The organism is Rhodanobacter glycinis (assembly GCF_900114325.1).
Taxonomy (GTDB): domain Bacteria; phylum Pseudomonadota; class Gammaproteobacteria; order Xanthomonadales; family Rhodanobacteraceae; genus Rhodanobacter_A; species Rhodanobacter_A glycinis.
Genome location: NZ_FOSR01000009.1, coordinates 1 through 110781, shown reverse-complemented (window position 1 = coordinate 110781; position 110781 = coordinate 1). Strand labels below are relative to the sequence as shown.

At 65.6% G+C, this 110781-nt stretch carries 117 protein-coding genes, 1 pseudogene and 1 riboswitch (1 of these 119 only partly in view); of the genes and pseudogenes, 40 read left to right on the top strand and 78 right to left on the bottom strand.

The annotated features are described in order from the left end of the window. The 16 genes from dnaE to rpsB all read right to left on the bottom strand — a co-directional run. Positions 1 to 3063 carry the 5' portion of a DNA polymerase III subunit alpha gene (gene dnaE, locus BMY90_RS11200; RefSeq protein ID WP_092704003.1) on the bottom strand. Its footprint begins 513 nt before the window's first position, so 3063 of the gene's 3576 nt are visible here — the first part of the coding sequence; its start codon is at positions 3061 to 3063; its stop codon lies beyond the left edge, outside the window. A gap of 266 nt (positions 3064 to 3329) precedes the next feature. Next, positions 3330 to 3524: a hypothetical protein gene (locus BMY90_RS11195; protein WP_008211664.1), complete on the bottom strand. Its 195-nt coding sequence runs from the start codon at positions 3522 to 3524 to the stop codon at positions 3330 to 3332. A 231-nt stretch (positions 3525 to 3755) separates the two neighbouring features. Beyond that, on the bottom strand, positions 3756 to 4346 hold the full coding sequence (gene rnhB / locus BMY90_RS11190) for a ribonuclease HII (RefSeq protein ID WP_037099899.1): 591 nt from the start codon (positions 4344 to 4346) through the stop codon (positions 3756 to 3758). Between the two features lie 210 nt (positions 4347 to 4556). Beyond that, the gene (lpxB, locus tag BMY90_RS11185) at positions 4557 to 5765 is read right to left on the bottom strand and encodes a lipid-A-disaccharide synthase (protein WP_092704001.1); all 1209 of its coding nucleotides are present in this window, start codon (positions 5763 to 5765) and stop codon (positions 4557 to 4559) included. A 56-nt stretch (positions 5766 to 5821) separates the two neighbouring features. Then, on the bottom strand, positions 5822 to 6610 hold the full coding sequence (gene lpxA, locus BMY90_RS11180) for an acyl-ACP--UDP-N-acetylglucosamine O-acyltransferase (RefSeq protein ID WP_008211661.1): 789 nt from the start codon (positions 6608 to 6610) through the stop codon (positions 5822 to 5824). After that, complete coding sequence (fabZ, locus tag BMY90_RS11175) at positions 6607 to 7080, bottom strand: 3-hydroxyacyl-ACP dehydratase FabZ (protein WP_092703999.1); 474 nt, start codon at positions 7078 to 7080, stop codon at positions 6607 to 6609. Before fabZ ends, lpxA begins: the two co-directional genes overlap by 4 nt. Beyond that, complete coding sequence (gene lpxD, locus BMY90_RS11170) at positions 7073 to 8104, bottom strand: UDP-3-O-(3-hydroxymyristoyl)glucosamine N-acyltransferase (RefSeq protein ID WP_092703997.1); 1032 nt, start codon at positions 8102 to 8104, stop codon at positions 7073 to 7075. Before lpxD ends, fabZ begins: the two co-directional genes overlap by 8 nt. A gap of 130 nt (positions 8105 to 8234) precedes the next feature. Further along, positions 8235 to 10643, bottom strand: a complete 2409-nt coding sequence (gene bamA, locus BMY90_RS11165) for an outer membrane protein assembly factor BamA (RefSeq protein WP_092703995.1) — start codon at positions 10641 to 10643, stop codon at positions 8235 to 8237. A 198-nt stretch (positions 10644 to 10841) separates the two neighbouring features. Next, positions 10842 to 12191, bottom strand: a complete 1350-nt coding sequence (gene rseP / locus BMY90_RS11160; protein WP_008211654.1) for an RIP metalloprotease RseP — start codon at positions 12189 to 12191, stop codon at positions 10842 to 10844. 34 nt (positions 12192 to 12225) lie between these two features. Then, the gene (locus BMY90_RS11155) at positions 12226 to 13401 is read right to left on the bottom strand and encodes a 1-deoxy-D-xylulose-5-phosphate reductoisomerase (protein WP_092703993.1); all 1176 of its coding nucleotides are present in this window, start codon (positions 13399 to 13401) and stop codon (positions 12226 to 12228) included. Positions 13402 to 13419: 18 nt separating this feature from the next. Continuing rightward, complete coding sequence (locus tag BMY90_RS11150; protein ID WP_092703991.1) at positions 13420 to 14241, bottom strand: phosphatidate cytidylyltransferase; 822 nt, start codon at positions 14239 to 14241, stop codon at positions 13420 to 13422. Further along, a complete protein-coding gene (gene uppS / locus BMY90_RS11145; RefSeq protein WP_092703989.1) occupies positions 14235 to 14981 on the bottom strand; it encodes a polyprenyl diphosphate synthase in 747 nt (248 codons plus the stop codon). Before uppS ends, BMY90_RS11150 begins: the two co-directional genes overlap by 7 nt. A 229-nt stretch (positions 14982 to 15210) precedes the next feature. Beyond that, the gene (gene frr, locus BMY90_RS11140; RefSeq protein WP_008211649.1) at positions 15211 to 15768 is read right to left on the bottom strand and encodes a ribosome recycling factor; all 558 of its coding nucleotides are present in this window, start codon (positions 15766 to 15768) and stop codon (positions 15211 to 15213) included. 65 nt (positions 15769 to 15833) lie between these two features. Next, complete coding sequence (pyrH, locus tag BMY90_RS11135) at positions 15834 to 16556, bottom strand: UMP kinase (RefSeq protein ID WP_008211648.1); 723 nt, start codon at positions 16554 to 16556, stop codon at positions 15834 to 15836. Between the two features lie 223 nt (positions 16557 to 16779). Continuing rightward, positions 16780 to 17661: a translation elongation factor Ts gene (tsf, locus tag BMY90_RS11130; RefSeq protein WP_008211647.1), complete on the bottom strand. Its 882-nt coding sequence runs from the start codon at positions 17659 to 17661 to the stop codon at positions 16780 to 16782. Positions 17662 to 17730: 69 nt separating this feature from the next. After that, positions 17731 to 18597 carry a 30S ribosomal protein S2 gene (rpsB, locus tag BMY90_RS11125; RefSeq protein WP_092703987.1) on the bottom strand — a complete coding sequence of 289 codons (867 nt, stop codon included), beginning with the start codon at positions 18595 to 18597 and terminating at the stop codon, positions 17731 to 17733. Positions 18598 to 18907: 310 nt separating this feature from the next. On the opposite strand from rpsB, the gene map reads away from it, so the two are divergent. The 10 genes from map to dapE all read left to right on the top strand — a co-directional run bounded on the left by map (position 18908) and on the right by dapE (position 28955). Further along, on the top strand, positions 18908 to 19672 hold the full coding sequence (gene map / locus BMY90_RS11120; RefSeq protein ID WP_008211762.1) for a type I methionyl aminopeptidase: 765 nt from the start codon (positions 18908 to 18910) through the stop codon (positions 19670 to 19672). A gap of 30 nt (positions 19673 to 19702) precedes the next feature. Continuing rightward, on the top strand, positions 19703 to 19984 hold the full coding sequence (locus BMY90_RS11115; RefSeq protein WP_092703985.1) for a hypothetical protein: 282 nt from the start codon (positions 19703 to 19705) through the stop codon (positions 19982 to 19984). A gap of 54 nt (positions 19985 to 20038) precedes the next feature. Continuing rightward, positions 20039 to 22699, top strand: a complete 2661-nt coding sequence (glnD, locus tag BMY90_RS11110; protein WP_092703983.1) for a [protein-PII] uridylyltransferase — start codon at positions 20039 to 20041, stop codon at positions 22697 to 22699. A gap of 70 nt (positions 22700 to 22769) precedes the next feature. Continuing rightward, positions 22770 to 24050, top strand: a complete 1281-nt coding sequence (locus BMY90_RS11105; RefSeq protein WP_175481558.1) for a Dol-P-Glc:Glc(2)Man(9)GlcNAc(2)-PP-Dol alpha-1,2-glucosyltransferase — start codon at positions 22770 to 22772, stop codon at positions 24048 to 24050. A gap of 188 nt (positions 24051 to 24238) precedes the next feature. Then, complete coding sequence (locus BMY90_RS17235; protein ID WP_175481557.1) at positions 24239 to 24793, top strand: YfaZ family outer membrane protein; 555 nt, start codon at positions 24239 to 24241, stop codon at positions 24791 to 24793. 78 nt (positions 24794 to 24871) lie between these two features. Further along, positions 24872 to 25699, top strand: coding sequence for a 2,3,4,5-tetrahydropyridine-2,6-dicarboxylate N-succinyltransferase (gene dapD / locus BMY90_RS11095; RefSeq protein ID WP_008216871.1), 828 nt, complete (start codon positions 24872 to 24874; stop codon positions 25697 to 25699). Positions 25700 to 25805: 106 nt separating this feature from the next. Next, entirely contained in the window at positions 25806 to 26159 is a 354-nt protein-coding gene (locus BMY90_RS11090) for a Spx/MgsR family RNA polymerase-binding regulatory protein (protein WP_008216874.1), read from the top strand. A gap of 13 nt (positions 26160 to 26172) precedes the next feature. Continuing rightward, on the top strand, positions 26173 to 26670 hold the full coding sequence (locus BMY90_RS11085; protein ID WP_008216876.1) for a DUF2165 family protein: 498 nt from the start codon (positions 26173 to 26175) through the stop codon (positions 26668 to 26670). Positions 26671 to 26681: 11 nt separating this feature from the next. Continuing rightward, positions 26682 to 27746 carry a VIT1/CCC1 transporter family protein gene (locus BMY90_RS11080; protein WP_008216878.1) on the top strand — a complete coding sequence of 355 codons (1065 nt, stop codon included), beginning with the start codon at positions 26682 to 26684 and terminating at the stop codon, positions 27744 to 27746. Between the two features lie 75 nt (positions 27747 to 27821). Then, positions 27822 to 28955 (top strand): succinyl-diaminopimelate desuccinylase, encoded by a 1134-nt coding sequence (gene dapE / locus BMY90_RS11075; RefSeq protein WP_092703979.1) that lies wholly within the window; start codon positions 27822 to 27824, stop codon positions 28953 to 28955. Between the two features lie 67 nt (positions 28956 to 29022). Here dapE and BMY90_RS11070 read toward each other — a convergent pair whose 3' ends face one another. From BMY90_RS11070 to BMY90_RS11020, 11 genes are all read right to left on the bottom strand, one after another. Continuing rightward, the gene (locus tag BMY90_RS11070) at positions 29023 to 29517 is read right to left on the bottom strand and encodes a group I truncated hemoglobin (RefSeq protein ID WP_092703977.1); all 495 of its coding nucleotides are present in this window, start codon (positions 29515 to 29517) and stop codon (positions 29023 to 29025) included. A gap of 31 nt (positions 29518 to 29548) precedes the next feature. After that, a complete protein-coding gene (locus BMY90_RS11065) occupies positions 29549 to 30460 on the bottom strand; it encodes a DUF3034 family protein (RefSeq protein ID WP_092703975.1) in 912 nt (303 codons plus the stop codon). An 80-nt stretch (positions 30461 to 30540) separates the two neighbouring features. Continuing rightward, entirely contained in the window at positions 30541 to 30924 is a 384-nt protein-coding gene (locus tag BMY90_RS11060) for a COG4315 family predicted lipoprotein (protein WP_008216887.1), read from the bottom strand. Positions 30925 to 31015: 91 nt separating this feature from the next. Next, the gene (locus BMY90_RS11055) at positions 31016 to 31576 is read right to left on the bottom strand and encodes a lipocalin family protein (protein WP_092703973.1); all 561 of its coding nucleotides are present in this window, start codon (positions 31574 to 31576) and stop codon (positions 31016 to 31018) included. A gap of 40 nt (positions 31577 to 31616) precedes the next feature. After that, entirely contained in the window at positions 31617 to 32711 is a 1095-nt protein-coding gene (locus BMY90_RS11050) for an SAM-dependent methyltransferase (RefSeq protein WP_245735022.1), read from the bottom strand. A gap of 4 nt (positions 32712 to 32715) precedes the next feature. Next, positions 32716 to 33507: a DUF1295 domain-containing protein gene (locus tag BMY90_RS11045; protein WP_092703972.1), complete on the bottom strand. Its 792-nt coding sequence runs from the start codon at positions 33505 to 33507 to the stop codon at positions 32716 to 32718. After that, on the bottom strand, positions 33504 to 34046 hold the full coding sequence (locus BMY90_RS11040) for a DUF2878 domain-containing protein (protein WP_092703970.1): 543 nt from the start codon (positions 34044 to 34046) through the stop codon (positions 33504 to 33506). The genes BMY90_RS11045 and BMY90_RS11040 overlap by 4 nt, the downstream gene beginning before the upstream one ends. Beyond that, entirely contained in the window at positions 34043 to 35314 is a 1272-nt protein-coding gene (locus tag BMY90_RS11035; RefSeq protein WP_092703968.1) for an SAM-dependent methyltransferase, read from the bottom strand. The genes BMY90_RS11040 and BMY90_RS11035 overlap by 4 nt, the downstream gene beginning before the upstream one ends. Positions 35315 to 35323: 9 nt before the next feature. After that, entirely contained in the window at positions 35324 to 36118 is a 795-nt protein-coding gene (locus tag BMY90_RS11030) for a DUF1365 domain-containing protein (RefSeq protein ID WP_092703967.1), read from the bottom strand. Further along, the gene (locus BMY90_RS11025) at positions 36115 to 37407 is read right to left on the bottom strand and encodes an NAD(P)/FAD-dependent oxidoreductase (protein WP_092703965.1); all 1293 of its coding nucleotides are present in this window, start codon (positions 37405 to 37407) and stop codon (positions 36115 to 36117) included. The genes BMY90_RS11030 and BMY90_RS11025 overlap by 4 nt, the downstream gene beginning before the upstream one ends. Before the next feature lie 3 nt (positions 37408 to 37410). After that, positions 37411 to 38418: an acyl-CoA desaturase gene (locus BMY90_RS11020; RefSeq protein WP_425438658.1), complete on the bottom strand. Its 1008-nt coding sequence runs from the start codon at positions 38416 to 38418 to the stop codon at positions 37411 to 37413. A gap of 271 nt (positions 38419 to 38689) precedes the next feature. On the opposite strand from BMY90_RS11020, the gene BMY90_RS11015 reads away from it, so the two are divergent. The 6 genes from BMY90_RS11015 (at position 38690) to BMY90_RS10990 (ending at position 42067) form a co-directional block, all read left to right on the top strand. Continuing rightward, positions 38690 to 39085 carry an MAPEG family protein gene (locus tag BMY90_RS11015; protein WP_008216906.1) on the top strand — a complete coding sequence of 132 codons (396 nt, stop codon included), beginning with the start codon at positions 38690 to 38692 and terminating at the stop codon, positions 39083 to 39085. Positions 39086 to 39222: 137 nt separating this feature from the next. Further along, positions 39223 to 39795, top strand: coding sequence for a sigma-70 family RNA polymerase sigma factor (locus BMY90_RS11010; RefSeq protein ID WP_245735021.1), 573 nt, complete (start codon positions 39223 to 39225; stop codon positions 39793 to 39795). Next, positions 39792 to 40460: a ChrR family anti-sigma-E factor gene (locus BMY90_RS11005; protein WP_092703961.1), complete on the top strand. Its 669-nt coding sequence runs from the start codon at positions 39792 to 39794 to the stop codon at positions 40458 to 40460. The genes BMY90_RS11010 and BMY90_RS11005 overlap by 4 nt, the downstream gene beginning before the upstream one ends. 54 nt (positions 40461 to 40514) lie before the next feature. Next, positions 40515 to 41240 carry an SDR family NAD(P)-dependent oxidoreductase gene (locus tag BMY90_RS11000; RefSeq protein ID WP_092703959.1) on the top strand — a complete coding sequence of 242 codons (726 nt, stop codon included), beginning with the start codon at positions 40515 to 40517 and terminating at the stop codon, positions 41238 to 41240. 9 nt (positions 41241 to 41249) lie between these two features. Continuing rightward, positions 41250 to 41408, top strand: a complete 159-nt coding sequence (locus BMY90_RS10995; protein ID WP_425438657.1) for a DUF2256 domain-containing protein — start codon at positions 41250 to 41252, stop codon at positions 41406 to 41408. Beyond that, positions 41405 to 42067, top strand: a complete 663-nt coding sequence (locus BMY90_RS10990) for a Rossmann-fold NAD(P)-binding domain-containing protein (RefSeq protein ID WP_139201739.1) — start codon at positions 41405 to 41407, stop codon at positions 42065 to 42067. The genes BMY90_RS10995 and BMY90_RS10990 overlap by 4 nt, the downstream gene beginning before the upstream one ends. Before the next feature lie 286 nt (positions 42068 to 42353). Here BMY90_RS10990 and BMY90_RS10985 read toward each other — a convergent pair whose 3' ends face one another. Then, positions 42354 to 43274, bottom strand: a complete 921-nt coding sequence (locus BMY90_RS10985; RefSeq protein WP_175481556.1) for a LysR family transcriptional regulator — start codon at positions 43272 to 43274, stop codon at positions 42354 to 42356. Positions 43275 to 43360: 86 nt separating this feature from the next. Here BMY90_RS10985 and BMY90_RS10980 point away from each other — a divergent pair, with 86 nt between their 5' ends. Both BMY90_RS10980 and BMY90_RS10975 read left to right on the top strand, forming a co-directional pair. Then, positions 43361 to 43933, top strand: a complete 573-nt coding sequence (locus BMY90_RS10980) for an O-methyltransferase (protein WP_008209700.1) — start codon at positions 43361 to 43363, stop codon at positions 43931 to 43933. After that, positions 43926 to 45032 carry an alpha/beta hydrolase gene (locus BMY90_RS10975; RefSeq protein ID WP_092703951.1) on the top strand — a complete coding sequence of 369 codons (1107 nt, stop codon included), beginning with the start codon at positions 43926 to 43928 and terminating at the stop codon, positions 45030 to 45032. The genes BMY90_RS10980 and BMY90_RS10975 overlap by 8 nt, the downstream gene beginning before the upstream one ends. A gap of 51 nt (positions 45033 to 45083) precedes the next feature. Here BMY90_RS10975 and BMY90_RS10970 read toward each other — a convergent pair whose 3' ends face one another. The 9 genes from BMY90_RS10970 to BMY90_RS10930 all read right to left on the bottom strand — a co-directional run bounded on the left by BMY90_RS10970 (position 45084) and on the right by BMY90_RS10930 (position 52342). After that, positions 45084 to 45692: a BLUF domain-containing protein gene (locus BMY90_RS10970; protein ID WP_008209692.1), complete on the bottom strand. Its 609-nt coding sequence runs from the start codon at positions 45690 to 45692 to the stop codon at positions 45084 to 45086. Between the two features lie 251 nt (positions 45693 to 45943). After that, entirely contained in the window at positions 45944 to 46291 is a 348-nt protein-coding gene (locus tag BMY90_RS17060) for a nuclear transport factor 2 family protein (protein ID WP_139201738.1), read from the bottom strand. 40 nt (positions 46292 to 46331) lie between these two features. Further along, a complete protein-coding gene (folE, locus tag BMY90_RS10960; protein ID WP_050984294.1) occupies positions 46332 to 47057 on the bottom strand; it encodes a GTP cyclohydrolase I in 726 nt (241 codons plus the stop codon). 98 nt (positions 47058 to 47155) lie between these two features. Then, the gene (locus BMY90_RS10955; protein WP_092703949.1) at positions 47156 to 48685 is read right to left on the bottom strand and encodes a cryptochrome/photolyase family protein; all 1530 of its coding nucleotides are present in this window, start codon (positions 48683 to 48685) and stop codon (positions 47156 to 47158) included. Next, positions 48686 to 49102, bottom strand: coding sequence for a hydroxyisourate hydrolase (gene uraH, locus BMY90_RS10950; RefSeq protein WP_092703947.1), 417 nt, complete (start codon positions 49100 to 49102; stop codon positions 48686 to 48688). Positions 49103 to 49427: 325 nt separating this feature from the next. After that, positions 49428 to 49916 (bottom strand): TspO/MBR family protein, encoded by a 489-nt coding sequence (locus BMY90_RS10945; RefSeq protein ID WP_008209825.1) that lies wholly within the window; start codon positions 49914 to 49916, stop codon positions 49428 to 49430. Between the two features lie 279 nt (positions 49917 to 50195). Beyond that, a complete protein-coding gene (locus tag BMY90_RS10940) occupies positions 50196 to 50516 on the bottom strand; it encodes an ArsR/SmtB family transcription factor (protein WP_037099048.1) in 321 nt (106 codons plus the stop codon). 234 nt (positions 50517 to 50750) lie between these two features. Further along, positions 50751 to 51839, bottom strand: a complete 1089-nt coding sequence (arsB, locus tag BMY90_RS10935) for an ACR3 family arsenite efflux transporter (protein ID WP_092703945.1) — start codon at positions 51837 to 51839, stop codon at positions 50751 to 50753. After that, a complete protein-coding gene (locus BMY90_RS10930; protein WP_008217185.1) occupies positions 51836 to 52342 on the bottom strand; it encodes an arsenate reductase ArsC in 507 nt (168 codons plus the stop codon). Before BMY90_RS10930 ends, arsB begins: the two co-directional genes overlap by 4 nt. Before the next feature lie 74 nt (positions 52343 to 52416). Between BMY90_RS10930 and arsH the strand changes: the two genes are divergently transcribed. Further along, positions 52417 to 53154, top strand: coding sequence for an arsenical resistance protein ArsH (gene arsH / locus BMY90_RS10925; RefSeq protein ID WP_092703943.1), 738 nt, complete (start codon positions 52417 to 52419; stop codon positions 53152 to 53154). Between the two features lie 251 nt (positions 53155 to 53405). On the opposite strand, the gene BMY90_RS10920 is transcribed toward arsH, so the two are convergent. From BMY90_RS10920 to BMY90_RS10890, 7 genes are all read right to left on the bottom strand, one after another. Further along, on the bottom strand, positions 53406 to 54821 hold the full coding sequence (locus BMY90_RS10920) for a cryptochrome/photolyase family protein (RefSeq protein ID WP_092703941.1): 1416 nt from the start codon (positions 54819 to 54821) through the stop codon (positions 53406 to 53408). Between the two features lie 67 nt (positions 54822 to 54888). Beyond that, on the bottom strand, positions 54889 to 55692 hold the full coding sequence (locus BMY90_RS10915; RefSeq protein ID WP_092703939.1) for an anti-sigma factor: 804 nt from the start codon (positions 55690 to 55692) through the stop codon (positions 54889 to 54891). Continuing rightward, entirely contained in the window at positions 55689 to 56249 is a 561-nt protein-coding gene (locus BMY90_RS10910; protein WP_092703937.1) for a sigma-70 family RNA polymerase sigma factor, read from the bottom strand. Before BMY90_RS10910 ends, BMY90_RS10915 begins: the two co-directional genes overlap by 4 nt. 149 nt (positions 56250 to 56398) lie before the next feature. Continuing rightward, a complete protein-coding gene (locus BMY90_RS10905; protein ID WP_092704083.1) occupies positions 56399 to 57667 on the bottom strand; it encodes an RNA polymerase sigma factor in 1269 nt (422 codons plus the stop codon). 43 nt (positions 57668 to 57710) lie between these two features. After that, positions 57711 to 58139, bottom strand: a complete 429-nt coding sequence (locus BMY90_RS10900; protein ID WP_092703935.1) for a YciI family protein — start codon at positions 58137 to 58139, stop codon at positions 57711 to 57713. A 539-nt stretch (positions 58140 to 58678) separates the two neighbouring features. Further along, entirely contained in the window at positions 58679 to 61093 is a 2415-nt protein-coding gene (locus BMY90_RS10895; protein WP_092703933.1) for a penicillin acylase family protein, read from the bottom strand. Beyond that, positions 61090 to 61878 (bottom strand): phosphodiester glycosidase family protein, encoded by a 789-nt coding sequence (locus tag BMY90_RS10890; protein WP_008210880.1) that lies wholly within the window; start codon positions 61876 to 61878, stop codon positions 61090 to 61092. Before BMY90_RS10890 ends, BMY90_RS10895 begins: the two co-directional genes overlap by 4 nt. 112 nt (positions 61879 to 61990) lie before the next feature. Between BMY90_RS10890 and BMY90_RS10885 the strand changes: the two genes are divergently transcribed. Then, entirely contained in the window at positions 61991 to 62479 is a 489-nt protein-coding gene (locus tag BMY90_RS10885) for an NUDIX hydrolase (protein ID WP_008210878.1), read from the top strand. A gap of 5 nt (positions 62480 to 62484) precedes the next feature. Next, positions 62485 to 62898 (top strand): NUDIX hydrolase, encoded by a 414-nt coding sequence (locus BMY90_RS10880; RefSeq protein ID WP_092704081.1) that lies wholly within the window; start codon positions 62485 to 62487, stop codon positions 62896 to 62898. 89 nt (positions 62899 to 62987) lie between these two features. Here the strand turns inward: BMY90_RS10880 and BMY90_RS10875 are convergent, their stop codons facing one another. The 8 genes from BMY90_RS10875 to crcB form a co-directional block, all read right to left on the bottom strand. Next, positions 62988 to 63761, bottom strand: coding sequence for a lipoate--protein ligase family protein (locus BMY90_RS10875; protein WP_245735020.1), 774 nt, complete (start codon positions 63759 to 63761; stop codon positions 62988 to 62990). Beyond that, complete coding sequence (gene lplB / locus BMY90_RS10870) at positions 63761 to 64048, bottom strand: lipoate-protein ligase small subunit (protein ID WP_008210872.1); 288 nt, start codon at positions 64046 to 64048, stop codon at positions 63761 to 63763. The genes BMY90_RS10875 and lplB overlap by 1 nt, the downstream gene beginning before the upstream one ends. Positions 64049 to 64158: 110 nt before the next feature. Beyond that, positions 64159 to 64623 (bottom strand): hypothetical protein, encoded by a 465-nt coding sequence (locus BMY90_RS10865; RefSeq protein ID WP_008210871.1) that lies wholly within the window; start codon positions 64621 to 64623, stop codon positions 64159 to 64161. Positions 64624 to 64936: 313 nt separating this feature from the next. Then, positions 64937 to 67177: a DNA topoisomerase IV subunit A gene (gene parC, locus BMY90_RS10860; protein WP_092703929.1), complete on the bottom strand. Its 2241-nt coding sequence runs from the start codon at positions 67175 to 67177 to the stop codon at positions 64937 to 64939. 165 nt (positions 67178 to 67342) lie between these two features. Further along, positions 67343 to 68188, bottom strand: coding sequence for a TraB/GumN family protein (locus BMY90_RS10855; RefSeq protein ID WP_245735019.1), 846 nt, complete (start codon positions 68186 to 68188; stop codon positions 67343 to 67345). Positions 68189 to 68211: 23 nt separating this feature from the next. Then, positions 68212 to 69330: a cyclopropane fatty acyl phospholipid synthase gene (gene cfa / locus BMY90_RS10850; RefSeq protein ID WP_092704080.1), complete on the bottom strand. Its 1119-nt coding sequence runs from the start codon at positions 69328 to 69330 to the stop codon at positions 68212 to 68214. A 5-nt stretch (positions 69331 to 69335) separates the two neighbouring features. Continuing rightward, positions 69336 to 69677 (bottom strand): DUF190 domain-containing protein, encoded by a 342-nt coding sequence (locus BMY90_RS10845; protein WP_008210864.1) that lies wholly within the window; start codon positions 69675 to 69677, stop codon positions 69336 to 69338. An 18-nt stretch (positions 69678 to 69695) separates the two neighbouring features. After that, the gene (gene crcB / locus BMY90_RS10840; protein WP_008210862.1) at positions 69696 to 70082 is read right to left on the bottom strand and encodes a fluoride efflux transporter CrcB; all 387 of its coding nucleotides are present in this window, start codon (positions 70080 to 70082) and stop codon (positions 69696 to 69698) included. Positions 70083 to 70150: 68 nt separating this feature from the next. Then, positions 70151 to 70240, bottom strand: a riboswitch (Fluoride riboswitch). A gap of 111 nt (positions 70241 to 70351) precedes the next feature. On the opposite strand from crcB, the gene BMY90_RS10835 reads away from it, so the two are divergent. Next, entirely contained in the window at positions 70352 to 71185 is an 834-nt protein-coding gene (locus BMY90_RS10835; RefSeq protein WP_092703925.1) for an isocitrate lyase/PEP mutase family protein, read from the top strand. Between the two features lie 116 nt (positions 71186 to 71301). Here the strand turns inward: BMY90_RS10835 and BMY90_RS10830 are convergent, their stop codons facing one another. The 6 genes from BMY90_RS10830 to BMY90_RS10805 form a co-directional block, all read right to left on the bottom strand. Continuing rightward, a complete protein-coding gene (locus tag BMY90_RS10830; RefSeq protein WP_092703923.1) occupies positions 71302 to 72396 on the bottom strand; it encodes a glycosyltransferase family 9 protein in 1095 nt (364 codons plus the stop codon). A 194-nt stretch (positions 72397 to 72590) separates the two neighbouring features. Further along, complete coding sequence (locus tag BMY90_RS10825; RefSeq protein WP_092703921.1) at positions 72591 to 73064, bottom strand: hypothetical protein; 474 nt, start codon at positions 73062 to 73064, stop codon at positions 72591 to 72593. Between the two features lie 214 nt (positions 73065 to 73278). Beyond that, positions 73279 to 73554, bottom strand: coding sequence for a cell division topological specificity factor MinE (gene minE / locus BMY90_RS10820; RefSeq protein ID WP_092704078.1), 276 nt, complete (start codon positions 73552 to 73554; stop codon positions 73279 to 73281). A 5-nt stretch (positions 73555 to 73559) separates the two neighbouring features. Then, entirely contained in the window at positions 73560 to 74375 is an 816-nt protein-coding gene (gene minD / locus BMY90_RS10815) for a septum site-determining protein MinD (protein WP_008210853.1), read from the bottom strand. Between the two features lie 58 nt (positions 74376 to 74433). Then, positions 74434 to 75216 carry a septum site-determining protein MinC gene (gene minC, locus BMY90_RS10810; RefSeq protein WP_092703919.1) on the bottom strand — a complete coding sequence of 261 codons (783 nt, stop codon included), beginning with the start codon at positions 75214 to 75216 and terminating at the stop codon, positions 74434 to 74436. A gap of 8 nt (positions 75217 to 75224) precedes the next feature. Next, positions 75225 to 75845, bottom strand: a complete 621-nt coding sequence (locus tag BMY90_RS10805) for a GNAT family N-acetyltransferase (protein WP_092703917.1) — start codon at positions 75843 to 75845, stop codon at positions 75225 to 75227. 522 nt (positions 75846 to 76367) lie between these two features. Between BMY90_RS10805 and BMY90_RS10800 the strand changes: the two genes are divergently transcribed. The 7 genes from BMY90_RS10800 to BMY90_RS10770 all read left to right on the top strand — a co-directional run bounded on the left by BMY90_RS10800 (position 76368) and on the right by BMY90_RS10770 (position 84738). Beyond that, positions 76368 to 77591, top strand: a complete 1224-nt coding sequence (locus tag BMY90_RS10800; RefSeq protein WP_092704076.1) for a sensor histidine kinase — start codon at positions 76368 to 76370, stop codon at positions 77589 to 77591. Positions 77592 to 77676: 85 nt separating this feature from the next. Beyond that, on the top strand, positions 77677 to 78318 hold the full coding sequence (locus BMY90_RS10795) for a response regulator (RefSeq protein WP_008213048.1): 642 nt from the start codon (positions 77677 to 77679) through the stop codon (positions 78316 to 78318). 282 nt (positions 78319 to 78600) lie between these two features. Beyond that, entirely contained in the window at positions 78601 to 80019 is a 1419-nt protein-coding gene (locus tag BMY90_RS10790; protein ID WP_092703915.1) for an SRPBCC family protein, read from the top strand. 171 nt (positions 80020 to 80190) lie between these two features. Then, positions 80191 to 81123, top strand: a complete 933-nt coding sequence (locus tag BMY90_RS10785) for an ABC transporter ATP-binding protein (RefSeq protein WP_008213261.1) — start codon at positions 80191 to 80193, stop codon at positions 81121 to 81123. Continuing rightward, positions 81120 to 81854, top strand: coding sequence for an ABC transporter permease subunit (locus BMY90_RS10780; protein WP_092703913.1), 735 nt, complete (start codon positions 81120 to 81122; stop codon positions 81852 to 81854). Before BMY90_RS10785 ends, BMY90_RS10780 begins: the two co-directional genes overlap by 4 nt. Before the next feature lies 1 nt (position 81855). Continuing rightward, positions 81856 to 83757, top strand: a complete 1902-nt coding sequence (locus tag BMY90_RS10775) for a GldG family protein (RefSeq protein WP_092703911.1) — start codon at positions 81856 to 81858, stop codon at positions 83755 to 83757. Between the two features lie 108 nt (positions 83758 to 83865). Beyond that, on the top strand, positions 83866 to 84738 hold the full coding sequence (locus BMY90_RS10770; RefSeq protein WP_092703909.1) for a cytochrome c oxidase assembly protein: 873 nt from the start codon (positions 83866 to 83868) through the stop codon (positions 84736 to 84738). Between the two features lie 132 nt (positions 84739 to 84870). On the opposite strand, the gene BMY90_RS10765 is transcribed toward BMY90_RS10770, so the two are convergent. Both BMY90_RS10765 and BMY90_RS10760 read right to left on the bottom strand, forming a co-directional pair. Beyond that, a complete protein-coding gene (locus BMY90_RS10765) occupies positions 84871 to 85320 on the bottom strand; it encodes a copper chaperone PCu(A)C (RefSeq protein WP_092703907.1) in 450 nt (149 codons plus the stop codon). A 2-nt stretch (positions 85321 to 85322) separates the two neighbouring features. Then, positions 85323 to 85931, bottom strand: coding sequence for an SCO family protein (locus BMY90_RS10760; protein ID WP_008213256.1), 609 nt, complete (start codon positions 85929 to 85931; stop codon positions 85323 to 85325). Positions 85932 to 86014: 83 nt separating this feature from the next. Between BMY90_RS10760 and BMY90_RS10755 the strand changes: the two genes are divergently transcribed. The 4 genes from BMY90_RS10755 to BMY90_RS10740 all read left to right on the top strand — a co-directional run bounded on the left by BMY90_RS10755 (position 86015) and on the right by BMY90_RS10740 (position 89766). Next, positions 86015 to 86395, top strand: a complete 381-nt coding sequence (locus tag BMY90_RS10755; RefSeq protein ID WP_008213255.1) for a DUF423 domain-containing protein — start codon at positions 86015 to 86017, stop codon at positions 86393 to 86395. A 51-nt stretch (positions 86396 to 86446) separates the two neighbouring features. Continuing rightward, on the top strand, positions 86447 to 86878 hold the full coding sequence (locus tag BMY90_RS10750) for a hypothetical protein (protein WP_092703905.1): 432 nt from the start codon (positions 86447 to 86449) through the stop codon (positions 86876 to 86878). Positions 86879 to 86999: 121 nt separating this feature from the next. Beyond that, positions 87000 to 88181, top strand: a complete 1182-nt coding sequence (gene purT / locus BMY90_RS10745; RefSeq protein ID WP_092703904.1) for a formate-dependent phosphoribosylglycinamide formyltransferase — start codon at positions 87000 to 87002, stop codon at positions 88179 to 88181. A gap of 76 nt (positions 88182 to 88257) precedes the next feature. After that, positions 88258 to 89766 (top strand): FMN-binding glutamate synthase family protein, encoded by a 1509-nt coding sequence (locus BMY90_RS10740; protein WP_092703902.1) that lies wholly within the window; start codon positions 88258 to 88260, stop codon positions 89764 to 89766. 81 nt (positions 89767 to 89847) lie between these two features. On the opposite strand, the gene BMY90_RS10735 is transcribed toward BMY90_RS10740, so the two are convergent. From BMY90_RS10735 to BMY90_RS10720, 4 genes are all read right to left on the bottom strand, one after another. Next, positions 89848 to 90564, bottom strand: a complete 717-nt coding sequence (locus tag BMY90_RS10735) for an arginyltransferase (RefSeq protein ID WP_092703900.1) — start codon at positions 90562 to 90564, stop codon at positions 89848 to 89850. 249 nt (positions 90565 to 90813) lie between these two features. Then, on the bottom strand, positions 90814 to 91218 hold the full coding sequence (locus BMY90_RS10730; RefSeq protein ID WP_008208613.1) for a hypothetical protein: 405 nt from the start codon (positions 91216 to 91218) through the stop codon (positions 90814 to 90816). Positions 91219 to 91234: 16 nt separating this feature from the next. Next, complete coding sequence (tesB, locus tag BMY90_RS10725) at positions 91235 to 92101, bottom strand: acyl-CoA thioesterase II (protein WP_008208615.1); 867 nt, start codon at positions 92099 to 92101, stop codon at positions 91235 to 91237. 113 nt (positions 92102 to 92214) lie between these two features. Further along, positions 92215 to 92775, bottom strand: coding sequence for an N-acetylmuramoyl-L-alanine amidase (locus BMY90_RS10720; RefSeq protein ID WP_092703897.1), 561 nt, complete (start codon positions 92773 to 92775; stop codon positions 92215 to 92217). Positions 92776 to 92861: 86 nt separating this feature from the next. Between BMY90_RS10720 and BMY90_RS10715 the strand changes: the two genes are divergently transcribed. The 3 genes from BMY90_RS10715 to BMY90_RS10705 all read left to right on the top strand — a co-directional run bounded on the left by BMY90_RS10715 (position 92862) and on the right by BMY90_RS10705 (position 96072). Further along, positions 92862 to 93389 carry an alpha/beta hydrolase gene (locus tag BMY90_RS10715; RefSeq protein ID WP_092704074.1) on the top strand — a complete coding sequence of 176 codons (528 nt, stop codon included), beginning with the start codon at positions 92862 to 92864 and terminating at the stop codon, positions 93387 to 93389. Beyond that, a complete protein-coding gene (gene rlmKL / locus BMY90_RS10710; RefSeq protein WP_092703894.1) occupies positions 93386 to 95572 on the top strand; it encodes a bifunctional 23S rRNA (guanine(2069)-N(7))-methyltransferase RlmK/23S rRNA (guanine(2445)-N(2))-methyltransferase RlmL in 2187 nt (728 codons plus the stop codon). The genes BMY90_RS10715 and rlmKL overlap by 4 nt, the downstream gene beginning before the upstream one ends. A gap of 65 nt (positions 95573 to 95637) precedes the next feature. Continuing rightward, positions 95638 to 96072 (top strand): hypothetical protein, encoded by a 435-nt coding sequence (locus BMY90_RS10705; protein ID WP_092703891.1) that lies wholly within the window; start codon positions 95638 to 95640, stop codon positions 96070 to 96072. Between the two features lie 224 nt (positions 96073 to 96296). On the opposite strand, the gene BMY90_RS10700 is transcribed toward BMY90_RS10705, so the two are convergent. The 9 genes from BMY90_RS10700 to BMY90_RS10660 all read right to left on the bottom strand — a co-directional run bounded on the left by BMY90_RS10700 (position 96297) and on the right by BMY90_RS10660 (position 104876). Next, a complete protein-coding gene (locus tag BMY90_RS10700) occupies positions 96297 to 96746 on the bottom strand; it encodes a DUF6491 family protein (protein WP_092703889.1) in 450 nt (149 codons plus the stop codon). Between the two features lie 309 nt (positions 96747 to 97055). Next, on the bottom strand, positions 97056 to 97298 hold the full coding sequence (locus tag BMY90_RS10695; RefSeq protein ID WP_092703887.1) for a DUF6429 family protein: 243 nt from the start codon (positions 97296 to 97298) through the stop codon (positions 97056 to 97058). Between the two features lie 47 nt (positions 97299 to 97345). Next, entirely contained in the window at positions 97346 to 97654 is a 309-nt protein-coding gene (locus tag BMY90_RS17055) for a hypothetical protein (RefSeq protein ID WP_139201737.1), read from the bottom strand. A 57-nt stretch (positions 97655 to 97711) separates the two neighbouring features. Next, positions 97712 to 98179, bottom strand: a complete 468-nt coding sequence (locus tag BMY90_RS10690) for an RDD family protein (RefSeq protein WP_092704072.1) — start codon at positions 98177 to 98179, stop codon at positions 97712 to 97714. A gap of 171 nt (positions 98180 to 98350) precedes the next feature. Then, on the bottom strand, positions 98351 to 98668 hold the full coding sequence (locus BMY90_RS10685; RefSeq protein WP_037100874.1) for a hypothetical protein: 318 nt from the start codon (positions 98666 to 98668) through the stop codon (positions 98351 to 98353). Between the two features lie 221 nt (positions 98669 to 98889). Next, positions 98890 to 99228, bottom strand: coding sequence for a hypothetical protein (locus BMY90_RS10680; protein ID WP_092703885.1), 339 nt, complete (start codon positions 99226 to 99228; stop codon positions 98890 to 98892). Between the two features lie 436 nt (positions 99229 to 99664). Beyond that, positions 99665 to 100381, bottom strand: a complete 717-nt coding sequence (locus BMY90_RS10670; protein WP_092703882.1) for a class I SAM-dependent methyltransferase — start codon at positions 100379 to 100381, stop codon at positions 99665 to 99667. 167 nt (positions 100382 to 100548) lie between these two features. Next, positions 100549 to 104013, bottom strand: coding sequence for a transcription-repair coupling factor (gene mfd, locus BMY90_RS10665; protein ID WP_092704070.1), 3465 nt, complete (start codon positions 104011 to 104013; stop codon positions 100549 to 100551). Between the two features lie 254 nt (positions 104014 to 104267). Further along, positions 104268 to 104876: a GNAT family N-acetyltransferase gene (locus BMY90_RS10660; RefSeq protein WP_008214142.1), complete on the bottom strand. Its 609-nt coding sequence runs from the start codon at positions 104874 to 104876 to the stop codon at positions 104268 to 104270. A 211-nt stretch (positions 104877 to 105087) separates the two neighbouring features. On the opposite strand from BMY90_RS10660, the gene BMY90_RS10655 reads away from it, so the two are divergent. Next, positions 105088 to 105486 carry an MmcQ/YjbR family DNA-binding protein gene (locus BMY90_RS10655; RefSeq protein WP_092704068.1) on the top strand — a complete coding sequence of 133 codons (399 nt, stop codon included), beginning with the start codon at positions 105088 to 105090 and terminating at the stop codon, positions 105484 to 105486. Then, positions 105483 to 105875, top strand: a complete 393-nt coding sequence (locus BMY90_RS10650; RefSeq protein ID WP_008214146.1) for a VOC family protein — start codon at positions 105483 to 105485, stop codon at positions 105873 to 105875. Before BMY90_RS10655 ends, BMY90_RS10650 begins: the two co-directional genes overlap by 4 nt. Before the next feature lie 46 nt (positions 105876 to 105921). Here BMY90_RS10650 and BMY90_RS10645 read toward each other — a convergent pair whose 3' ends face one another. The 3 genes from BMY90_RS10645 to BMY90_RS10635 form a co-directional block, all read right to left on the bottom strand. Next, positions 105922 to 106599: a type 1 glutamine amidotransferase domain-containing protein gene (locus BMY90_RS10645; protein ID WP_092703880.1), complete on the bottom strand. Its 678-nt coding sequence runs from the start codon at positions 106597 to 106599 to the stop codon at positions 105922 to 105924. A gap of 159 nt (positions 106600 to 106758) precedes the next feature. Further along, a complete protein-coding gene (locus tag BMY90_RS10640; protein ID WP_092703878.1) occupies positions 106759 to 107304 on the bottom strand; it encodes a DUF2058 domain-containing protein in 546 nt (181 codons plus the stop codon). 142 nt (positions 107305 to 107446) lie between these two features. Further along, the gene (locus BMY90_RS10635) at positions 107447 to 108355 is read right to left on the bottom strand and encodes a cation diffusion facilitator family transporter (RefSeq protein ID WP_092703876.1); all 909 of its coding nucleotides are present in this window, start codon (positions 108353 to 108355) and stop codon (positions 107447 to 107449) included. Between the two features lie 83 nt (positions 108356 to 108438). On the opposite strand from BMY90_RS10635, the gene BMY90_RS10630 reads away from it, so the two are divergent. Next, positions 108439 to 109176, top strand: a complete 738-nt coding sequence (locus tag BMY90_RS10630; protein ID WP_092703874.1) for a helix-turn-helix domain-containing protein — start codon at positions 108439 to 108441, stop codon at positions 109174 to 109176. A 77-nt stretch (positions 109177 to 109253) separates the two neighbouring features. After that, positions 109254 to 109649, top strand: a complete 396-nt coding sequence (locus BMY90_RS10625) for a VOC family protein (RefSeq protein WP_008214154.1) — start codon at positions 109254 to 109256, stop codon at positions 109647 to 109649. A 12-nt stretch (positions 109650 to 109661) separates the two neighbouring features. Here BMY90_RS10625 and BMY90_RS10620 read toward each other — a convergent pair whose 3' ends face one another. Next, positions 109662 to 110168: a Slp family lipoprotein gene (locus BMY90_RS10620; protein ID WP_092703872.1), complete on the bottom strand. Its 507-nt coding sequence runs from the start codon at positions 110166 to 110168 to the stop codon at positions 109662 to 109664. Between the two features lie 505 nt (positions 110169 to 110673). Continuing rightward, positions 110674 to 110781: pseudogene (locus tag BMY90_RS17430) on the bottom strand (transposase); the annotation flags it as partial.

The window sequence follows — 110781 nt, the reverse complement described above, 5'->3', positions numbered from 1 at the left end:
CGGGCCACGCCGGAAACGGTTGCCGTCGTCGTTGTCGTTCTTGCGCGGGCGCGGTGGCTGGTAGCGCTCGCCGATCTCGCCCAGCGGGCAGGTGGACAGCTGCGCCAGCTCTTCGCGCCACGGGTCGGTGGGATGGCCGGACAGGTAGTGGCCCAGCGTGTCGCGTTCGCCCTGCAGCTTCTGTTCCAGCGGCCAGTCCGGTGCGGTCGGCAGGTCGATCTGTACCACCGACTGGGCGGCCCCCATGGCCGCACCGAACATGTCGTTCTGGCCGGCCTGCTGGTCCCGCGAGTATTGCTCGGCGGCCTTGATCGCGTTGGGCAACTGCAGCATCAGGCTGGCGCGGTTGGGCGCCAGCGCATCGAGCGCACCGGACAGCACCAGCGCTTCGAGCACGCGACGGTTGAGCTTGGTCGAGTCGACGCGGCGGCAGAAGTCGGCCAGGTCCTTGTAGGCGCCGGTGCGCTGGCGCTCCTGGACGATGGACTCGCACGCGCCTTGTCCCACGCCCTTGATCGCGCCAAGGCCGTAGCGGATGGTTTGTGCACCCTTGCCGGCTACCGGGGCGACGCCGGCGGGGTCCATCGCCACGAACATGTAGTCGGAGGTGTTCACGTCCGGCGGCAGCACCTCGATACCGATGGCGCAGGCCTCGTCGATGAAGGTCACGGCCTTGTCGGTGTTGTCCATGTCCGACGAAATCGTCGCGGCCATGAACTCGGCCGGGTAGTGCGCCTTCAGCCACGCGGTTTGATAGGACACAAGCGCATAGGCGGCCGCGTGCGACTTGTTGAAACCGTAGCCGGCGAACTTCTCCATCAGGTCGAAGATGGAATCGGCCTTGTCGCCGGAGAGACCGTCCTTCGCTGCGCCCTCGCGGAAGATGGCGCGGTGCTTCACCATCTCCTCGACTTTCTTCTTGCCCATCGCACGGCGCAACAGGTCGGCGCCGCCGAGCGTGTAGCCGCCGACGATCTGCGCCATCTGCATCACCTGTTCCTGGTAGACCATGATGCCGTAGGTCTCTTTCAGGATCGGCTCGACGCGAGGGTCGGGATACTCGACTTCTTCCTTGCCGTGCTTGCGCGCGATGAAGCTGGGAATCAGGTCCATCGGACCGGGGCGGTACAGTGCCACCAGCGCGATGATGTCGCCAAAGCGGTCGGGCTTCGCATCCTTCAGCATGCGCTGCATGCCGGAGGATTCGAGCTGGAATACGGCGACGGTCTGCGCCTTTTTCAGCAGGTCGTAGCTGGCGCTGTCATCCAGCGGCAGCGCGGCGATGTCCAGCATCTCTTCGCCGGTTTGCGCGCGGCGCGCATTGATCGCCTTCACCGCCCAGTCGATGATGGTCAGCGTGCGCAGGCCGAGGAAGTCGAACTTCACCAGGCCCACGTCCTCGACGTCGTTCTTGTCGTACTGGGTGACCACGCCGCCGCCGCCGGGTTCGCAGTACAGCGGGGCGAACTCGGTGAGCGGCTTGGGCCCGATCACCACGCCGCCGGCGTGCTTGCCCACGTTGCGGGTCAGGTTTTCCAGCTTCAGCGCCAGGTCGATCAGGGTTCTGGCGTCTTCGTCCTGCTCGTAGACCTCGCAGAATTCCTTGACGACGCGATCGGTTTCCTTCTTCGATTTCTCCGAGCGCCCCAGCGCATCGGTCAGGGTCAGGTCCAGCGGCCGCGCAGGAATCAGCTTGGCCAGCTTGTCGACCTGGCCGTAACCCATGCCCAGCACGCGGCCGGAATCACGCAGCACGGCCTTGGCCGCCATCGAGCCGTAGGTGATGATCTGGCTGACGTGGTCGCGGCCGTACTTGCGCGCCACGTAGTCGATTACCTCGTCGCGGCGGTCCATGCAGAAGTCGATGTCGAAGTCGGGCATCGACACGCGTTCGGGGTTCAGGAATCGCTCGAACAGCAGGTCGAACTGCAGCGGATCGAGGTCGGTGATCTTCAGCACCCAGGCCACCAGCGAGCCGGCGCCCGAGCCGCGACCCGGTCCCACCGGGATGCCGTGCTGTTTGCTCCAGTTGATGAAGTCGGCCACGATCAGGAAGTAGCCGGGAAAGCCCATCTTGATGATGACGTCCAGCTCGCGCTCAAGTCGCGCGTGGTAGTCGGCCAGCGTGTGATTGGCAGCCAGTGGCGCGTTGGCCAAACGTTCCTTCAGGCCTGCACGCGCCAGCTCGCGGATATGGCTGTCCAGGTCATGCCCTTCGGGTACCGGGAAGTCGGGCAGGTAGTAGGTACCGAAGCTCAGTTCGAGATTGCAGCGCTTGGCCAGTTCCAGCGTGTTTTCCAGCGCCTCGGGCAGGTCGGCAAACAGCTCGGCCATTTCCGCGGGCGTCTTCAGGTATTGCTGGTTGCTGTAGCTGCGCGGGCGCTTGGGATCGGCCAGCACGCGTCCCTGGTTGATGCATACGCGCGCCTCGTGCGCCTCGAAGTCATCGCGGGTGAGGAAGCGCGCGTCATTGCTGGCAATCACCGGCAGGTCGAGCTCGGTGGCCAACGCCAGCGCAGCCGTGTTCCAGCTTTCCTCGCCCTCGCGGCCGCAACGGGTCAGCTCCAGATACAGCCGGTCGGGGAACAGCCTTGCCAGCGGGCGCAGCTTCGCCAGTGCGGCTTCGGTGCCCTGGTTCACCGCGATGCGGGCCACTTCGCTCTCGCGGCCAAGCAGGGCGATCAGGCCGTCGCTGGCTTGCGGCGTCAGCCAGCCGGCATCGACCAGCGCCCGGCCACCTTGCTGGCCGTCGCGCCAGGCGCGTGAGACCAGCCGCGAAAGATTGAGATAACCCTCGCGGTGCTGGCACAACACGGTGAGTCGCCATGGACGCGGGTCATCCGGTGCGGAAATCCACAGGTCGCTGCCGCACAACGGCTTGATGCCGGCGGCGTTGCAGGCCTTGTAGAACTTCACCAGCGCGAACATGTTGCTGTCGTCGGTGAGCGCTACCGCCGGCATGCCGGCGCGCACGCAGGCGCCGACCAGCGCCTTGATGCGGATGGTCGAATCGACCAGCGAAAATTCGCTGTGCAGATGCGTGTGGACGAAGCGTGCGGACATGCAGACTCACCGGGTGAGTCCATGAAGGCTAACCGTGGCGCAGGTTCCCGACAAGCTTGACAGGCGGTCGATCGGCACGATGTGGCGCAGGCGCTGCGATCCGCCACGACACGGGCGGTGCCGGCGGCGCGCCGGAGCCAGTCGGTTCGGCCTCCGGTTCGTGATCAGAGTGGCTGACGGCGATCGTTTTGCCCGCTGGTGCCGCGCGTTGCGAACGGTGGCGGAGCTTCGCGGGGAGCGCGCGGCACGTCAGACCCTGTAGAAAGTCACGACACGCGGAACCGCTCGTCGGCAAGGCGGCATTCGATGTAGTGCTCCAGGCTTTCGATGGGCAATGACCGATGCAAGTCGTAGTCCGTGTGCGGCGCGAGGGGCGCGGCGAGTGCTTGCGGCGGTGTCGTAGTCGTGTCGTACGGGACGGTATCGGACGGCAGGTCCCGGCGGGCAAGTGGAAGCATCATGGCGTACTCCTGAGTCTGGTGGCGAAACCGGCAAGCCGGCTCACACCGCCGATGGCAAAACCAGACAAACAACCCGGGCGTCCATGCGCTGTATCGCGGGCGCGGGAGATGAGCGAAGGTACCTGCGCCCGATTCCTTCCTATACCGATTCGGATGCGCCTACAAGCGAAAAGGTTGCAGGCGGGCCATCGCGCGGTTTTCGTACGGCTGCGGTTCAACTGCGGCGCGTGTTCAGTCGGAAGCGGAGCCTTCCAGCAGGCGTCGCACCGGCGCGAAGCTGCGGCGGTGCTGCGGGCAGGGGCCGAGGCGTTCCAGTGCGGCCAGGTGGGCTGGCGTGGGATACCCCTTGTGCACGGCGAAACCGTAGCCGGGGAAGGTGTCGTCCATGGCCACCATCAGGCGGTCGCGACTGACCTTGGCCAGGATCGAGGCGGCGCTGATGGCCGGTTCCAGCGCATCGCCGCCGACAATGGCGCGACCCGCGCAGGGCAAATCCTTTGGCAGCTTGTTGCCGTCGATCAGCGCCTCGCCTGGCACACGCGACAAGCCGGCCACGGCACGACTCATGCCGGCCATGGTGGCCTGGAAAATATTGAGCCGATCGATCTCGTCGGCTTCGACCAGCACGATGCAACAGGCCAGCGCACGCTCGAGGATCAACGGATAGAGCGCCTCGCGTTTTTTCTCGCTGAGCTTCTTGGAGTCGTTCAGGCCGGCAATCGGACGATCCGGATCGAGGATGACTGCTGCCACCGCGACCGGTCCGGCCAACGGCCCCCGGCCGGCCTCGTCGACGCCCGCTGTCAAAAAACCGGATTGCATCGTGGTTGGTCAGGTGGGGTTGGCAGAGAGTGGCTTCGTGCGAACCCGCTCGGCACGTTCGCCTCCTCTCCCCTGCGGGGAGAGGATTGAGGTGAGGGGTGGGTGCTTGCGGAAGTGTTGATCGAAGCGCGCTCCGAGATGGGTTTTTCGCAAGATTGACCCCTCACCCCAGCCCTCTCCCCGCAGGGGAGAGGGAGAGAATCTGGCGCGCTACGTCGCGTCACGCTCGCCGTCCAGCAGTTCGGCGATGGCACTGGCGGCCTGGTCGCCGGCGCGTCCGCCAAGCTCGCCGCGCAGGGCGCGATGCAATTGCTCGAAGGCGGCGACGATGTGGCCGCGGCGCTCGCTGTCGTTGAACAGGGCCAGGGTGGCGTCGGCCAGTTTCGCGGCGGTGAAATCGGCCTGCATCAGTTCCGGCACCAGCACGGTGTTCTCGCCCATGCCGCCGGCGCGGGCGAGGATGTTCGGCAGGGTGTAGACGTCGGTCTTGAGCATGTTCAACGCGCGCGCCACGCGGTAACTCAACGGTGATACGCGATAGCCGGCGACCATCGGGCGCTTCGCCAGCATGGCTTCCAGCGCGGCGGTGCCGGAAGCCAGCAGTACCACGTCGGAAGCCAGCATGGCTTCGTGCGCGTGTCCGTCGAACAGCAGCACGTGGTCGTCGTGCGGCCCCTTGGCCAGCAGCTCGCGCAGGCGTGCCAGCACTTGCGGATTGGCGGCAGGAATCACCACGCGCAAACCGGGCAGGGCGGCGGCCACGCGACGCGCGGCGTCGATGAAGATGGATCCCATCCGGGCCAGTTCGGACGGGCGGCTGCCAGGCAGCAAGGCCAGCACCGGCACGTCGTGCGGCAGTTGCAGGATCTCGCGCGCACCGGCGCGATCGGAGACCAGCGCGAAACGATCGGCCAGCGGATGGCCGACGAAGCGCGCGTCGATACCGTGCCTGGCGTAGATCGCCGGCTCCATCGGGAACAGGCACAGCACGCGATCGGCACTGCGGCCGATCTTTTCCGCGCGTTTCTCGCGCCAGGCCCAGACCGAGGGGCTGACGTAGTGCACGGTGCGCAGACCGGCCTGTTTCAGGCGCTGCTCCACGCCGAGGTTGAAATCGGGCGCGTCGATGCCGATCACCACGTCCGGGCGCGTTTCGAGCAGGCGCGCGACCAGCGTCTTGCGCAACTTCAGCAGCCGCGGCAGGTGGCGGACCACTTCGGCGAAACCGAACAGCGACAATTCGTGGATGTCGTGCCAGGACTCGAAGTCTTGCGCCTGCATGCGCTTGCCGCCGATGCCGACGAAGCGCGCGGCGGGATAACGCTGGCGCAGCGCGACGATCAGGTCGGCACCAAGCTGGTCGCCGGAATCTTCGCCGGCAAGGATCGCAATGGTGGGGCTGGGAATGGTCTCTGGCATGGTGCCGTCGGATCAGGACGCCGTGTCGGATGTGGTGGATGGATGGGGCATGTCGATCACCGCGCCAGCGAGCGTTCGCTGTGGTCGAGGAAGTCGAGCATGGCACGCACGTCGTCGCTGTCCTGTGCCTGCGCGGCCAGTTGCTCGCGCGCTTCGGGCAGCGACAGTCCGGCCATGTACAGCGTGCGGTAGGCGCGCTTGATGGCGGAAATGCGCGCCGGCTCGAAGCCGCGTCGTTTCAGTCCTTCGCTGTTGATGCCGCGTGGACGGCCATGCTGTTCGTTGGCCATCAGCACGAAGGGCGGCACGTCGGAACCGACCAGGCAGCCCATGCCGATGAAGGCATGGGCCCCCACCTTGCAGAACTGGTGCACGCCGGCATAGCCGGAGATGATGACCCAGTCGCCGATGTGCACGTGGCCGGCCAGCGCCGAGTAGTTGGAAAACACCACGTGGTTGCCGACCTGGCAGTCATGCGCGATGTGCACGTAGGCCAGCAGCCAGTTGTCGTCGCCGACGCGGGTGATGCCGCCACCGTCGCCGGTGCCGCGATTGATGGTGACGAACTCGCGGATCAGGTTGCGATCGCCGATGACCAGTTCGGTACGCTCACCTTCCCATTTCTTGTCTTGCGGGGTGTTGCCGATCGAGGCGAATTGGGAGATGCGGTTGTCGCGGCCGATGCGCGTCGGTCCGTCGATCACCACGTGCGGGCCGATGATCGTGCCCTCGCCGATCTCCACCTCGGCACCGATCACGCTGTAGGCGCCTATGCCGACGTTGGCGCCGATGCTGGCGCCGGGATCAATCTGTGCGGTGGGGTGGATCAGGGCGGCCTGGGTCATTTGTCGTTCCTTGCCGCGCACATCAGTTCACAGCTGGAGACTTCCTTGCCATCGACCAGGGTGCGTGCCTCGAAGATGCCCATGCTGCGCATCAGGCGCTTCAGGCGGACTTCCATGCGCAACTGGTCGCCCGGGACCACCGGCGCGCTGAAGCGGGCGTTGTCCACCTTGGCCAGGTAGAACAGCGAATTGTTGGTGCTGCCCTTGAGCCGGTTGCTGATCAGGGTGAGCAGGCCGGCGCTCTGCGCCATCGCCTCGACGATCAGCACGCCCGGCATCACCGGATGGCCGGGAAAGTGGCCGTTGAAGAACGGCTCGTTGATGGTGACGTTTTTCAGTGTCACCACGCGCTGGTCGGGCTCCAGCTCGATCACCCGATCGACCAGCAGGAACGGATAGCGGTGCGGCAGCAGTTCCTGGATCTGTTCCACGTTCACCGGCAGGCTCAAGGTCGCGGTGTTGTCATTCATCGTTACTATCCTTCTCCAGCGCCGACAATCGGCGCGCGTACTCGTCCAGATGCTTGAACCGGGCGGCGCTCTTGCGCCATGCCCGGTTGTCCTGCAGCGGGGTGCCCGAGGAATATTCGCCTGCCTCACGTATCGAATGCGTGACCAGGCTCTTGGCGGTAATGGTAACCCGGTCGGCCACTTCGAGATGGCCGAGCACGCCGGCGTTGCCGCCGATCATGCAATAGCGGCCGATCTTCGCGCTGCCGGCCACGGCGGCACAGCCGGCCATCGCGGTATGCGCGCCGACATGCACGTTGTGGGCGATCTGGATCTGGTTGTCCAGGCGCACGTCCTCTTCCAGCACGGTGTCGTCCAGCGCGCCACGATCGATGGTGGTGTTGGCGCCGATCTCGCAGTCGTCGCCGATGCGCACGCCGCCAAGTTGGGGCAGCTTGATCCAGTGGTCCGTATCGAAGGCGAGGCCGAAGCCATCCGAGCCGATCACCACGCCAGGATGCACCAGCACGCGCTTGCCCAGGGTGACCCGGATGACCAGGGTCACCCGCGCCACCAGGCGCGACTGCGCGCCCACCACGCAACCCTCGCCGATGATGCAGTGCGGGCCCAGCACGGCACCGTCCTCGATGACGGCATCACTTTCGATCACGCAGCAGGGGCCGATGCTGGCGCTCGCGCTGACGCGTGCGCTCGGCGCCACTACCGCGCTGGGATGAATGCCTGCTGGTGCGGTTGGAATGTGTTCGAACAGCGCGGCGATCTTCGCGTAGGCCACGTAGGGATCGCGGGCCACCAGGGCAGGAACGCTGCAGGCCGCCAGGTTTTCCTCACGCACGATCACGGCGCCGGCATGCGTGTCGGCCAATTGCGCGGCGTACTTGCTGTTCGACAGGAAGCTCAACTGGTGGGCGCCGGCCCCGGCCAGCGTACCGACGCCGGTGATGCGGGTATCGGCATCGCCGTGGCAACGCAGGTCGAAGCGCTCGGCGAGCTCGGCAAGCGAATGGTTGGCTTGGACGTTCAATGCGTTCTCCGTGACACGGCGGCCATTGTATCGGCAGCCGGTGCAATCGCGTCATTTTCAGGGGCATGGAAAGCGAAAAGCGCGGCATGGCCGCGCTTTTCGTGGTGCGATCCGGCTTTTCCGGCAGAGATCAGAACTGGCTGCCGAAGGTGAACTGGATGCGTTCCTCGTAGTGCTGGTCGCCCGGCTGCGTGCGGAACGGATGGGCCAGGCTGATGATCAACGGGCCGATCGGCGCCTTCCAGTGCAGCGAGATGCCGTACGAGGCATCGAGCTGGCTGGCCTGGAAGCTCTGGTAGTTCTTGAAGGCGTTGCCGACGTCCATGAACACCGATACGCGTGCGGTGTTGATGTCCTTGAGGAACGGCAGCGGCAGGTAGACCTCGGCCGTGCCCAGTACCTTGAACGCGCCGCCGATCGGCTGGGCGTAGTAATAGGAACTGCCATTGCAGTTGCCATTGACGGGCTGGGCGGCTTTGCCGGTGGTGGGGTCGAGGCCAGCGCAGACGCGGGGGCCCAGGGTGTTGTCCTGGAAGCCGCGAACGTCCTTGACGCCGCCGGCGTAGTAGTTCTGCCAGAACGGGTAATCGTATTTCTGGCCGGCAACATACTGGCCGAAGGTGCGGTCGTAGGTCTGGTTGCCGTAGGTGGAGCCGTAGCCGACCTGGCCGTCCAGGTACAGCACGAAGCCGCCACCGATCGGCCAGTAATGGTTGGCCTCGCCGGTGAAGCGCCAGTACTGCACGGTGGAGCCGGGCAGGGCGCCGTCCACGGAGGCGGACAGCAGGCCGCCGCGGGTGGCCGCCCAGTAGCTGTTGCGGGTGTCGTAGGTCCAGCCGATCGAGCCGGTCCAGGTATGGATGGTCCGGTGGCCGATGGCGTTCTGGTAGTCGATCAGCACCTGCGGCGTGTAGCCCTCGTAGGTGTTGATCTTGGTGCTGCTCAAACCCATGCTGAGGTTGAGGCCCTGGAAGTCGGTGATCGGAATGCCCAGGGTGGTCGAGAACGCGCGGGTGCTGTTGGAGTAGCTGGCGTACTCGCTGCCCAGGTTGCTGTAATCGGCCTTGGACAAGGTGGCGTTGTAGCCGATGCCGATGCCGTTGTCGGTCAGGTACGGGTTGTAGTAGCTGGCATTGATCTGGGTGTAGTAGTCGCTCTTTTCCGCGCCCAGCGAGAAGCGGTCACCGGTGCCGAGGAAGTTGTTCTGCGACACCGAGCCGGACAGGATGATGCCGGAATACTGCGAGTAACCCACGCCGAACATCAGGCTGCCGGCAGACTGTTCCTCCACCTTCACGTTGAGGTCGACCTGGTCCGGCGTGCCGGGCACGCGGGATTTGTCGATGTCCACCTTCTTGAAGAAGCCCAGGCGTTGCAGGCGGATCTTGGAACGGTCGATCGCGGCCTGCGAGTACCAGGAGCCTTCGAGCTGGCGCATTTCGCGACGCAGCACTTCGTCTTCGGTGCGGGTGTTGCCCTGGAAGATCACGCGGCGCACGTAGATGCGATGGCCCGGCTGCACGTAGAAGGACAGGTCGACCGTGCGGTTTTCCTTGTCCAGCTTTGGAATCGTGTCGACCTTGGCGTAGGCGTAGCCCATGTCGGCCAGCACGGCCTTCATCGCCTTGGAGCTGGCCTCGATGGCCGCGCGGTTGAAGGTTTCGCCGTCCTTGATGAAGACCAGCCGGCGCATGGTCTTCTCGGGCAGGATCAGGTCACCCAGCAGGTGCACCTTGGAGACCTTGTAGATGGCGCCTTCCTTGATGTCGGCGGCGATGTACATGTCGCGCTTGTCGGGCGAGATGGTCACCTGCGAGGAATCCAGGCCGAAGTCGGCGTAGCCGCGATCCATGTAGTAGGACTGCAGCTTGTTGAGGTCGCCGGACAGCTTGTCGCTGGAGTACTGGTCGTTCTTCGAGTACCACGACATCCAGTTGGTGGTGCCCGATTCGAAGTCGTCGCGGATCGCCTTGTCGGTGAACGCATGGTTGCCGACGATGTTGATTTCCTTGATCTTGGCAGCCTTGCCCTCGCGGATCTCGATGTCGACGGCGACGCGGTTGCGGTCCAGCCGGGTCACGTGCGGAAGCACCGACACGTTGTACTTGCCGCGGTTGTAGTACTGGTGGATCAGCTCCTGCTGCACGCGATCCAGCGCCAGCCGGTCGAAGGTCTCGCCCTCGGACAGGCCGATCGACTTCAGGCCCTTCTTCAGGTCATCGGTCTTGATGTCGTGGTTGCCGCGGATGGTGAGCTTGGCGATGGAAGGCCGCTCGGTCACCTTGATCACCAGGATGTCGCCCTGGCGCTCCATTTCCACGTCGCTGAAGAATTTGGTCTGGTACAAGGCCCGGATCGCCCGCTGCACCTCGTCGTTGGTCAACCGGTCACCCTTGCTGATCGGCAGGTAGTTGTATACCGTGCCGGCCGCGATGCGATTGAGGCCATCGATGCGGATATCGGAAACGACAAACGGCTCGAAACCGAGCGCATTGGCGGAGAGAGAGGCAAGCAGGATCAGGGCGGCGATACGCTTCATCGTCGATTCCGTTGGGTTATTTCGATGAGGCGGCCGAAACGGCCGCCCCGATGTGTGCATGGAACCGGGGCAACCCCGGTTCCGGAAAACGATTCGCGGTCGCCGACGCCACGACGGGCGAACGATCGCTTGGCCGCGTAGTCGTGCGGATCGTGAGCCACGTGGTCGTGCGGCCGTTGCTGATGGTGCACATCCGTGTCACGTGGGCAGAACGATGCGGTGGATGTCGTTGTAGAACGCCAGTCCCATCAGCGTGAACAACAGCAGCAAGCCCACGTATTGGCCGGCGATCATGGCGCGCTCGCTGACCGGGCTGCCCTTGACCAGCTCGATAAGGTAATACAGCAGGTGGCCGCCGTCCAAGATCGGGATCGGCAACAGGTTCAGGATGCCCAGGCTCAGCGAGACCAGCGCCAGGAATTCCAGATAGGCGGACAGACCCATGTGAGCCGAGGCATTGGCCACCTGGGCGATGCCGATCACGCCGGACAGGTTGCTGGTCGAGGCGCGGCCGTTGAGCATCTGGCCGATCATGTTGAACACGGCGGTGGTATGGCGCCAGGTCAGGCTCAGCGCCGCGCCAAGGGCATGCACCGGGCCGTAATGCTGGATCGCCGTCTCCGGCGGTTGCGCGCCCACGCCGATGATCCAGCGCGCCGGCTGGCCCTGGACCGACTCCTTGCGCGCGGTCACCTTGAACTGCATCGGCTTGCCGTGGCGTTCCACGCCGATGGCGAGCAGGGGGGATTTGGCCGCATCGGCGGCAATCAGCTTGCCGAGGTCCACGAAATCGGCCACGGGCTTGCCGTTCACGCTGACCAGGTGGTCGCCACCCTGCAGGCCGGCCAGTGCCGCCGGTTGCCCGGCTTCCACCATGGCGGCGATCGGCGGCGGCGGCGCGGGGCGCAGGCCCAGCTGATCCAGGTACTGGCCGATGTCCTTGCCGGCGGGCAGCTTGTTCAGTGGCAGCGTGACATGGCGCTGGGTGCCGTCCGGATCGCGCACGGTCATCGACAGCGGTTCGCGGCTGAGCAGGGCGTTGCCGATGACATCCAGCGAACCGCTCCAGGTGGTCACCGGCGTGCCGCCGACGCTGACCAGGCGGTCGTCCGGGTGAATGCCCGCCTGGGCCGCCATGCTCTGTGGCGTGGCGGTGACGATGGGGGCGTAGTCGGTGCGACCCAGCATGAACATCAGCCAGAACGCGGCGATGGTGAAAATCACGTTGAAGCCCGGCCCGGCCAGCACGATGGCGATGCGCTTCCAGATCGACTGGCTGGTGAACTCCTGCGAGAGCAGCTCCGGCGGAACCTCGCCTTCGCGCGCGTCGAGCATCTTCACGTAGCCGCCCAGCGGAATCGCCGCGACCTGGTATTCGCAACCGTCGCGGCCGACGCGCTTCCACAGCGCCTTGCCAAAGCCTACCGAGAAGCGCAGCACCTTCACCCCACAGCGGCGCGCGACCCAGTAATGGCCGAATTCGTGAAAGGTCACCAGCACGCCAAGCGTGACCAGCAACCAGAACACCGAGCCGAAGAAGGGATTCATCAATCAATATGCGTCAGGTGGGGGCTCAAGCTTATCAGCAAGCGTTGCGGAGAACCCGCCGTGCCGCGGTGCGAGCGGCACGGTCGCGTTCGCCGAGGGTCTGGATATCGACCACGGCTTGCGCCGGCAGTTCCGTCAAAACCGATTCGACCACGTCGGCGATCGAGAGGAACGGCAACGCACCGGCCAGAAAGGCTTCCACCGCGACCTCGTTCGCGGCGTTGAGGATGGCCGGGGCATCGCCGCCTTCGCGCAACGCCTGGAAGGCAAGGGCAAGGCAGCGGAAGGTGGCCAGGTCCGGCGGCTCGAAATGCAGCGGCTCGGCAGCTGCCAGATCCAGCGGAGCCACGCCGGAGCTCACCCGTTCGGGCCATGCCAGCGCGTGGGCCAGCGCGGTGCGCATGTCCGGGTTGCCGAGCTGGGCCAGTACCGAACCGTCCACGTACTCCACCAGCGAGTGCACCATGCTCTGGGGATGCACCAGCACTTCGATGGCTTCGACGGGGGCACTGAACAGGTGATGCGCCTCGATCACCTCCAGGCCCTTGTTCATCAGGGTGGCCGAGTCCACCGAGATCTTGCGGCCCATCGACCATTTCGGATGCTTGCAGGCCTGATCCGGGGTCACGTCGGACAGCTGCGCCCGGGTGCGGCCACGGAACGGTCCGCCGGAGGCGGTCAGCAGCAACCGTCGCACGCCGCTTTTTGCCAGGTCGGGGCGGCCGCCGGGCAGGCATTGGAAGATCGCGTTGTGCTCCGAATCGACCGGAATCAGCTCGCCGCCACCGACACGCAATGCCTCCAGGAGCAGCGGGCCGGCCATCACGATGGATTCCTTGTTCGCCAGCAACAGGCGCTTGCCGGCGCGTGCCGCCGCCAGCGAGGAATCCAGTCCGGCGGCGCCGACGATGGCGGCCACCACGGTGTCGCACAACGAGCCGGCCGCGGCCGCCGCGATGGCGTCCATGCCGCTGGCTACGTCGCAACGCACGCCGGCGGCGGCCAGTCGACGAGCCAGCTCGGCCTCCAGCGCGGGGTCGGCAATGATCGCCAGTTGCGGCTGGTGCCGGGCGCACAGCTCGGCCAGTGCGGCGACGTTGCGGTGGGCCGTGAGCACGCTGGCCCGGAAGCGATCCGGGTGCTGCGCAATCACGTCCAGCGTGCTGCCACCGATGGATCCGGTGGCCCCGAGGATGGCGATCTGGCGCATGGCAGTCATGATGTTTTTCTACAACCCCAGCAACAGCAGGCCCAGTGCGAATACCGGCAGCGCGGCAAACACGCTGTCGAGGCGATCCATCAGGCCGCCGTGGCCGGGAATCAGCGAACCGGAATCCTTCATCTGGGCGTGGCGCTTCATCAGGCTTTCCAGCAGGTCGCCGACGATCGAGGCGGCCACCGTCACCACGGCCAATACAGCCAGGCCGAGCATGGGGGCGCCGCGCACACCCAGCAGCCAGCCGCCGATCAGCAGCACCAGCACGCCGGCCACCAGTGCGCCCCAGGCGCCGGCCCAGGTCTTGCCGGGGCTGATCTGCGGGGCCAGCTTGCGCCGACCGAACTGGCGCCCGCTGAAATACGCGCCGATATCGGCCGCCCACACGATCAGCAGCGCCAGCAAGGCCCAGATGTGGCCATGCACGTGATTCTCGTCGTGGATCTGGACCAGTGCCACCCACGCCGGCACGATCACGAAGGCGCCGGCCAGCAACTTGATGTTGCGGTTTTCGCCGGTCGGGGCGGCGCCGAATGCAAAGTGCCGCAGCCAGCCGCAGGCCAGCAGCCACCAGGCCACGCCGGCGACCAGCAGCAGTGACCACAGGGCCGGGCTGCGCAGGCGCCAGATCAGGGCGAACACGATGGCCAGCACCACCAGCATGGTCCCGCGCGTGGCGACCGACTTGAGGCCGGCCAGGCGGGTCCATTCCCAACCCGCGCCGAGGAAGGCCAGGGCCGCGATCAGCGCGAACACCCCGTTGGATGCCAGCAGCACGATGAGAACCACCAACGGGGCAAGGATGGCTGCGGCAATGATGCGTTGAATCAGCATGCGGGGTCCTGGGTGCGGGCGACCTGGTCGCCGGTGCGACCGAAGCGGCGTTCGCGACCAGCATAATCGTCGATGGCGCGCTGCAGGCAAGCCTGGTCGAAATCCGGCCAGAGCGTGTCGGTGAAATGCAGTTCGGCGTAGGCGACCTGCCACAGCAGGAAGTTGCTGATCCGGCAGTCGCCGCCGGTGCGGATGAACAGGTCCAGCGGAGGCAGCTCGGCCAGGCTCATCCAGCGGCCCAGCGTGGCCTCGTCGATATCCTCGGCACGCAGTTCGCCACGTGCCACGGCGGCCGCGGCGCGTCGGGCCGCCTGCACGATGTCCCAGCGACCGCCGTAGTTCACGGCCACGTTCATGTGCAGCTTGTCATTGCCGGCGGTGCGCGTCATCGCGGCGCGCATGCGCCGCTGCAAAGCATCGCTGAAGGCGGTCAGGTCGCCGATGAAGCGCAGGCGCACGCCTTGCTCGTGCAGCTCGTCCACCTCCTTGTCGAGTGCGCGCAGGAACAGCTCCATCAGCGCGCCGACCTCGTCCTGCGGACGCTGCCAGTTCTCGCTGGAGAAGGCGAACAATGTCAGCACCTGCACGCCCTGGCGCAGGCAGCCTTCCACCACGTCGCGCACGGCCTTGCGGCCGGCGTTGTGGCCGAAACTGCGTGGGCGATGGCGCGCCTTGGCCCAGCGGCCGTTGCCGTCCATGACGATGGCGATATGGTGGGGAACGGTTGGCGTGGAATTCATGGGAAAGCTCGGGCTGATCCTGCGCCCCTGCGGGGAAACGAGGGCCTGGGACGGCTGGCAGCCGGGTGCGAAGTGCCACACGGTTGCCCGGTGCATGCTTCGTTGCAGGTCTGTCGCACGATGGCCCCTCTCCCGGTGTCCCCTTTCTGGCGGAAAGAGGGAAAGCGCGCGTTACCCGGTGCCATGTGTCCGCATGCATGGCGCGTGCGGACATTGCCGGGCGCCATGGTCACATGGCCAGCAGTTCGTCTTCCTTGGCCTTCACCACCACGTCCACTTCCTTCACGAAGCGGTCTGTGAGCTTCTGCACGTCGTCGTCGGTACGGCGCTCGTCGTCCTCGGTGATCAGCTTGTCCTTGAGCAGATCCTTGACCTGCTGCAGGGCATCGCGACGCACGTTGCGGATGGCGATCTTGGCGTTCTCGCCTTCGTGGGCCACGTGCTTGGCCAGCTCCTTGCGGCGCTCTTCGGTCAGCGGCGGCATGTTCAGGCGGATCACGACGCCCGCGGTGGTCGGCGTGATGCCGATGTCCGAGGCCATCAGCGCCTTTTCGATCGGCGCCACCAGGCTCTTCTCGAACGGCGTGATGATGATCGAACGCGAGTCGCCCAGCGAGACCGAGGCCACCTGGTTCAAGGGCATGTCGGAGCCGTAATAAGGCACCTTGATGCCATCGACCAGCGCGGTGCTGGCGCGGCCGGTGCGAATGCGGGTCAGGTCGTGCTTGAGCGAGTCGATGCTCTTGCCCATGCGGGTCTGGGCATCGGTCTTGATGTCATTGAGCATGGTACGTTTTCCGGTGGACCAGGCGAGCCGCCGAGTATAGCAGGCGAGGGCAGGGCAAGGCCCGGTCAGCCGGCATCCACCAGGGTGCCGACCGGTTCGCCATGCATGATGCGCATCAGGTTGCCCGGCACGGTCATGTCGTAGATGCGCATCGGCATGCGGTCGTCGCGGCACAGCGCGATGGCGGCGGTATCCATCACGGCCAGCTTGCGTTCGATCACTTCGTCGTAGGTGAGGTGCTCGTAGCGCTTGGCGTCGGCGTGCTTGGCCGGATCGGCGGTGTACACGCCGTCGACCTTGGTGGCCTTCAGCAGCAGGTCGGCGCCGATCTCCACGGCGCGCAGCGCGGCGGCCGAGTCGGTGGTGAAGAACGGGTTGCCGATGCCGGCCGCGAACAGCACGATGCGGCCCTTCTCGATGTGGCGGATGGCGCGGCGGCGGATGAAATCCTCGGCCACGTCGTGGATCTGGATCGCGCTCATCACGCGGGCGAAGCCGCCGCGCTTCTCGATGGCGTCCTGCATGGCCAGTGCGTTCATCACGGTGGCCAGCATGCCCATGTGGTCGCCGGTGACGCGGTCCATGCCGGCGGCGGCCAGGCCGGCGCCGCGGAAGATGTTGCCGCCGCCGATCACCACGCCCACCTGGATGTTGGCGCGCTGCACCTCGATGATCTCGTCGGCCAGGCGGCCGATCACCTTCGGGTCGATCCCGTAATCGGCCTCGCCCATCAGTGCCTCACCGGAGAGCTTGAGCAAGATGCGGTGGAACTTGGGCTGGTCGCTCATGGGGTCTCCGGATTGTGTGAGGTAAACCGCCACATTATAGCGTTGCCAGCATGTAATGAGACATGTTCATGACGCGTGATTCATGCGTGGTGCGGCCTGGCAGTGGCATTCGTTCGAGGCGCACCAAAAACAAGGGCCGCGATTGCTCGCGGCCCTTGTTCGAAGCGTGGTTTTCGCGAAGAGGCTGGCCTTGGATGGCCGGCCCTTCAGTCAGCGATGACGGTCAGGCCAGGCCGGCCTGCTTCATCACTTCGGCGGCGAAATCCTCTTCCACCTTCTCGATGCCTTCGCCGACGGCGAGGCGCACCACGGAGACGACTTCGGCGCCGTCCTTCTTCAGCGCATCACCCACGCTGACATTGGTGTCCAGCACGTAGGGCTGGCCGAGCAGGGTGACTTCGGAAACGATCTTGTTGATCTTGCCGGAGACGATCTTCTCGAGGATCTCGGCCGGCTTGGCCTTGTCCTTCTCGGTCATCTGGCCCAGCGCGATCTCCTTTTCCTTGGCTACGAACTCGGCCGGCACGTCTTCGGCGCGCACGTACTGCGGATTCATCGCGGCCACGTGCATGGCGATGCCCTTGGCCAGTTCCTCGGAGCCACCCTTGAGCGCCACCAGCACGCCGATGCGGCCGCCGTGGATATAGCTGCCGATGATGCCGTCGGTCGCGACGCGGGCCATGCGGCGCACGTCGATCTTCTCGCCGATGGTGGCGATCAGGGCCTTGGCGGCTTCCTCGACGCTGTCGGCGCCCGGATAGGCAGCGGCCTTCAGTGCGTCGATGTCGGCGGCGCCGGATTTCAGTGCAATGTCGGCGACGTTGTCGCTGAACTTCAGGAAGCTGGCGTCCTTGGCGACGAAGTCGGTCTCGCAGTTGACTTCGACCAACACGGCCTTGCCGTCCTTCTGCGCCGAGACGATGCGGCCTTCGGCGGCGACGCGGCTGGCCTTCTTGTCAGCCTTGGCCAGGCCGGACTTGCGCAGCCATTCCATCGCGGTGTCGATGTCGCCGTTGTTTTCGACCAGCGCCTTCTTGCATTCCATCATGCCGGCGCCGGAACGCTCGCGCAGTTCCTTGACCAGTTGGGCGGAAATAGTGCTCATCAGGATTCCTCTAAATGATTGCGCCGCGGGGCAGGGCCCCGCGGCAGCGGAAAATCACGTGGCAGTCGCTCAGGCGGTGTCGCCGCCGCGCGAGCCACGGCCGCCATCACGGCGCGGGGCGCCAGCGCCCTTCTTGGCCGGACCGCGGTTGTCACGACGCGGAGCGGACTTGCGCTCGTCGTCCTTGGCCACCGGATTGCCTTCCTCGTCCAGCTCGACGAACTCGTTGGCGTCGCCCTGGGCGGCGGACGGCGCGGCGGCCTTGCCTTCCAGGATCGAATCGGCAGCGGCGCGGGCATACAGCTGGATCGCGCGGATGGCGTCGTCATTGCCCGGGATGGCGTAATCGACCAGTTCCGGGTTGTAGTTGGTGTCGACCACGGCGATCACCGGGATGCCGAGCTTCTTGGCTTCCTGCACGGCGATGTCTTCGTGGCCGATATCGATCACGAACAGCGCGTCGGGCAGGCGGTTCATGTTCTTGATGCCGCCCAGCGAGTTTTCCAGCTTGTCGCGCTCGCGGCGACGGGCCAGCACTTCGTGCTTGACCAGCTTGTCGAACGAACCGTCGGTCTCGGCCGCTTCCAGTTCCTTCAGGCGGGCCACCGACTGCTTCACGGTGCGGAAGTTGGTCAGCATGCCGCCGAGCCAGCGCGCGGTGACGAACGGCATGCCGGCGCGTGCGGCCTCTTCGGCCAACGGCTCGCGGGCCGAACGCTTGGTGCCGACGAACAGGATGGTGCCGCGCTTCTGCGCCAGGCCCGACAGGAAGTTCATCGCGTCGGTGAACAGCGGCAGGGTCTTCTCGAGGTTGATGATGTGGATCTTGCCGCGCGCGCCGAAGATGTACGGGGCCATCTTCGGGTTCCAGTAACGGGTCTGGTGACCGAAATGCACGCCAGCTTCAAGCATTTGGCGCATGGTGACTTGTGCCATGGTGTTGCTCCGAATTGTCTGGACCCTTGGGGCCCGGGGGTTGGGACCTCCACGCATCCCCGGCTTCGACCGCGACGTTTCCTGTTCAGTGGCGGAAACGACCGCGGCACCCCGAAGGCGGTGCCGATGCGTGTGTGGCGTTGGTTTGGGTGTTGTACCGCGTCGCGGTTACAATTCCCGTTCGTTTTGCGATGCCATGGCGTGAAATGCGCCGATTGCAGCCTGCAAAACCATCCAATTGTAGCCGGTACGCCGGCGACGCGGCAAGCCACCGGATTCGAAGCGGCTGTGCCGCCTGACAGGCGAAATCATGGCCATTACCCTGAAAACCCCCGAAGACCTTGAAGGCATGCGCGTTGCCGGCAAGCTGGCCGCCGAAGTGCTTGCCATGCTCAAGGATTACGTCAAACCCGGCGTGAGCACCGAGGAACTGGACCGGCGCGCCTACGAGCATATCGTCAACGTGCAGAAGGCGATTCCCGCCAACGTGGGCTACCACGGCTTCCCCAAGACACTGTGCACCTCGGTCAACCACGTGATTTGCCACGGTATTCCGAACGAGGGCAAGGTGCTCAAGGACGGCGACATCGTCAACCTCGACGTCACCGTGATCAAGGATGGCTGGCACGGCGACACCAGCCGCATGTACATCGCCGGCACGCCGTCGGTGCTGGCCAAGCGCCTGGTGGACACCACGTATGAAGCGATGATGTCGGGCATCCGCGCGGTGCGCCCCGGGGCCACGCTGGGCGATATCGGCCATGCGATCCAGAAACACGCCGAGGCGGCCGGTTTCTCGGTGGTACGCGAGTATTGCGGCCACGGCATCGGCAAGATCTACCACGACGAGCCGCAGGTGCTGCATTACGGCAAGGCCGGCACCGGGCTGGAGCTGAAGAAGGGCATGACCTTCACCATCGAGCCGATGATCAACGCCGGCAAGCCGCAGACCAAGCAGCTGCCGGACGGCTGGACGGTGGTGACCAAGGATCATTCGCTGTCGGCGCAGTGGGAGCACACGCTGGCCGTCACCGACGACGGCTTCGAGATCCTCACGCCCTGGCCGGATGCCTGATCCGATGGCCACGGCCCGGCGCAGCGGCACATGAGCGGCATCTTCCTCGTCTCGCTGGCGCTGATCGCGCTCAGTATCCTGTGGGTGCCGACGTATTCCATGGTGCTGATGCTGAAGGGTATGGGCGTGCCGGAGGCGGGCGCTGGCCTGCGGCTGATCCTGCCGCTGCAACTGCTGGCCACGATTGCTCTGGTGCTGCTGGCCAATGCGCTGGGATTGGGCAATCCGGCAGCGTACACGCTGGCGATCCTGGTGCTGGTCAGCGCGACAGGTGTGGTGATCGTGTGGCGCCGACGCCACAACGGCGCTTGACGCGCCCCCCGGCAAGGCTTTGAACAGGCCTTGAGCCGTGCTGTACTGGGTGCCATGACGACCGTGGCCACCCCCAGACCCATTCCCCTGCCGCCCTTGCCGCGCCTGCCCCCTGCCGTGCCGCGTTCGGGCGTGCCCGACGAGGCACGCCGCGCGCTACGGCAATTGCTGGGCGACGTTGATCGCGCCCTGGCCACTGCCTTTCGCGATGGCGCCGATGCCAGTGCGCTGGCGCGGCGGCGTGGTGAATCGGTGGCACGGGTGGTGATCCATGTGTGGGGTGCCTGTCTCGGCGACGTGACCGGCGCGGCACTATTCGCGGTGGGCGGCTTCGGTCGTGGCCTGCTGTTTCCCTGCTCGGACGTGGACCTGCTGGTGCTGGCCGAGCATCCCGAGCCAGCGCGCTTGCGTGCGCTGGAACAATGCTTTGCCACGCTGTGGGACATCGGTCTGAAGGTGGGGCATGCCGTGCGCGAACCGGCGCAGTGCCGCAGCCTGGCCGCGCAGGATGCCAGCGTGTTCACCAGCCTGCTGGATGCGTATCGGCTGGCCGGCGACCCGGCCCTGGATGCGGTCCTGCGCGGCATCGTGGACGATCCCGAATTGTGGCCGCCGCGCGAGTATCTGGCCGCACGGCTGGCCGAGCGTGACGCCCGCCATGCCCGCTACGACGACACCGCCTACAACCTCGAACCGAATCTCAAGGACGGCCCCGGCGGCCTGCGCACGCTCGATTCGCTGCGTTGGCTGGGACGTCGGCTGGCCCATGCTGGCGGCCTCGAGGACATGCAGAATGAGGGCCTGCTCGATCCGGCCGAACGCGTCAGCCTGTGCGAGGCCGAAACCACCTTGCGGCGCTATCGCTACGCGCTGCATCTCGAGGCGGGGCGGCCGGAAGAGCGGCTGCTGTTCGACTACCAGCGCGGGCTGGCCACGCGACTGGGCTTCGAGGACGAACACGCCAAGAACCTGGGCGTCGAGCAGTTCATGCAGGGCTACTACCGCGCCGCCAGTCTGGTGGAACGGCTGGGCATGCAGATTGCCGAACGCTTCGTGGAGATGCTGGAAACGCCCAGTGCGGCGCAACCGGTGGGCGAGGATTTCGTGCGCTACGGCTCGCGGCTGGCGGTGCGCGATGCCGAGCTGTTCATGCGTCGGCCCGCTGCCCTGGTGGAAATCTTCATCGCCCGGCTGGACCAGCCGGGGCTGATCGGCTTCACCGCCGACACCATGCGCCGCGTCCACCAGGCCACCGCGATCCACGGCACGGCACTGGCCGACGATCCGCAGACGCTGGCCGCGTTCCTGCGCCTGCTGCGACGTGGTGCTCCGGCGGTGGATGCGCTGTGGCGGATGAACCGGCACGGCCTGCTGGCCGCGGTGCTGCCGGCGTTCGGCACCGTGTTCGGACGCATGCAGTACGACTTGTTCCACGTCTACACAGTGGACGAGCACACGCTGCGCGTGCTGCGCAACATGGCACGCTTTGCCGATCCGGAAGCGCGTCGCGATTTTCCCATTGGCTGCGAGATCTGGCCCACGTTCGACAAACCCGAGCTGATGCTGCTGGCCGGGCTGTTCCACGACATCGCCAAGGGGCGTGGTGGTGATCACGCAGTGCTGGGCGAGGAAGATGCGCGCGCGTTCTGCGCCAAGCTGGATCTGCCGCCGGAAGACATCGAACTGGTCGCCTGGCTGGTGCGCTGGCATCTGCTGATGAGCACCACCGCACAGCGCCAGGACATCACCGATCCCGCGGTGGTGCAGCGTTTTGCCGATCAGGTGGGCGACTGGGCGCGGCTGGATCATCTATACGTGCTGACCGTGGCCGACATCATCGGCACCAGCCCGCGGTTGTGGAATGCGTGGAAGGACCGCCTGCTCGCCGATCTCTACACCGCGGCCCGTTATGCCCTGCGCAGCGACGTGCAGTTGCCGCTGCACGCCTCGGCGCGCGTGCGCGAATGCCGCGAGCGCGCCCTCAACCTGCTGCTGGCCGAAGGGCTGGGCGCCGATGCGATTGCCACGGTGTGGGCCGATTTCCCCGACCTGAGTTTCCTGCGCCATCGACCCGAGCAGATTGCCTGGCAGACCCTGGCCATCCTGCGTGCGAAGGGTGCGACGCCGCTGATCGAAGTGCACCCGTTCTCGGTGCGCGGCAGCACCGAATTGTTCGTCTACGCCGCCGATCGCGACGGCCTGTTCGCCACCGTCACCGCCATGCTCGACCGCATGCGTTTCTCGGTGGTGGAGGCGCGCATCCTGAAATCGCAGACGGGACGTGCGCTGGATACCTTCCTGCTGCTCGAATCGGACACCCAGGAGCCAGCCAGCTTGCCGCGCGCGGAGGAATTGCGCGTACGGCTGCAACGCGCGCTGGCGCAGCCGGCGCCAGTTGCGCCGGCCAAGCGCAGCATGTCGCGCCACCTCAAGTATTTCCAGATGCCGCCGAAGATCGCCTTCAACGCCGCCGGCGAGCGCACCCAGCTGGCGCTGGTATGCACCGATCGTCCCGGCCTGCTGGCCGCCGCCGCACACGCCATGCTCGAAGTGGGCGTGCGCGTGCACGATGCACGCATCGCCACCTTCGGCGAGCGCGTGGAAGATTTCTTCGAAATCACCGACCGGCATGACGCGCCCTTGTCCGGCGAGCAGCAGGAAAAACTGCTGCAGGCACTGTTGCGGCGCGTGGGGAATGCCAAGGCCAGCGCCTGAGGTGAAAGACTTGCCGTGCAGCCGCGCGGTGTTCGACGATGCCGTGATGGTTGCAGGATGGGGAGCAGGGATGGGCAAGCGGTGGTCCGACACGGGTGCGACATCGAATCGCATCGCCGATGTTGTTTCACGCAGGCGCTGGCAGCTTCTGGCCATTGCCGTGCTTGCGCTTGCCTGGGCTCTGGCGGCCCTGCGCGCGATCCGGGAACCGATGCTGATCGGCGACGAGCTGGTTCATGCCGCGCAGATCCACGATTTCCTGCATGGCCATTTCCGGGTGTTGCCCACACTGACGAATATCCCCGGCTACCACCTGCTGGTGGCCGGGTTGCTGGCGTTGGCCGGTCACGACACGCTGGCGGCCATGCGCGTCGTGAACATGGGCTTCGACCTGGCGTGCATCGGCATGTTCTATCTGCTGCGACGCGGAGTGGATCGCCGCCATGCGGCGCGGGCGACAGCGCAGTTCGCGTTCTTTCCACTGTTGTATCCCTACGGATTCCTGGTCTATACGGACATCCTGTCGGTTGCACTGGTGCTTGCCGCGCTGTGGGCGACGCGTGGTGGGCGCCATGTGCTGTCGGGTGGGATTCTGCTGCTGGCCCTGCTGGTGCGGCAGAACGATGTGGTCTGGGCTGGCTTTCTGGCCAGCTTCGCCCTGTGGCCGTTGTTGCAAGAAACGGATTGGCGGCCATGGCGGGCTGGGTACCGGATGCTGGCGATTGCATGGCCGTACCTGGCCGTGGTTGTGCTGTTTGTCGTGTACTGGGCGTGGAACGGCACCATCGTTTTCTCGAAGCCCGAGGCGCTGATCCATCCGGACATGAGTTTTCACTGGGGCAACCCGTTCTTCCTGTTGTTCGTCGCCGGCGTCCTCATGCCGCTGCAGCTGATTGGCGGGTTGCGGTGGTTCGGGCGCGAAGCATGCCGACGATACTGGCCGTGGCTGCTTCCCGTGATCGTGTTACTGGCCTACGTCACCGGCTTCAAGGTCGACAACTTCTTCAACCATGTCAGCCCCGACTATTTCATCCACAACGCGGTGCTGGTGGCGGTCGACGGGCAGCGTTGGGCCTGGTTGGGCTTCGGTCTGGTCGCCACGGTCGCCGCATGCGCGTTGGCCGGTACGCGATTCGTGCTGCCGCAGGCATGGGTGCTGTTTCCGTTCGCTGCCTTCTACTTGTCTGCCTCATGGCTGATCGACGGGCGCTACACCCTGATACCGCTGGCGTTGTGGCTGGCACTGCGTCGGCAGGATGGCAACGTCGTCGAGCGGACCACGCTGGCAGGGTGGGTCGTGCTGGCGCAGTACCTCGCCCTGGGCATGTCCGCCCGGCATTTCATGCTCTGATCCGCGCGGCCCCAAGGCGGGACGCGAAGGCGAAAAGCGTGAACGGCATCCATGGGAGCGGCGTGCCAGTCCGGCGCGATGCGGTTAGCATGCCGCATCGTTTTCCCCATTCGCTTGAGGTGCGACACGCCGCGGTGCGTCCATGCCGGCGGCCTGTCGATGCATGCGATGCCCACACGGAGTGTTCGATGATCCACAAGATGCTTTTCCTCGTAGCCGCGACGGCCGCCATGGCGGTGGCCTTGCCCGCCCACGCCACCAGCATCTCGGCCAGCGGCGGCGATGGCGCTTTCGGTGTCCAGGCCGATACGGCCTTGCTGCCGGCGCTGCACGCCAACGTGGGCTACCTGCATACCGACAGCGACCGCGGCAACGCGAAGATCTACACCGTGGGCCTGATGATCGCGCCGCCCACGCCGCTGGTGCATTGGGCGGTGGGCGCGCGCTATCAGTACCAGGACACCCGCTACGGCAGCGGTGGCGGCGTGGAACTGGGGGGCTCGTTGTTCGTTGCCACGCCGATTCCGCTGGTGTCGGTGGGCGGCTACGGTTTCTACATGCCTTCCGGCGCTGCCAACGGCCGCATCCGGCACAGCTACGACTATGGCGCGCAACTGCGCCTGAGTCTTACCCATTCGATTTACGCGTACGCCGGCTATCGCTATATGCGCACTTCGTTCGAGGGTGCGGGCAACAAGGTGCTGTACAAGGGGCCGTCGCTGGGCCTCAGTGTGGGGTTCTGACGCCAGGGCGGTTTCGCAGGGGCGCTGCAGCAGGCACAATGGGGCGCCCCGCCTCTTTCCATTTGGACGTCCATTTCCATGCAAAGCATCGAATCCCTGATCGACGACGCCTTCGAGCGCCGCAATGAACTGACCCAGAGCGAGATCGAAACCCATCTGCGCCCCGCGGTGAGCCAGGTGATCGAGCTGCTGGAAAGCGGCGAACGCCGCGTCGCCGAGCCCGACGGGAAGGGTGGCTGGACGGTCAACCAGTGGCTGAAGAAGGCGGTGCTGCTGTACTTCCGCATCAACGGCAATCGCGTGGTCGATGGCGGCCCGGCGCAGGCCTTCGACAAGGTGCCGCTGCGTTTCGCCCATGGCGACGATGCCGAGTTGCAGAACCTCGGCGCGCGCGTGGTCCCGGGCGCGTTGGTGCGCCGCGGCGCGCATATCGCCAAAGACGCGGTGCTGATGCCCAGCTACGTCAACATCGGCGCGTACGTGGGCGCAGGCAGCATGGTCGACACCTGGGCCACGGTGGGTTCCTGCGCACAGATCGGCGCGGGCGTGCATCTGTCCGGTGGTGTCGGCATCGGCGGCGTGCTGGAACCGCTGCAGGCTGGCCCGACCATCATCGAGGATGGCTGCTTCATCGGTGCGCGTTCGGAAGTGGTCGAGGGCGTAGTGGTGGAGAAAGGCAGCGTGATCGGCATGGGCGTGTTCCTGGGCCAGTCCACGCGCATCTACAACCGCGCCACCGGCGAAACCAGCTATGGCCGCATCCCTGCCGGCAGCGTGGTGGTGGCCGGCAACCTGCCGGCGAAGGACGGCTCGCACAGCCTGTACGCCGCGATCATCGTCAAGCAGGTGGACGAAAAGACGCGCAGCAAGACCGGCGTCAACGAGTTGCTGCGCAGCGCCGAGTAGGAGCCCGCATCGCGGGCGATGCAGTTGAGGTGCATCGCCCGCCTGGGAAGCTCCCGCATCCATCCAAAAGCATCGCCCGCCAGCGGGCTCCTACCGGGAACTTGGCATGACTACGCTTTACGGCCTTTCCACCTGCGATACCTGCCGCAAGGCACGCAACTGGCTCGATCGTTTCGAGGTGCCGTTCACCTTCGTGGACTACCGTGCCAACCCGGTGCCGGCGGCCACGTTGAAGGCGTGGGCGCAGCAACTCGGTGGCTGGGAGAAGCTGGTCAACAAGTCGTCGACTACCTGGCGCAACCTGTTGCCGCAGCGCAAGAACCCGGGCAGTGATCCGGAGTGGACGCTGCTATTGAAGGAATACCCGGCGCTGGTGCGCCGCCCCGTGGTGGTGCCCGAAGACGGTGCGGTGAGCGTGGGCTTCAGCGACAACGGTTTCAAGAAACTGTTCGGAAAATAGGCAGGAGGCGACGATGATCGTGCGCCTTTCCAAGATCCTGCTGCTGGCGACGATCGCGCTGTGGATCGCGCTGGTGGCGTTCGGCAATCTCACCGATTACGGCAGCAACTGGCCGTTCGTGCAGCACGTGCTGGCGATGGACACGATCTTCCCGCATGCCGGCATCCGGTACCGCGCCATCCATTCGCCACTGCTGCAGCGTGGCGCCTATGCGCTGATCATCGCGATCGAGGCGCTGGCTGCGGCGCTATGCTGGTGGGGAACGTGGCGGTTGTGGCGTGCCCGTCGCGCCAGCGCTGCGGCCTTCCATCGCGCCAAACGCGTGGCCGTGCTTGGACTCGCCGTGGGCGTGGTGCTGTGGCTTGGCGGTTTCGTGGCCGTTGGCGGGGAATGGTTCGGCATGTGGATGTCCAGCCAGTGGAATGGCATCCAGAGTGCGTTCCGCTTCGCCCTCGTATTGCTGGCGATGCTGGTCTGGCTGGGCCAGCGCGACGATGAACTGGACGATTGAGGAGCAGGCCCGTGAGCGATCACCGCATCCGCCGCTATCGCATCAACCTGCGCATCGAACGCGACAACGCCGCGTTGTATGCGCGGTTGGCGAAGGTGGCCACGGATGTGCGGTTGGCGCGCGCCTACCAGCGCATCGCCGAGGGCGAGCAGGCCAACGCGGATTTCTGGGAATCACGCCTGCGCGAACTGGGTGCGGTGGTGCCGACATCGCGCACGGGCTTGCGGGTGCGCGCGCTGGGCTGGTTCGCGCAAACCTTCGGCACCGAGTTCGTGATGCCGACCGTGGTGCGGCTGGAACACGCCGATCATGCCGAGACCCCGGTGGACCGCAATGGCCACCGCGATCATTTCGTTTCGCCCCACGTGAACCGCGGACGTGGACACAACCATCGCGCGCAAAGCGGCAACACCTTGCGTGCCGCCGTGCTCGGCGCGAATGACGGTCTGGTCTCCAACGTCAGCCTGGTGATGGGCATGGCTGGCGCGGCCAGCAGCGATCGCGCGGTGTTGCTGGCGGGGCTGGCCGGCCTGGTCGCCGGTGCCTGTTCGATGGCGTTGGGCGAATGGCTCTCGGTGAACAGCTCGCGCGAGTTCTACCAGGCGCAGATCACCGAGCGTGCCGAGCGGCTGGCGGTGGCGCCGGAGGACGGCGTGCGCCATATCGCCGGCATCTACCACGACAAGGGGCTGGGTCGTGCCGAAGCCGTGCACCTGGCCCGGCATCTCACCGAAACGCCGCGCGCGGCATTGGACACCGTGGTGCGCGAGGACCTTGGCGTCGACCCGACCGAGCTTGGCGGCTCGGCCTGGGGCGCGGCAACGTCGTCGTTCTGCCTGTTCGCCTTCGGCGCCGCGTTTCCGGTGGCGCCGTATCTGTTCCTGCATGGCCACACGGCCATGTTTGGCAGCGCGGTGGCCACCGCGGTGGGGCTGGCGCTGATCGGTACCGGCACCTCGCTGTTCACCGGCCGCGGCATGCTGTTCTCGGTCGCACGCCAATTCGCCATCACCGTGGCCGCAGCGGCCGTCACCTACGGCGTGGGGCATCTGCTGGGCCATATCGTCACGGTCTGAACGTTGCCTCGCCGCGCCCCCGCGCTTGCATGCTTGCTATGCTGCAACGTCGTTGCCACTTGCCATGCGTGCCCCATGTCCGACGTTCTCGAACTTGCCCGTGACCTGATCCGTCGCCGCTCCGTTACCCCCGACGATGCCGGTTGCCAGGAACTGCTGGCCGAGCGACTGGAACGTGCGGGTTTCCGCATCGAGCGGATGCGCCATGGCGAGGTGGACAATCTGTGGGCCGTGCATGGCGAGGGTGGGCCGACCCTGGTTTTCCTTGGTCATACCGACGTGGTGCCGAGTGGCCCGGAGCAGGCATGGCGCCATCCGCCGTTCGCCGCCGAGATCGCGGATAGCCGTCTGTACGGCCGTGGCGCCGCCGACATGAAAGGCTCGGTGGCGGCGATGACGGTGGCACTGGAGCAGTTTGTCGGCACGCATCCCCATCATCCCGGTCGCGTGGCCCTGCTGCTGACCAGCGATGAGGAAGGCCCGACCAACCTCGATGGCGTGCGTCGCGTGGCCGCGCACTTTCGCGAGCGTGGCGAGCGCATCGACTGGTGCGTGGTGGGCGAGCCGTCGGCGAAGGAAAGGCTCGGCGACCTGATTCGCGTGGGTCGGCGTGGCTCGCTTTCAGGCACGCTGACGGTGCGTGGCGTGCAGGGGCATGTCGCGTATCCGGAGAAGGCGCTGAATCCGATCCATGCCTTTGCGCCCGCACTCACCGAACTGGCTGCCGAGCGCTGGGACGAAGGCAATGCCGACTTCCCGCCGACCTCGTTCCAGGTCTCCAATCTCAATGCGGGTACCGGCGCCACCAACGTGATTCCAGGTGAGTTGAAGGCGCTGATCAATTTCCGCTTCTGCACCGCCAGCAGTGCCGACGAGCTGCGTCAGCGCACCGAAGCGATCCTGCATCGACATGGCCTGGACTTCACGCTGGAGTGGAATCTCTCCGGCGAATCCTTCCTCACGCCACCGGGCGGTTGCTTGCGTGAAACGGTGGTGGCAGTGTGCCGCGAGCTGTGCGGCATCGAGCCCGAACAGAGCACTGGTGGTGGCACGTCCGACGGGCGCTTCATCGCGCCGCTGGGTGCCGAGGTGGTCGAACTGGGGCCGGTCAACGCCACCATCCACAAGGTGGACGAATGCGTGGCCGTGGCCGATCTGGAACGTTTGCCGGAACTTTATCGCGCCGTGTGCGAACGCCTGTTGGCTTGAGCGTCCGGCAAGCCGTCAGGCGCGATCCGCTATTCGCGGCGTACCGCGAATAGCGTCGGGCACACCCTCATTTCTTGGTGATGATGACCTTGTGCATCGGGGCCAGTTTCGCCAGCAGCTTGTTCTGCGCGCGAAACGGGATCTTGTGCTGGTTCATCGCTTTCTGCAGGTCTTCGACCAGGGCATTGAAGTCTGCGCGATTCACGCCCATGCCCTTGTGCACCGATGCCATGTCGCGGCCGGTATAGGTGCAGGGGCCATCCAGGATCACGCAGAACTGGTCGACCAGTTCCTTCTTGACGTGTTCACGGTCGACATTGGCAAAGAATGGATGGGTGACCGGATCGGCCATCAGGTTGTCCATGAAGTCGTTCACCAGGGAGACCAGCCCGGGCTTGCCGCCGAACTCCTCGAAGACGGGCTTGAGTGCCGGGTCGCGTGGTGCCGAGGCTGCCATCGCGGCGGACTGGTTCGGCATCGCCATCGTGTCTTGCGCGGCGGCATGGTTGCCGAGCAGCAAGCCGGCAGCGAGAAGGGCGGTTGCAACGGAATGCTTGAGCATGGGTTTGTCCTCGAATCGAATGGCGTGGATGTCAGAAGCCGACCTGCACGGACGCATACAGACCGTGCTGGTTGTCCTTGATCACGATGTTGCCGAGATTGGCGTAGGCCAGCGTCAGCGAGACATGCTTGGTGGGCGCCCAGGCGACGAAAGCGTCGTACCAGTTGTCTTCCCTGGCAATCCCGAGGTTGTCCGGCTTCTGGCGATATTCGGCACCGATGGCCCAGTTGCGGCTGAGCAGATAGGCCGCCGAACCTTCGAACTCGGCCTGGTAGCTGTTGTTCTTGTCGCCGCCGAAGCCGAGGATGCCGAGCTGGTTGGCCTTGGTGAAGCGCACCGTGGCATCGAGCAGCAGGCTTTGCGAAAGGAACAGCTTGGTGGCGCTGATGTAATAGTCGGTGCCCTGCGAACGCTTGGCGCCGACGTACTTGACCACGGCATCCTGGTTGTTCTTCTTGTACTGCATGCCGACGGATACCTGCGGCATCCAGCTGTCCTGGTCGAGCACGGCATCGCCGAACAGGCGCACCTTCACGCCGATCACGTTCTGTTTGAAGGTGAATCCGTTGCCCAGTCCGAGCAGGCCACCCACCTTCTCGGTGTCGAAGCGCTGCTGAGCGAACGACACTTCCACGCGGTTGTACAGGCCCACCATCACGCCGGCATCGTCCAGGTGGTAATCCTGCGTGTTCACGCGGGTGTAGAACGCGTTGGCGCCGATCTGGTCATTGGTGCCGTAGCCACCGATCACTGCCCACGGCGTGAGGCCGCCACCCGCGGCGCCGCCGATTTCCGAGACGCCGCCGGTAAGCAGCAACTTGCCGCTGACATTCGCCGGTGCGCCGGACGAGCCGTCATCCGCGGCGGCCGCCAGCGACACCAGCGCGCCTGCCAGCGCGAGCCCACCGAGCGCGATGGCCCGGCTCATACGATGCTTGTGCATGATTTCCTCCCGTGTTGGCGCGAAAGCGCGCCATGCAGGAGGTACGAGGCGTCAATGCAAAAAGATGCAACGCGGCATCATCAATTTTCGCGCGCGATGTGCCAGGTGCCGTTGATGCCGTCGCCACGATGGTCGCCGGGTTTCGTGTCACCGGCATAGCGGTACAACGGTCGACCCTTGAATGCCCATTGCAGCGTGTGGTCAGGGCGGGTGATCACGCTGAGACCGGCGCCGGCATGACTGCCCGCAACCGCGGCATAGGGTGGCCAGACCGTGGCACACGGGCCGGAGCATTGGCTGTGGCCGGTGTCGCCATCGGTATCGAACGTGTACAAGCTCAGCCCGCGCGCGCCAACCAGTTCATGTTGCGCATTGGCCGAGGGCGGCGCTTCGGCGGCCATGGCGGGCGCAAGCACCATGGCGCCGACGAGGAGGAGGCAGGCAGGAAACCGGGAACGTGTCATGGCGATACTCCGTGGGTGGTGGATGGAACGCGAAGCGTCCCATCACTGATACGGTGCCGGGGACCCCAGGGATGCGACCCGGCATCGGCTCTCACGGTTGCTGTTTCGCCATCGGCCACTGCTGCGGCACCTTGCGCAGCTTCGACACGTCATAACCCAGCGTCTTGACGCGTGCGACCAGCGCGGCGTAATCCGCCGGCGATACGTTCGGTGTGCGGGCGAACACCCAGGTGTAGTCGCGCTTGTCGCGCGCCACGATCATTTCGCTGTAGTCCGGCTTCAGCCACGCCACGATGTATTGCGCCTTGAAGCCCCAGAACAGCTTCACGCCCCATACCGCGTTGCCGCTGCCTGCGTGCACGTAACCGGTGGACTGGATGTGCTTGACCGGGCCGTCGAAGCCGCCGTTGTTGAAGCGGAACGTGGTGTGGATGTTGCCGTCCGGTTGCAGCGTGTAGGTTTCCACCGCGTTGAAGGCGTGCTTCTCGAAAATGGTGGGAATGGTGGCGATGACGTACCACTTGCCCATGAAGCGCGGCAGGTCGACATGGGCGACGGGCGTGATCGGCGGCAGGTCGCTGGCGCAGGCCGCGACGGTGGCACTGCCAAGCAGCACGGTGCCGATCAGCGCGAATTTTCTGGAAGGGCGCATCGGTGGGTCTCCGTGGTGGTTGCGTTGACGTCGGCAGGGTTCACGGGCGCACGAAACGGTAGTGCGCCACCAGCCATTCCTGCCCGTCGGCGTAGCCGAACAGTTCGGCGCAGGACATCCAGAACATGCGCCAGCGCTGGAACCAAAGCGCGGCATGTTCGCCATAAGCCTGGGCCAGCACGGCCATCACCGCGTCGCGTTGGCGATCCTGTCGCTGCAGCCAGTGGTTGGCGCTCTTCTGGTAATGCGTACCGTCGACCAGCCAGCGCTGTTCGATCTGCAACGCCTGCTGGAAGTGCAGCAGGGTGTCCGCGGCCGGCATCAGTCCGCCGGTGAAGAAGTGCCGGCCCATCCAGTTGTCCTCGCCCGCGGTCTCGAACGGATACATCAGCGTGCGATGCGCGAAGATGTGCACGAACAGCTTGCCGCCGGGCTTCAGCCATTCGCCGATGCGACCCAGCAGGGTCTGGTAGTTGCGCATGTGCTCGAACATCTCCACCGACACGCAACGATCGAACTGTGCCGGTTCCAGTGCCAGCGTGTTGGCGTCCTCGGTGATCACGCGCACGTTGAGCAAGCCGCGTTGACGACACTGCGCCTCGATGTGCCGGCGCTGGTTGTGCGAATTGGACACGGCGGTGATGCGCGAGTCGGGATATTGCTCGGCCATCCACAGCGTGAGCGAACCCCAGCCGCAGCCCAGCTCAAGCACCTGCTGGCCGTTGCTCAGCTCGGCGCGCTCGCCGTACAGCCGCAGCATGGCGTCTTCCGCCTCGCCCAGCGTTTCGTTGCCCTCCGGGTAGTAGCAGCCGGAGTACTTGAGCCGTGGCCCGAGGCAGAGGCGGAAGAAGTCCGCCGGCAATTCGTAGTGCTGCGCATTGGCCGCGTCGGTGTGGATCGCCACCGGGCTGTGGCGCAGTTCGGCGATGCGCTGGTCGAAGCGTTCGGCTTGCGCGGCGATGCCACCGCTGCGTTCTTCGCGCAGGCGTTGCGCGCACCACTTGCGGATGCCGTGGCGCAACAGCGCGTCGGGGATCAGGCCGCGCTCGGCCAGTCCAAGCACGCCGGCGGCCGGGCGGTCTTGCGCCAGTTCCGCCTGCGCCAATTCGGGATGTTCGATCGAGACGGTGTTCATGACGTCAATTCCTCGATTCACGGGAAGTTTTGGGAAACCACGGAAACAGCATCGGCGTGCTGCGCTGGTAGGCGCGGTAGTCTTCGCCGCGCGTGCGCAGGGCCTGCGCTTCGGTCCAGGGAATGCCGCTGATCCAGCGCAGGAATACGTACATCAGCAGCGGTCCGGACCACGCCAGCCAGCCGAATGGCGCACCCACCGCGAAACACACGTAGGCGAACCAGTGCAGCCATTCGAAGAAGTAGTTCGGATGCCGCGAATAGCGCCACAGGCCGTCGCGGCAGGTCTTGCCACGGTTCAGCGGGTACCTGCGGAATCGCGCGAGTTGGCGGTCGGCGGTGGACTCGCCCAGCACGCTGACAAGCCAGATGACGACGCCGATGATCAGCCAGCCGGGTACGCGCGAGGCGTTGGCCGACACCGCCACGAATGGCAGCGCGAACAGCACGATCAGCGCGGCCTGGAACTGGAAGAACGCGAACAGTTTTCCCTGATGGCCGTGCCAGTACGCGCGCATCTGCGCATAGCGACCATCTTCTTTCTCGTGGCCGACGCGCTGCCACAGGTGCCATGCCAGTCGTGCGCCCCACAGGCAGCCACAGACGGCAAGCAGGATGCGTGGAATGGATGCGCCGGTGCCGCACAGCGCCAGCCACACCGCACCGCCGCCCAGGCCCGCGGCCCAGAGCGCATCGACAATGCCGGTATTGCGGTGGCGCCGTTGCCAGCGCCAGCCCAGCGTCATCATCACGGCCGCGAACAGCCACAGCAGCAGCAACGCCAGCCACGGATTCATGACGCGCTCCGCAGTACGGCCGGGTTCGGCTGCTGCGACCAGCGTCGAGTCAGCACGGTCAGCAGCGGCAGCGTGATGCCCCAGCCCAGCGCCAGCCACAGCAGCGCATGCCACGCCGGAGGCGTGAAACTCACCGCATGCCAGCCGCGCGCGGCGCCGAGGTAGGCCATCGGACCGCCGATGGCGCCGAACACGGCGGCCAGCCATGGTCGTCCCTGCAGATAGCCGAACAGCGGCACGATGGTGAGCGCGAAGGCCAGCCACAAGGCAAGAATCCACGCAGGTGCTATCCCGGCCGGCCATGCCGCGGCGTAGACCAGCAGGCCACTGCGCACCAGCACGCCGTCGAACACCAGGCCGAGCACGAAGGCCAGTCCCATCAAGCGCAGCTCCACATCACGCGCCGTCGATACGCCAAGCCGCCATGCGGCGAACAGCGCGACGGCCAGCAGGGCCGGCCATGTGTGCCCGCGACCGGCGCCGATCACGCTGATGAACCACGCCGCCTCGTAGGCGATCAGGGTGATCCAGAACTTCATGTGGTCAGTTCCGCGGCGCCGCGGTGGAAGCCGGGCCTGGCCAGCAGCAGATGCGACACGCCGATCGAGCGCTCGCGAAAGCCGCCTTCGCAGTAGGCCAGGTAGAACTCCCAGCGACGGATGAAGCGGTCATCGAAGCCTTGCGCGCGTACTTCGTCCAGGCGGGCCATGAAGCGCTGGCGCCAGGCGTGCAGGGTGCGCGCGTAGGAGTCGCCGAAATCCTGTTGTGCGATCAGGCCCAGGTCGCTGGCGCGGGTCTTTGCTGCCAGCATTGCGCTGATCGAGGGAATGAAGCTGCCCGGGAACACGTGGCGCTTGATGAAATCCACCGAATGCAGCGCCTGTTCGTAGCGGTGATCCTCGATGGTGATGGCCTGCAACAGGGCGAGGCCGTTCGGCTTGAGCAGGCTGCCGATTTTTGCGAAATAGACGTCCAGGTATTCCGCGCCGATGGCTTCGATCATCTCGATCGAGACCAGCTTGTCGTAGCTTCCTTCAAGATCGCGGTAATCCTTGAGCAGCAAGGTCACGCGATCCTGCAGGCCGGCTTCGGCCACGCGCGCCTTGGCCAGTGCGTGCTGCTCGCGCGAGATGGTGGTGGTGGTGACGTGGCAGCCGTAATGCCGCGCCGCGTGCACTGCAAAGCCGCCCCAGCCGGTGCCGATCTCCACCACGCGGTCGCCCGGCTTGAGTTCGAGCTGGTGGCAGATGGTTTCCAGCTTGCGGAACGAGGCTGCTTCCAGCGTGTCGTTGGCGCCGGCCCACAGTGCCGAGGAATACATCAGGTCCGGCGACAGGAACAGCTTGAAGAAATCATTGCCGAGGTCGTAGTGCGCAGCGATGTTGCGGCGGCTGCCGCTGAGCGTGTTGCGTTGCAGGGCGTGCCACGCACGCAGCGCCATGCCGCCGAGCCGGGCCAGCCCGGTTTCCATGCCGTCGAGCAGGTCGCGGTTGCGCACCAGCAGCTGGATCAGGCCGACCAGGTCGTCACACTCCCACAGGCCATCCATCCACGCTTCGCCCGCGCCGACGCTGCCGTTGGCGGCCAGCGCGCGGTAGAAGCCGGGGCCGAGCACGTCGACATGCACGATCAGCTCCGCGTGCCCGCTCGCCGGCGTGCCCAGCACCACGCTGCCCTGCGCATCGCGCAACAACAGGCGACCGTGCTGCAGTCCCTGCATCTGCGCGATCAGTCGCTGGCGCAGAAATCGGTCGAGGGCGCTGTATGGAGTGGCGGTGTCGACAGCCGGTTTGACGATGGCGTTCATGCGTGGGCCTCAGATCGATGACGGGTGGTCGTGGACGGGGTTGCGTTTCAGCCACAGCCGAAGCGCCTGCCAGTAGATGGCGCCGACGACCTGGCCGGTCATCAGCGGATAGCGCCACAGCACGCGGGCCAGCGCCGGGCCGGTCAGCGGGCGGCGTTGCAGGTGCAGGTGGGCATCGAACTCGCGCGCGCCGTCGCGCAGCACGTCCATGTGCACATGCAGTTCGTCGCCGGGCGGGGTGAAGCGCCAGCGGTAGCCGCGATCCATCGGCATGAAGGGCGAGACGTGGAAGATCTTCGGAAACGTCCAGGTCAGTGCGCGGCCATGCACCTGGGCGGTTTCCACCGGCAGCACGTAGGCGTGGCGTTCCTTCCACGGGATATTGGTGATTTCGGCCACGATGCAGTCCAGCGTCTGGCCGTCCGGCGCGTAGCAGTAGTAGAAGCTGACCGGATTGAACACCAGCCCGGCGTAGCGCAAGTGCGCAAGCAGGCGGATCGGTCCTTCGGGACGACGACCGATGACCTGCTCCACGCGTCGACGCACCGCTTCGGCCAGCGGCAGTTCGCTCGGCCCCAGGTAATCGCTGCGACGAAATTCGGCGATGTTGCGGCGGCCGTTCGACCACAGCCAGCGCTGCTCGAACACGCGATCCACTTCGTCCAGGTCCAGATACAACTGCGCCATGCGGTAACTGAAAGCATGCGGATTCGGCGCATGCCGGCGATGGATTACCGTGCCTTCGTAGACGGCACTGGCCAACGGCTGTGGCGCGATGGCCACGCGGGTAGGGCGCGCGGTCATGCCACCAGCTCCAATTTCGGGCGACGTGCCACGGCAGGCACGGCGTCGGTCCATGACGCCCCCAGTGCCGCGGCCACTTCAACTGCACTGCGCATGCCGTCCTCGTGGAAACCCCAGCCCCAGTACGCGCCGGCAAACCAGCTGCGGCGCTGGCCCTGGATCTCCGCCTTGCGTGCCTGCGCGGCGACCGAGGCGTGGCTGTACAGCGGATGGTGGTAGCGCATGCGCGCCAGCACCTTGTCCGGATCGATCGCTGCCGTGCGATTGAGCGTGACCACGAACGGCGCGGGCGCATCGATGCCTTGCAGCAGGTTCATGCAGTAGCTGACCGTGCAGGCATCGTCCGGATCGCGCGGGATGAAGGCGTTCCACGCCGCCCAGGCCTTGCGCCGGCGCGGCAACAGCGACGCATCGGTGTGCAGCACGGTGTCGTTGGCCTGGTACGGCATGGCACCGAGGATCTCGCGCTCGCGTTCGCCGGCATCGGCCAGCAGTGTCAGTGCCTGATCGCTGTGGCAGGCCAGCACGAGCTGGTCGAAGCGCTGGCTGTCCGTGGCGGTGTGCACGTCCACGCCATCGGCATGGCGATGCACCGCATGCACCGGGCAACCCAGCCGCTCGCGCACGTTCCAGCGCGCGCGCAGGGCACGCACATAACTGGACGAGCCGCCGCGCACCACGCGCCACTCGGGCCGGCCACTGACCTGCAGCATCTGGTGGTTGGCCATGAACTGCACCAGGTAGCGCGCGGGGAACGTCAGGATCTGCGCCGAGGGTGACGACCACAGCGCGGATGCCATTGGCAGCAGGTGCTCGTCGCGGAATGCCGCGCCGTAGCGATGCTCGGCCAGCCAGTCGCCCAGCGTGGGTCCGGGTTCGGGCGCGTCCAGCAGCGATGGTGCCTCGCGGTAAAAACGGAACAGGTCGCGCACCATGCCGTGGAAGCGTGGCGAGAGCAGGTTGCGGCGCTGGCAGAACAGCGTGTCCAGCGTGGCGGCGTTGTATTCCAGGCCGCTGACTTCGTTGCGCACCGAGAAGCTCATCGTGGTCGGCTGTGAGACCACGCCCAGCTCGTCGAACAGTCGCGTCAGCAGCGGGTAGTGCACCGGGTTGTGCACGATGAAGCCGCTGTCCACGGCATAGCGACGGCCGTGCAGTTCGACGTGATGGGTATGCGTGTGGCCACCGATATAGTCGTTCGCCTCGAACAGCGTCACCTCGTGCCGGCGCGACAGCAGCCACGCCGAAGCCATGCCCGCAATACCCGAACCCACGACTGCGATGCGCATGGCTTACTTCCTCGTCCGGTTGTGGACCCAGGCCGGTACCGGCTTCAGGTCATGCACCAGCCCCAGCAGTGCCATCAGCTTCAGGCCGTACCAGGTCAGGTCGATCTCCCACCAGCGGAAACCCTGGCGCACGGAGCCGGGGAAGAAGTGATGGTTGTTGTGCCAGCCTTCGCCGAAGGTGAGCAGGGCCAGCCACACGTTGTTGCGGCTGTCGTCGTGCGTCTCGAAGCGGCGCGAACCCCAGCGGTGCGCCAGCGAGTTGATCGTCACCGTGGCGTGGAACAGCACGATGGTGGAAACGAAGAAGCCCCACACCAGCATCTGCCCGCCGCTGGTGCCCAGTTGCGGTGCCACGTGCTGCAGCAGCACGCCGAGGAAGTACATCGCCACCGCCAGCACTACCGGCACGGCAATATCGAAACGATCCAGCCAGCGCAACTCCGGGTACGTCACCAGGTCCGGCACCCGCGACAGGTCGGTGCGGAAGTTGCGCGGGGTCAGGAACCAGCCCATGTGGCTCCACAAAAAGCCGTGCATGCCCGGCGAGTGCGGATCGGACGGCGTATCCGTCACCCGGTGGTGGTGACGGTGATGCGCCGCCCACCACAGCGGCCCGCGCTGCACGCAGGACGCGCCGATAGCCGCGAACACGAATTGCACGATGCGCGAGGTGCGAAAGGTGCGATGTGAAAAATAGCGGTGATAGAACCCGGTCAATGCGAACATGCGCACCGCATACAACGCGGATGCCACGATCAGCGCAACCGGTGAAACCCCCACCCAGATCACGCCAAGGCAGGCCAGGTGCAGCGCGACGAACGGCACCGCACGCAGCCAGTCGATCCTATCCTCGCGGCTGGCGTCCACGTTCACCGCTGTGCCGCTGTCGATCCAGTGACGCATCTCGCGCAGCCAGTGCGGCCTCGGCGCTGCCGCTGCGCTGCCCCGGTCGACCGAAGCGATCACGGCCGGCTGGGACGGCGTTTCCAGCGGGGAGGGCGGAGGAGTCATGAGTGCAGCCTGTGGACGGTTCATCCACACATACGGACGAAGTCCTGCCGCGGATGCACGCCGCGGACCGGTTTGCCTGCCGCCGGCTGCGGCGCGATCGGCGCGGGCGGGACTGCATCCAGCGCGCTGCCTGATGCGTATGCGTCAGGTCAGTACAAGCCGGGCGACCCTTGCCGGTACTGCAGTGCCACCCTGCCGGTGGTGGCGTGACGCAATCCAATGGCTCGGCGTCCGGAACGCCGGCCTGTGCTGCATTTATCGGAGATGTGGGATGAACATCGAACTGCAAATGCTGGGCTGGGCGGTGGTGCTGGGCTTGGCGCATGTGCTGGTGGCGGCCGCTCTGGGTACCTGGCAGCGCGGGTTGCGCTGGAACGCTGGCAACCGCGACGGAGAGCCGCAGCCGCTGGACAAGCATGCCGCGCGCGCGGACCGTGCCAACCGGAATTTCCTGGAAACCTTTACGTTCTTCGCTGCCGCCACCCTGGCAGTGGTCGCGATGCACCGGACCGGCGCGCAAACCGCCATGGGCGCACAGGTCTATGTCTGGGCGCGCGTGGCCTACCTTCCGATCTACATCGTCGGCATTCCGTATCTGCGCACTGTCGTATGGGTAGCCGGGTTCTGGGGCATCGAGCAGATGCTGGAGGCATTGCTGCGCTGGTGACGCATAACGTGGCCTGCATCCACGCAGCGCAGCCTTGCGTATGTCTGTCAACAGATACCTTTCGCGCCGACTTCTGACCTAATATGGCTACCCATCGCACCCAAGAGAGCCTGTCGCCGTTCGAAACGGCGCGAGCCATGTCCAGCCTCGAGCCTCACGCCAAGGATGCAAGCTACTGGGCCAGCCAGATGGCGGCTGTTTCGTGCAGGCGCGATCGCGACTGCTTCATGCGCATCTACGATCACTACGCGCCGCGGCTGCGGTTGTACCTGCGCGGCATCGGTTCGCCCGAGGCGGTGGCCGAGGAACTGGCGCAGGAAGCCCTGCTGCGGCTGTGGCAGCGCGCCGCCTCCTATGACGCCACGCGCAGCAGCCTGTCCACCTGGCTGTTCCGCATCGCGCGCAACTTGCACATCGACCGCCTGCGCCGCGAGCCGCTGTGGGTGCCGGTGGACGACGAACCCGGTTGGCCCGACCGCGACGAGGAGGGCGACGTGACCTCCGCCGAGAGCCATGCCGAGCAGGTTGACCTGCGACGCCGCATCGAACGTCTACCGGCCGTCCAAGCCCGCCTGATCCGCATGTCCTACTTCGAAGCCAAGTCCCATCACGAAATCGCCAGCGAGCTGGCCATGCCGCTGGGCACCGTGAAATCCAGTCTGCGCCGCGCCTTCATCCGGTTGCAGCTTGGCGTGCGGGGGCAGCCATGAGCCCGCGCCATCACCTGGATGAAGCCACCGTGGTCAGCTTCGCCGCCGGCGCTCTGTCGCCGGAGATGCGCGCGGTGGCCGCCACCCATATGGAAGGCTGCGCACAGTGCCGGGAAAGCCTTGCCCAGGCCGAGCACATCGGTGGTGCGCTGCTGGGGCAGCAGCAAGCTGCCCCGGCTGACGCGGCGCGTGGCGCGCGCCTGCGCGAGGCGATGCTGGCCCTGCTGGACGCCGAGTCGGCGGCCGAGCCGCCCGTGCGGCAGGAGGCGGCACCGACCGATCCCGACGCCTTGCCGCGCCCGCTTCAACCGTATTTCGGCCGCTCTTGGCGCGGGCTGCGCTGGCGCTGGATGGCGCCGGGCGTGCACATGATCCGCGCCGCGCGCGGCAGTGGCGACACCCTGATCCTGCTCAGGATCGCCCCCGGCAAGAGCATGCCGCTGCACAGCCATCAGGGCACCGAGCTTACCCAGATCCTGCGCGGCGCCTACGATGACGTGCTGGGCCATTTCGGCCCCGGCGATGTGGCCGACCTTGACAACGAGATCGAGCATCGCCCGGTCACCGCACCCGGCGCGCCCTGCATCTGCGTGGCCGCGCTGGATGCGCCGCTGCGCTTCCCCGGCTGGCTAGCGCGCAAGCTGCAACCGCTGGTGGGGTTGTAGAAGCGCGCGACGGCGTGCTGCAGCCAAACTCGTTTCCACGCAGGAGCCGCCGGCATGGCCGCAAATATCCTGATCTATGGCGCCACCGGCGGCATCGGCCGCTGCCTGGCCAGACAGCTGGCCGAAACCGGGCATCGACTGCACCTGGTGGCCCGCGAAGCCGCCACGCTGGCCCCCCTGGCCGATGAACTGGCGGCTGGCTGGACCGCTGCCGACGTGCTGGACGACGATGCTTTTGCCCATGTGATGGCACAAGCACCCGAGCTGCTGGACGGGCTGGTCTACGCGGTGGGCAACATCCACCTCAAACCCTTCGCGCGCCTCGGAGCGTCGGACATGGCGCGCGATTATCGGCTGAATGCAGCCGGCGCTGCGCTGGCGATCCAGGCGGCGCTGCCAGCCCTGCGCGCAGGTTCGTCGGGCGCATCCATCGTGCTGTTTTCCTCGGTGGCCGCCAGTCACGGCTTCGCCATGCACGGTTCCATTGGCATGGCCAAGGCGGCGGTGGAAGGGCTCACACTCGCGCTGGCGGCCGAGCTGGCACCAGCCATTCGGGTCAATGCCATTGCCTTGTCGCTGACCGAGACGCCGCTGGCGCGTCCGCTGCTGACCAGCGCACGGGTACGCGACACGATCACCGCGATGCATCCGCTGAAGCGACTGGGCCAGCCGGAGGATGCGGCGCAACTGGCGGCCTTTCTGCTCGGACCACAGTCCAGCTGGATCACCGGCCAGGTGATCGGCGTGGATGGTGGCCGCGGCGTTATCGCCTCCAGCTGAGCCGCCGCCATGCCTGCCATGCGCCGCAAGCACGAACTTCCCGCCAAGCGCTGCCCGGTGTGCGGCCGCGATTTCCAGTGGCGCAGGAAGTGGCGACGCGACTTGGAGCGCGTCGTCTATTGTTCCGATCGTTGTCGCCGACACGGCCGGGGTGGCGCATGGGCATGAACCTGCTGCTGGTGGGGGCTTCCGGGCTGGTGGGCCAAGGCGTGCTCAACGTGCTGCTTGGCCAGGCCGACGTGGCCAACGTCACCGTGCTGGTGCGCCGGCCATTGGTGGCGACATCGCCCAAGCTGCGCGTGCTGCAGGTGCCCGAGTTCACCGACGATGCGCTGGCCAATCTCGATCTCGCGGGTCTCGACGCGTGCCTGTACTGCGCCGGGGCGTTGCCGCTGCTGCTGTCCGAGGCGGCCTATCGCGAGGTCACGGTGGCGTTGCTGGAGCGGGTGTGCGCCGCCTATGCCAGTGCGAATCCTAGCGGCTACCTGGTCTACGTTTCCGGTGCGGGCGCCGACGCAGCCAGCCGCTTCATGCCGCTGCGCGTGAAGGGCGAGGCCGAGGCCGTGCCCGGCCGCTTCGGCCTGGCATCCACCAGCCTGCGGCCGGGCGTGATCCACCCCACGCAGGGCGAGCGTTCGCCCCATGATTTCCGTCGCGCAATGTATGCGCTGGGGGCGCCGCTGCTGGCGTTGGCAAGCCGGGTGTTGCCGGGCGGCTTCACCACTACCGCGTCAGTAGGGCGTTGCATGCTGGCGCTGACACGCGCCGGGGTGCCGTATCCGCCGGCTTTGGAGAACCGACAGATCAACGCGTTTGCCGCACGCTGAAAGCGCGCGGCATCTGGTCGTGACTGCGCGGCCATGGCGAAGCTGCCGCGAGTGTCCCTGCTCGGCGCGTTTGCCAAGCGAGCAGCGCTTCAGGCCGTTGGGCCAGCTCGGCCAAAATCCTTTGGCAACGTATCCAGGAACGCCCGCACGCTGGACGGTCGGCCCTGCCCAGGATGGAAGGTGCTCCAGCCTGACCAGTCCTGCGACTGCCGCAGAACGCCTGCCCGGAATGATTGAGGCCGTTGCGAGCAAATCGCAATGATCGATGCGGCAGCTACATGCATGGCTATGCGTTTTGCCGGATCAACTCGCGCAGCCAGCGGTGGGCCAGGTCATGGTGCATGCGCTCGTGCCAGATCATGCGGTACTCGAAGCCCTTGCCCCGGATCGGGAACGGACTGCTGTCCAGTCGTGCGATCGAGGCAAGGCGAGTGGCCACGCGCGCCGGCGCCACGAGCACCAGATCGCTTTCGGCGATGATCCAGGGGGCCGCCAGGAAGTAGGGAAGGCTGAGCGCGACGTGGCCATCCCGCAACCCCCATTGATCCAGCAGATCGTCCAGTTGGGTGACTCGTCCCGAGGGGTAGGCGATCACGGCTCGCGGATACTTGCCCAAGGCCTTCAGTCTCGACGCGCTCGATCCCGCGGCTGCCAGTGGGCCGACGGGATGGCCGTGGCGGTACAGGCAGACGAAGGTTTCGGTGAACAACCGCCGCCAGGCATACGCCGCCGGCAAGGCATCATCGGCGTACAGCGCCAGATCCACTCCCCCGCCAGCCATGTCATCCAGCGTGGACTCGCTCCAAGGCACCACGTCCAGGCTTGCGTGAGGAGCACTGCGCAACAGCGCAGGCACGGCCTGGTTCAAGACCGCCATGGATCCGTAGTCGGTGGTCGCGATGCGAAAGCGTCGCGTACTGGTTACAGCCTCGAAACTCGGCGGCGCGAACACGTGATCAAGCGCGTGCATCGCCTGAACGACTTCCGGCTTCAGCCGGATCGCGCGTGGAGTCAATTCGTAACCACTCGGAGTGCGCACAAGCAATGGATCGTCCAGCACCTTGCGCAGGCGCGCCAAGGCACGACTGGCAGCGGGTTGACCGATGCCCAGCCTCTCGGCGGACAACGTCACGCTGCGTGTATCGAGCAGTGCATCGAGCAGCTTCAGCAGATTGAGGTCGAGCTCCGAAATATGTCTTGGGTGCATGCTTGATATGCGCTTGAATGCATTGTGGGCATGATAAGTCGGTTGCATCCTTGGCGCATGCGAGGCGAAAGGGAGGCGCGTATCGAATGAAGCTTTCCAGCACGTCGTCAGTCGTCGATCCTTGGCGTGCGCTCAGGGATGCCACGGATCGCCACCGGCACGAGCACGGTTGCTGGGCATTCCCGCATGCCGAAGGATCGGTGCTCGGTGTGCTGGCCGCCGCCGTGGATGCCAGACGCATCCTCGAACTCGGTACGGCGCTCGGTTATACGGCGTTGTGGTTGGCCTGTGGCGCCAAGAAAGCCCGGGTCGATACGCTGGAGCGCGACCCGCTGCATGTGGCGATGGCCCGCGCGGCCATCGAGAAAGCCGGCCATGCCGCACGCATCAATGTGCACGAAGGCGAATTTGCCGGCGTGCTACCCGCGCTGCAGCCCAACTATGACCTCGCCTTTTTCGATGGCCATGCCCCGACGCCGGGGGATTTGGCCGAACTGCGTCGATTGCTGCGTCCGGGCGGTTTGCTGGTCAGCGCCAACCAGCAGTTGGCGAGGCCGGGAAGCGCCAGCTATCGCTCGAGATTGTCCGACGCTGACGCCTGGTTGAGTGCTCCGCTGGGCAACGACATGACGCTGAGCGTGTGGTTGCCTGATGGCTGACGTCATGGACTGGAAACGGCCGCTTGTTCAGCGCTCGAAAAGGACCTCAGCGATGGATCCTTCTCGGCGCAGGGTGATCTTGTCCGCACTGTTGCTGGGCGGAGCGCAGTGGCTCGATTTCACCCCACTTAACGCATTGGCGGCCATCAGGTCGCCTGGAGAAAATCCCATGCCGACCAGCAAACAAGATGTGGAAAAAATCCAGTTCATCAGCGGTGGCGAAACCATCGTCGGCCTGCTGTTCAAGCCCACGGCACCGGCCTCGAAACGCCCGGGCATCGTGCTGTTGGGGCCGTTCGGCTACGTCAAGGAGCAATCGCCAGCGGAATATGCTGCACGCCTGGCCAACGCCGGTTTTGTCGCGTTGATATTCGATTCGCGCTGCAGCGGCGAGAGCGGCGGCATGCCACGGCGGCACGAGAGTCCCGCCAACAAGATCGCCGATGCGCAAGCGGCCATCGATTTCTTGGCGCAGCGACCCGAAATCGATCCGGCGCGGCTCGGCGCCTTGGGCATCTGCCAGGGCTGCTCGGAGATGATCGCCGTGGCGGCGACGGATCCACGCATCAAGGCGATCGCACTGGTCTCGGGGCAATACCTGTACGCGGAAAACCTGCACAAGTTCTTCAGCGGCGACGGGCCGACCCTGCACGAGCGCATCGCACGCGGTCGTGCTGCCCTGGCGCGATTCCACGACAACGGGCACGTCGATTACACCGAAGTCGTGAGTCTCACCGACAAGTCGGCAGGCCTGCCTTGGCCTCCGATCCACGACTGGTACATGCCGTGGACCACCGAAAAATGGGGCAAGCCGAGCCGCTGGGAAAACCGCTACACGACCATGAGCGATGCGGAAGTATGGACCTTCGACGTCGACGAGCATGCACGCAAGCTCAAGACACCGACCTTGGTCGTGCACGGCGAGATGTCCGACGGCGGTCCGGAGGCCGCCGAACATGTTTATGCGTTGATGCCGGCGAAGCACAAGAAACTGCATATCGTTCCGGGCATCTTTCATACCCGTTTCTACGACGATCCGCTGGTGATCGAGCCTACCGCCGGCCAGCTTGCAGATTGGTTTCAATCACATCTGGTTTGAAGCCCGGGGTGTGCCCGCGCCGGCACCTCGTGCACTCGGTCGTCGATTCATTCAGGGCAGTATGCCGCGACGGTAAATCAATATCGCCATCATCATGGAGATCATTGAGAGCAGCAGCGCTATCACGCTGATCCACAGCGCGTAACGTGCGCGTCGCCCGGCTTGCTCGTGGTCGTCGCTGATCGATCGACGCGGTTCGGATGGTGCCTCGGCCGCGGCCGGTTCGGACGCTGCCGAACGCTGCTGCAGGAGCGCGATCATCGCCCCTATCTGCGCGTCGTCGAATTGATACGGGTCGAAGCGGGACTGTCCGAACGACGCAAGCAGTTTTTTGACATCGTCGCTTGCCGGCACGTATTTCATTGACCAGCCCGCGAAGCTCGGCTGGCCGATGGCGTGTCGGGAGAGAACCGTCAAATCGCCATGGCGGGTATCTTGGAGAAGTGTGCCAAGCAACGCGTCGATCGCGGCCCGTTCACCCTCGAGCACCTGGAAGAAGTGGCCATCGCCGTAATAAAGAACGCCAACCAACCCTCGCGAAGGATTGTTGCGGCGTGACTGCATCAGGATGCGGCCGATCTCGGGCTCGACGGCGCTGGATGGGTTGTTGGCGGCAAAGGCAGCCCGACTGATATAGACGATACGTTCGCACTGCGGCATGGCAACCCCGGGTTGCAGACTGAAACCTGCTTGACGTAAGCCTTACGTCGAAGACGCGGTTTTGGATGCGTGTGCTTTCGCGATGTCGCGACGGTATCCGCCTGCGTATGCCCCACGTCGCATGGGTGCTACCGGCGAAGCTCGTGCGGTAGTTGCCGCCGCACGAGTTGGTTCTCCTGGCCACCTCGGGGCAGGCGCCGTGCCTCCACGAACCCTGCAGCAGCCGGGGAGGCGAACCATGCAGGGACGCCTCAGAATTTGCCGTTCGTGTTCTTCCAATCGGAGCGTTCCGGGATGGTCTCGATGACATCCCAATGTTCCACGATCCGGTCATACTGAACACGGAACAGGTCGTAGAAGGCGACGTGGTTGTTGGCAAACCAACCCTCGCTGGCGACGAGCACGAAGTCGCCTTCGCCAAGCACCTTGCGTGTGCGTTCGTACTTCATGTGGATGCCGGAACGGGCCATGGCTTCCAGTGCTATGGCCCGTTCCGAGAGGCCGTCGGCAACTCTGGGTTTTGTGCTGCACGTAGCCGTCGCCATGGAAATAGCCGGCGATCCTTTCCTCGACGACGCGCGGCCGCGATCCCTGTTCATCGGCAGACTGCAAGCTCGACCGCCATTGCGCACGGATGTCCTACGCGCTCCCGTCATGGAGCAGGCTCAGGAATTCCTTGCGTAGCGAGGCATCGGCCAGGAAGGCGCCGCGCATCACGCTGCTGGTCATGTGCGCGCCATCGTCCTGCACGCCGCGCCAGTGCATGCAGAAGTGGTCGGCGCGCATCACCACGGCCAGACCCTCGGGCTGCAGGCGTTGTTCCAGCAGGGTGGCCAGTTGGCTCACCGCCTCCTCCTGAATCTGCGGGCGACGCATCACCCAGTCGGCCAGCCGGGCGTACTTGGACAGGCCGATCAGCCTCGAGTCGGCGCGCGGCAACACGCCGATCCACACCCGGCCCATGATCGGGCACAGGTGGTGCGAGCAGGCGCTGCGCACGCGCAGGGGGCCCACCACCATCAGCTCGTTCAGGCGCTCGACGTTGGGAAAGTCGGTCACCGCGGGTTCGCGTTGGTAGCGGCCGGCGAACACCTCGCGCACGAACATCCTGGCCAGCCGGCACGCCGTGTCGTGGCTGTTGTGGTCGTGCTCCACGTCGATCACCAGCGCGCGCAGCAAAGCCTGTGCCTTGCCGGCGACCTCCTGTTCGATCGCGGCCAGCTCGCCTTCCTCCAGCCACGGCGCGATGTTGTCGTTGGCGTGGAAGCGGATGCGGGCTGCGCGCATCCGATCGGCCACGCGCTGCGAGACCGATTCGCCGCAACGCGGCATGGATGGGGGCAGCGTGGATGGGGGCGTGGACATGGGTTGGCCTTGGCGCTGTGCCGGTCGGGTGGGGGCGTGGCGAAACGTGCCGGGCTTGTACGCAGCGCCGCCGCACATGGATGCGGCGCGTGGCTGCGTTAAAGGCTGTCCAGCCGCGCCAGGATTGCCTCGGCCTGCTGCTGCAGGGCATGGCGAGTGGCCGGCGCCATCCGCGCCAGCAGACGGTAGGGCATGGCCAGGCGCGGATTGGCGCCGAGCCGCTCGCGGTGGCGATCCAGGAAATCCCAGTACAGCGCGTTGAACGGGCAGGCGCGCGGCCCGCTGCGCTGGGCGTGCCGGTAGGTGCAGCCGGTGCAGTGGTCGCCCATCTTGTGCAGGTAGTTGGCGGAACCTGCATAGGGCTTGGTGGCCAGCAGGCCGCCATCGGCAAACTGGCTCATGCCCACGGTGTTGGGCAGCTCCACCCACTCGAAGGCATCGATGTAGATGCCCAGGTACCAGCGGTGCAGCGCCTGCGGGTCCAGCCCCGCCAAGAGTGCGAAATTGCCGATCACCATCAGCCGCTGGATGTGATGCGCGTGGGCGTGCGCCAGCGACTGGCCGATGGCGCTGCGCAGGCAGGCCATCTGCGTGCCGCCGGTCCAGAACCATTCCGGCAGCGGGCGGTGGTGATCGAAGGCGTTGCTGGCCGGGTAGCCGGGCATGCGCGCCCAGTACACGCCGCGCACGTACTCGCGCCATCCCAGAATCTGCCGGACAAAGCCTTCCACGGCTGCCAGCGGTGCCCACCCCGCGCGGCCCGCGGCCGTCACCCGCGCGATCACTTCGGACGGGTCGAGCATCTTCACATTCAGCGCGAAGGAAAGCAGTGAATGGAACAGCCGCGTCGCGTGATGGCTCAGTGCATCCTGGTAGGTACCGAAATGCGGCAAGGCGTGCTGGACGAAGGCATCGAGCTGGGCCAGCGCCTCGGCGCGGTCGATCGGCCAGCGGAACGCTGCCGCCGATGGCTCGCCGAAGCTTTTCACGCCCGTGGCCTGGATGCGCGCCCACAGTGCGCGGTGGTCGTGCCGCGGGCGCAGGTCTGGCGGCTCCGGCGGCTCGCCGCGCCAGGGCTTGCGGTTCTCGGCGTCGAAGTTCCAGCGACCGCCCAGCGGCGCACCATCGGGTTCCAGCAGCACACCATGGCGCTGGCGCATGTGGCGGTAGAACGGCTCCATCGTCCAGCGCTTGCGCGCGGCGAAGAAATCCGCCACGTCGTGGCGCGTGGTGAGGAAGTGCGCGCTGTCCACGCAGCGGGCGGGCAGCGACAGCTGCGCGGCATAGTCGGCCAGTTGCCGGTCCAGCCGCCATTCGTCGGGCGCCTGGTATTCGAACGCGGTGGCGCTGTGTTGCGCGATCAGCCGGTCGAGGTTAGCGGTCAGCGATGCCTGGTTGCCGGCATCGTCGATGCACAGGTAGGCCACTCGATGGCCGGCCTCGCGCAGTTGCTGCGCGAGGCGGCGCATCGCGGCGAAGATCGCCAAGATCTTCTGCGCGTGGTGCAGCACGTAATCGGTTTCCTGCCGCACCTCCATCAGCACGTAGAGCACGTCGGACGAGACCGTGTCGAACCACGCATGACGCGGGTTCAGCTGGTCGCCCAGCAGCAGGCGCAGGCGGGTCAATCAGTTCCCCCGGTACACCGAGTAGCCGTACGGGCTGAGCAGCAGCGGCACGTGGTAGTGCGGCAGGCTGCCGTCGATGGCGAATACCACCGGGATCTGCGGGAAGAAGCTTTGCTTGCCGTGCGCGTGGTACCAGTCGCCGGTTTCGAAAATCACGCGATAGGTGCCTTGTTGCAGCGGCTGGCCTGCCGGATACAGCGCATTGATACGTCCTTGTGCGTTGGTATGCATGTCGGCGAGCTTGTCCCATTTGCCGGGGGTGTCCATGCGCTCCAGGATGACCTCGACGCCAGGGGCGGGCAGGCCGTCCTGCATGTTGAGCACGTGCACGCTGACCGGATTGGCAGGCTTCGCGGCGTGGGCCGGCGCCAAGGACAGCAATCCGGCAGTGGCGATGACGAAGGACATGGCTTTCATTGGGGATACTCCGTAGGGGCGAAGACAAGGCAGCCGCGAAATCGCCATCGTGCGGCGCGTGTTGGTTGTCGACCGGATTGGGCATGTTTCAGCACCGGCTTGTGTCACAAGCAGCGCCTAGACTGGTCACGCGACCGGCCGCAGCACGGGCCGATGCGTCATTTGCGGGTGCCCGCATCGGCAGTGTCTGGGTGCCATTTCGATATTGTCTACGGACGTCTGCCTGCTTCGGATGCATCGGATGTCGGCGATCGTTGTGGTTGCGTGCACACGGCAAGGCACCGCCAGTGGCGGTCGCCATAGCCGGCGATTCCTTCACGGATTTTCAGCTCAGTATCTGCGGATTGAGCTGCCACACCGCAAGGTTCAGCGCCGCGGCAAAGCTGACCCAAGCCAGATAGGGCAGCAGCAAAACGCCGGCCCATGTACGCACCCGCCAGAACCCGATGAGCGTAGCGGCGATCAGCAGCCACAGCAGCGCGATGTCGACGAAGGCTGCGGCGCCCAGATGCCAGGCGAAGAACAGCCAGCTCCACAGGCCGTTGGCCACCAGCTGCACCACGAACAGCGCCAGCACGACGCGATGCCGGTGCCAGCCGTGCCCGCGCCAGACCAGCCATGCGGCGATGGCCATCAATGCGTAGAGCAGCGACCACACCGGGCCGAATACGGCGGACGGCGGTGCCCAGGCAGGCTGTGCCATGGCGGCATAGAAGCCGGCCGCCTGCACGGACGCCAGTGCGCCGATGGCCGCGGTCACGAAGCTGAGCAGCAGCCAGCCGAGCAGACCTGCAACTTGCTGGGGACGGTTCATGTCTGGCTCCTTGTTCGCTGCGAATGGGAAGGTTTTGCCACGCGGTGCGTCATGGACGGCGTGAAGAGCAGCGCAGGTCCATGCTTCGCGAAGAAGTGCTCCCTGCAAACGGCACGACCGGGCTTTCATACGGCGTCGCGCGGCCAACGGATCACGCCGGAGCGGGCCGGGGGCGGCTGTTGCCGGATGTGGCTGCGAAACTCTGATGTGGCTCGTCATGCCTTCGGCCGTCGAGAATCGCGAGAATGACGGCTGCAAGGCGGGCCGGTCAGGTCGCCCTCAGCCTCGCCCAGGTGCCGGTGCGCAGCGGCCCGTACCTGCACTGCAGCAGTTTTCCGTGAGGAAGGCGACCAGTGCCGCAATCGCCTCCATCTTCGGCTGGTAGTAGATGTAGCGACCCTCCTGGCGGCCCGCGACCAGGCCGGCATGGACCAGCTCCTTGAGGTGGAACGACAGCGTGGCATTGGCCAGGTCCAGCCGCCGCGCGATCGCGCTGGCGGCCAGTCCATCGGACGCGTGTTGTACCAGCAAGCGGTAGATGGCCAGGCGCGAATCCTGCGCCAGCGCGGACAGGGCGGCGATGGCTTGCGGTGTCTGCATGATCGGAGCGGCCATGGTGTGTCTCCTAGGAGCGTGGGCGGTAGAAACTTTCGAGGCGAAAAAGTGGCAGCGTGAGAACAGATTTTCGACGATTCGCCGGCCCATAGTGGTTCTATGGGCCAAGAAGCGACGGACATATGGACCACGCAGGCGCTTTTGCAGCCCGGAAGATTTCTGCCGCCCACGCTCCTAGATGGGAACGGGCTGGCGGCGGATTCGATGACGCGCGCGCGATCAGGCCTGCGCCGCCTCGTACCAGCGCTTGCTGCGGTTGACGATGCGGACCACCGAAAGCATCACCGGCACTTCGATCAGCACGCCGACCACGGTCGCCAGTGCCGCACCGGAGTGCACACCGAACAAGCCGACGGCGGTGGCCACGGCCAGTTCGAAGAAGTTGCTGGCGCCGATCAGCGCCGAGGGGCCGGCCACGCAGTGCGGCACGCGAAAGCGGCGATTGAGCGCGTAGGCGAGGCCGGCATTGAAGTACACCTGGATCAGGATTGGCACGGCGAGCATCGCGATGACGGCGGGTTGCGCGAGAATCTGCCGGCCCTGGAAACCGAACAGCAAGACCAGCGTGGCGAGCAACGCACCCAGCGATATCGGGCCCAGCCGTTGCAGCAGCGATTGCAGCCTTGCCTCGCCGCCATGCGAAAGCATCCGGCGTCGCAGCAGCACGCTGATCGCTACCGGCACCACGATGTACAGCAGCACCGACAGCAGCAGCGTGTTCCACGGCACGGTGATCGACGAAATTCCCAGCAACAGCGCGACGATGGGTGCGAACGCCACCACCATGATGGCGTCGTTCAGCGCCACCTGGCTCAGCGTGAAGTTCGCTTCGCCGCGACACAGGTTGCTCCACACGAACACCATCGCCGTGCATGGCGCGGCGGCCAGCAGGATCAGGCCGGCGATGTAGGAGTCGAGTTGGTCGGCGGGCAGGTAGCCGGCGAATACGTGGCGAATGAAGATCCATCCCAGTAACGCCATCGAGAAAGGTTTGACCGCCCAGTTGACGAACAGCGTGACGCCGATGCCTTTCCACTGCCGGCGCACGCCGCCCAGTGCGCCGAAGTCGATTTTCAGCAGCATCGGGATGATCATCAGCCAGATCAGCACCGCCACCGGCAGGTTCACCTGGGCGATCTGCATGTTTCCCAGCGCTTCGAAACTGCCAGGCAGCACGTGGCCGAGCAGCGTGCCGGCGGCGATGCACAGCAACACCCAGATCGTGAGGTAGCGTTCGAAGAAACCGATACGGGCGTCATCGGCAGCAGTGTTGCCGGCGGCCGTTGCTTTTGCTGGCGCGTGGCTCATGCCGTGGCCTCGTCGTCGGTTATCGTGGCGATACGGTCCAGCGCTTGCTGCAGCTCGTCGCGGTGCATGGTTTCCACCGGCAGTTGAAGCAGGGCGGTGACGCGGCGAATGATCAGCGCGTGGGCCTTGCGGAACGCTTCGCCAAGCGCCTCCGCATCGCGGGTCGCTGCCGGATCGGGCAGGCCCCAATGGCTTTTCACGAAGGGGCCGAACAGCACCGGGCAGGTCTCGTTCGCCGCGTTGTCGCACACGGTGATCACGATATCCAGCGCTGGTGCGCCGGCTTGTGCGAAGCGATCCCACGACTTGCTGGCAAGGCCGTCGGTGGACATGCCGAGCGCCGCGAGTTGTTCCAGCGCAGCGGGATGGACGCGGCCGCTGGGCTGGCTGCCGGCGCTGAGCGCCTCGAAGCGGCCCTTGCCGACGTGATTGAGCGTCGCTTCGGACAGGATGCTGCGGGCGGAGTTGCCGGTGCAGATGAACAGGACGCGGCAGGGATGCATGGCATGCCTCGGATTGAATTCCATATTTCCATTATTATAGAATTGTTTGACCGATACAACACCAAGCCGTGGCCATGACGATGCAGGATCTGCCCCATATCGACGCCGGTGTGCTGGAGACACCCAGCCTGGAACGGCTGGGGTTGCTGGGGGATGCCCGCCATCCGCCGCGCATCCTGATTCTGTACGGCTCGCTGCGGCCGCAATCGTTCAGTCGCAAGCTGGCGTTGGAGGCCGAGCGCATCCTGCGCCGGTTCGGCGCCGAGACCCGCGTGTTCGATCCGCATGAACTGCCGCTGCTGGACAGCGTGCCCGCCAGCCATGCCAAGGTGCAGGAGTTGCGCGCGCTGTCGCTGTGGTCCGAAGGGCAGGTATGGGTGAGTCCGGAGCGGCACGGCGCGGTGACCGGCGTGTTCAAGAACCAGATCGACTGGCTGCCGCTGGAAGACGGCAGCGTGCGTCCCACGCAAGGGCGCACGCTGGCGGTGATGCAGGTCTGCGGTGGTTCGCAATCGTTCAACGTGGTGAACACCTTGCGCCTGCTCGGGCGCTGGATGCGCATGCTCACCATCCCCAACCAGTCGTCCGTGGCCAAAGCCTGGCAGGAGTTCGACGACGCCGGCCGCATGAAGCCCTCGCCGTTCTACGACCGCGTGGTCGACGTGATGGAGGAGCTGTTCAAATTCACCTTGCTGGTGCGTGGTCGCAGCGACTATTTGGTCGATCGTTACAGCGAGCGCAAGGGGGCCGCCGAAGCGCGTGCACTGGCCGCATCAGCCCACGTGGTGGATGTCGAAAAGGCATCGGCGTAGACGTTACACGGCCGCGTTCGTGCCAGGGTCAAACTTCCCGGCACCGAAAGGCATCATGTTTTGTCGAAAATTTCCGTTTTCGTCATTTTTGCGAAGCGCTTTTCAATGGCCGCAGGGTGGGGTCAGCAGGAAGTGCTTTTCAACAGACCCGGGTCTGGTCGCCCAGCGGCTTGCGGGCAACCAGAGGCGCTGGACCCCAGCGTTCGCTGGGGCGACGGTGAGAGAAGAGACAGGTTGCTGTGAGTGCGAATTCAGCGTGCCAGCGCAGCGTAGGCATCCAGCGCCCGCTGTCGCGACTGGCCAAGGTCGATCATCGGGGCTGGATAGCCGCTGCGCTTGAGCAGGGCTTCGTCCTTCCACGGCTCGTGCAGCAGTGCCAGCGGCGCAGCGGCCAGTTCCGGCAGCCAGCGGCGCAGGTAGGTGCCGTCCGGATCGAACTTCTTCGCCTGGGTCACCGGGTTGAACACGCGGAAGTAGGGTGCGGCGTCGGCGCCGCAACCGGCCACCCATTGCCAGCCCAGCGTGTTGTTGGCGAGGTCGGCGTCCACCAGCGTGTCCCAGAACCAGCGCGCGCCGTGCTGCCAGTGCTGGCGCAGGTTCTTGGTGAGGAGGCTGGCCACGATCATGCGCACGCGGTTGTGCATCCAGCCGGTATGCCACAGCTCGCGCATGCCGGCGTCGACCAGTGGAATGCCGGTGCGACCGTGTTGCCAGCGTTCGATCAATGACTGATCCGCCGCTGCCCAGCGAAAGCCGTCGAAGCGTGGATTGAAGTTGTCGGTGGGTGTGTGCGGGAAGTGGTAGAGCAGGTGGTGGGCGAATTCGCGCCAGCCCAGCTCGCGCAGATACGGCTCGATATCCGGGCGCCGCTTGGCGTCGATGGCGCGGGCGCGGAGGTCCAGTTCGAAGTGGATCTGGCGCGGGGATATTTCGCCGAAGTGCAGGTGCGGCGACAGTCGCGAGGTGCCGTGGCGGGCGGGCAGGTCGCGGGCATGGGCGTAGTCGCCGATGGCGTCGTCGGCGAAGATCTCCAGCAGTTCGTGCGCGCCGTCCTCGCCCGGTTGCCAAGTCTCGGCCAGACCGCTGTCCCAGCCGATGCGCGGCAGCAATGCCAGCGCCGACAGCGGCAAGCTGCCCGACAATGCCTGCCAGCCGGGCACGACCGGCTCGGGCAACGGTTCGACCGGCTGCAGTAGCGTGCGCAGCTTGCGCCAGTAGGGCGTGAACACCTTGTACGGCGCATCTTGCTGCGTGGCGATCTGCCACGGTTCGCACCACAGCGTGCCGGGGTGGCTGTGCACGGCGACGCCTTGTTCGCGCAATGCGCTCTTGGTGCGGGTATCGCGTTCTATCGACGCGGGCTCGTACAGTCGATTCCAGTACACCGTGTCGGCGCCACTGCGCCGGACCAGCTCGCGCAGTACCTCCAGCGTGTCGCCCTGACGCAGGTGCAGTCCGGCGTGTTGCGCGCGCAATCGCCGGTCCAGCGCCGCCAGCGAGTGATGCAGCCACCAGCGGCCGGCGCTGCCGATGGACCATGGGCTGTCCTCGCCGGGGGCGTGGATGTAGATGGGAATCACCTGCGCGTGAGCGGCACAGGCGGCGCTCCACGCCGGGTTGTCGACCAGGCGCAGGTCGCGCCGGAACACGATCAGCGCGGTACTCATGCGCAAACCTGGCCCGGCGGGAACGGGATGCGGTCGGACATATGGCGCGCGAACAGGCCGGGCCGGATCAGGCCCGGGTCCGCTCCACGTGTCCGTCGCCGTTCATGGCCACCTTGTTGCCCTGTACATCCGGCGCGGCGCCGATGGCACCCTTGGCGATCACCGGGCCCGTCGGTTGACCGGTCGGCGAGCCGCCCGGCGGTTCGACCGAAACGGCCAGGGCTGCGGTTGCGCCGAGTTGCTTCAGCAGCGCCGGGGCAAGCGCCAGCGTGGTGGGTTGTTCGCGCGAGATCATGCCGACCGCGATCGGCTTCTGGCCGGCGGGAATCAGCCACAGCTCGGGTGCCTTGCCCTGGGCGAGTGCCTGGGGTGCGGCGGGCACCACGATCATGCGGCCGTGCTGCAGGTCCATGGTGGCGGTCCAGCCGGTGGCGCCGTTGTCCTGTTTGATCGTCGAAGCCATGTAGGCGACGCTGGTCGCCGATGGGGCCGTGACGTTGGCATGCCGCGGCAGCGCGACCACCAGCAGCAGCGCGACGGCCACCGCGCTGGCGCCAAGGCCCAGCCAGTGCCACAGCGCCAGGTTGTCCCACAGCCGTGGGCGCGGCGTGGCCCGGGCTGGCGTGGATGCGGGGGCATCCAGTTTCAGCGCGTCGTGGATGCGTGCCCACACGTATGGGGCGGGCGCCACGTCCTCGATGCTTTCGGTCAGCGGCAGCAAACGGCTCTGCCACAAGGCCACGGCGGTGGCGACCTCGTCGCTGGCCAGCATTTCGTGCGCCACTTCGGCACGCGCGTCGGCGTCAAGCACGCCCAGCACGTACTCGGCGTAGCGCAGGTTGTGGTTGTTGTCGTCGATGGGCGTGTTCATGAGTCCAGGCACGTGCGGAGTTGCATCAGGCTGCGACGGATCCAGCTTTTCATGGTTCCCAGCGGCACGTCGCAGCGTGCTGCCAATTCGTTATACGTAGCTCCGCTGAAAAAGGCTTCACGCACGGAGCGTCTTTGTCGGGGTTCCAGTGCATCCAGGCAGCTTTCGAGTCGGCGATACTCCTGGCTGTTCTCGGCGTTGGCGCCGGGCGAGGGCTGGTCGTCGACCATCTCATCGAGCGTGAGAGGGTTGTCCAGCAGCTCTTCGCGGTGCTGGCGCAGGCGGTCGATCGCCTTGTTGCGCGACATCGTGGTGAGCCAGGTCATGGCGCTGGCCTTGGCCGCGTCGAAGCTGGCTGCGCGGTGCCAGACCGTGATGTAGATCTCCTGCAACACTTCTTCCGCGGCACCGCGATCGCGCAGCATGCGCAGGCACACGCCCATGAGTTTCGACGAGGTGCGTCGATAGAGCTCGGCGAATGCCTGCTGGTCGCTGCGCCCGGATTGCAGCAGCAGCCGATCCAGCTGCTGATGCTCGGCGGTGCGGGTGACGGTCATGGGCGAATCATCCTGTGGTTGCGCGGAATCCGGCCCGGGCATCAGGCCGCAGACGTGGCGTCGGGCGTGTTCTGGCGGTGACGACGATCATGGCATGGCGAGCGTGATCATAACGCGCGGTGACGAACACACCAGCCGCTGCCGCGCATTCATGGCGGAGGCGCCGGTTCCTGCTTGCCCGCTCGCGCCAGCATCACGTCGCGTTCGCGCGCATTGCGCGTCAGGCTGGCCGCACGCTTGAATTCCACGCGGGCCTCGTTGTGGCGTCCGAGTTTTTCCAGCAGGTCGCCACGCACGGCGGGCAACAGGTGGTAATTCGCCAGCGCCGGCTCGTCGCGAAGGCTGTCGATGAGGCGCAGGCCCGCGGCGGGACCGTCGGCACGGCTGATGGCGACCGCGCGGTTGAGTTCGACCACCGGCGAAGGCGTGACGCGGGCCAGCTCGGCGTAGAGCGAGGCGATGCGTGGCCAGTCGGTCTGTTCCGCGCTGGCGGCGCGGGCGTGGCAGGCGGCGATGGCGGCTTGCAAGGTGTACGGGCCACGCGCGGCGTCGAGTTTTTCCGCGCGCTCGAGTGCCGCCAGCCCACGCTGGATCTGCAGGCGGTCCCAGCGGCTGCGATCCTGCTCCGGCAGCAGGATCGGCTGGCCGTCCGCCGATACGCGAGCGTGGTTGCGCGAGGCCTGGATTTCCAGCAATGCAAGCAGCCCGTGGACTTCGGCGTTGCGTGGCATCAACGCAGCCAGCATGCGCCCCAGGCGCAGCGCTTCCTCGCATAGCGCCGGGCGCATCCAGTCGCGGCCGGAAGTGGCGGTGTAGCCCTCGTTGAAGATCAGGTAGATCGTGCCGAGTACGGCACCCAGGCGTTCCGCCAATGCCTCGCCACGCGGCACTTCGTACGCCACGTTGGCCTTGGCCAGGGTGCGCTTGGCGCGCACGATGCGCTGGGCGATGGTGGGTTCGGCGGCGAGGTAGGCGCGGGCGATTTCCTCGGTGCTGAGGCCGGCGAGCAGGCGCAGGGTGAGCGCGATCTGCGCATCGACCGACAGCGCCGGATGGCAGGCAGTGAAGATCAGTCGCAGCAGGTCGTCGCCGATATCGTTGTCGAGGGCTTCGAGGTCAGGCATGGTGAATGCTGCGTGCTCCGGATCGTCGCCCAGCTCGGCATGCTTGCGTTCGATCAGCCGGCGCCGGCGCAACTGGTCGATACCGCGCCGCTTGGCGGCGGTCATCAGCCACGCGCCGGGGTTGTCCGGCACGCCCTCGCGCGGCCAGTGCTCCAGCGCGGCGACCAGGGCATCCTGCGCCAGCTCCTCGGCGAGGTCGATGTCGCGCACCACGCGGATCAACGCGGCGATCAGTCGTGGCGATTCGAGGCGCCAGACAGTTTCGATGGCCTGGTGGGTGTCGGCTCCGTGCATGGAGCCGATCACAGCATGCCGTGCGCACGGCCACAAGGGCGCATCAGCCGCGCGAGGCCAAATCTGCCCGTAGTCGCTCCTCCGTGGCGCGCAGTTCCGGTGACAGCGCAGCGCCGAAGTCCTCGGCCTCCAGCAACGGGCGGACCTCGATCTGGCACTCACCTTCGAACGGCGCCGGGCAACGACGCACCCATTCCATCGCCTCGTCCATCGAGCGCACCTGCCACAGCCAGAATCCGGCCACCAGTTCCTTGGTTTCGGCGAATGGACCGTCTACGGTCGTGCGCTTGCCATGGTCATCGAATTGCACGCGTTTGCCGCGGCGACTGGGCGTCAGCCCTTCGCCGACCAGCAGCACCCCGGCCTTCGCCAGCTCCTGGTTGAAACGCGTCATCTCCTCGAGTTCTCCACTCGTGGGCAACGCCCCGGACTCCGAAAGTTCAGTCGCCTTGACCATCACCATGCATCGCATTGTCGTGTCTCCTGGTGGCAGGCCGCGTTGTGCGGCCTTTGTGTAAACGACGAATGGGTGTGTGAGGAATCGACAGGTTTTCCAGGGGGTGTTTCCGCCAAGTGGGCAAGCACTATCTTTGAGGAGTCACGCACGCTGGGCGACTTGTATGGGAGTTGTATCGCTCTGCTGGGAAGCTTTTGCCTGCGGGCCGCCACCTATGGTGACGGAGGTTCCGTCCGCCTGCCGGCGGGCGGGTTCATTTTCTCGCTTGCCCGAGAAAACAGAACCAAAAGAGGGGCACCCTGCGTTCGCGCCCACCGGCTCTGCGAGCCGGCGGGTCCGCGCATGGCTACGGGGGTTCGCCGACAGGGCTTCCTGCCCTGGCGTCGAACTGGCCGGCATCCATGCCGGCCACCCTGCGGGCCTTGTCCTACGCCATGCGCCGCTTCACTAAGGGAGGGAAGAGCGGTGCAGCTATGTCGCGATTGGATGCTACCGGCCAACCGGTAAGACAAGAGTTGCATCTTCGGGTGTTGGCTGGCTCGCTGAGGCCTCGATCAGGCAGCAGGCTCCAGCGTCAGCGTGTGCTGGGCTGGTCCTGGCAGCAGTGGCGTGGGGCGGCCGTGGACCCAGTCTTCGTGGCCGGCGCCGTAGTAAGGCGACAGGGGGTTGTCGCTTTGGCCGCCGGGCATTTCGAGGATGCCGTGGGCTTCGTGGCCGGGTTCCACGTCGAGCCGCTCGGACGCGCCGAAGCCGGGCGCGGCCACGCGTGGCATGTCGTGGTCGCCGGGGAGTTCGTCGTCGGGCATGTCGAGGTAGTGGGCCAGGAAACCGGGCAGGGCTCGGGCCAGCGGGTGGTCGATGTCGGCGTGGTTCACTTCGCCCCAGGTGCGTGCGGCCAGTCCGCCGGGCTCGCTGCCCAGGGTGTCGGTCACGTGTTTGGCGGCGGCGATCAGCAGCGCGTGCCAATCCTTGAAGCGCGGGTCGAGCAGGTTTGCCGGTTGCTGGTGGACCAGGGCCCACACGGCCGCCTCGGGATTGTCCAGACGTGGCCAGCTGAAGTCGGGGTAGCGCTGTTTCACGTGTGCCACGAACGGTGCCATCACCTCGGCTTTCACCTGGTTGCGGAAGGCGCGCACGAGGCGGTAGTCCACGCTGTCCGGCGCAGCGCGTTCGCGCCAGATGGCCGTGAGTTTCTTCAGCTCCAGCAGGGCAGGATCGTCGGTGTGCGCCAGGGTTTGTTGCAGCAGGCGCTGCCAGCGGGTGAGAAACACCGCGCGATCATCGAGCTGGATGTCGAGCAGGTTGCCGGGGCTGAAACCGGCGCGGGCGTGCAGGTCGTTGCGGATCTGCTGCGCGCGGGCGCCGAGGTCGTGGCCGCCGTTGCCGAGCAGGGCCAGCGCGCCGCCGCCGACGGTGCGGTTGTTGGCAGTCCACAGTCGATGGTCGGCAGGATCTTCGATGCGCGGATATTGCGCGGGCGCCGCCCAGCCGATCCAGCCGCTGCCGGCTTGCGACCAGTCGGCGGGAAGCTGTGGATCGAAACCGTGGCGCAACGGAATCGCGTTGCCGGCGATCGTCCAGCCGATGTGGCCGGCGCTGTCGGCCACCAGCAGGTTCTGTGGCGGCATGCCGAAACCGGGCGCGAGGTCGAGCGCCGCCTTCACGTCGCCGGCATGCTCAAGCTGCATCAGATCGAGGTTGTAGGCGCGCGGATGCTGGGCGATCCAGTCCAGCGCCAGCGGCGTGCCGTCGGGCGCCTTGCCCATGATCGGGCCCCAGCGCGTGTCTTCCACTTTCAGCACATGCGACGGCGCGCCCTTCACCTGGATGGTTTCGTCGTGGGTCTGGATGCTGGCCCAGCCGCCGGGCACCTTGTAGCGCGAGGGATCCTTCGGATCGCGCTGCACGCGGACCCAGTCCAGCCAGTCGCCGTAGCTGTTGGTGAAGCCCCAGGCGATCTGGCCGTTGGAGCCGACCACCATCGCCGGCGTGCCGGGCAGGCTGACGCCGACCACGTCGCGCTGGCCGTCGGGCGCGCTGGCATCGGGATAGCGCAGGCGCGTGCGGAACCAGATGTCGGGCACGCGCAGGCCCAGGTGCATGTCGTTGGCGAGGGCAGCCGCGCCGCTTTGGGTCAGTTGGCCACCGACCGCGAAGTTGTTGCTGCCGGGACGTTTCGCTTCCAGCGTAGGTGCCAGCGTGGCGGCAAGTTTGGCCGTGTCTGCCGGCGTGCCGGACTGGCGCAGGTCGAACACGTTCGCACCCGGGACCACCGGCGAGCGCGACAGGCCACCTTGCAGTGGCGCTTCCCACACGGGCGCAGGCGAGAGCAGGAAGTCGGTCAGAGACGCGGGCAGCACCGCACGCATCTGCGCCAGGCGCAATTCGCGCTGGTTGCGGCCGTCACTGTTCAGGTCGAGATACATCGCGGCGATCACCAGCAGGCAATCCTCCGGTTTCCACGGTTGCGGCCGGGTACGCAGCAGCAGGTATTCCCATGGGCGCTCGCGCATCGCGGCGAGACCGGCGTTGACGCCTTCGCTGTACAGCTCCAGCGTGTGCCGGCTGGCCGGCGACAAGCGCGCATAAGCCGCTTCGGCCACCGCACGCAGGCGATGGCGGCGATGGTTGAGGTCGAGTTTCAGCGCCGCCGGGCCGACCAGCGCGGACAATTCGCCGGCGGCCATGCGGCGCATCAGGTCCATCTCGAAGAAACGTTCCTGCGCGTGCACGTAACCCAGCGCGACATCGATGTCGTCGCGCGACTGACCGGTGAACGTGGCGGTGCCCAGCGCATCGCGGGTGATGCTGACCGGGTGGGCCAGTTGGGCGAGATGACGGCTGCCATCCAGTTGCGCGCGGCTGCCGGCCAGCAGCCACCAGCCGGTGCCGACGGCGATGACCAGCAGCGCCAGCACGGCCAGCGCCAGCCCGGTGAGCCAGCGGAAACGGCGGGATTTTTTCGTCATCGGGAGAAGACCGCGAAGATGCCCGCGTAGGGCTTGACCATGAAGGCGGGCGCACCGGCGTAGCCTTCGCCGTCCACGTAGATTTGCGAGATGCTGCCGTCCAGGTACAGCGCATTGCGGCAGCCGAGCTTGTCGCGGAACAGCGCGGCGAAATCATGGAAATTCACCGGCGTCTTGCTTACCGCGAACACCACCTCGTGCGGGCTGCTGGCGCAGACGCCGCTGCGCCACTTCAGGCTGGTCGAGCCGTCGTCGAAGCGCGGGTTGATCTTGCCGTCGATCAACAGCATCGGGCCCGATTGCGTGGCCCATTGCGCAGGCTTGGCGTCGGCTTTGAAATCGGCGCTGGTGCGCACGGCGGCGTGGCCGTCAGGATAGATCGCGAACACGCCATTGGGTTGCAGCGAGAAATTGCCCGCCGCCGGATTGCCGCGCGCCAGGTTCAGCGGCACCAGCGTCTTGCCGTTCTCCACGTACAGGCCCAGCGGTGCGGCCTTGCGGTCGTAGATGCCGGCGTTGGCGGCGAACAGCAGGTGCTTGCCGTGCGCTTCGCCCCAGACGCGCAGGTTGTCGATGTCGGTGTAGGGCTGATCGGTGGCGGGATCGCGCCAGTGCAGGCTCAGCGCATCGTGGTGCAGGTCGATGCGGACCACGCGGAAGCTGCTGCCGTGGAAGTCCACGTCGCGGCTGTCCAGCGCCTTGGCCGGGGCGGAACAGCCACCGATCATGACGGCGGCGAGCAACAGCGATGCGATCGCGCCGTAGCGGAAGCGGGATAGGTTCATGCGTAAAGACATCCCCCGATGGTGGCTTCCCCCACGTGCCCGATGCAACCCCGTCGCGCGACAGCTCAGCCCGCAGCCCTTAAACTGCGGCTTTCCTGCCATGTTTCGAGCCATGCCTTACACGCCGATAGTCGCCACGCTCGGTTACGTGCTTTCGCCGGATCGCCGGCAGGTGCTGATGATCCATCGCAATGCGCGCCCGGACGACCAGCACCTGGGCAAGTACAACGGCCTTGGCGGCAAGATGGAGCCGGGCGAGGACATCGCCGAATGCATGCGTCGCGAGATTCGCGAGGAAGCCGGTATCGAATGCGAATCGATGTCCCTGCGCGGCACGCTCAACTGGCCCGGTTTCGGCAAGCAGGGCGAGGACTGGCTGGGCTTCATCTTCCTGATCGACCGTTTCAGTGGCCAATCGCACGGCGGCAACCACGAAGGCACGCTGGAGTGGGTGCCGCGCGAGAAGCTGATGGACCTGCCGATGTGGGAAGGCGACCGGCATTTCCTGCCGCTGGTGTTCGACGACGATCCGCGCCCGTTCCACGGCGTGATGCCATACAAGAACGGGCGCCTGCAGTCGTGGTCGTGCACACGGCTGTGAACCCGATGGATGACGCGCCACGCATTCGCATCGTTGCGGCGGTGATCCGCGATGCGGCCGGGCGCGTGCTGCTGGTGCGCAAGCGCGGTGCCGAGGTGTTCCAGCAACCTGGCGGCAAGCGTGATCCCGGTGATGTCGACGATCTCGCCACGCTGGCGCGTGAGCTGAACGAGGAACTGGGTTGCCGACTGCGTACGGACTCGGTGCGCTTCCTGTGCCAGGCCGAGGCGCCTGCGGCGAACGAGCGCGGTCATGTCGTCGAGGGACGGATCTACGTGGTGGATGTGGATGGCGAGCCGCAACCGCGCGCCGAAATCGAAGAGCTGCGCTGGGTCGATCCTGCGGCACCTGATGTGCCGGTGGCGCGGCTCAGCCGCGAGCATATCCTGCCGTTGCTGACGGCAAAAACCATGGTGTAGGAGCGCACCCTGTGCGCGAATGCTTTTGTCGGTGTCTGGCGAAAACCATTTCGCGCACAGGGTGCGCTCCTACACTTGGCCTCGGGTTTTCAGGGCACATCGAGAAGCCATGGCATCGTGCCGAACTTGTCGCGCACGAGTTTCTGCGCGTGCGCCAGTTCATCGTCATGCAGGCGATCGTCGGCGAGGCCGTGCAGGCGGCGGAAGGTGTCGACCATGCGGGCGATGACGGCTTCGCGGGGCAGGCCGGTCTGGCTGCGCAGCGGGTCCACGCGCTTGGCTGCGCTTTGCGTGCCCTTGTCGGAAAGCTTCTCGCGGCCGATGCGCAACACCTGCAGCATTTTCGCCGCGTCGATGTCGTAGGCCATGGTGACGTGATGCAGCACCGCGCCGCCACGGCGGGTCTGCGCCGCGCCACCGATCTTGCCCGCTTCGGAGGTGATGTCGTTGAGCGGCTGGTACCACGCGCGGATACCCAGCTCGCCCAGCGCTTCAAGCACCCAACTGTCCATCAGTGCGTAGGATTCCTGGAAGGTCAGGCCTTCGACCAGCGACGTCGGTGCGTACAGCGAATAGGTGATGGTGTTGCCGGGTACGATGAACATCGCGCCACCGCCGCTGATGCGTCGCACGACCTCGATGCCGTGGTGTTGCGCGGCGTCGCTGTCCACCTCGTTGCGCAGCGACTGGAAACGGCCGATCACCACCGCCGGCGACGCCCATTCCCAGATGCGCAACGTGGGTGGGCGCTGGCCGCTGGCCACGGCGTCGGTCAGCGCTTCGTCCAGTGCCATGTGCAGGGTCGGTGCCTGCGGGGCCTCGTGAATCAGTTGCCAGTCGTGGTCGTGCCATGTCGTACGCATCAGCTGGCCTCCGCGAGCAGAGCGCGGCGCACGGCCACCGCGATGGCCTCGGGCGAGATGCCGTACATCACGGTGCCCGGGGGCAATGCGTCACGCACGACGTCGGCCAGCGCGTCATCGTCGAGCTCGATGGAGCGGCCTTCGAGCGCGCGGTTGATGGCTTGCAGCGCCTGATCGGGTTCGAGGAAGAAGTCGCCACTCAGCTGCACATGGGCCAGGTGGTCTTCACGGACATCGAGATCGATCACCACCAGCTTGCCGCCGGGCATCTTGTATTCGCCGTGCATGATGTTGCGAGTCCTTCAGTGACGGACGTTGGCAACATGATAGCGGCGTGTGTGGCGAAGCTGCCGCGCCACCCCATGCCGTCCCGCGAGTTCAGGATGGGGCGAGTTGCTCAGTGGCCGTGGAAATGCCCGGTGCCGCCGCCGATGGAAATGCTGACGCCGCCATGGGGATCGTCGCAGCTGCCGAAGGCCCGGCTGATGTTGACCGTGCCGGTCTGGTAGTTGCCGCTGAAGTGGCTGCCACCGACCACGCCCATGCCGACGCTGCCGTGGACCTGCGGCTGGTTGTAGGTGGAATCGTCGCAGTCAGATTGGGTGCGGGCGGTTTCCTCGGTATTGCCCATGCGGCCGCTGGTGTCGCCGTAGTAGACGCCGGGGGAGCGGCTGGTTGGACTGACCGGCTTGGCGGTCGTGCTGGTTGTGCTGCCGCTGGCAGGCGGTGCAGCGGTGCTGCTGGCGGCGGGCAGGCTGTTGGGTGGCAGCTTGAGATTCAGCGGCTTGGTGCTGGTTTGCGCCATGGCGGAAGCGGCCAGCAGGCTGGCGGCGAAGGTCAGGAGCGGGCGCGTGATGTTCATGGAGAGACTCCGGGGACTGGGTGTGTCAACGCGCGAGGGAACGACAGCGTGCACATCCTTGTTGGAAAGGCGCGGCGGACGGAAGTTCCAGAGGCCGAGCGTACACCGGAGACGTATCGGTCGCGGCAGGCGCGGCTTCAGCCGCGATGGGAACATCGAAAGGCTTCGCAATTTGCGTCATCCCGGTGAAAGCCGGGATGACGAGCAAAAAAAGCGCTTGTTCGAAATTTCCCAATGCGTCGCTGCTGCTTGAAGGCCGCGACATCGCGGCTGAAGCCGCTCCTGCCGCAGGCATCGTGATGCCTGCAGCGCGTCAGCCCGTGGTCTCGATCCGTTCCACCCGGCGCAGGCCGCGTGGCAGCAGGCCGCCGCGGGTGGCGCGATTGCCGCCGTATTCGACCAGGTCGGCCCATTTCAGCGTGAGTTTGCGCGCGCCGGCATACATCGTGACTTCGCCTTTGCCTTCGCTGACCACGGCCACGCCGGCCACGCGTTCGTCACCGCTGGTCAGCTTGGCCTTGGGAATCTCGATCAGCTTGTTGCCCTTGCCCTTGTCCAGTTCCGGCAGCTCGGCCACCGAGAACATCAGCAGATGGCCTTCGCTGGTGACCACCACGATGCGATCGCGCGCCGGATCGGCGGTGATTTGCGGCGCGAGAATCCTTGCGCCGTCAGGCAGGTTGATGGCCTGCTTGCCGGCCTTGTTGCGGCCGGTGAGCGCTTCGAAGCGGGTGACGAAGCCGTAGCCGAAGTCGGTGGCAAGGATCAGCTTGGTATCGTTGTCGCCGGCGACCAGCGCGTCGAAACTGGCGCCGGCGGCGGGGCTGAAGCGACCGGTCAGCGGCTCGCCATTGCCGCGTGCGGACGGCAGGGTATGCGCGGGCGTGGAGTAGCTGCGGCCGGTGGAGTCGATCACCACCGCCTGTTGCGTGGTGCGCGCTTTCACCGCGGCCAGCAGGCCGTCGCCTTCGCGATAGCTGAGGCCTTCGGCGTCCACGTCATGACCCTTGGCGGCACGGATCCAGCCCTTCTGGCTCAGCACCACGGTGACCGGTTCGCTGGCCACCAGCGCGCTTTCGTCCAGCGCCTGCGCCACTTCGCGTTCGACCAGCGGCGAGCGGCGGTCGTCGCCGAACTTCGCCGCGTCGGCGCGCAGCTCTTCCTTGATCAGACCCTTGAGCTTGGCCGGCGATTTCAGCAGCACGTTGATGCGCGCGCGCTCCTCTTCGAGCTGGTTGGCCTCAGCCGTGATCTTCATTTCCTCCAGTCGCGCCAACTGGCGCAGCTTGGTCTCGAGGATGTAGTCGGTCTGTTCGTCGCTGAGCCTGAAGCGCGCCATCAGCACCGGCTTGGGCTCGTCCTCGGTGCGGACGATACGAATCACCTCGTCGAGGTTCAGATACGCGATGCGCAAGCCTTCCAGCAGGTGCAGGCGGCGTTCGACCTTGACCAGACGGTGGTTGAGACGGCGGGTGACGGTGTCGGTACGGAAGCTCAGCCATTCGGTGAGGATGCGCTTGAGATCCTTCACCTGCGGGCGGCCGTCCAGGCCGATCATGTTGAGATTGACGCGGAAGCTCTTTTCCAGGTCGGTGGTGGCGAACAGGTGCTGCATCATCTCGTCCGCGTCGACGCGGCTGGAGCGCGGCACGATCACCAGGCGGGTCGGGTTCTCGTGGTCGGACTCGTCGCGCAGGTCCTCGATCATTGGCAGTTTCTTCGCACGCATCTGCGCGGCGATCTGCTCGAGTACCTTGGACGGGCTGACCTGGTGCGGCAGCGCGGTGATGACGGTGTTGCCATCCTCGTGCTGGTAGATGGCGCGGGCGCGCAGCGAGCCGGCACCGGTGGTGTAGATCGACAGCAACTCCTTGCGCGGCGTGATGATCTCGGCCGCGGTGGGGTAGTCCGGACCCAGCACGTGTTCGCACAGGTCAGCCACGCTGGCGGCGGGATCATCGAGCAGGCGGATGCAGGCGGTGACCACTTCGCGCAGGTTGTGCGGCGGAATGTCGGTGGCCATGCCCACGGCAATGCCCATCGAGCCGTTCAGCAGCACGTGCGGCACGCGCGCCGGCAGCCAGCTGGGTTCTTCCAGCGTGCCGTCGAAGTTCGGCACCCAGTCGACCGTACCCTGGCCCAGTTCGCCCAGCAGGGCTTCGGCGATCGGGCTGAGCTTGGACTCGGTGTAGCGCATCGCCGCGAAGCTTTTCGGGTCGTCCGGCGAGCCGAAGTTGCCCTGGCCGTTGACCAGTGGGTAGCGGTACGAGAACGGCTGTGCCATCAGCACCATGGCTTCGTAGCTGGAACTGTCGCCGTGCGGGTGGAATTTGCCGATCACGTCGCCGATGGTGCGCGCGGATTTCTTCGGCTTGGCGGTGGCGTTCAGGCCCAGCTCGCTCATCGCGTAGATGATGCGTCGCTGCACCGGCTTCAGGCCGTCGCCCACGAAGGGCAGGGCGCGATCCAGCACCACGTACATGGAATAGTCGAGATAGGCCCGCTCGGCGTATTCCTTCAGCGGGATTTGTTCGTAATTGGCTTGCAGGTTCATTCGGTTACGTCAGTCCAAGAGCCTGCGCAATCCGCGCGGGCAGCCGGACGATGGTGCCAGAAAGCCGCCCGTTCTTGTAGGAGCGCACCCTGTGCGCGAAGCTTTTTGCTCTTTCCGGTTACCCATGGGGCTGAAGAGCAAAAGCGTCGCGCACAGGGTGCGTTCCTACAGGCGGGCGGCGTTGATGTCCATCTTCTTCAGCTCGGCCTGCACGCTGTCCGGTCCGGCCAGGTGGGCGGCGCCGACCGCGATGAACACGGTGCCCGGCGTTTTCAGCAAGGTGGCGATCTTGCCGGCCCAGGCCTTGTCGCGCTTGACGATCAGCGTGCGGTAGAGCCGTGGCGAGTACTGCTGCATGTCCTCGTTTTCCAGCTGGGCGAGCCGGGCGGTGTCGCCGTTTTTCCAGGCATCGATCAGCGCTGTCAGCTCGGCCTGGGCCTTCGCGGTGTCGCGCAGGGTTTGCCGCAGGAAAGACAATTGCATCGCCGGTGGCATGTCGGCGAGGAAGCGGATCTGCTGCTCGGCGGTTTCCAGCCCGTGCACCGGTTTGCCGGCTTTCTCCATTTGCGCCTTGATCTGCTTGTCCACGCCATGCGCGGGATCGAGCCCGGCTTTCAGCAGCGGCGCCACCGTCAGCGTCAGCGCGGCCAGCCACGGTCGCATGACGTTCAACGCAGCGCTTCCGCCCGGCACGCCAGCGGTTATCGCCGCAGCGTCCAGTGCGGCATTTTCCTTGCGTGTGAGCAGGCCGGACAGCGGATGGGCCGGGTCGATGCCGTAGCGCATGACCAGCGCAGTCATGTGGGCGGGCTCGTCGTCGGTGATCTCGACGTACAGCGACTGGCTCTGTTCCAGCGCCTGGTCGAGCGCAGGGAAATGCCAGTCGACGTCGTTCGGCAGCAGATGCACGGTGCCGAACAGATAGATGGTGGTGTCGGCATCCTTCACCACCCATAGCGCGGGATGCGCCAGCGCACTGCCGCTGGCGCCCAGCAGTAGTGCGAGGATCAATCCGCGAAAGCGCACCCGCCGCGTCAACGCGGCACGCGGTAGCCGCCCGGCACGCCGCGCGGGCACAGGGTGAGCTGCCACAACTGGTCGCGACGGGTGCGGAACACCGCGGCGGAACAGGCCAGGTAGAAGTGCCACATGCGCTGGAAGCGCGCGTCGTAGCTTTTCGACAGTTCCGGCCACGCCGCATCGAAGTTGGCATGCCAGGCGGTCAGCGTGCGGTCGTAGTCGGCGCCGAAATTGTGCCAGTCCTCGACCACGAACAGGCCTTCCAGCGTGGCGGTGACCTGGCTGGCGGCGGGGATCATCGAGTTCGGGAAGATGTATTTCTCGATCCACGGATCGGGTTGCGCCGGGGCGCCGTTGCTGCCGATGCAATGCAGCAGGAACAGGCCGTCGTCGGGCAGGCAACGCCGCGCCACCTCGAAGTAGCTGCGGTAATTCTTGCCGCCGACGTGTTCGAACATGCCGATCGACATGATCGCGTCGAAACGTTCGTCCAGTTCGTGGTAATCCTGCAGGCGGATCTCGATCGGCAGGCCCTTGCACAGCTCGCGCGCGAATTCGGCCTGCTCCTGCGACACGGTGACGCCGACGCCGCTGACGCCGTATTTCTCCGCCGCGTATTTCAGCGCCTCGCCCCAGCCGCAGCCGATGTCGAGTACACGCTGGCCCGGCTTCAGCTGCAGCTTGCGACAGACCAGGTCGAGCTTGGCTTCCTGGGCGTCGTCCACGTTGTCCGCGTTGGCCCAGTAACCGCACGAGTACACCAGCCGCTTGCCGAGCATGGCCTTGAACAGGTCGTTGCCGAGATCGTAATGGGCCTTGCCGATCTCGAACGCGTGCTCGCCGCGCTGCAGGTTGACGAAGCGCGCCTTGAGGTGCGCCAGCAAGGTGTCGAGCGTCTTCAGGTGCTCGTCCAGATGCGAGGAAAGCAGCCGCGTCATGAAGCCGGGAAGGTCGGACACGCTCCACCAGCCGTCCATGTAAGCCTCGCCCAGGCCCAGCGAACCGTGGGCGAACACGCGCGCATAGAGACGTTCGTCGTGCACGCGGATATCGGTGGGTGCATTGCCGTCGAGGTGGATGCCGGCGTGTTGCAGCAGCTCGATGGCGCGGTGCTTCAGGGAATCCTGGCTCATCGTGTTCATGTCTCCTTGCCAAGTACGCCAAAACGGATCGGCATGCGTGCGTAGACCAGTTCCACGCCCGCTTCGCGAACCAATTGAAGCAGGGTTTCCGCCTCGCTTTCGTGAAGCAGGAACTCCACCTTCACCGGCAGATCGCCGGCCAGTTCGAAGAAGGCTTCCTCGTGCAGCACACCGTGGCGGCCGAAGCCGGCGACGGCACGGAATACCGAGCCGCCACCTAGCTTGTGGCGTTTGGCCTGCTCTAGCAACCATTCGGACAGCAGCATGCCGTCGTGCTTGGTGTGCGCGTGCGTGTAGAAGCGCAGGTGCACGCCGTCGATCAGGTTTTCCCGGGTCATTGCACGTGTCTCCATCGATCAGTGGCGCAGCAGGCCGCGGGTGAGGAACAGGCCGAGCATCGTCATGCCGAGGGTGCCGACCAGGTGCACCGCGACATGCGTGCCGAACCACAGGTATTGCTGGCGCAGCAGCAGCGTGTTGGCTTCGGCCGAGAAGGTGGAGAAGGTGGTCAGACCGCCCAGGAAGCCGGTCATCACGAACAGTTGCAGTTCCCGCGGCAGCGCCTGGAAGTGCGTGAAGATGCCCATCATGCAGCCCATGATCAGGCCGCCGAGCAGGTTGGCCGCAAGCGTGCCCAGCGGCAGGGTGGGAAACATCGGGTTGAGTGCGATGCCGAGCATCCAGCGCATCCAGCAACCGATGGCACCGCCGAAGCCGACGGCAAGGAATCCAGCGAGGGTCACGAGGGTAGATCTCCTGTCTGCGAAACATTGTGTTCGCGGCGACAGGCACGCCTGCGCCGCCGGAAACCGGTGGTGCAGGCATCATCAGCCCCTGTTTGATGACATCGGGGCGGTTTGTTCCGAGGTGGAACCGGAGGCATGCCATCTCCTTTCCCGCCATGCTAGCGGAAGAAGGCGGGCTGTCGTCAATGCTGCGTGCGTGGGGAGCCCGGCTTTTCGGTGCGCGCAGGTGCGGAGTACGCTGCCGCTTTCATCAGCAAGGGTGCTACATGACCACGAGCCAGCAGCAGGTCGCCAAGGCGCAGGCATTCCGCAAGATGCACGATCGGTCCAACGTGTTGCTGTTGCCGAACGCATGGGACGCCGGCAGCGCACGGCTGTTCGCGAGCCGCGGCTTCGCGGCGATTGCCACCACCAGCGGCGGCGTGGCCTGGTCGCTCGGTTATGCCGATGGCGAACAGGCGCCGCTGGATGAGGTGCTGGCGGCGATTGCGCGAATCGCGCGAGTGACCGCGTTGCCGGTGACGGCCGATATCGAGGCCGGTTACGGCGAAACGTCCGCGGCAGTGGGCGAGACCGTGCGCGCGGTGATCGAGGCCGGTGCCGTCGGCATCAATCTGGAGGACAGCCTGCATGGCGGCTTGCGTGACGTGGCCGGTGCAGCAGCGCGGATCGCGGCGGCACGAGTCGCAGGTGCCGATGCGGGCGTGCCGATCGTCATCAACGCGCGGGTGGATGCGTGGATACGGCCCGCCAAGGATGATGCCGCGCGCTTCGCCGACGCGGTCAACCGCGCTCGCGCCTATCTGGCGGCGGGCGCCGACTGCGTCTACCCGATCGGCCTGGGTGATATCGCTGTGCTGGAAGCCTTCGTGCGTGAGCTGGATGCGCCGGTGAATGTCGGCGCCCGGCCCGGCTTGCCTGGATTGAACGAATTGGCGCGGATCGGCGTGGCCCGGGTCAGCATGGCCACGCGACTGGCCACGATTGCACTCGGCGCGGCGGATGCAGCGGCGCAAGCGGTGCGTTCAAGTGGCGGTTTTGGCAGCCTTGAATCGTCGCTGGGCCACGCGGACGCGCAGCGATTGTTCGCACAAGGGTGAGCCGACGCCATTCGACGTGCCATCCGACGCACCGCATTTGGCCAGGGAGGCTGGCGCGTGGTCGGTGCCATGCGGGTTCGGCCGGAACGTGGCATGGTCGAGCCGGCGCGGGCGCTTCAGGCTGACGATGTACGCGCCATGCAAGCGGCAAGGACATCTTCCGCGACCCGGGCTGGTGGGCGATCAAGAGCCTGCACGATGATGTCGTGCTTGCCGTACGGCCCCCATTCGGCGGTACTGGTGACGGTGAAAATGCTCAGCGTAGGCACGGGTGAGGCGCAGGCCAGGTGCATGACGCCGGCGTCGAGGGTGATCAGGGCGTCGAGACTGGTCAGCATGCTGGCCAGCTTGCGCAAGTCGCTGGAGTAATAGGCCGGGTAACGGGAGCCGAGCATCGACTGGCCGGACGCCGGCACGATTTCCAGCAATGAGTAGTGCTCGCGGATGGGCTCCAGCGCGAGCAGGAATGCATCCCACCATGCCGGCGGCATCAGCTTGGGACCGGTGGCGTTGGCGAAAATGCCGATCACGCCACGCTTGCGCGGCGCCTGGTGTGCGGCGAGCACGCGTTCGAGCGCCAGGCGCCCTTCCGACTTCTCCAGCGCACTGAGTCGGAGGTCCGGCGGGGGATAGGCGGCGTCGCTGCGCCCCGATGCCGTGCGCAACAGGTAAACCGGGAGGCGGCCCTTGCTCGACAGGTCCCCGGGTATGGCCACGTCGTGCGTGACATGCCCCTGCTTGCGCGGCCCGCTGAAACCCAGTTTCCAGGTGGCGTGGGCGAGTCGCAGCAGCAGCCGGGACGTCTGCGACTGCGGCTCGGGATCGATGGCCAGGTCGTAATGCACCGCGCGCATGCGGCGCAGGTTGCGCAGGGCCTGCCATGGGTGACCCACGGCGTGGGCGGGCATGGGCAGCAACCGGCGCAGGTTGAAGTAATGCCCGTAGATATCTTGCGCCACCGGGCTGCGCGTGAGGATGTCGATTTCGGCCGCGGGGTAGGTCTGCTCAAGCTCCTGCAGCAGAGGCGTGAGCAGCAGCGTGTTGCCCAGGCTGTGGCTGGTGTGGCAGATCAGGATGCGATAGATGCCCGTGGTCGGAAGCGGTGTCGATACCGCTTCCGGTGAGCGCCCCAGAAGCAGCCGGGTCAGGCGATTGGCGAGGCGGCGGCGCAGCGTGTGGATACCGGGCGGCAAAACGGAGCTTCTGGACATGTCCAAACCAGTCGGGGGTGGATGGCGCGAAGGCCGCGCGCCACGACGAGCGAGGTGATTTTCGCTTTGCGGATGACGGGATATTCAGCGTCGGTCAGGACATGCCCCGATTGATTCGGGCACATTCTAGCGATTCGCGGCTTGCGCCGGGGATGGATGGGGCATCAGATGCCCTTGCCGGCCACGCTGGTGGGTCAGAGCAGTTTGCGTTCGGCCAGGAAGGCCCGCGCATTCTCGGCGTCCTGCTCGAACCAGGCGCGGGTGGAGCCGAGTCGGAACGTGTAGCCCCAGGCATCCATGTCGGCCATCAGCCGGTGGCGGCCCACGCCGGGCAATTCATCGGCCAGCACGATCTGCAGGTAGCAGGTGGCGTCTTCTTCCTCGACCGAGTCGGTGGCGTCGGTATGTACTTGTGCGCGCCGCTCCGAAGGCAACACGATCAGGTGGCAGGCCTCGTGCAGCAGTGAATGTACCGGCGTGTCCGCGCGGGCATGCACGGTGCAGCCGATGATGCCGGCTTCCTCATCGCCCCAGTAACTGCCGGGAATCGGTTCGCCATCAGCCACGTGCTGCAGCGTCAGCCCGTACCGGGCGAGCAGGGCGGCGGGTGCTTCATCGCCGATATCGGCGAGGCGCAACACCAGTGTGGAAGGATCGGGCGAGATCATGGGGCACGCAAGTCATCTGGCATCAGCTGGAGCGGCATGGTCGACGCAATCTGAAAACCAGGTTGTGGTCGCCGTCTGCGGGAGCCGTCATTCCGGCGCAGGCCGGAATCCAGTGGCCATATCGCACGGTCATGCGTGGCCGCTGCTGGATTCCGGCCTGCGCCGGAATGACGAGAAAAAGCGGCGCGCGGATGCGAGCCGCGAATGTTTCCGCTCAGGTGGCCGGGGTGGCGGACGCCTTGCCATCCGGCAGGGCGACGGAAAGCTCCAGCACTTCGTGGCCGCTGTCGCGCTCGAAATTGATGTTGATCGCATCGAGGTCGACGTGAACGTATTTCTTGATCACTTCGAGCAGCTCGTTGCGCATCATCGGCAGGTAATCCGGCGCGCCGCGGGTGGAGCGCTCCTGCGCCACGATGATGCGCAGGCGTTCCTTGGCCACGGTGGCGGTCGGTTCCGGCTTGCGCTTGAGGAAATCGAGAATGCCCATCGTGATCAACCTCCGAACACGCGCTGGAAGAAGCCCTTCTTGGGTGCGTCGATGAAACGCAACGGGCGGTCTTCGCCAAGCACGCGGGCCACGGTGTCGCTGTAGGCCTGGCCGGCGAGCGAATTGGCGTCGAGAATTACCGGCACGCCCGAGTTGGAGGCGGCCAGCACGTTTTCCGATTCGGGAATGACGCCGACCACGCTGATGCCGAGGATGTCCTCGACATCCTTCACGCTGAGCATTTCGCCAGCTTCGACACGGGCCGGGTTGTAACGGGTCAGCAGCAGGTGCTGGGTGATCGCGCCCTCGCCGCGCTCGGCACGGCGGGTCTTGCTGGAAAGCAGGCCGAGGATGCGGTCGGAATCGCGCACCGAGGACACTTCCGGGTTCACCACCACCACGGCGTGGTCGGCGAAATACATGGCCAGGTGGGCGCCCTTTTCGATGCCGGCGGGCGAATCGCACACGACGTAGTCGAAGCCTTCCTCGGACAGCCCGTCGAGCACCTTCTCGACGCCTTCCTGGGTCAGCGCGTCCTTGTCGCGGGTCTGGCTGGCGGCCAGCACGTAGAGGTTGTCGTGCCGCTTGTCCTTGATCAGCGCCTGCTTCAGCGTGGCTTCGCCCTGCACGACGTTGATGAAGTCGTATACCACGCGGCGCTCGCAGCCCATGATCAGGTCAAGGTTGCGCAAGCCGACGTCGAAGTCGATCACTGCGACTTTCTTGCCGGCGATCGCCAGGCCGGTGGCCAGCGAGGCACTGGTCGTCGTCTTGCCGACGCCGCCTTTGCCGGAAGTGACAACGATAATCTCAGCAGTCAAGGGCGCATCTCCGTGAAAAATGTTGTTTTTGTAATGGGGTGGTCGTGGCGGGTCGCCGTCACAGCCGGGCGATCAACAGTTTGTCGCCTTCGAGCCAGCATCGCACGGATTGCCCTTCCAGGTCGTTCGGTATCTGTTCAAATACGCGGTAATGACCGGCGATGGCCACCAGTTCGGCGCGGAAGTCGGAAACGAAGATGCACGCCCGGGTGTCGCCCTGGGCACCGGCCATCGCGCGACCACGCAGGCCACCGTAAATGTGGATGTCGCCATCGGCGATCACTTCGGCGCCGTTGGCAACCGTGCCGGTGATCACCAGGTCGCGGTCACGGGCGTAGATCTGCTGGCCGGAACGCACTGCGCCGTCATGGTGCATGGAACCCTGCGCCTGACCGGGCGCGGGCTCGGCCAGGATCGGCTCGCGCGGTGGCGGTTCGGCGGCACGCGGTGCGGGCTCCGCGGCAGCGGGCGGGGCCACGCTGCCACCGTTGGCCGGCTCGTAGGCGGCACGGAACTTGGCGATCAGCGGCAGGCCCATGCGCTTGGCCAGGGCTTCGGTTTCGCTGGTGCCATAGGCCAGACCCACCGGCAGCATGCCGGCGCTGCGCACGGCTTCGAGCAGGGCATCCACGGTGCCGTCGTCGGGCAGGTCGAGGAAATGGCTGAGGTCGAGCACCACGGCGGCGCGCGCGAACAGTTGCGGGGCGCTGTGCACGCGGCGCTCAAGCTCTTCGCAGAGTGCTGCGGCATCGGCGCGACGCACGCGCACGCAGGCCATGCCGACCTGACCGAAACGCAGGTCGCAGGCCTCTTCGCTGTTCGTTGTTCGACTGGATGTCATGCGTGCATTCACTGGTGCCGCTCTCCGGCGAGGCGGCGTGGCTGGACGGGGTGTGCGGGCGACAACTGGCGACCGGCCAGCCACGGCAGCTCGGGCAGGCCGCCATGTTCCAGATAGGTATCGCGCACGTAGGCGTAACTGGGCAGTTCCTTGGCCAGCAGGCTGACCTGCCGGCTCTCGGGCGTGGTGCGCTGCTGGCCGACTTCCTGGAAGCCGTAGGTGCCGTGGAACAGCACCACCACGTCGTCGCGCGGCTCCAGGAACACCTCGCAGGCGAGCAGCGGCACGCGAACCTCGGCAAAGCTGTTGACGTCGCAATAGAAGATGCGACCCAGGCCATGGCGATGGTAGGTGCTGGCGATCACGATGCGGTCGATGTAGACAAACTGCGGATAGTGCTCGCAGAACCAGCGGTAGTTGGCGCTGGCGTAGTCGCTGCCCTCGCGCAGGGCAATCAGGAACCCGGCCAGGTGGCCGTCGATTTCGGCCACGCGGAAGTAGTCGGCATGTTCGAAAAAGTAGCGCAGTTGCGCCTTGTCCAGAGAGAGGATGCTGCGGCCGGCGGCGTTGTTGATTGCCAGCACGGCATCCAGTTCGTGCTCATGCACGTCGCGGATGGCAAGAGCCATGCGTTGCTCCGCTATGGAAAATGTTTCAAGGACAGGGCCAAGGCTCGACCCGGCAATAGCGGCATTATGCCATGCGCACCCTTTCGGCACATCTCGCGCTGCGCCATGAGGGGTCTGCTCGAAGTCTGCCAGTGAAAGTCTCTCCACGGCTTGCGTTACCTTGTCCTAGGAGCGTGGGCGGCAGAAATCTTCCGGGCTGCAAAAGCGCCTGCGTGGTCCATATGTCCGTCGCTTCTTGGCCCATAGAACCACTATGGGCCGGCGAATCGTCGAAAATCTGTCCTCACGCAGCCACTTTTTCGCCTCGAAAGTTTCTACCGCCCACGCTCCTAAGATCGTCAGGTGGTCGTGCGTGGCGCAGCGGAGTGGCTGGCCGCGTCGCGCACTGCCGCATGGCGACCGGGTCAAGGCAACCCTTCGGGCGAGGTCTTAAGTGTTTGTAAAGCGCCGGCATGCATGGCTTTCGGCAGGGGTGACTTCCCGCGCATTGCGCGAGGGGGACGTGGGCCTATCATGCACGGCATGTCATGGACCAACTTCAGCCACATCCGGTTGTTGCGCTATACCGGCCTGTTCACCTGCGTCTGCGTGTCGTTGCCGCTGCTGCAGTTGTTGCCGAGCAGCTGGGGGATCGGCGCGGGGGTGCGTTCGCCCTGGGTCTGCATTGCCTCGAACCTGGTTTTTGCGCTGACCTACCTGGCCCTGACCAGCCGCGACGGCATGACCGCGCAGGGCGGTCGCGCGCAACTCGTCCGCCTGTGCGGGCTGGTGGTGCTGACCGGTTCGGCCATCATCATGGGCTGGGCCAGCCGCAGCGGTCTCTCCGCGATGCTGATGGTGGTGATTTCGGTGGTGCTGCCGTGGCAGTTGCCGGTGGCGGTCGGGCTGGTGTGGATGCTGGGGCAGAACCTGATGCTGATCCCGGTGATCTCCAGCTACATGGGCTGGACGATTCCCACCGCGCTGTTGCAGGTGTGCATGTACCTGGGCATGTCCGCGCTGGCCTTCTTCACCTCGCTGGTGGCGCGCCAGCAGACCGAGGAGCGCGAGGCGCAGCGCCGGCTCAATTCCGAGCTGCGCGCTACCCGCGCGCTGCTGGCCGAATCCACCCGCATCGCCGAGCGCATGCGCATCGCGCGCGACCTGCATGACCTGATCGGCCACCATCTGACCGCGTTGAGCCTGAATCTTGAAGTGGCCAGCCACCTGGTCAACCCGGCGGCGGCCGAACACGTCGGCAAGGCCCAGGCCACGGCCAAGCACCTGCTGGCCGATGTGCGCGAGGCGGTCAGCGAATTGCGCCAGGACGATGCCATCGACCTGACCCAGGCGCTGCGCAGCCTGGTCGAGGGCGTGCCGGGATTGGCCGTTCACGTGACCACGCCACCCCGTTTCAGCGTGGAAGACCCGCTGCGCGCGCAGGTGTTGCTGCGCTGTGCGCAGGAAATCATCACCAATGCGGCCAAGCACGCCAACGCGCGCAACCTGTGGCTGCATTTCGCCTATGCGGAAACCAACCTGCTCGGGTTGCACGCGCGCGACGACGGTCGTGGCGCCGCCGACGTCGCGCCCGGCAATGGCCTGTCGGGCATGCGTGAGCGGCTGGTGGAGTTCGGTGGCAGCGTGACGGTGGAGAGCGGGGCCGGTCGCGGTTTCGAGCTCACCGTGCGCCTGCCGCTGGGCGAGACGCCCGCGCTGGCGCACGCGCCGGCACGGTTCGAGCCCCCGGCGTTGAGCCTGGGATGATGGCCTGCAAGAATGTTCCGTCAGGCCCCCTTTTCATTGCCTGTCCACGGCACATGACGTGCCGCTTTTGCCACGAGGATTCACGATGATCTCCGTCTGTCTCGTCGACGACCAGAACCTGGTACGCCAGGGCGTCCGCTCGCTGCTCGATCTGGCCGAGGACATCCGCGTGGTGGCCGAATGCGCCGATGGTGCCCAGGCCGTGCAGGACATTCCGCGGGTGAAACCGGACGTGGTGCTGCTGGACCTGCGCATGCCCAACATGAGTGGTCTGGAAGTGCTGCAGGCGCTGGCCGCCCGCAACGAGTTGCCGCCCACCATCATTCTCACCACCTTCGATGACGACCAACTGGTGCTGCAGGGCCTGAAGGCCGGCGCGCGCGGTTATCTGCTGAAGGATGTGTCGCTGGAGCAACTGGTGGAGGCGGTGCGCACCGTAGCTGCGGGCGGCTCGTTGGTGGCGCCGATGGTCACCCAGCGCCTGCTGGCCGGGGTGGGGCGCATGCAGAACCAATTCACCAGCCTGGAGCAGCCCGATCCGCTGACCGAACGCGAAACCGAGATCCTGCGCCTGCTTTCCGGTGGCTATTCCAACAAGGAAATCGCCAATTCGCTGAAGGTGGCCGAGGGGACGGTGAAGAACCACGTTTCCAACATCCTGTCCAAGCTGGGCGTGCGCGATCGCACCCGGGCGGTGCTCAAGGCGCTGGAACTGGGCATCGTCTAGGGACTTGGCCGCCATGGGCGGGGCGAGGGATTTTCGCGCGACATGCGCGTGCGCATGGTTTTTCGGGCGATGCCGTGATGGCCATCCGGACGGCTGAATGGCGCGCTCTGGCGCCAATTCGAGGGTGTTTTCGCAGGCCGTAGCGTTCGGGCGCGCGAGCAAGTAACATCGGTGGCTTCGGCGTTGCTGGGCCACGCTTGGGCGCATTCCCGCGGGATTTTCCCGATGCCCGGTGGCCAGTGACGCATCATGTCGAGAAGAAGACGTTCGGAGACCCCTGGAATGACGCGTGTTCTGGAAATCATTGTTGCCCTGATTATCGTCGCCGTTCTTGGCGTCGTGGCGGGCTTTGTCATGCCCAGCACCGGCCATGTGGATCGGTCGCTGGTAGTCGGCAAGGACATTCGCCAAGTCTATGATGTGATGGACAACCTCCGTCGCTTCCCCGACTACAGCACGCAACGCAGCGACGACCCGAAGATCCAGTATGCGTTGTCCGGCCCGGCCTTCGGCCCGGGTGCCACGCTGTCGTGGACGGGTGGCAACGACAAGGTGGGCGACGGCAAGCTGACCATCGCCAGCGCGCAGCCGGACTTCAACAAGATCGATCCGACCGTCAAGCACGCCACGATCATCTGGAACCTGGACAACAACTGGCACGGCAACGACAAGCACTTCACGATCGATCTGGATCGTCAGGGCCGCCAGGGCAAGCTGACCAAGATCACCTGGTCGTATGACGTGGCCTATGGCTTCAACCTGATCAACCGCTATTCGCGCCTGTACATCCATGGCGATCCGGATTCGCTGATCCAGTACAGCCTGAGCAACCTGCAGAACGTGCTGGCCGCGGTGCCGAACGTCGACTACAGCGACCTGATTCCGTACATCGTGCAGACCAAGCCGACGCCGGTGCTGCTGATTTCCGACTCCAGCCCGCGCAAGGACGGCCTGGCCGGTCTGGACGACGTGATGAACACCGACCTCACCGCGATCAAGGCCGCGGCCAAGAAGCTCGGCGTGAATGTGACCGGTCCGCGCATCACCTTCACCACCAACTACGGTGACGAGACCTACAGCTTCGACGTCGCGCTGCCGATCGACGCCAGCGACCTGACCATCAATGGCCAGAGCTACACGCTGGCGGCCGCCAAGCAGCCGGCCCTGTCCGCCGACGGCACGGCTCCGGTCGAGAGCAGCAGCGCACCGGCTTCGGACAGCTCCAGCAGTGCACCCGCCGCCGCGGTGGTGCTGAAGCCGGGCGAGCTGGACAAGGATGGCCGCCTGGTCGTGGACGGCAAGGTGCGCGCCACCCTGGCGTTCGGTGGTCCCGCGCTGGAAGGCGTGTGGAACGGCACCGCCGCCGGCGTGCCGCAGACCCGCGACATGCTGAAGGCCTACGCGCAGACCCACGGCTACAAGTACGACGAAGTGGTCCACCGCCTGTACGACATCCAGGTGCAGCCGGAAGTGCAGGACGACAAGGGCAACATCACCACTTACGCCAAGTTTGACGTCTACCTGCCGATCACCGATTCGGCCAACGGTGGCACGCTGCCGCAGCAGACGCCGGAACAGGCTGCCGGCATTGCCCAGCCTTCGTTGGACGCCAGTGGCGACCAGGCTCCGGCCGCGGCGGGTTCCGCCCCGGCACCGGCCGGTTCCAGCGCCGCACCGGCTGCGGCCAGCAGCGCGCAGTAAGCGCTACCGCTGGCACGATGAAAGGCCCTTCCCTCGCGGGGAGGGCCTTTTCGTTTCCGCTGTTTCCACGCTGCAGCATCCACGTGTCGGGAAGAACTTTTGCGGCGTCATGCGGTACATTGCAGAGCGCCGTGATTTCGCCGCGCGCATCCCTTCCCACTTAGCCCGGACATGATCGAGACCGACCAGCTCACCCGTCGCTATGGCCACCTCGTTGCGGTGGATGCCTTGAGCATTCGCGCCGAGCCCGGCCAGGTGCTTGGCCTGCTGGGGCCCAATGGTGCGGGCAAGTCCACGGCCATGCGCATGATCTCCGGATTCCTCGCGCCGAGTTCGGGCACCGCCCGCGTGTGCGGGCACGACGTGCAGCGCGAATCGCTGGCCGCGCGCCGTGCCCTGGGCTACCTGCCCGAGGGCGCACCCAGCTACGGCGAGATGACCGTGCGCGAGTTCCTGGTTTTCATCGCGCGCGTGCGTGGCCTCAAGGCCGATGTGGGGCGCCGTCGGTTCGATGAAGTGGTGGGGCGGCTGCAACTGGAAGAAGTGCTGGAGCAGTGCATCGACACCTTGTCGAAAGGCCTGCGCCGCCGTGTGGGCCTGGCCCAGGCGATCCTGCACGACCCGCCGGTGCTGATGCTGGACGAACCCACCGATGGTCTCGATCCGAACCAGAAGCACGCCGTGCGCCAGTTGATCGACGCGATGGCGCGCGAACGCACCATCCTGATCTCCACCCACCTGCTGGAAGAAGTCCACGCGTTGTGCAACCGCGTGGTGATCATCGCCCGCGGCAAGCTGTTGGCCGACGCCACGCCGGCAGAGCTGGAGGCACGTTCGCGCTATCACGGGGCGGTGTCGTTCAGTGCCGCGGGGAGTGGCGTGTCGCAGGAAATGCTGGGGCGCCTGCCGCAAGTGGCCGGGGTCGAAGTGGATCCGCTGGATGGCCGCGTCACGGTGTTTCCACGACCCGGCGAGCGCATCCTGGAGCCGGTCGAGCAATTGCTGCGCGAGCAGGGACTGGAAGTGTCCGAGATCCAGCTTGAACGTGGCCGCCTGGACGAGGTGTTCCGGCAGATCACGCTGGGCGATGAGGTGCCGGCATGAATCCGGTGATGGCGGTGGCCCGGCGCGAATTGCGCAGCTATTTCGTGACGCCGGTGGCCTATGTATTCCTGGTGATCTTCCTGGTGCTGGCGGGCATCCTCACCTTCTACGTGGGCGATTTTTACGAGCGCGGGCAGGCCGACCTGCAGCCGTTCTTCTCGATGCATCCGTGGCTGTACCTGATCCTGGTGCCGGCGGTGTCGATGCGGATCTGGGCCGAGGAGGCCAAGGGCGGCACGCTGGAACTGCTGCTGACGCTGCCGGTGACCCTGCTACAGGCGATGCTGGGCAAGTTCCTCGCGGCATGGTTGTTCGTGGGATTGGCGCTGCTGCTGACCTTCCCGATCTGGATCACGGTGAACTATCTCGGCTCGCCGGACAATGGCGTGATCGTGGCCGGTTACCTCGGCAGCTGGTTGATGGCCGGCGCGTTCCTGGCCATCGGCACGTGCATTTCCACGCTGACCCGCAGCCAGGTGGTGGCATTCATTCTTACCGCGCTGGTATGCGTGCTGCTGATCCTCGCCGGGCAGGCGCAGGTGATCGATTTCTTCCAGGGCACGCTGCCGCGCAAGCTGGTCAACGCGGTGGCGCACCTCAGCCTGTTGCGTCACTTCGAGGCGATCGCCCGCGGTGTGCTGGATGTGCGCGACCTGCTGTATTTCCTGCTCACCATCGTGGCGTGGCTGACCGCCGGCGTGCTGGTGCTCGACCTGAAACGGATGCGCTGAGATGGGCCGCCTTCACCTCCGTCGCCGTCCGGTCCTGATCAGTGCCCTGGTGCTGCTGGTGCTGGCGTATGTCGCCGTGGTGCTGGGCAGCAGCCGCTGGGTCGGGCCGGCGCGGGTGGATTTGACCACCGATCATCTGTACACGCTGGCGCCCGGCACGAAGCGGATCATCGACAGCCTGCATCGCCCGCTGCGACTCACCCTGTATTTCTCCGAACACGCCACGCGGGACCTGCCGCAGCTGCGCAGTTACGAGCAGCGCGTCAACGAGATGCTGCAGGAAATGGTGGCGCGCTCGCATGGCCGGATCCGCCTGCGCGTGGTCGACCCGGTGCCGTATTCCGACGACGAGGCCAGCGCCGAAGGCAACGGCCTCACCGCGGCCAGTGGCGGCAGCAATGGCGAGCGGGTGTTCTTCGGCCTGGTCGGCAGCACCTTGCCGCCGGGTATCGACAGCGAGCAGGATCCGGATGACGCGACCGTGGCCGGAGGACGCACCCTGTCGATTCCGTTCTTCGATCCCTCGCGCGAGGTGTTCCTCGAATACGACATCGCCAAACTGCTGTACGAATTGAACGAGCCGGACAAGCCGCACATCGGCGTGATCAGCAGCTTGCCGGTATTGGGCAACCCCATCCTCGGCAAGCCGCCGTGGACGGTGATGCGCCAGTTGCAGCAACTGTTCGACGTGGAATCGCTGGATCCGGCCAAGCTCAAGCGCGTGCCCGCCGACATCAAGGTACTGCTGCTGATCCATCCGAAGCACCTGTCGGACGATGCGCAATACGCGCTGGACCAATACGTGCTGGGCGGCGGGCACCTGGTGGTGTTCGTCGATCCGGATGCGGAGTCCGACACCACGCCGTACATCAATGCCGAAACCGGTGCCACGGACGATCACAATTCCGATCTGCCGAAACTGTTTGCCGACTGGGGCGTGCTCTACGACCCGACCCAGGTGCTGCTGGACCGCGCGCGCGCATTGCCGATCGAACTGGCCGGGGTGAATCTCACCCATCCGGCGATGCTTGGCCTGGGCACGCAGGAACTGAACCATGACGATGTGGTGACCGCCAGCCTGCAGCGCGTGAATGTGTCCAGCGCCGGTCATTTCGACCTGGCTCCGCATGCCACCACGCGCCTGATTCCGCTGCTGCAAAGCAGTGCCGACGCCGAGCTGGTGCCGGCGCAGCGGGTGATCGAGGCCAGCAGCGATCCCGCTTCGCTGCTGCAGGGTTATCAGCCGGCCAATCAGCTCTACACGATCGCCGCGCGCCTGCGCGGCACCTTCACCAGCGCGTTCCCGGATCGTGCCGGACAGCCGGGTCACCTGGCCGCGTCCAAGCCCGACAGCGAAGTGATTCTGGTGGCCGATACGGACCTGCTGACCGATCGACTGTGGGTGGACACGCAGACCTTCCTCGGCCAGCCCACCCTGGTCGCGATCGCCAACAATGGCGATTTCGTCACCAACCTGGTGGACAACCTCAGCGGTTCGTCGGCGTTGCTGTCGATCCGCGGGCGTGCCACCTCGCAGCGCCCGTTTACCCGCGTGGAGTCACTGCAGCGCGCCGCCGACCGGAAATTCCTGCAGAAGAAGCAGGAACTGGAAAGCGAGCTGGCCGAGACCAAGCAGCGGCTGGCGGAACTGCAGCCGGTCAAGGGCGACCACGACAGCACGGCCAGTGCAGAGCAGAAGCGCGAGATCGAGCAATTCCTCAAGCGCAAGCTGGCGATCAGCAAGGAGCTGCGTGACGTGCAGCACCAGCTCAACGCCGAGATCGATGCGCTGGGTTTCCGCCTTAAGGTGATCAACATCGTGCTGGTGCCGGCGCTGCTGGTGCTGATCGGCCTGCTCTACGGCTGGCGCCGGATGCGTCGCAACCGGCGTGGCGGGCGCTGACCCGCACGGGTTGCCGGGCGGCAATCTGCCGCAAGCACGGCGGGGCGAGGCGGGCACGGCCACGCGTTATGCTGGGTCGTTGTCGCCGATGTCGGCGTGGAAGGGTCAATGATCGCGATCTTGCTGAAATGGCTGGTGCCGTGGGAGTTCTCCTGGACCTTCCTGATCACCTTCGTGCTGGCCTGCGTGCTGTATTGGCGCGGCAGCCGGCGCTTGCGGGTGGGCACCGGGCGGCAGGTCACGTTCTGGTGCGGCATGGCGATGATGTACCTGACGCTGCACACCTACCTCGATTTCTACGCCGAGCATGAGTTCTTCATGCACCGCCTGCAGCAATTGCTGCTGCACCACATCGTGCCGTTGGTCATCGTGGCCTCGTGCCCGGGCAGCGTGCTGCGCGCGGGGTTGCCGCTGTCGTGGCGGGCGCGTTGGCTGCGGCCGGCGCAGCGCTCGCTGGTCTGGCGCGTCATCAGCGGCGTGTTGTTCAATCCCGTGGTGGCGACGCTGCTGTTCGTGGTGTTCATCCTGATCTGGCTGGTGCCGTGGTTCCAGACGCTGGCGATGCTGGATTGGCGCGTATACCGCTTCATGAACTGGTCGATGATCGTCAGCGGTTTCGTCTACTGGTGGCTGGTGCTGGATCACCGGTCGCATCCGCCGGGGCGGATGGTGGCAGGAATGCGCGTGCTGTCGCCGGGCATCACGATGTCGCCGCAGATCCTGGCCGGCGCGATCATCACGTTCTCGCGGCACGATCTTTATCCGATCTTCGAAGTGTGCGGTCGTGCTTTCAGTTTCAACGTGCTGACCGGCCAGATGATCGGTGGCCTGATCATCTGGGTGCCGGCGGCGATGGTGGAAAGCATCGGCGCACTGATGGCGATGCAGCATTGGCTGCGCTTGTCGCGCAGCGGCCGGATCCGCCGCGACTCGCGCCTGCGACGCGGTGTGGAGACGGACGTGGTCAGTCCGCTTTCGTAGGAGCGCACCCTGTCCACAAGGGACTTCCTGCGGTCGTGCGCGAATGGCTTTTCGCGAGACGTGACCAAGAGCCTTTCGCGCACAGGGTGCGCTCCTGCACGGATTCGGTGAGGAACGCGCCTGAAGGGTGCGTCAGCCTTCGCCGGTGGCGTTGGCCGGGCGTGCAAGGAAATCGACGGGCAGGGTGCTGCCGTCGGCGAAGCGCAGGATCACCTTGACCTTGTCGCCAGGCTTCAACGCACGGTCGGCCTTCATCATCATCAGGTGATAGCCGGCCGGTGCCAGTGACACCATGCCGTGCGCGGGCACGTCGAGATGATCAAGCATGGTCATCTGGCTCATGCCGTTGTGCTCGGTGCTCTGGTGCAGCATCACGCTGGCGTAATCGGGGCTGCTGGCGTTGGTCAGCCGTGCGGCCTGACTGCCGTCGTTGTCCAGCGTGACGTAACCGCCGGCGGGCAGGCCGGCCGGCAGCAGGCGGATCCAGGCGTGACTGGCCTTGACGTGGTCGGCCTGGGCGGCGCGGGCGCCGCCGGCCAGCAGCAGTCCGGCGAGCAACAGCGAAAAGTGATGGCGCTGCATGGTCAATCTCCGCTGCTGATCAGCAGGTGCAGGTCATGCACGAGCTGGGGCTGGGTATCGGCCGGCGTGGCCAGCAAGCGGGCCTTGCCGGCGCGGTCGAAGATATAGATGGCCGAGCTGTGGCTCACTTCGTAGCCGCTGTCGTGCTTGTCCGGTTCGCGCGAGAACGAGGCGCGGTAGCGCTTCACCAGTGATTCGATGGTGCTTGGCGAACCGGTGAGGCCAATGGCGTGCGAGTCGAAGGCGCGCACGTAGTCGTGCAGCACGGCCGGCGTATCGCGCGCCGGGTCCACGGTGACAAACAGGATGCGCACGTCATCGGCCTGCTTGCCGAGCTTCTGCATCACGGCGTGCAAGTGAGCCAGGGTGAGCGGGCACACATCCGGGCAATGCGTGTAGCCGAAGTACAGCAGGGTCACCTTGCCCTTGTAGTCGGCGGCGGTGACGCTCTTGCCGCTGTCGTCGGTGAGCTTGAACGACAGGTCGGGCATATGCCCGCGAATGCTGGTGAGTTGCCACGGCGGGGGCTCGTGCTGGCAGCCGGCCAGCAGCAGGCTGGCGATGAGCAGTAATGGCAGCAGGGCGAACAGGGCGGTGCGCGACAGCTTCATGCGAGAATCCGGACGGTTGCGTTCATTCCAGCATACGCCGGCGCTTTCGGTGCGTCGGCCGAAAACACCAGGAAACCCCGCTCATGCGACAAATTGTCCACTCGCGCGCTGGGCTGCTGACCGGCGTGGCCGGTGCCAGCGCCGTGTTGTTCGGTGCCTTCGGTGCGCATGCGTTGCGTGGCGTGCTCGATGCGGATCATCGCGAGTTGTGGCACACCGCTGTGGAATACCATTTCTGGCATGCGCTGGCGCTGGGATTGGCCGCATGGGTGGGCAGCGGGCGGACGGGGCGTTGCGCCGTCGCTGCGTTTGCCATTGGCATCGTGCTGTTCAGCGGCAGCCTTTATGCCTTGGCGCTGGGCGCGCCGCGCTGGACCGGCATCGTCACGCCGTTTGGCGGCGTGGCTTTCATCGTCGGCTGGATCGCGCTGGGTCTGACTCTGGGGCAGCGATCAGGCCGCTGATGGCGGGGCAGCCGTCACGCGGCTGTCATGGCTGGCTGCGAGCATCGAGGCATGGACATGAGCCTGCCCTCTTTGTCGATGCCACATGCGGCGACTGGATTCACGTCGTCGCCGCGCTTCGGATGGCGTGCTCGGCTCGTCATCGCGACGCTGGCCATGACGCTGGTTCTGGGCGCTGCCTGGCTGGCAACGCCGCTTCCATCGACCGCGAACGGATCGGCCGCAAACGGACACACTTTCGCGCATTGGCGCGGCGAAGGGCGTGACTGGCTGCTGATGGCCAAGCCCGACACGGGCGAACTGGTGGTTTACGACGCCGCGGACGGTCGCCCCCTGCGACGCCTGCGGGTGGCTGGCGTCAAGGACATCGTGCTGGAAGACAATTGGCTGTTCGTCACCAGTACGGCCCATCCCGGGCTGCGCCTGCTGCATCTTCCGCAGTTGTCGTGGCGACCGTTGCCTGGCACGACCGAAGCCCGCTGAATCCTGTCAAAAACGGCTGCTTCCGCAAATGACGGGAAGCGGGCCGGCCCAATGCGCCAGCCGGGTGCGTTGGTAACCTGCCTGCTGCCCGTACAATGTCGCTTTGCGCGGAGATATCCGGATGAAGCCGTTCGGTACCCCTTATTCCGACCATGCCGTGCGCGTGCTGCTGCTGGGCGCGGGCGAGCTGGGCAAGGAAGTCGCGATCGAGCTGCAGCGGCTGGCGGTGGAGGTGATCGCGGTGGATCGCTACGCCGACGCGCCGGCGATGCAGGTGGCGCATCGCAGCCACGTGATCGACATGCTCGACGGTGCCGCCCTGCGTGCGGTGATCGAGCAGGAAAAGCCCGATCTGGTGGTGCCGGAGATCGAGGCCATCCATACGCCGACCCTGGTCGAGATGGAAAAGGACGGCCTGCACGTGATCCCCACGGCGCGCGCCGCGTGGCTGACGATGGACCGCGAAGGCATCCGCCGGCTGGCGGCCGAGGAACTGGGCTTGCCGACGTCGCCGTATCGTTTCTGCGATACCGAAGACGAATACCGCGCCGCGGCAAAGGCGATCGGTTTCCCGTTCGTGATCAAGCCGGTGATGAGTTCGTCGGGCAAGGGCCAGAGCATCGTGCGCGATGCCGATGGTTTGCAGCATGCATGGGAGTACGCGCAATCGGGCGGGCGCGCCGGCAAGGGCCGGGTGATCGTCGAAGGCTTCGTCGATTTCGATGCCGAGATCACCTTGCTGACCGTGCGCCATCGCGACGGCACCAGCTTCTGCGAGCCGATCGGCCATCGCCAGGAAGACGGCGACTATCGCGAGTCGTGGCAGCCGCAGCCGGTAGCCGCCGCAGCGTTGGCCGAAGCACAGCGACAGGCCGGCGCCTTGTCCGCCGCGCTGGGCGGCTGGGGCGTGTTCGGCATGGAGTTTTTCGTGAAAGGCGATGCGGTGATCTTTTCCGAGGTCAGCCCGCGCCCGCACGACACCGGGCTGGTGACGCTGATCTCGCAGGACCTGTCCGAATTCGCCCTGCATGCGCGCGCGATTCTTGGCCTGCCGATTCCGGTGATTCGCCAGCTCGGGCCATCCGCCTCGTGCGCGGTGCTGGTGGAAGGTGACGGGCGGGCGCCGCAGTATCACGGCGTGGCCGACGCGCTGGCCGAACCGGACACGCAATTGCGCATCTTCGGCAAGCCGGAGGTGAAGGGGCGCCGGCGCATGGCGGTGACGTTGGCACGCGATGCGGATATCGAGGCGGCGAAGGCGAAAGCGGTGCGTGCGGCGCGGACCCTGCGCGTAACCCTGTAGCATCACGGGATAACCATGCAGCACAGCTGCTCACTGATGTCATGGCGGCTGTGGCCGCTCCGGACGGAGGACGACAATGGAAGCAACGGGTTTTGCGCACTGGCTGGTAGCGCTGGTGGAAGCGGTGGCGGTGGTATTCCTGCTGGCCTTCGCCATCGGCGTGGTGGTGATACTGATCACGTGGCTGGTGGACCGCAACCAGTCGTCCAATTCCGTGCTGCGCAACTTTCCGGTGGTTGGGCATTTTCGCTACGGCTTCCTGCGCCTGGGCGAATTTTTCCGGCAATACCTGTACTCCAGCGATCGCGAGGAACTGCCGTTCAATCGTGCCGAGCGCGTGTGGGTGTATCGGGCGGCGAAGAATGCGGAGAACACCGCCGCATTCGGTTCCACCCGCGACCTACGTGCCGAAGGCGTGCCGTTTTTCGTCAACGCGGCGTTTCCCGCGCTGGGTGATCATCACGTGGATGCCAAGCCGCTGCGCATCGGGCCGTATGCGCGCGAGCCGTATGAGCACACCGCGTTCTTCAACATCTCGGCGATGAGCTTCGGCGCCTTGTCGGCGCCGGCGGTGCGGGCCTTGTCGCATGGTGCGGCCAAAGCCGGTATCTGGATGGACACGGGCGAAGGCGGCCTGGCGCCGTATCACCTGGAAGGCGGTTGCGACATCGTGTTCGAGATCGGCACCGCCAAGTACGGCGTGCGCACGCCGGACGGCCAGCTGGACGACCAGAAGCTGCAGGATATCTGCGCGCACAAGCAGGTGAAGATGGTCAGCATCAAGCTTGGCCAGGGCGCCAAGCCGGGCATGGGCGGTTTGCTGCCGGGAGCCAAGGTCACGCCGGAGATCGCCGCGATCCGCGGCATTCCCGTGGGCCAGGATTCGCAAAGCCCGAACCGTCACCTGGACATTGCCAACGTGTCGCAGCTGATGGATTCCATCGCGCACATCCGCGATCTCACCGGCAAGCCGACCGGCTTCAAGGCGGTGTTCGGCGACATGCGCATGATCGAGGAACTGTGCGACGAGGTGGGCAGGCGCGGCATCGAGAGCGCGCCGGACTTCATCATCGTGGACGGTTCCGAAGGCGGCACCGGCGCCGCACCGCAAACCCTGATGGAGGGCGTTGGCCTGCCGTTGCAGGAAGCACTGCCGCAACTGGTCAACCTGCTGATCGAGCGCGACCTGCGCGACCGCGTCAAGGTGATCTGCTCGGGCAAACGGATTACCGCCTACGACGTGGCGTGGGCGCTGTCGATGGGCGCGGACTTCGTCAACTCCGCGCGTGGCTTCATGCTGTCGCTGGGCTGCATCCAGTCGCTGCAGTGCAATCGCAACACCTGTCCCACCGGCATCACCACGCAGGACCCGAAGTTGCAGCGCGGACTGGTGGTCACCGACAAGACCGAAAAGGTGGCGAACTACGCCAGGAACGTGATGCACGAGGTCGGCATCATTGCCCACAGTTGCGGCCTGGATGACCCGCGCCAACTCGATCGCACGCATTGCCGCGTGATGGGCAACGACGGCGTGTCGGTGCCACTGGTGAAGCTGTTTCCGTATCCGGTGAGAGCTGAGAAGTGAGTTCAGAGAAGTGAGGAGTGAGAGAAAGCCATGCAGGTTGCGCAGTGGTTTTGCTCTCTCTCACTTCTCACTTCTCTCCACTCACTCCTCAGAATCCCTCGTCTCGTGCCAGCCGTCGGCCCTGCGCACCTGCAGCGGCCGGAAGCGCCGCTTGTAATCCATCTTCGGATGGCCGGCGATCCAGAAGCCGAGATACACCCACGCCAAGCCACGCCGGCGAGCCAGTTCCACCTGCTGCAGGATCGCGAACGTGCCGAGGCCGCGGGCCGCTTCTGCCGGGTCGAAGAAGGTGTACACGGCCGATACGCCATTCGGGCAGATGTCGGTCACGGCCACGCCCAGCAGACGCTCGCCCAGCCGCAGTTCCAGGAACACGGTAGGGCTCCACGGTGCGGTGAGGAAACGGCGGAAGTCGCTGGCGTCGGCTTCGTCCATGCCACCGCCGGCGTGGCGGCTTTGCAGGTAATCGCGGTACAGCGCGTGGCGTTCGTGGTTGTAGCCCGGCGTGACCTCGATGAGGCTCAGGTCGGCATTGCGCTTCAGGCAGCGACGCTGCGAACGATCGGGCGCGAACTTTTCCACGTCGATGCGGCAGGGTGTGCAGGCGCGGCATTGCGGGCAGTGCGGAAAATACAGGTGGCCGCCGGCGCGACGGAAGCCGTGTTCCAGCGCCGAGCCATAGATCTTGTCCAGTTGCGGCGCCGCCGGATCGAGCACCAGGTTCTGCGCCGTACGCTCGGCGTAGTAGCCGCAGGCGTGTGGCAGGGTCTGGAACAGGCGGACGGGATCGGAGCGCATGGTCCGATTCTAGGAGCGTGGGCGGCAGAAATCTTCCGGGCTGCAAAAGTGTCTGTGTGGTCCATATTTCCGCCGCTTCTTGGCCCATAGAACCACTATGGGCCGGCGAATCGTCGAAAATCTGTCCTCACGCAGCCACTTTTTCGCCTCGAAAGTTTCTACCGCCCACGCTCCCAGGCGCAGAACGCGCCTTGCATCCGTGAAGAAGCCTTGCCAGTGCAAGGCCCGGTCGGCATCCGGCGCAAATCCTCAGAACAGGTGCAGCGAACGCAGCATCGCCAGCACGAACACGGCGCCGATCGCCAGCAGCACGATGCGCCGCACCCTGGCCACGGTGTATTTGCGCCGCGCAGCCGGCGAGGGATCACGCGCGGCAGCCAGCTCCTCGGCGTGGCGGGTGGTCGGCTCGATGCCCAGTCCGCGCAGCAGCACGCGGGCCTGGGTGTAATCGTCGGCATGGCATATCCACACCTGCGGCCAGCTCTCGCGCTCGTTGCCGGGCTGGTTGTCGCGGTGCGTATAGCTGAAGCGCTGGTAGGTGGGCCGGTTCCAGTTGGAGCGGTTCATCACCTTGGTCTCGATGCCCTGTTCGGTCATCAGGGCCACCACGCGGTCGATGTTTTCCTGGCGTGGAGAGGTATAGAGCTGGCGCATGCGGCAAGTCTTCCGGTCAGTCTTTGTGCAGGCGGATCAGGCCTTCCTGCGCGGTGGAGGCCACCAGCCGGCCGTCACGGCTGAAAATCTGCCCGCGAGCCAGGCCGCGGCCGCCCTGGGCCGTCGGGCTGTCGAACGAATACAGCAGCCACTCGTCGACCTGGAACGGGCGATGGAACCACATCGCGTGGTCGAGGCTGGCCATCTGCACGTTGCTGGTGAGGTAAGAGATGCCGTGCGGCAGCGTGGCCGTGCCGATCAGGTGGAAATCCGAGGCATAGGCGAGCAGGGCGCGATGCAGGATCGCGGTATCGCCGATCGGGGCGGTGAGGCGGAACCAGATGTGCTGGATCGGCGGGCGCTTGGGCGGGTGCAGTTCGTCGCGCGGCCACACCTGGCGAAACTCGAACGGCCCGTCGATGCCCAGCCAGCGCTGCAATTTCACCGGCAGTTTGGCCAGCTCGTCCGGCGGCAGGTGGCGCATCGGCTCCAGGTCTTCGGGGGCGGGCACTTCCGGCATCGCGACCTGGTGCTCGAAGCCCTTTTCCGGTACCTGGAACGAAATCGAGCCGTTGAGGATCGGCTGGCCGTGCTGGATCGCCACCACCCGTCGTGCCGAGAACGTGCCGCCGTCGCGGGTGCGTTCCACGCTGTAGACGATCGGCGCCTCGATGTCGCCAGCACGCAGGAAATACGCATGCAGCGAATGGGCTTCGCGCGAGGCATCCACCGTCTGCTGCGCCGCGGCCAGCGCCTGTCCCAGCACCTGGCCGCCGAACACGAAGCGCGTGCCGATGTCGCGGCTCTGGCCGCGGAACAGGTTGTCCTCCAGTCGTTCGAGCTGGAGCAGTTGAACCAGTTCGTTGACGTGTTCTTCGCGCATGGGGGAGCCTGGATGCCGGGTAATGCGGTGATTATAGCCGGGCGGCACTCGCTGCCTGCGCCGGTTCGTCGAGACCCCAGCGGGATGTCTTCTTTCGGGCCGGATGGGTCCCCTCAGCGCCGGGTCAGCCGCTCCAGCCGGCTGCCTTCCAGCACTTCGTTCCACGGGAACCGGATGCCCGGGTCGAGCTTGCGCGATACCTGTCGTGAAGCATCGTCGCTGGCTGGCACCATTGCGGTGTCCAGGTCTTCGTGGCCGGCGATATGGCGCAGGTTCGGGAATGTTTCCCGTAGCATCGTCAGCAGTTCGCGCAGCGCGGTGATCTGTGCGTCGGTGTAGGGCTCGCGCATGATCTGCTGGCGCGAGTCGAACCAGTTTGGATAGCGGCCGCTGTTCACCAGTTCGATACCGATCGATTCCGCATTGCGGCCGCGCACGTGGTGGGCAATGCGGGTGCCTGGCACGTAGCGGTATGTCGCCCCATCGCGGTCGATGTAGTAATGGCCGCTGTTGCCGGCGCCGCTGTCGTACAGCACCTTCTCACCGTATTCGCGGGCCGTGGCCAGGTCGGGCAGCTCGGTGCAATGGATCACCACCAGGGTCACGGCTTCGGCCGGGCGTTCAGGCAACTGCGTGACGTAGGGCAGCAGCTGGTCGTGGATAGGGATGGACATGCGGTGGCGGAAAAGGGACGGAAACCGGAGTCTCGCACGGTTGCCGGCTATCATGGGCGCCTCAGCACCATGCCATGGAGACCGCGATGCGCGGCCGGATCATTCTTTCGCACGGCTCGGATTCCAGCCCCGACGCCACCAAGGTCAGTGCGCTGGCCGCACTGGCCGAGTCGCTGGGCTGGGACACGCAGCGGCCGGACTACCGCCACGACGATGCGCGCGGTTTTGCCGGATCGGTGGCGCCACGCATCGCCCGCCTGCGCGCCACCATCGAGGCCAGCCCGGTCGCGCCGGTGCTGGTGGGCTCCAGCATGGGCGCATTCGCTTCCGGCCTGGCCTCGCTCGATGTGCCGGTGGCCGGCCTGTTCCTGCTGGCCACGCCCAGCGCGATCCCCGGTTATCCGCGTGCGTTCGATGCGCGCGCGGACGTGCCGACATTGCTGATCCACGGCTGGCGCGACGAAGTCTGCCCGCTGGCTGGCGTGCATGCATTTGCGGGCCGTCGCCACCTGCCGCTGGTGGTGCTTGACGACAATCACCGACTGATCGACAGCATGGACATGATCGCCGCCCAGTTCCGTCATTTCCTCACGACATTGGCAGCCTCCGCTTGAACGCCTATTTCGCCACCTGCCCGAAGGGCCTGGAATACCTGTTGCGCGACGAACTGGTCGCCATGGGCGCGCAGGATGTCCGCGAGGCGCTGGCCGGGGTGTACTTCTCCGGCACGCTGGAAACCGGCTACCGCGCATGCCTGTGGTCGCGCCTGGCCAGCCGCATCCTGATGCCGCTGGCCGAATTCGACGCCGCCGATGACGATGCGCTGTACACCGGCGTGCAGGCTATCGACTGGTCGCTGCACCTGGCCGCCCATGCCACCCTGGCGGTGGATGCGCACACTGCGCAGAGCAAGCTCACCCACAGCCAGTTCATCGCCCAGCGGGTGAAGGACGCCGTGGTCGACCAGTTCCGCCAGAAGGACGGCACGCGTCCGGGCGTGGATACCGACGAGCCGGATGTGCGCATCAACCTGCACTTGCGCCGTGATCGCGCCATCGTGTCGCTGGATCTGGCCGGTTCACCATTGCACCGACGCGGTTGGCGCGAGCTGCAGGGCGAGGCGCCGCTGAAGGAAAACCTCGCTGCCGCGATCCTGCTGCGCGCGCGCTGGCCGGAAACCTACGCCGCTGGCGGTGCGCTGCTCGATCCCATGTGCGGCTCGGGCACCTTGCTGATCGAGGGCGCGTGGATGGCGGCCGACGTGGCACCCGGCCTGCACCGCGACTACTACGGGTTCCTTGGCTGGCAGCAGCATGACATCGCGTTGTGGCGTGGCCTGCTGGACGAGGCGCGCCAGCGCGCCGAAGCCGGCCTGCGCAGCTTGCGCCCGTGCTTCTTCGGCTCCGATGCCGATCCACGCATGGTGCAGACCGCCAAGCGCAACGCGCAGGAGGCGGGCGTGGCCGGCTTCTTCACGCTGGAGAAGCGCGACGTGGCGCACGCCGCGCCGCCGCCGGGTGTGACTACCGGCCTGGTCGTCACCAATCCGCCGTATGGCGAACGCCTGGGCGAACGCGCGCAGATGCCTGCGTTGTATCGCGCCGTCGGCGACACCTTGCGCACGCGCTTCACTGGCTGGCGCGCGGCCGTGTTGGCGGGTGATGCCGAGCTGGGTCGCGCGCTGGCGTTGCGCGCGGACAAGAAATACGCGCTCTACAACGGCGCGCTGGAAACCGTGCTGCTCACCTTCGAACTGCATGCGCGCGATGAAACCCCGCGCGAAGCGAAGCCGCTGTCGCCCGGCGCGCAGATGCTGAAGAACCGGCTGGAGAAAAACCTGCGTCACCTGCGCAAACGGGTGCAACGCGAAGGCATCCAGTGCTGGCGCGGCTACGACCAGGACTTGCCCGAATACGCCGTCGCCATCGATGTCTACGGTGACACCCGCGGCCACGACCATCTGCATATCCAGGAATATCGCGCCCCGGCCGAGATTCCGGTCGAGACGGCGCGAGCCCGTCTGCGCGAGGTGGTGCGCGTGGCGGGCGAGGTCTTCGGCGTGCCGCGCGAACGCATCGCATTGAAGATGCGCGAGCGTGGCAAGGGCGGCTCCAAGTACGGCCAGTTCGACCAGCGCGGCGAGTTCATCGACGTGGAGGAGGGCGCGCTCACGTTCCGCGTCAACCTCACCGACTATCTCGACACCGGCCTGTTCCTTGATCACCGCCTGGTTCGCGCGAAGCTGCGCGAGCTTGCCAAGGACCGTCGCTTCCTCAACCTGTTCGCCTATACCGCCACGGCCAGCGTGTACGCCGCGGCCGGCGGTGCACGCGACACCACCAGTGTCGACCTGTCCGCCACGTATCTGGATTGGGCCTCGCGCAACCTGGCGTTGAATGGCTTCACCGGCGCCAAGCATCGCCTGATGCAGGCCGATGCGCTGGCCTTCCTGCAACGCGATCAAACGCATTACGGGCTGATCTACGTCGATCCGCCGACGTTCTCCAACTCCAAGCGCGCCGACGATTTCGATGTGCAGCGCGACCACGTGAAGCTGCTGGAAGCCTGCGGCGAGCGCCTGGCCGGCGATGGCGTGATCGTTTTTTCCAACAATTTCCGCCGCTTCAAGCTCGACCACGAAGCGTTGGCGGAACGGTTCGAGATCGAGGACTGGAGCGCGCCCAGCATCCCCTTCGATTTCGCTCGCCGGGCCGATATCCACGGCTGCTGGCTACTCAGGCCGCATCGCCCTGACGTGGACGTGAATCCCTGGGACGGCGCCCGCATCAAAAAGTGAACCCTTCAGTTTGGATTAAGTGCCGCCGGCCCAGCATGGAACCCATGAACAACCGGAGGTCTCCCATGACCAAGCAATCTCTCGGCAAGTGGATGGCGATCAGCCTTGGGCTGGCTGCGGCGGTGGCGATGCCGCTGGGCGCTTCGGCGCACGGCTGGGGTCATGGCGGCGGCTATCACGGTGGTTACCACGGTGGTTATCATGGTGGCTATCACGGCCATTACTACCGTGGCGGCCATTGGAGCGGTGGCCGCTGGATTGCCGGCGCCCTCATCACCGGCGCGGTCGCGGGCCTGGTCAGCAATGCCTTGAGTCCGCCCGTGGTGTATACGCAGCCGCCTGTGGTCTACGGGCCGCCTTCCACCGTGGTCTACGAGAACGGTGCGCCGGTGGTTTACGAAAGTGGTCCTGTCACGCGTCGCGTAGTGACCACACGTACCGTGGTCTACGACAACGGGCCGACGCGTTACGTCCGCGACGACGGTTACTACGGCAACTGATCGCTCGTTCCAGTCTGCAAAGGTGCAAAACGAAGCCCGGCTCCATGCCGGGCTTCGTGCGTCTGGGCCGTGCCAACTGCGAGGGACGGTTCAACATCCCCTCGGACAACACTGTTTCGCCGGCAGGAGCCCGCTCGCGGGCGATGCTTTTCAGGGCTGTTCGGACGCCCTGCCAAAAGCATCGTGGCTGAAGCCGCTCCTGCCGATGGATGACGGGACGAGATTCAGGGCTTGCTCGGCTGGTTCGCGCCCGTGCCGTGCCGGACGGCATGTTTGCGCAGACGGTCGAACTCGGCCTTGTCGATCTTGCTGACCGACTGGATCGCGCACGGTGGCTGGTTGCGCGAGCGCACGGTTTCGCCAACTTCGCCGCAGATGCGCCACGGCATCACCGCCTGGTTGGCCGGGTTCGAGTGGAAGATCAACCCCTTGGGCGGATAGCCCAGACGCGGGCAATCGGACTGCAGTTTCACCAGAAAGCGATCCGGCCCGGTGCGAACGATGGCCGTGCGCGCATCCACGATGTACCACTCGTTGATGTGATCGGTTTGCAGGCACGAGGACACCGGGCGTAGCGGATGGTAAGCCGGGTCATGCGATGTGGCGGGCGCCGCCGAAACGCCGGAAGCGCAGGCGAATGCCAGAAGGGATAGTGCGGTGACGATGGATTTCATGGGACACCTCGTCAGTCATGTGGGTGGTGATGGTTCCCCGGTCATCCCGGGCCATCAACGCGTCCGATGATCGACCACCGGGGCGCGCAATGCCAGTGGCCGGCATCCGGGGACGGCAAGCCTCCCCCACTTCCGGTGGTGGCAGCGTGCATTCACATCCATACAGCCTTGCGCGTATTCGCCAGCGTGCCATCGAAATCGCAGATCAAAAGCGCGTAACGCATGCAGAACTCCCGGCCATGACCGATCAAGTTCAAGGGGGAGTTGGCAAGTTGGGCGGCGGTGCAGCCACCCGCCTCGGATGAGATATCAGCCGGGATGGCGTGGGCTGGCGCAAAACAGGCGCTCGGCCAAGGCGCGGCCGCGCGCAAGACCTTCCGGGGTGAGCCAAACCGACTTGGCTTTGCCCACCGGGTTGTCGATGAAGCCCTGCTCACACAGGCGATCCATGACATCAAAGTCAAACCCTTTCCATGCCCGGTACCCGTCAAAACTGAATGCTGCAAGTAGCGCGAGCACTGCATCGTCGATTTGCGATTGGTCGTAGGTCATGTCGGGAGCCTCCTCAAAGCCTGCGGAGCGATTCGCTTGCGGATGGATCAGGCGTACGAAGCCACCAGAAAAACGATGACGTACACCGTGAAAATGTTTTGGGAGGCAAACGGCCAATACTCGGATACCGGTGGACGACCGCGGATGGCAGACGTCCACGCCATGCGAATCAGCCAGGCGACGCCTGGAAGCGCGAACAGCATTCGCCACTTGGGTAAGCCCGCGCCATGGGACCACCATGCAAGCGTTGCGCCCACGACCGCAACAAGCCCCGCCAAGACGATGATGGCGGCAAGGATGCGGAACGGCCAGCGAACTGCCACCCGGGACGGTACGTTGTGTGATTGAGTTTCCATACCTGCACCTGGCGGTGAGATTGAGAGATTTCATGCGCAGAGGTGGACACCGGTTGGTTAGCCGCCGAACCTAACTGGCTCAGGGCCACGGTGCTTGGGGCGAACAACGACAGAACCGGCCAATTTGTCGTGCCAACCCTGCTTGCGAGGATCGAAAGCAACCCAGATGATGCCGAGGAAAAGGGGCAGAATCGCGACGAAGTATGCAAGGTAACGACCGATCGATTGGCCGACGGTGAGCGTTTCCCCGGTTCTTGCGTCCACTACTCGGGCAGACACTACCATCTTGCCAGGGGTGGCTTGCTTGTAAAGCCAGAAGAGGATGACGGCCACAGCAGGCAAAACCCAAGAAAGCAAGAAGTCAGCGGGACCGGCAACAAGCGGTCCATTATTGTTTATGAAGTAGCCCCAACCGTAGATGGCGAGCAGCGGCGGTGCGGTAATGATGAACACGATGATGGTATCGATGATGGATGCGCCAACCCGTGGCCAGAAGCCTACGTACTCGAAATCGCTTTCCTGCATGAAGCTCTCCTTAGGTATCAACGCTGGAATTGGGAGGGCGCCTCGAACGAGATGTTAGACGACTGCGACGAGGCACATTTGGACGGCTTGTCGCGTGAAGGTGCGCAGAATTTACTACATGAGAACGATGCAACACAGTCTGCACAATGCGGTGCGCCAAAAACAGGTGATTTATGCATCAAGATCATAGGCGTCAGCCGTTGTACCGAAGGCGTACTCGTGAAACTGAGGACCATCTGTGCGAAGAACTACTTTTGCACTTTCATCGTCGTCCGTGAACGCGACAACTGGGCGGTACGCGGTACCTTTATATTCGAGCTCGCCCTGATCGAACAGCATAGATAAATCGAAGCTAAAGTCACCGCAAATTGATTTTGCGGAGCGGTCCGGGATTCCGTGTTTTCGCAGAGTGTCACGTAGGAGCGCGACCCACTGAGTTTGGAACTCGCCACAGAGATCCTGGTATTGGTCGAAATTCGTCAGTTCCATGCATCAACCTTTGTGACGTCTAGACTGGCCCAACGCTGGAATTGAGCGCCTTGAACGAGTTAGGGAAGGCCTGATCAATCTGCTTTTTCCCGTCCTTCCTGCGAAAGCAGGAATCCAGCGTCTTTGCTTTCAATGGCCTATAGACACTGGATCCCAGCTTGACCGGCCCTTCGGCCGTTGAAAAGCGCCTCGCTGGGATGACGGGCAAAATCAGAACATCCTTAGGCAGCCTCGTCGCTTACACCAATTGATACCCGATGAAGCTGCCCAAATCGACGAAATAGCGACAAAGTGCCCCACACACCAAATATGACGCCGACTAAGGCAAATGCCAGCCCGATACTTAGAAGGTTGGTAAGCGCTGCTGCGCTGAGGGTGATGAAGTAAGGGATGGCTCCGATCGCCGCATAGACGGCGGCACATGCGCTACCAACTATAAGTAGCCAAAAGCTGCTGTGCCCATAGCGGCGCAACGCTTCAGCTTGAAGTGAAAGCAGGATGACTTCTACGCCAATGCCGAGAACGATTGTTGCGAGCCAAATCATGCGAAGAGTATTCATGGCGTCCCCTGTTGCCTAACGCTTAGTAGGCCCTAAAAGTGGGGTGTTGCGCCGAGTATGTCGCGCCCATCCTGACCGCACAAGCGGCGGATTCCTACACTAAATCATGGCTTTGCGTGGATGCTCTTGGGCTGGTGAGCAAGCATGCTGTCGTTGTTATCAGCGACGTTTGGGGTGGTATGAGTTATCGGGGCGAAAGTGAGGGTGTAACGGGGCCGACAACGCCGCGGTTGCTGGATCAGGTGCGGGCACGGTTGCGCTTGAAGCATTACAACTTGCATACGGAACGCGTTTGCGTGGATTAAATCTGGCGATTCATTCTGGCTGATGGCAAACAGCGCCCGCGGCATTGGTACGTCCATGTGCGGCGCAGGTCTGCACCCATGTGCTCAATCGTGGCGAACAGTGCGTGTTGAATCCGCTGGATCGCTGAGGCTCAGCCTTCGCCCTTGTGCCCGCGCACGACCCATGTCCATGGGAACATCAGGAATCCTGGTCCATCGCGGCGAGCGTCGGCCAGACCGTTGGCGCGCAGGGTGTGGGCGTAGTCGGCGGTGTGGCGGAAGTCGAGCAGGGCGACGCGGCCACCGGGTTTCAGCACGCGCGCGATCTCGCGCACGGCTTGCTCGCGGTCGGTTTGCGTGGGCAGGTTGTGGATGGCGAGGCTGGAGACGATCACGTCGAAGCTGGCATCGGGGTAGGGCATGCGGCGCATGTCGCCGGTATCGATCTGCACGCGCTCGGCCAAGCCGGCCAGTGCGGCATTGCGTGTGGTCGCGTCGGCGGCGTTGCCGCTCTGGTCGCGAGTGCTCCACAGGTCCAGTCCGGTGGCGCGGCCTCGTGGCAGGTGGCGTGCCGCTTCAAGCAGCAGCATGCCGCGTCCGCAACCCACGTCCAGCACGTGTTCGTCGCCGCGCAGTGCGAGCGAGGTGATCATCCGGCGCAACTGCGTGCGCTTGCCGTACAGGCTGCTCAGCGTCATCAGGACGGCTTCGGCGATCAGGATCGCGCCGGTGTAGCGCATCGTCCACACCAACGGCTGGGCCGGGGCGAGGAAACCGGCGAAACTGAGCGCGATCAGCGCCGGGCCGCCAATGGCGAAGCCGAGCACAAGCGCAGGCGCATCGATACCGAATTGGGGTTTCCCCGGCATATCGCATTCTCCCGTGAACGAGGCGATTGTCCGGGCGCAGTGGCGTGGGCGCCACTGACAGCTGTCATGGATAAGCGACGACTGAGTGAATGGGAGTGAGGAGATAGAGAAAGCGGAAACGCAGCACTTCTCTCACTTCTCACTCCTCTCCACTCACTCCTCGCTTTCTAACCCGGTCGTCGCGCACCCAGCAATACCAGCACTTCCTGGGCGCTGCGGATGCGTTCGGTGGCACCGGGCAGGTCGAGGGTGATGCGCAACTTGTCCTGGCCTTCCAGCTTGTAGACGCGTGGCAGACGCTGGACCAGTTTGATGATGGCCATCGGGTCGACTTCCGGTTTTTCGCGGAAAGTGATGCGGCCGCCGTTGGCACCGAAGTCGAGTTTGCGGATGCCGAGTGGCGTGGCCATCAGCTTGAGGCTGGATAGCGCGAACAGGGTTTTGGTCGGCTCGGGCAGCAGGCCGAAGCGGTCGATCATTTCCACTTGCAGGTCGCGCAGGTGGTCGTCGTTGCGGGCGCTGGCGATGCGCTTGTACAGGGTCAAGCGCGCGTGCACGTCGGGCAGGTAATCATCCGGAATCAGCGCGGGCAGGTGCAGTTCCACCTCCGTCTCGTGCTCGCTCGTCAGGTCGAAGTCGGGCACCTTGCCGCTCTTCAGCGCGCGCACGGCGCGGTCGAGCAGCTCGGTGTAGAGGCCGAAGCCGATCTCCTGGATCTGGCCGGATTGCTCGTCGCCCAGCAGTTCGCCCGCACCGCGGATTTCCAGGTCGTGCGTGGCGAGGGTGAAGCCGGCGCCGAGTTCTTCCAGCGAGGCCAGTGCTTCCAGGCGCTTCTCGGCATCGGCGGTGATCGACTTGCGATCCGGCACGATCAGATAGGCATAGGCGCGGTGGTGCGAACGGCCCACGCGGCCGCGCAACTGGTGCAGCTGGGCCAGGCCGAAGCGGTCGGCGCGGTTGATGATGATGGTGTTGGCGGTGGGGATGTCGATGCCGGTTTCGATGATGGTGGTGCACACCAGCACGTTGAAGCGCTGGCGGTGGAAATCCGCCATCACCTTTTCCAGTTCGCGCTCGGCCATCTGTCCGTGCGCCACGCCGATGCGCGCATCGGGTACCAGTTCTTCCAGTTCGCGCAGGGTGCGCTCGATGGTCTGCACCTCGTTGTGCAGGAAGAACACCTGGCCGCCGCGCTGCAGCTCGCGCTGGAATGCTTCGCGGATGGTCGCCGGGTCCCATGCGGAAATGAAGGTGCGTACCGCCATGCGGTGCGCCGGCGGGGTGGTGATCAGCGACAGATCGCGCAGGCCGCTCATCGCCATGTTCAGCGTGCGCGGGATCGGCGTGGCGGTCATGGTGAGCAAGTCCACCTCGGCGCGCAGTTTCTTCAGTTGTTCCTTCTGGCGCACACCGAAGCGCTGCTCCTCGTCCACCACCACCAGGCCGAGGTTCTTGAACTTGATATCCGACTGCAGCAGCTTGTGGGTGCCCACGATCACGTCGATCTGGCCGTCGGCGAGCCGCTTCAGTGCCTCGTTTACTTCCTTGGACGAACGGAAACGCGACAGCACGTCCACCTTCACCGGCCAGTCGGCGAAGCGGTCGGCGAAGTTGCTGTAATGCTGCTGGGCGAGCAGGGTGGTGGGCACCAGCACGGCCACCTGCTTGCCCGCGGTGGCGGTGGCGAAGGCGGCACGCAGGGCCACTTCGGTCTTGCCGAAGCCGACGTCGCCGCAGATCACGCGGTCCATCGCGCGCGGTGCGGCCAGGTCGGCGAGCACGGCATCGATGGCCTGTTCCTGGTCGGGGGTTTCCTCGAACGGGAAGCTGGCGCCGAATTCCTCCACCAACTGGCGGTCGATCGGCATGGCCTGGCCACCGCGTGCCTCGCGTTGCGCGTAGATGGCCAGCAGTTCGGCCGCCACGTCGCGCACCTTCTCGGCGGCCTTCTTGCGCGCGCGTTCCCACGCATCGCCGCCCAGCGAATGCAGCGGCGCCAGTTCCGGTGCCGTGCCGCTGTAGCGGCTGACCAGGCCGAGCTGCGCCACCGGCACGTAGAGCTTGTCGCCCTTGGCGTATTCGATGATCAGGAACTCGCCTTCCATGCCACCCAGTTCCATCGACACCAAGCCGTGGTAGCGGCCCACGCCATGGTCGACGTGCACGATCGGCGAGCCTTCCGAGAGTTCGGTGAGGTCGCGGATGATGCTTTCGGGGTCGCGCGCCGCGCCGCGCCGCTTGCGTCGCTCGGTGCGTACGCGCTCGCCGAACAGCTCGCGTTCGGTGAGTACGGTGAGCGCAGGCTTGGTGAGAGCGAAACCCTGTTCGAGCGAGGCGATGGTGATGGCGAATCTGACTCCCTCCCCTGCGTGCAGGGGGAGGAGAAACGCCGGCCAGCCTTCAACGTTTTCGGGCTTCAGCCCCGCACTGGCCAGCGTTTCGATCAGCGCTTCGCGCCGGCCGGCCGAATCGGCGGCAATCAGCACGCGGCCCGGGTAGCTTTCGAGGAAATGGCGCAGCGAAGTGCCGGGTTCCTCGCCCTTGCGGTTGAGCGGCAGTTCGGGGGCTGGTTGCGTGCCGCTGGCCACGGCGTGCTCGTGGCCGGCGTCCACCACTTCCACGCGCAGGCGCTTGTTCAATTGCTCGCGCAATTGCTCGGGCGACAGGTACAGCTCGGCCGGGGGCAACACCGGGCGTTCGATGTCGTGTGCACGCTGGTCGTAGCGTTCGGCGGTCTGTGTCCAGAATGCCTCGCTGGCCTCGCCGGTACCTTCGCCCAGCACGAACAGCGCATCGTTGGCGAGGTAGTCGAACAAGGTCGCGGTGTGTTCGAAGAACAGCGGCAGGTAATACTCGATGCCGCCCGGCGTCACGCCTTCCTTCATGTCCTGGTAGAGCGGGCAGCGGCGCACGTCGATGGGGAAGCGTTCGCGCAGGTTGTCGCGGAATTCCTTCGCGGCCTGCTCGGTCAGCGGGAATTCGCGCGCGGGCAGCAGGTCGACCTTGTCCACCTGTTGCTGCGAGCGCTGGGTTTCCGGATCGAAGCTGCGGATGGATTCCACTTCATCGTCAAACAGTTCGATCCGATACGGTTCGACGGTGCCCATCGGGAAGATGTCGATCAGCGCGCCGCGCACGGCGAAGTCGCCCGGCTCGGCCACCTGCGGCACGTGGCGATAGCCACTGGCCTCCAGCCGGCGTTGCTCGGCGGCCAGGTCGTATTTCTGTCCTTTCGATACCACCAGCCCGGAACCGGTGATGTGCGAGCGCGGTGCGATGCGTTGCATCAGCGTGGTCATCGGCACCACCAGCACGCCGTGCTTCACGTCGGGCAGGCGGTACAGCGTGGCGATGCGTTGCGAGACGATTTGCGGGTGCGGGCTGAACGCGTCGTAGGGCAGGGTTTCCCAGTCCGGGAAGTGCAGCACCGGCAGGTTGCCGGCGAAGATGCGCAGCTCGTCTTCCAGCGCCGAAGCACGCTGGGTGTCGCGCGTGACCGCTACCAGCAGGCCGTCGTGCGAACGCGCCGCCTCGGCAATCAGCAACGCCCGCGCGGAGCCGTGCGGCGGCGCCCAGTAACGGCGCTGCTTGGGCGTGGTGGGCAGGGGCGGGTGCTTGATCGGGCTGGACATGATGGCGTGCGCTTGACTCATGGCGCGGCCGTCAAAGCCGCGCCGGGGAAAGCGGGCAAGTGTAACGCGATGGCGCGGGCGGACCGGTTTTCTGCCTCTCCCCGAAGGGAAGAGGCTCAAGGTGAGGGGCCAGTTCGCGAGGAGATTTGATCCAGGCAGTTTTTCTGAAAGGCCCGATCTGGAAGGCTTGGGGCAAGACCCGCCCCTCACCCAGCCCTCTCCCCGCAGGGGAGAGGGAGACAAAGGCTGAAGCCTTACAGCACCAGCCGGATCAACGCCGTGCCGGGCTCGTCGGGGATCATTCGCTGGGTGAAGCCCAGCTCGCGGCAGAGCTCCAGCATCGGCCGGTTTTCCATCAGCACGTAGCCCCACAGCTCGGCCAGCCCGCGGCGGCGGCAGTCGTTCACCAGCCGCTGCATCAGCAGCGCGCCGAGGCCGCGACGGCTCCAGCTCTGCTCCACCAGCACCGAGAATTCGGCGCTGGCGAGAGCTTCATCGACATAGATGCGGCCCACGCCACGCATTTCCGCCGGCGTGGCCGATTCGTCCATCAACACATAGGCGGTTTCGATGGCCGGATCGATGCGGCACAGCCGCTGCGCCATCGGCGTCGACAGTTCGGACATGGCGTGCAGGAAACGACGTCGCACATCCTCCGGCGACAAGCGGGTGAAGCAACGCTGCATGGCCGCCACATCGCCGGGTTCGATGGCGCGCAGCACCAGCTCGCGATCATCGCGCGTACGTACCTCTTCGCCACCGGAGGCTGTTGGCACCACCCGGGGGCGGCCGAAGCGTTCGCGGCTGCGCGGAGGCAGTGACGCATGGCTATACGGGGTGGAAAAGTCGATGGCAGGGATCATGGCGTGCTCGGATTCAGGTTCCGTACTTGCGCGTATTGTGTGCGATGCAGCATGAATATGCAATGACACAGATCATGGACCTGTGGCTGGTTTGGTAGCTCAATGGCCGGATTGCTTCGGTCCGTGGATGTTGCGGCACCGCAAATTCACGGTGTGGCTTGCAAGCCGGAGCGGGGCACAATCGCGCTTCCCCTTGATGCAGGAATCCCGCATGGCCGGCAAGCCCCGCCACGGTCTCGACCCGTCCCAACTGGAAGCGCTTTGCGGCCGCTGGCCGGGTGTCACCCGGGACATCAAGTGGGGCGACAACCTGGTCTTCAGCGTCGGCGGCAAGATGTTCGTGATGACCCACGAAGATGGTCGCGAAGGCGGCCGCCTGGCATTCAAGGTGGCGGACGAGCGCTTCCTCGAACTGACCGATCAGCCCGGTATCATCCCGGCGCCGTATCTGGCGCGGGCGCGCTGGGTTTCCGTCACCGAGCCGTCGCGCTTCGCCACCACCGAGCTGCAGGCGCTGCTGCTGGATGCCTACATCACGGTGCGCGCGAAGCTGACGAAGAAGCTGCAGGCCGAACTCGGCCCCTTACCCACACTGAAAGGCAAATCATGACGCAACACCTGAGCGCACTGGCATTGCTGGTGGCCGATTACGACGAGGCGATTGCCTGGTACACGAATACTCTCGGTTTCGAACTGATCGAAGACACCGACATGGGCGGCGACAAGCGCTGGGTGTTGCTGGCGCCGCCCGGTTCCCGCGAAACGCGTCTGCTGCTGGCCAAGGCCAAGGGTGACGAACAAGCGTCGCGCGTCGGTAACCAGACCGGTGGCCGGGTGTTTCTGCTGCTGCACACCGACGACTTCCAGCGTGACTGGCAGCGCATGCGCGACGCGGGCGTGCATTTCCGCGAGGAACCGCGCCACGAGGCCTACGGCACCGTGGCGGTATTCGAGGATCTGTACGGCAACGGCTGGGATTTGCTGCAGCCGGCCGGGTGATCGATGCGCCCGCGATGCCGCCGACGGTTTCGCGGGCGCTGCGTGCTCAGCCCAGCATTTTCAGCAATGCCTGCGCGACAGGTTCGGAGGACGCCGGATTCTGTCCGGTGATCAGCAAGCCGTCGCTGACCACATGCGGTTGCCAGTCGCCGCTTTTGCTGTAATGGCCGCCATTGTTTTTCAGCATGTCTTCCACCAGGAACGGCACGATCCCGGTCAGGCCTACCGCTTCCTCTTCGGAGTTGGTGAAACCGGTGACTGACTTGCCCTGCACCAGCGGCTGGCCATCGGCTGATTTCACATGGCGCAATACACCCGGCGCGTGGCAGACCGCGGCCACCGGCTTGCCGGCGGCCAGCGTGGATTGAATCAAGGCGATCGAGTCGGCGTCTTCGGCCAGGTCCCACAGCGGACCGTGGCCACCCGGGTAGAACACCGCGTCGAAATCGCCCGCTTTCATGTCCTGCAGTTTGTGCGTGCTGGCCAGCAGCGCTTGCGCTGCCTTGTTGGCCTTGAAGCGGCGGGTGGCGTCGGTTTGCGCGGAAGGGTCGTCGCTCTTGGGGTCCAGCGGTGGCTGCCCGCCGCGCGGCGAGGCCAGCGTGATGTCGGCGCCGGCATCCTTGAATGCGTAGTAGGGCGCGGCGAATTCTTCCAGCCAAAAACCGGTCTTCTTGCCGGTGTCGCCGAGTTGGTCGTGCGAGGTAAGCACCACGAGAATTTTCATGGGGATCTCCGATGGGGCAGGGGGAACCGAAGCCTATTCCCGTGCGCGTGTTCAGCACGTGGGCAGGCCGGGATCGTCGATCAGTTGCAGTACAGCCGGATGCAATGCCGAGTGGGCCGCCGCCCATTCGGGATGTCGGCGCCGTGATGCTGCGCCGGTTTACCAGATCAGATCGTCGGGTACTTCGAATTGCTTGTAATACTCGTCGTCCGCGTCGTTGCCGCTGCCGGCGTCGCTGCGGCGATGGTCGAGCACGATCATGGATGCATCGCGTTCGGCCACCTTGTCGGCGGCGGGGCGCGGCAGCAATTCGTATCCGTCGCCATGGCGCACGATCACCAGCGTGCCAGTGGACAGCTGCGCGCGCAGCGGTTCGTTCACCAGCACGTCCTTAATCTTGTCGCCGTCGGCAAAGCGGTAGGCGATCTCGCCCGCACGCTTCACCTTGTGCGCCTCGACGATCTGGTGGATCTGCGCACGCAGCTCGTTGGCACGCGCCTGCGCATTGCGTTCCGCGGCAATCGCGCGGTCGCGCTCGGCCTTTTCGGCCTGCAGCCGCTGCACGTCCAACTGCTCGGCGGTGGGCGCTGCCGGTCCCTTGCCCTGGTGTTTCTTCGCCTGCTCGCGCGCGACCTGGGCGACCTGGTTCTTCTTGACCAGGCCAGCCTTGAGAAGTTGTTCCTGCAGGGGATTGCGCGTAGGCATGACGTGTTGGTTGAGCGAGTTGGCTTGACGGTGATTGTAACGGGGCCGGGCCCGGCTCAGTCGACAACGAACGATGGGGCTCCCGCATCGGTGAACGATCGATGCGGGTCGGTGTGGCCTGCGACCGGGGTGAGCTGTCGCGTCAGTCCGCCACGTCAGGTTCGAAGAAACTCCAGCGCACATCGCCGAATTCGGCTTTCATCGCGCGCTCGACGGTATTGATCGCGTCGATCAGGGTGCGGTCGCTGGCGGCCGGCTGCATGCGTGCCTTGACGGCCACCATCACGTCCGGGCCCATTTGCACGGTGATCAGGTTCAGCACCTCGGCCACTTCAGGGCGACCTTCGAGGAAGGCGTGCAGTTCGGCACGGCGGGCGGGTTCCACGCCCTGGCCGATCAGCAAGGCCTTCACTTCGATGGCCACGGCAATCGCGATCACCACCAGCAACACGCCGATGGCGATGGTGCCCAGTGCGTCGAACAGCAAATTGCCGGTGAGCATGGTGGCGCCGACGGCCAGCGTGGCCAGGCACAGGCCGATCAGAGCGGCGAAATCCTCGCCGAAGATCACCAGCAATTCGCTCGAGCGCGTTTCCCGGAACCAGCGCCACAGGCTTCGTTCGCCGCGGGCCTTGTTCACTTCCTGCAGGCAGCCGTGCATGGAAAAACTTTCCGCGACGATGCCGAAGGCCAGCACGCCCAGCGCCAGCCATGGCCACTTCAGCGGCTCGGGGTGGCTGAGTTTGTGTACCCCTTCGTAGATGGAAAACAGGCCGCCCACGCTGAACAGCAGCAACGCCACCAGGAATGACCAGAAGTACAGTGCACGGCCCCAACCCAGCGGGTAGTCGTCGGACGGCGGTCGCTTCGCCTGGCGCATGCCGAGCAGCAGCAGCCCCTGGTTGCCGCAATCGGCAAGCGAATGGATCGCCTCGGCCAGCATCGCACCGGAGCCGGTGATGAAGGCAGCGACCGCCTTGGAGACGAAGATGGCGAAGTTCGCGCCCAGGGCGAGGAAGATCGCCTTCAGCGAATTGGCGTGGCCGGACATGCAGGCTCTCGGATCGGGAGTGGCGACGTATTGTAGTCGGCGTGAATCTGCCTGCGTGGCGTCTCGCCCATGCATAGGGCACCATGCATGTCATGAGCTACTGCGAATCCCCGCCAGCCTTGCCTTTGCGCCACATGGTTGCGGCGTACTGGTGCATTGAGCAGAACGAGACGGACGCAGGTGGAATGTATCGAGTGTTGCCGGACGGTTGCGCCGACCTGATCTGCGATTTCACGGCTGGCACGGTGCAGGCGCGATGGGTGGGCACGATGACGCACGCGGTACTGGTGTCGACTGGCTCGACGCAGCGCCTGTTCGGCATCCGCTTTGCATCGGGTGGCCTGTTTCCGTTGCTGGGGGCGCCACTGAGCCTGCTGGTGGACCGGGTGGCGGAACTGGATGCGTTGCCGGCACGATACTGGCAGCCGCCGCTGGAGGCATGGCGTGATGCACCGGATTTTTCCACGCGCTGCGCGCTCGCTGATGCCAGCCTGATTGCGACATTGGATGGTCATGCCGGAGATGGGGCCACGGCCTTGCTGCACGCATTGCGACACGTGGAAGTGTTGCCCACGGTGGCTGAACTGTCGCGGCGAACTGGCCTTGGCGTGCGGAGCCTGCAGCGGCGCTTTATCGAAAGCCTGGGTGTGAGTCCGCGCCAGCACTTGTGCTATCTCCGCTTCGAACGGGCCAGGCACCTGTTGGAATTCCACCATGCAGGCGCCGCGGAGGTGGCGCTGGCAGCCGGCTATAGCGACCAGGCACATTTCGTGCGCGAGTTTCGCCGTTTCGCCGGGGTCACTCCAGGGCGCTGGTGCTGAGCGCCTGACGCATTCGTTCAATACGACCTGGGTGAAAGCGGGCATGCTTGGCGCTCCATGTTTCGAGGAAAATGCCCATGCCTGACCAATCCTGCCGCAAGGCTACCCCGGTGTTGTACGTGCCCGCCATCGCGCCCAGCCTGGCGTTCTGGCGCGACCGGCTTGGTTTCGAGGTGACCATGGAGGTGCCCGGTGAAGACGGTCCGGCCTTCGTGGCGCTGGCCAGCGGCGGCATCGAGCTGATGTACCAGACCACGGCTGCTCTGGCGGCTGATCCGCATGCGCACGGGATGGAGTGGAAGGGTGACCGCAGCTATCTGTTCGTGGAGGTGGCGGACATCGATGCGCTGGCCGCTGCGCTGGAAGGCTGCGAAGTGGTGTCGCCACGTCACGAGACCTTCTATGGAGCCACCGAGATCGTCTACCGCGAGCCTGGTGGGCACTTCGTCACCTTCGCACAGTTCAGCCACTGAGCGGCCAGGGCGTCAGCGAATACCGACGCCCATGCCTACGCCGAAATGGATGTTCGGGTGGCCGCGCTGCATCTCGTCGGCGGTCCAGCGATGCGACTGCGTGACCTTCACCAACGGGAACACGTAAGGGGCCTGGCCGACGGTGCCGGCGCGGCTGCCGTTGAGCGTGCCACTGACGGTAATGGGCGAACCCTGCGGATAATTCAGTGACTCCACGTAACCGGGCAGCACGGCGATGAAGCGGCCGGCGGCGTTGCCCTTCAGGCGCGGGCGCTGCGAGGAGTCCAGCGGAAAGGCCAGTACCTCGATCTCGGTATCGTTGGTGAGATTTTTTACCGACACCACCGTGCCGCCCCAGATGACATTGGCGCGCGCGTAGCGTTCGGGTGTCTGCGCCACCTGCATGGGCGTGGCGGCCACGGTTCCGGGTGGTGTCTGATAGATCGGGGCGGGTGCGCACGCGGCCAGCAACAGCGCAACCAGCGGGGCGAGCACGGCGAGTCGGATGGCGATGCGCATGAGGATGCTCCAGGCGTGTGGGTCTCTGGTGTCGTTCCAGGGACGGTGTTCGCCCCTGAAACCCCGTTCATACAGGGCGTGGCTTGCGACAGCAAGCGTACGCGGAAAATGGCCGTGGAGGGCCGGGGCTTTGGGGGCGGTGAAGTCAACGTACTTGCTGGTCGGAGGTGAAGCACAGCCAAAAGAGTCCGTCCGTGCTGAGCGTGGCCAGCGTCGGGGAAGATCTGATGTTGCGCGTCATCCCGGCGAGAGCTCACTGCTGTCCGGAATAAATTCGCTAGTCCCCGACTCGTTCAGTCTCATGTCGAGCGGACTCATGCGAACAGCCCGGGTTGCCACGGTTCGCCGGGGTGGACGGTCTTTCGTCGCCGGTCGCGTCTACGTCCCGGCACCGCGCTGACCGGGCGTTGGAACAAGCCGGCGCGGAGCTCGGCAAGAAAGAGCCACAGCGTGGTGGCCGAGGTGCTGGCGCGATGGGCCAGCGCCACCAGCAGATAGGCCACCAGGGCGGTGAGGATCTGGATCTTCACCGCTCTCTCGCTGCGACCGAGGAAGCGCCGTAACCGCAGGTGTTGCTTGATCCACTTGAAGAAGAGCTCGATGTTCCAGCGCG

Coding starts and splice junctions, on each gene's coding strand:
- BMY90_RS10660 (WP_008214142.1), bottom strand. CDS start 104,876: ATGATCCCTGCCATCGACTTTTCCACCCCGTATAGCCATGCGTCACTG.
- BMY90_RS10930 (WP_008217185.1), bottom strand. CDS start 52,342: ATGCATCCCTGCCGCGTCCTGTTCATCTGCACCGGCAACTCCGCCCGC.
- BMY90_RS17055 (WP_139201737.1), bottom strand. CDS start 97,654: ATGGAAACTCAATCACACAACGTACCGTCCCGGGTGGCAGTTCGCTGG.
- purT (WP_092703904.1), top strand. CDS start 87,000: ATGAAGCCGTTCGGTACCCCTTATTCCGACCATGCCGTGCGCGTGCTG.
- BMY90_RS11115 (WP_092703985.1), top strand. CDS start 19,703: ATGAGCGGCATCTTCCTCGTCTCGCTGGCGCTGATCGCGCTCAGTATC.
- BMY90_RS10670 (WP_092703882.1), bottom strand. CDS start 100,381: ATGCCGGGGAAACCCCAATTCGGTATCGATGCGCCTGCGCTTGTGCTC.
- map (WP_008211762.1), top strand. CDS start 18,908: ATGGCCATTACCCTGAAAACCCCCGAAGACCTTGAAGGCATGCGCGTT.
- BMY90_RS10790 (WP_092703915.1), top strand. CDS start 78,601: ATGACGCGTGTTCTGGAAATCATTGTTGCCCTGATTATCGTCGCCGTT.
- BMY90_RS10845 (WP_008210864.1), bottom strand. CDS start 69,677: ATGACCCGGGAAAACCTGATCGACGGCGTGCACCTGCGCTTCTACACG.
- BMY90_RS17060 (WP_139201738.1), bottom strand. CDS start 46,291: ATGAACAGGGATCGCGGCCGCGCGTCGTCGAGGAAAGGATCGCCGGCT.
- BMY90_RS10910 (WP_092703937.1), bottom strand. CDS start 56,249: ATGACCGTCACCCGCACCGCCGAGCATCAGCAGCTGGATCGGCTGCTG.
- BMY90_RS11045 (WP_092703972.1), bottom strand. CDS start 33,507: ATGAATCCGTGGCTGGCGTTGCTGCTGCTGTGGCTGTTCGCGGCCGTG.
- BMY90_RS10875 (WP_245735020.1), bottom strand. CDS start 63,761: ATGCGTACGACATGGCACGACCACGACTGGCAACTGATTCACGAGGCC.
- tsf (WP_008211647.1), bottom strand. CDS start 17,661: ATGAGCACTATTTCCGCCCAACTGGTCAAGGAACTGCGCGAGCGTTCC.
- BMY90_RS11150 (WP_092703991.1), bottom strand. CDS start 14,241: ATGCTGATTCAACGCATCATTGCCGCAGCCATCCTTGCCCCGTTGGTG.
- BMY90_RS10800 (WP_092704076.1), top strand. CDS start 76,368: ATGTCATGGACCAACTTCAGCCACATCCGGTTGTTGCGCTATACCGGC.
- BMY90_RS10715 (WP_092704074.1), top strand. CDS start 92,862: ATGCGCGGCCGGATCATTCTTTCGCACGGCTCGGATTCCAGCCCCGAC.
- BMY90_RS10705 (WP_092703891.1), top strand. CDS start 95,638: ATGACCAAGCAATCTCTCGGCAAGTGGATGGCGATCAGCCTTGGGCTG.
- BMY90_RS17235 (WP_175481557.1), top strand. CDS start 24,239: ATGATCCACAAGATGCTTTTCCTCGTAGCCGCGACGGCCGCCATGGCG.
- BMY90_RS10865 (WP_008210871.1), bottom strand. CDS start 64,623: ATGAACATCACGCGCCCGCTCCTGACCTTCGCCGCCAGCCTGCTGGCC.
- BMY90_RS10630 (WP_092703874.1), top strand. CDS start 108,439: ATGCATGTCATGAGCTACTGCGAATCCCCGCCAGCCTTGCCTTTGCGC.
- BMY90_RS10685 (WP_037100874.1), bottom strand. CDS start 98,668: ATGGAACTGACGAATTTCGACCAATACCAGGATCTCTGTGGCGAGTTC.
- BMY90_RS10880 (WP_092704081.1), top strand. CDS start 62,485: ATGGATGACGCGCCACGCATTCGCATCGTTGCGGCGGTGATCCGCGAT.
- BMY90_RS11005 (WP_092703961.1), top strand. CDS start 39,792: ATGAGCCCGCGCCATCACCTGGATGAAGCCACCGTGGTCAGCTTCGCC.
- lpxA (WP_008211661.1), bottom strand. CDS start 6,610: ATGACCCAGGCCGCCCTGATCCACCCCACCGCACAGATTGATCCCGGC.
- BMY90_RS10680 (WP_092703885.1), bottom strand. CDS start 99,228: ATGAATACTCTTCGCATGATTTGGCTCGCAACAATCGTTCTCGGCATT.
- pyrH (WP_008211648.1), bottom strand. CDS start 16,556: ATGAGCGACCAGCCCAAGTTCCACCGCATCTTGCTCAAGCTCTCCGGT.
- BMY90_RS10945 (WP_008209825.1), bottom strand. CDS start 49,916: ATGAACCGTCCCCAGCAAGTTGCAGGTCTGCTCGGCTGGCTGCTGCTC.
- uraH (WP_092703947.1), bottom strand. CDS start 49,102: ATGAAAGCCATGTCCTTCGTCATCGCCACTGCCGGATTGCTGTCCTTG.
- BMY90_RS11070 (WP_092703977.1), bottom strand. CDS start 29,517: ATGCTCAAGCATTCCGTTGCAACCGCCCTTCTCGCTGCCGGCTTGCTG.
- BMY90_RS11060 (WP_008216887.1), bottom strand. CDS start 30,924: ATGACACGTTCCCGGTTTCCTGCCTGCCTCCTCCTCGTCGGCGCCATG.
- dapD (WP_008216871.1), top strand. CDS start 24,872: ATGCAAAGCATCGAATCCCTGATCGACGACGCCTTCGAGCGCCGCAAT.
- BMY90_RS11155 (WP_092703993.1), bottom strand. CDS start 13,401: ATGCGCCAGATCGCCATCCTCGGGGCCACCGGATCCATCGGTGGCAGC.
- arsB (WP_092703945.1), bottom strand. CDS start 51,839: ATGAGCCACGCGCCAGCAAAAGCAACGGCCGCCGGCAACACTGCTGCC.
- cfa (WP_092704080.1), bottom strand. CDS start 69,330: ATGAGCCAGGATTCCCTGAAGCACCGCGCCATCGAGCTGCTGCAACAC.
- BMY90_RS11015 (WP_008216906.1), top strand. CDS start 38,690: ATGAACATCGAACTGCAAATGCTGGGCTGGGCGGTGGTGCTGGGCTTG.
- BMY90_RS10730 (WP_008208613.1), bottom strand. CDS start 91,218: ATGCGCCAGCTCTATACCTCTCCACGCCAGGAAAACATCGACCGCGTG.
- BMY90_RS10765 (WP_092703907.1), bottom strand. CDS start 85,320: ATGCAGCGCCATCACTTTTCGCTGTTGCTCGCCGGACTGCTGCTGGCC.
- BMY90_RS10975 (WP_092703951.1), top strand. CDS start 43,926: ATGGCTGACGTCATGGACTGGAAACGGCCGCTTGTTCAGCGCTCGAAA.
- BMY90_RS10770 (WP_092703909.1), top strand. CDS start 83,866: ATGATCGCGATCTTGCTGAAATGGCTGGTGCCGTGGGAGTTCTCCTGG.
- BMY90_RS10780 (WP_092703913.1), top strand. CDS start 81,120: ATGAATCCGGTGATGGCGGTGGCCCGGCGCGAATTGCGCAGCTATTTC.
- BMY90_RS10895 (WP_092703933.1), bottom strand. CDS start 61,093: ATGACGAAAAAATCCCGCCGTTTCCGCTGGCTCACCGGGCTGGCGCTG.
- fabZ (WP_092703999.1), bottom strand. CDS start 7,080: ATGAATGACAACACCGCGACCTTGAGCCTGCCGGTGAACGTGGAACAG.
- BMY90_RS10920 (WP_092703941.1), bottom strand. CDS start 54,821: ATGAGTACCGCGCTGATCGTGTTCCGGCGCGACCTGCGCCTGGTCGAC.
- BMY90_RS11035 (WP_092703968.1), bottom strand. CDS start 35,314: ATGAACGCCATCGTCAAACCGGCTGTCGACACCGCCACTCCATACAGC.
- minC (WP_092703919.1), bottom strand. CDS start 75,216: ATGACATCCAGTCGAACAACGAACAGCGAAGAGGCCTGCGACCTGCGT.
- BMY90_RS11105 (WP_175481558.1), top strand. CDS start 22,770: ATGGGCAAGCGGTGGTCCGACACGGGTGCGACATCGAATCGCATCGCC.
- BMY90_RS11195 (WP_008211664.1), bottom strand. CDS start 3,524: ATGATGCTTCCACTTGCCCGCCGGGACCTGCCGTCCGATACCGTCCCG.
- BMY90_RS10900 (WP_092703935.1), bottom strand. CDS start 58,139: ATGCGATGCATGGTGATGGTCAAGGCGACTGAACTTTCGGAGTCCGGG.
- BMY90_RS10990 (WP_139201739.1), top strand. CDS start 41,405: ATGAACCTGCTGCTGGTGGGGGCTTCCGGGCTGGTGGGCCAAGGCGTG.
- BMY90_RS10735 (WP_092703900.1), bottom strand. CDS start 90,564: ATGCGCTCCGATCCCGTCCGCCTGTTCCAGACCCTGCCACACGCCTGC.
- BMY90_RS10755 (WP_008213255.1), top strand. CDS start 86,015: ATGCGACAAATTGTCCACTCGCGCGCTGGGCTGCTGACCGGCGTGGCC.
- rnhB (WP_037099899.1), bottom strand. CDS start 4,346: ATGCAATCCGGTTTTTTGACAGCGGGCGTCGACGAGGCCGGCCGGGGG.
- rpsB (WP_092703987.1), bottom strand. CDS start 18,597: ATGGCACAAGTCACCATGCGCCAAATGCTTGAAGCTGGCGTGCATTTC.
- BMY90_RS10795 (WP_008213048.1), top strand. CDS start 77,677: ATGATCTCCGTCTGTCTCGTCGACGACCAGAACCTGGTACGCCAGGGC.
- BMY90_RS10775 (WP_092703911.1), top strand. CDS start 81,856: ATGGGCCGCCTTCACCTCCGTCGCCGTCCGGTCCTGATCAGTGCCCTG.
- BMY90_RS10915 (WP_092703939.1), bottom strand. CDS start 55,692: ATGAACACGCCCATCGACGACAACAACCACAACCTGCGCTACGCCGAG.
- lpxB (WP_092704001.1), bottom strand. CDS start 5,765: ATGCCAGAGACCATTCCCAGCCCCACCATTGCGATCCTTGCCGGCGAA.
- BMY90_RS10720 (WP_092703897.1), bottom strand. CDS start 92,775: ATGTCCATCCCTATCCACGACCAGCTGCTGCCCTACGTCACGCAGTTG.
- BMY90_RS10890 (WP_008210880.1), bottom strand. CDS start 61,878: ATGAACCTATCCCGCTTCCGCTACGGCGCGATCGCATCGCTGTTGCTC.
- folE (WP_050984294.1), bottom strand. CDS start 47,057: ATGTCCACGCCCCCATCCACGCTGCCCCCATCCATGCCGCGTTGCGGC.
- BMY90_RS11025 (WP_092703965.1), bottom strand. CDS start 37,407: ATGCGCATCGCAGTCGTGGGTTCGGGTATTGCGGGCATGGCTTCGGCG.
- BMY90_RS10700 (WP_092703889.1), bottom strand. CDS start 96,746: ATGAAATCCATCGTCACCGCACTATCCCTTCTGGCATTCGCCTGCGCT.
- BMY90_RS11020 (WP_425438658.1), bottom strand. CDS start 38,418: ATGACTCCTCCGCCCTCCCCGCTGGAAACGCCGTCCCAGCCGGCCGTG.
- BMY90_RS10825 (WP_092703921.1), bottom strand. CDS start 73,064: ATGATCTCGCCCGATCCTTCCACACTGGTGTTGCGCCTCGCCGATATC.
- BMY90_RS11090 (WP_008216874.1), top strand. CDS start 25,806: ATGACTACGCTTTACGGCCTTTCCACCTGCGATACCTGCCGCAAGGCA.
- BMY90_RS10695 (WP_092703887.1), bottom strand. CDS start 97,298: ATGACCTACGACCAATCGCAAATCGACGATGCAGTGCTCGCGCTACTT.
- BMY90_RS10690 (WP_092704072.1), bottom strand. CDS start 98,179: ATGCAGGAAAGCGATTTCGAGTACGTAGGCTTCTGGCCACGGGTTGGC.
- glnD (WP_092703983.1), top strand. CDS start 20,039: ATGACGACCGTGGCCACCCCCAGACCCATTCCCCTGCCGCCCTTGCCG.
- BMY90_RS11055 (WP_092703973.1), bottom strand. CDS start 31,576: ATGCGCCCTTCCAGAAAATTCGCGCTGATCGGCACCGTGCTGCTTGGC.
- BMY90_RS11000 (WP_092703959.1), top strand. CDS start 40,515: ATGGCCGCAAATATCCTGATCTATGGCGCCACCGGCGGCATCGGCCGC.
- bamA (WP_092703995.1), bottom strand. CDS start 10,643: ATGAAGCGTATCGCCGCCCTGATCCTGCTTGCCTCTCTCTCCGCCAAT.
- BMY90_RS10760 (WP_008213256.1), bottom strand. CDS start 85,931: ATGAAGCTGTCGCGCACCGCCCTGTTCGCCCTGCTGCCATTACTGCTC.
- minE (WP_092704078.1), bottom strand. CDS start 73,554: ATGGGCATTCTCGATTTCCTCAAGCGCAAGCCGGAACCGACCGCCACC.
- BMY90_RS10655 (WP_092704068.1), top strand. CDS start 105,088: ATGGCCGGCAAGCCCCGCCACGGTCTCGACCCGTCCCAACTGGAAGCG.
- rseP (WP_008211654.1), bottom strand. CDS start 12,191: ATGAATCCCTTCTTCGGCTCGGTGTTCTGGTTGCTGGTCACGCTTGGC.
- BMY90_RS10940 (WP_037099048.1), bottom strand. CDS start 50,516: ATGCAGACACCGCAAGCCATCGCCGCCCTGTCCGCGCTGGCGCAGGAT.
- BMY90_RS10635 (WP_092703876.1), bottom strand. CDS start 108,355: ATGTCCGGCCACGCCAATTCGCTGAAGGCGATCTTCCTCGCCCTGGGC.
- BMY90_RS10970 (WP_008209692.1), bottom strand. CDS start 45,692: ATGCCGCAGTGCGAACGTATCGTCTATATCAGTCGGGCTGCCTTTGCC.
- dapE (WP_092703979.1), top strand. CDS start 27,822: ATGTCCGACGTTCTCGAACTTGCCCGTGACCTGATCCGTCGCCGCTCC.
- BMY90_RS11030 (WP_092703967.1), bottom strand. CDS start 36,118: ATGACCGCGCGCCCTACCCGCGTGGCCATCGCGCCACAGCCGTTGGCC.
- BMY90_RS10835 (WP_092703925.1), top strand. CDS start 70,352: ATGACCACGAGCCAGCAGCAGGTCGCCAAGGCGCAGGCATTCCGCAAG.
- BMY90_RS11040 (WP_092703970.1), bottom strand. CDS start 34,046: ATGAAGTTCTGGATCACCCTGATCGCCTACGAGGCGGCGTGGTTCATC.
- BMY90_RS10805 (WP_092703917.1), bottom strand. CDS start 75,845: ATGGCTCTTGCCATCCGCGACGTGCATGAGCACGAACTGGATGCCGTG.
- BMY90_RS11050 (WP_245735022.1), bottom strand. CDS start 32,711: ATGAACACCGTCTCGATCGAACATCCCGAATTGGCGCAGGCGGAACTG.
- BMY90_RS11010 (WP_245735021.1), top strand. CDS start 39,223: ATGTCCAGCCTCGAGCCTCACGCCAAGGATGCAAGCTACTGGGCCAGC.
- BMY90_RS10985 (WP_175481556.1), bottom strand. CDS start 43,274: ATGCACCCAAGACATATTTCGGAGCTCGACCTCAATCTGCTGAAGCTG.
- BMY90_RS11085 (WP_008216876.1), top strand. CDS start 26,173: ATGATCGTGCGCCTTTCCAAGATCCTGCTGCTGGCGACGATCGCGCTG.
- BMY90_RS10650 (WP_008214146.1), top strand. CDS start 105,483: ATGACGCAACACCTGAGCGCACTGGCATTGCTGGTGGCCGATTACGAC.
- BMY90_RS10640 (WP_092703878.1), bottom strand. CDS start 107,304: ATGCCTACGCGCAATCCCCTGCAGGAACAACTTCTCAAGGCTGGCCTG.
- BMY90_RS10625 (WP_008214154.1), top strand. CDS start 109,254: ATGCCTGACCAATCCTGCCGCAAGGCTACCCCGGTGTTGTACGTGCCC.
- BMY90_RS10830 (WP_092703923.1), bottom strand. CDS start 72,396: ATGTCCAGAAGCTCCGTTTTGCCGCCCGGTATCCACACGCTGCGCCGC.
- BMY90_RS10740 (WP_092703902.1), top strand. CDS start 88,258: ATGGAAGCAACGGGTTTTGCGCACTGGCTGGTAGCGCTGGTGGAAGCG.
- mfd (WP_092704070.1), bottom strand. CDS start 104,013: ATGTCCAGCCCGATCAAGCACCCGCCCCTGCCCACCACGCCCAAGCAG.
- parC (WP_092703929.1), bottom strand. CDS start 67,177: ATGAACCTGCAAGCCAATTACGAACAAATCCCGCTGAAGGAATACGCC.
- BMY90_RS10620 (WP_092703872.1), bottom strand. CDS start 110,168: ATGCGCATCGCCATCCGACTCGCCGTGCTCGCCCCGCTGGTTGCGCTG.
- BMY90_RS10750 (WP_092703905.1), top strand. CDS start 86,447: ATGGACATGAGCCTGCCCTCTTTGTCGATGCCACATGCGGCGACTGGA.
- BMY90_RS10785 (WP_008213261.1), top strand. CDS start 80,191: ATGATCGAGACCGACCAGCTCACCCGTCGCTATGGCCACCTCGTTGCG.
- arsH (WP_092703943.1), top strand. CDS start 52,417: ATGACGATGCAGGATCTGCCCCATATCGACGCCGGTGTGCTGGAGACA.
- BMY90_RS10995 (WP_425438657.1), top strand. CDS start 41,250: ATGCCTGCCATGCGCCGCAAGCACGAACTTCCCGCCAAGCGCTGCCCG.
- BMY90_RS10885 (WP_008210878.1), top strand. CDS start 61,991: ATGCCTTACACGCCGATAGTCGCCACGCTCGGTTACGTGCTTTCGCCG.
- BMY90_RS10645 (WP_092703880.1), bottom strand. CDS start 106,599: ATGAAAATTCTCGTGGTGCTTACCTCGCACGACCAACTCGGCGACACC.
- BMY90_RS10905 (WP_092704083.1), bottom strand. CDS start 57,667: ATGCACGGAGCCGACACCCACCAGGCCATCGAAACTGTCTGGCGCCTC.
- BMY90_RS10980 (WP_008209700.1), top strand. CDS start 43,361: ATGAAGCTTTCCAGCACGTCGTCAGTCGTCGATCCTTGGCGTGCGCTC.
- tesB (WP_008208615.1), bottom strand. CDS start 92,101: ATGCGCGAAGAACACGTCAACGAACTGGTTCAACTGCTCCAGCTCGAA.
- BMY90_RS11065 (WP_092703975.1), bottom strand. CDS start 30,460: ATGCACAAGCATCGTATGAGCCGGGCCATCGCGCTCGGTGGGCTCGCG.
- uppS (WP_092703989.1), bottom strand. CDS start 14,981: ATGAATTCCACGCCAACCGTTCCCCACCATATCGCCATCGTCATGGAC.
- lplB (WP_008210872.1), bottom strand. CDS start 64,048: ATGCACGGCGAATACAAGATGCCCGGCGGCAAGCTGGTGGTGATCGAT.
- frr (WP_008211649.1), bottom strand. CDS start 15,768: ATGCTCAATGACATCAAGACCGATGCCCAGACCCGCATGGGCAAGAGC.